General features: G+C 38.9%; 102 protein-coding genes, 1 rRNA gene and 3 pseudogenes (1 of these 106 running past the window's edge). 39 read left to right on the top strand and 67 right to left on the bottom strand.

Annotated elements, in window-relative coordinates; genetic code table 11:
- Positions 1-87, bottom strand: a 16S ribosomal RNA gene (locus J690_RS24455); the annotation flags it as partial.
- A gap of 572 nt (positions 88-659) precedes the next feature.
- Between J690_RS24455 and J690_RS07890 the strand changes: the two genes are divergently transcribed.
- From J690_RS07890 to J690_RS07920, 7 genes are all read left to right on the top strand, one after another.
- A complete protein-coding gene (locus J690_RS07890; RefSeq protein WP_032035251.1) occupies positions 660-1538 on the top strand; it encodes an MlaA family lipoprotein in 879 nt (292 codons plus the stop codon).
- A 111-nt stretch (positions 1539-1649) separates the two neighbouring features.
- Positions 1650-2618 carry an RsbU family protein phosphatase GigA gene (gigA, locus tag J690_RS07895; protein WP_032035252.1) on the top strand — a complete coding sequence of 323 codons (969 nt, stop codon included), beginning with the start codon at positions 1650-1652 and terminating at the stop codon, positions 2616-2618.
- Between the two features lie 102 nt (positions 2619-2720).
- Positions 2721-3242 (top strand): anti-anti-sigma factor GigB, encoded by a 522-nt coding sequence (gene gigB / locus J690_RS07900; RefSeq protein ID WP_002117273.1) that lies wholly within the window; start codon positions 2721-2723, stop codon positions 3240-3242.
- A gap of 26 nt (positions 3243-3268) precedes the next feature.
- Positions 3269-4093, top strand: coding sequence for a carbon-nitrogen hydrolase family protein (locus J690_RS07905; protein ID WP_005066320.1), 825 nt, complete (start codon positions 3269-3271; stop codon positions 4091-4093).
- A gap of 14 nt (positions 4094-4107) precedes the next feature.
- Complete coding sequence (locus J690_RS07910) at positions 4108-4482, top strand: DUF4951 domain-containing protein (RefSeq protein WP_005804300.1); 375 nt, start codon at positions 4108-4110, stop codon at positions 4480-4482.
- A 165-nt stretch (positions 4483-4647) separates the two neighbouring features.
- Positions 4648-5085, top strand: coding sequence for a MarR family winged helix-turn-helix transcriptional regulator (locus tag J690_RS07915; RefSeq protein ID WP_032005318.1), 438 nt, complete (start codon positions 4648-4650; stop codon positions 5083-5085).
- Between the two features lie 88 nt (positions 5086-5173).
- Positions 5174-5605, top strand: coding sequence for an organic hydroperoxide resistance protein (locus tag J690_RS07920; protein WP_005066315.1), 432 nt, complete (start codon positions 5174-5176; stop codon positions 5603-5605).
- A gap of 55 nt (positions 5606-5660) precedes the next feature.
- Here J690_RS07920 and gspE read toward each other — a convergent pair whose 3' ends face one another.
- Entirely contained in the window at positions 5661-7151 is a 1491-nt protein-coding gene (gene gspE, locus J690_RS07925; RefSeq protein ID WP_005804298.1) for a type II secretion system ATPase GspE, read from the bottom strand.
- 96 nt (positions 7152-7247) lie between these two features.
- Here gspE and J690_RS07930 point away from each other — a divergent pair, with 96 nt between their 5' ends.
- Together J690_RS07930 and J690_RS07935 are read left to right on the top strand one after the other, a co-directional pair.
- A complete protein-coding gene (locus J690_RS07930; RefSeq protein WP_002117309.1) occupies positions 7248-8069 on the top strand; it encodes a hypothetical protein in 822 nt (273 codons plus the stop codon).
- Between the two features lie 9 nt (positions 8070-8078).
- Positions 8079-8996 (top strand): mechanosensitive ion channel family protein, encoded by a 918-nt coding sequence (locus J690_RS07935; protein ID WP_032035254.1) that lies wholly within the window; start codon positions 8079-8081, stop codon positions 8994-8996.
- Here J690_RS07935 and J690_RS07940 read toward each other — a convergent pair.
- Entirely contained in the window at positions 8986-11790 is a 2805-nt protein-coding gene (locus J690_RS07940; protein WP_032035255.1) for a DUF2339 domain-containing protein, read from the bottom strand. The genes J690_RS07935 and J690_RS07940 overlap by 11 nt on opposite strands.
- A gap of 154 nt (positions 11791-11944) precedes the next feature.
- Here J690_RS07940 and polA point away from each other — a divergent pair, with 154 nt between their 5' ends.
- Positions 11945-14716, top strand: coding sequence for a DNA polymerase I (gene polA, locus J690_RS07945; RefSeq protein ID WP_032035256.1), 2772 nt, complete (start codon positions 11945-11947; stop codon positions 14714-14716).
- 52 nt (positions 14717-14768) lie between these two features.
- Here polA and J690_RS07950 read toward each other — a convergent pair whose 3' ends face one another.
- From J690_RS07950 to ppx, 5 genes are read right to left on the bottom strand one after another with little or no spacing between them, the layout of a single operon-like run.
- Entirely contained in the window at positions 14769-15338 is a 570-nt protein-coding gene (locus tag J690_RS07950) for a YggT family protein (RefSeq protein WP_000501183.1), read from the bottom strand.
- 21 nt (positions 15339-15359) lie between these two features.
- Positions 15360-16196 carry a pyrroline-5-carboxylate reductase gene (proC, locus tag J690_RS07955; protein ID WP_081405101.1) on the bottom strand — a complete coding sequence of 279 codons (837 nt, stop codon included), beginning with the start codon at positions 16194-16196 and terminating at the stop codon, positions 15360-15362.
- A complete protein-coding gene (tilS, locus tag J690_RS07960) occupies positions 16171-17451 on the bottom strand; it encodes a tRNA lysidine(34) synthetase TilS (RefSeq protein WP_032035258.1) in 1281 nt (426 codons plus the stop codon). Before tilS ends, proC begins: the two co-directional genes overlap by 26 nt.
- Before the next feature lie 56 nt (positions 17452-17507).
- Positions 17508-18329, bottom strand: coding sequence for an acetyl-CoA carboxylase carboxyltransferase subunit alpha (locus J690_RS07965; protein WP_005066304.1), 822 nt, complete (start codon positions 18327-18329; stop codon positions 17508-17510).
- A gap of 18 nt (positions 18330-18347) precedes the next feature.
- Positions 18348-19868 (bottom strand): exopolyphosphatase, encoded by a 1521-nt coding sequence (ppx, locus tag J690_RS07970; protein WP_032005308.1) that lies wholly within the window; start codon positions 19866-19868, stop codon positions 18348-18350.
- A 275-nt stretch (positions 19869-20143) separates the two neighbouring features.
- Here ppx and trxA point away from each other — a divergent pair, with 275 nt between their 5' ends.
- Both trxA and rho read left to right on the top strand, forming a co-directional pair.
- On the top strand, positions 20144-20470 hold the full coding sequence (gene trxA, locus J690_RS07975) for a thioredoxin (RefSeq protein ID WP_002054512.1): 327 nt from the start codon (positions 20144-20146) through the stop codon (positions 20468-20470).
- A gap of 322 nt (positions 20471-20792) precedes the next feature.
- Positions 20793-22061: a transcription termination factor Rho gene (rho, locus tag J690_RS07980; protein WP_002117304.1), complete on the top strand. Its 1269-nt coding sequence runs from the start codon at positions 20793-20795 to the stop codon at positions 22059-22061.
- Positions 22062-22252: 191 nt separating this feature from the next.
- Here rho and J690_RS23700 read toward each other — a convergent pair whose 3' ends face one another.
- Positions 22253-22378, bottom strand: a complete 126-nt coding sequence (locus tag J690_RS23700) for a hypothetical protein (protein WP_002117184.1) — start codon at positions 22376-22378, stop codon at positions 22253-22255.
- A gap of 94 nt (positions 22379-22472) precedes the next feature.
- On the opposite strand from J690_RS23700, the gene J690_RS07985 reads away from it, so the two are divergent.
- The gene (locus J690_RS07985) at positions 22473-22715 is read left to right on the top strand and encodes a hypothetical protein (RefSeq protein WP_017387628.1); all 243 of its coding nucleotides are present in this window, start codon (positions 22473-22475) and stop codon (positions 22713-22715) included.
- Positions 22716-22854: 139 nt separating this feature from the next.
- Here the strand turns inward: J690_RS07985 and J690_RS07990 are convergent, their stop codons facing one another.
- Genes J690_RS07990 through pheS form a run of 3 tightly spaced genes read right to left on the bottom strand, consistent with a single transcriptional unit; the run spans position 22855 to position 26542 of the window.
- Positions 22855-23151, bottom strand: a complete 297-nt coding sequence (locus J690_RS07990) for an integration host factor subunit alpha (protein ID WP_000126166.1) — start codon at positions 23149-23151, stop codon at positions 22855-22857.
- The gene (gene pheT / locus J690_RS07995) at positions 23148-25529 is read right to left on the bottom strand and encodes a phenylalanine--tRNA ligase subunit beta (RefSeq protein ID WP_032035259.1); all 2382 of its coding nucleotides are present in this window, start codon (positions 25527-25529) and stop codon (positions 23148-23150) included. The genes J690_RS07990 and pheT overlap by 4 nt, the downstream gene beginning before the upstream one ends.
- Positions 25530-25561: 32 nt before the next feature.
- The gene (pheS, locus tag J690_RS08000) at positions 25562-26542 is read right to left on the bottom strand and encodes a phenylalanine--tRNA ligase subunit alpha (protein ID WP_002117277.1); all 981 of its coding nucleotides are present in this window, start codon (positions 26540-26542) and stop codon (positions 25562-25564) included.
- Between the two features lie 158 nt (positions 26543-26700).
- On the opposite strand from pheS, the gene J690_RS08005 reads away from it, so the two are divergent.
- Positions 26701-27693 carry a hypothetical protein gene (locus J690_RS08005; RefSeq protein WP_032035260.1) on the top strand — a complete coding sequence of 331 codons (993 nt, stop codon included), beginning with the start codon at positions 26701-26703 and terminating at the stop codon, positions 27691-27693.
- Positions 27694-27745: 52 nt separating this feature from the next.
- Here the strand turns inward: J690_RS08005 and rplT are convergent, their stop codons facing one another.
- Genes rplT through J690_RS08020 form a run of 3 tightly spaced genes read right to left on the bottom strand, consistent with a single transcriptional unit; the run spans position 27746 to position 28511 of the window.
- Positions 27746-28105, bottom strand: a complete 360-nt coding sequence (rplT, locus tag J690_RS08010; RefSeq protein WP_000124858.1) for a 50S ribosomal protein L20 — start codon at positions 28103-28105, stop codon at positions 27746-27748.
- A gap of 11 nt (positions 28106-28116) precedes the next feature.
- The gene (gene rpmI / locus J690_RS08015) at positions 28117-28311 is read right to left on the bottom strand and encodes a 50S ribosomal protein L35 (RefSeq protein ID WP_002054552.1); all 195 of its coding nucleotides are present in this window, start codon (positions 28309-28311) and stop codon (positions 28117-28119) included.
- Positions 28299-28511 (bottom strand): hypothetical protein, encoded by a 213-nt coding sequence (locus J690_RS08020; protein ID WP_032035261.1) that lies wholly within the window; start codon positions 28509-28511, stop codon positions 28299-28301. The genes rpmI and J690_RS08020 overlap by 13 nt, the downstream gene beginning before the upstream one ends.
- A gap of 38 nt (positions 28512-28549) precedes the next feature.
- On the opposite strand from J690_RS08020, the gene nreB reads away from it, so the two are divergent.
- Positions 28550-29800, top strand: coding sequence for a nickel resistance MFS transporter NreB (gene nreB, locus J690_RS08025; protein WP_032035262.1), 1251 nt, complete (start codon positions 28550-28552; stop codon positions 29798-29800).
- Positions 29801-29840: 40 nt separating this feature from the next.
- Here the strand turns inward: nreB and J690_RS08030 are convergent, their stop codons facing one another.
- The 4 genes from J690_RS08030 to thrS form a co-directional block, all read right to left on the bottom strand.
- The gene (locus J690_RS08030; RefSeq protein WP_005066279.1) at positions 29841-30269 is read right to left on the bottom strand and encodes a YqaA family protein; all 429 of its coding nucleotides are present in this window, start codon (positions 30267-30269) and stop codon (positions 29841-29843) included.
- A 53-nt stretch (positions 30270-30322) separates the two neighbouring features.
- Entirely contained in the window at positions 30323-30943 is a 621-nt protein-coding gene (locus J690_RS08035; protein WP_032035263.1) for a glutathione S-transferase N-terminal domain-containing protein, read from the bottom strand.
- A 229-nt stretch (positions 30944-31172) separates the two neighbouring features.
- Positions 31173-31724 (bottom strand): translation initiation factor IF-3, encoded by a 552-nt coding sequence (gene infC, locus J690_RS08040; protein ID WP_075383312.1) that lies wholly within the window; start codon positions 31722-31724, stop codon positions 31173-31175.
- Between the two features lie 5 nt (positions 31725-31729).
- Complete coding sequence (gene thrS / locus J690_RS08045) at positions 31730-33652, bottom strand: threonine--tRNA ligase (RefSeq protein ID WP_032035264.1); 1923 nt, start codon at positions 33650-33652, stop codon at positions 31730-31732.
- Positions 33653-34045: 393 nt separating this feature from the next.
- Here thrS and J690_RS08050 point away from each other — a divergent pair, with 393 nt between their 5' ends.
- Positions 34046-35683, top strand: a complete 1638-nt coding sequence (locus tag J690_RS08050; RefSeq protein ID WP_032035265.1) for an acyl-CoA synthetase — start codon at positions 34046-34048, stop codon at positions 35681-35683.
- A gap of 46 nt (positions 35684-35729) precedes the next feature.
- Here the strand turns inward: J690_RS08050 and yjgA are convergent, their stop codons facing one another.
- The 9 genes from yjgA to mazG form a co-directional block, all read right to left on the bottom strand.
- The gene (gene yjgA / locus J690_RS08055) at positions 35730-36266 is read right to left on the bottom strand and encodes a ribosome biogenesis factor YjgA (protein ID WP_032035266.1); all 537 of its coding nucleotides are present in this window, start codon (positions 36264-36266) and stop codon (positions 35730-35732) included.
- A gap of 2 nt (positions 36267-36268) precedes the next feature.
- Complete coding sequence (locus tag J690_RS08060; protein ID WP_000567533.1) at positions 36269-36538, bottom strand: HPr family phosphocarrier protein; 270 nt, start codon at positions 36536-36538, stop codon at positions 36269-36271.
- Positions 36535-37386, bottom strand: coding sequence for an RNase adapter RapZ (rapZ, locus tag J690_RS08065; RefSeq protein WP_005066272.1), 852 nt, complete (start codon positions 37384-37386; stop codon positions 36535-36537). The genes J690_RS08060 and rapZ overlap by 4 nt, the downstream gene beginning before the upstream one ends.
- Positions 37387-37409: 23 nt before the next feature.
- Positions 37410-38258 carry a pantoate--beta-alanine ligase gene (panC, locus tag J690_RS08070; protein WP_032035267.1) on the bottom strand — a complete coding sequence of 283 codons (849 nt, stop codon included), beginning with the start codon at positions 38256-38258 and terminating at the stop codon, positions 37410-37412.
- 3 nt (positions 38259-38261) lie between these two features.
- The gene (panB, locus tag J690_RS08075; protein WP_032035268.1) at positions 38262-39071 is read right to left on the bottom strand and encodes a 3-methyl-2-oxobutanoate hydroxymethyltransferase; all 810 of its coding nucleotides are present in this window, start codon (positions 39069-39071) and stop codon (positions 38262-38264) included.
- A gap of 45 nt (positions 39072-39116) precedes the next feature.
- Complete coding sequence (folK, locus tag J690_RS08080; protein ID WP_032035269.1) at positions 39117-39599, bottom strand: 2-amino-4-hydroxy-6-hydroxymethyldihydropteridine diphosphokinase; 483 nt, start codon at positions 39597-39599, stop codon at positions 39117-39119.
- Complete coding sequence (gene pcnB, locus J690_RS08085) at positions 39596-41059, bottom strand: polynucleotide adenylyltransferase PcnB (RefSeq protein ID WP_002117192.1); 1464 nt, start codon at positions 41057-41059, stop codon at positions 39596-39598. The genes folK and pcnB overlap by 4 nt, the downstream gene beginning before the upstream one ends.
- 125 nt (positions 41060-41184) lie before the next feature.
- A complete protein-coding gene (locus tag J690_RS08090) occupies positions 41185-41589 on the bottom strand; it encodes a ComEA family DNA-binding protein (RefSeq protein ID WP_032035270.1) in 405 nt (134 codons plus the stop codon).
- Positions 41558-42364: a nucleoside triphosphate pyrophosphohydrolase gene (gene mazG, locus J690_RS08095; protein WP_032035271.1), complete on the bottom strand. Its 807-nt coding sequence runs from the start codon at positions 42362-42364 to the stop codon at positions 41558-41560. The genes J690_RS08090 and mazG overlap by 32 nt, the downstream gene beginning before the upstream one ends.
- Before the next feature lie 112 nt (positions 42365-42476).
- Here mazG and J690_RS08100 point away from each other — a divergent pair, with 112 nt between their 5' ends.
- Positions 42477-43250 (top strand): SDR family oxidoreductase, encoded by a 774-nt coding sequence (locus J690_RS08100; protein WP_032035272.1) that lies wholly within the window; start codon positions 42477-42479, stop codon positions 43248-43250.
- 46 nt (positions 43251-43296) lie between these two features.
- Here J690_RS08100 and J690_RS08105 read toward each other — a convergent pair whose 3' ends face one another.
- The 4 genes from J690_RS08105 to cysM are packed head-to-tail and all read right to left on the bottom strand — an operon-like array spanning position 43297 to position 48798.
- Positions 43297-45603 carry a RelA/SpoT family protein gene (locus tag J690_RS08105; protein ID WP_002117181.1) on the bottom strand — a complete coding sequence of 769 codons (2307 nt, stop codon included), beginning with the start codon at positions 45601-45603 and terminating at the stop codon, positions 43297-43299.
- A gap of 30 nt (positions 45604-45633) precedes the next feature.
- Entirely contained in the window at positions 45634-47025 is a 1392-nt protein-coding gene (gene rlmD / locus J690_RS08110) for a 23S rRNA (uracil(1939)-C(5))-methyltransferase RlmD (RefSeq protein ID WP_032035273.1), read from the bottom strand.
- A gap of 9 nt (positions 47026-47034) precedes the next feature.
- Positions 47035-47853 carry a 3'-5' exonuclease gene (locus J690_RS08115; RefSeq protein ID WP_005066255.1) on the bottom strand — a complete coding sequence of 273 codons (819 nt, stop codon included), beginning with the start codon at positions 47851-47853 and terminating at the stop codon, positions 47035-47037.
- Between the two features lie 12 nt (positions 47854-47865).
- On the bottom strand, positions 47866-48798 hold the full coding sequence (cysM, locus tag J690_RS08120) for a cysteine synthase CysM (RefSeq protein WP_032035274.1): 933 nt from the start codon (positions 48796-48798) through the stop codon (positions 47866-47868).
- 172 nt (positions 48799-48970) lie between these two features.
- Between cysM and J690_RS08125 the strand changes: the two genes are divergently transcribed.
- The 6 genes from J690_RS08125 to J690_RS08150 all read left to right on the top strand — a co-directional run bounded on the left by J690_RS08125 (position 48971) and on the right by J690_RS08150 (position 55863).
- Positions 48971-51778 (top strand): GacS-like sensor histidine kinase, encoded by a 2808-nt coding sequence (locus J690_RS08125; RefSeq protein WP_032035275.1) that lies wholly within the window; start codon positions 48971-48973, stop codon positions 51776-51778.
- Positions 51779-51872: 94 nt separating this feature from the next.
- Positions 51873-52661: a crotonase/enoyl-CoA hydratase family protein gene (locus J690_RS08130; RefSeq protein ID WP_005066251.1), complete on the top strand. Its 789-nt coding sequence runs from the start codon at positions 51873-51875 to the stop codon at positions 52659-52661.
- 12 nt (positions 52662-52673) lie between these two features.
- Positions 52674-53543 (top strand): NAD(P)-dependent oxidoreductase, encoded by an 870-nt coding sequence (locus J690_RS08135; protein WP_032035276.1) that lies wholly within the window; start codon positions 52674-52676, stop codon positions 53541-53543.
- A gap of 13 nt (positions 53544-53556) precedes the next feature.
- Positions 53557-54351 carry a hydroxypyruvate isomerase family protein gene (locus J690_RS08140; protein ID WP_032035277.1) on the top strand — a complete coding sequence of 265 codons (795 nt, stop codon included), beginning with the start codon at positions 53557-53559 and terminating at the stop codon, positions 54349-54351.
- Between the two features lie 81 nt (positions 54352-54432).
- A complete protein-coding gene (gene rsfS / locus J690_RS08145; protein ID WP_001047580.1) occupies positions 54433-54834 on the top strand; it encodes a ribosome silencing factor in 402 nt (133 codons plus the stop codon).
- Positions 54835-55041: 207 nt separating this feature from the next.
- Positions 55042-55863, top strand: a complete 822-nt coding sequence (locus J690_RS08150; RefSeq protein ID WP_032035278.1) for an SDR family NAD(P)-dependent oxidoreductase — start codon at positions 55042-55044, stop codon at positions 55861-55863.
- 55 nt (positions 55864-55918) lie between these two features.
- Here the strand turns inward: J690_RS08150 and J690_RS08155 are convergent, their stop codons facing one another.
- The 3 genes from J690_RS08155 to J690_RS08165 are packed head-to-tail and all read right to left on the bottom strand — an operon-like array spanning position 55919 to position 58839.
- Positions 55919-57373, bottom strand: coding sequence for an NAD(P)(+) transhydrogenase (Re/Si-specific) subunit beta (locus tag J690_RS08155; RefSeq protein WP_032007079.1), 1455 nt, complete (start codon positions 57371-57373; stop codon positions 55919-55921).
- 12 nt (positions 57374-57385) lie between these two features.
- Positions 57386-57700, bottom strand: a complete 315-nt coding sequence (locus tag J690_RS08160) for a proton-translocating transhydrogenase family protein (RefSeq protein ID WP_000230434.1) — start codon at positions 57698-57700, stop codon at positions 57386-57388.
- Positions 57701-57711: 11 nt separating this feature from the next.
- Positions 57712-58839: a Re/Si-specific NAD(P)(+) transhydrogenase subunit alpha gene (locus J690_RS08165; protein ID WP_014208383.1), complete on the bottom strand. Its 1128-nt coding sequence runs from the start codon at positions 58837-58839 to the stop codon at positions 57712-57714.
- Positions 58840-59077: 238 nt separating this feature from the next.
- Here J690_RS08165 and J690_RS08170 point away from each other — a divergent pair, with 238 nt between their 5' ends.
- The 5 genes and pseudogenes from J690_RS08170 to J690_RS08190 all read left to right on the top strand — a co-directional run bounded on the left by J690_RS08170 (position 59078) and on the right by J690_RS08190 (position 63685).
- On the top strand, positions 59078-60004 hold the full coding sequence (locus J690_RS08170; RefSeq protein WP_032035279.1) for a DMT family transporter: 927 nt from the start codon (positions 59078-59080) through the stop codon (positions 60002-60004).
- 68 nt (positions 60005-60072) lie between these two features.
- Positions 60073-60483, top strand: coding sequence for a RidA family protein (locus J690_RS08175; protein WP_032035280.1), 411 nt, complete (start codon positions 60073-60075; stop codon positions 60481-60483).
- A 15-nt stretch (positions 60484-60498) separates the two neighbouring features.
- Positions 60499-61690, top strand: a pseudogene (locus tag J690_RS08180) (MFS transporter).
- A 142-nt stretch (positions 61691-61832) separates the two neighbouring features.
- Positions 61833-62837, top strand: a complete 1005-nt coding sequence (gene dusA / locus J690_RS08185) for a tRNA dihydrouridine(20/20a) synthase DusA (protein WP_032035282.1) — start codon at positions 61833-61835, stop codon at positions 62835-62837.
- A gap of 335 nt (positions 62838-63172) precedes the next feature.
- Entirely contained in the window at positions 63173-63685 is a 513-nt protein-coding gene (locus J690_RS08190) for a hypothetical protein (protein ID WP_017482054.1), read from the top strand.
- 8 nt (positions 63686-63693) lie between these two features.
- Here J690_RS08190 and J690_RS08195 read toward each other — a convergent pair whose 3' ends face one another.
- Positions 63694-64593 (bottom strand): LysR family transcriptional regulator, encoded by a 900-nt coding sequence (locus J690_RS08195; protein ID WP_081405103.1) that lies wholly within the window; start codon positions 64591-64593, stop codon positions 63694-63696.
- A gap of 96 nt (positions 64594-64689) precedes the next feature.
- On the opposite strand from J690_RS08195, the gene J690_RS23705 reads away from it, so the two are divergent.
- Complete coding sequence (locus J690_RS23705) at positions 64690-64812, top strand: hypothetical protein (protein ID WP_002117232.1); 123 nt, start codon at positions 64690-64692, stop codon at positions 64810-64812.
- A 64-nt stretch (positions 64813-64876) separates the two neighbouring features.
- Here the strand turns inward: J690_RS23705 and J690_RS08200 are convergent, their stop codons facing one another.
- From J690_RS08200 to J690_RS08225, 6 genes are all read right to left on the bottom strand, one after another.
- On the bottom strand, positions 64877-65638 hold the full coding sequence (locus J690_RS08200; RefSeq protein WP_032035284.1) for a tRNA threonylcarbamoyladenosine dehydratase: 762 nt from the start codon (positions 65636-65638) through the stop codon (positions 64877-64879).
- 332 nt (positions 65639-65970) lie between these two features.
- Positions 65971-68727, bottom strand: a complete 2757-nt coding sequence (gene acnA, locus J690_RS08205; RefSeq protein ID WP_032035285.1) for an aconitate hydratase AcnA — start codon at positions 68725-68727, stop codon at positions 65971-65973.
- A 124-nt stretch (positions 68728-68851) separates the two neighbouring features.
- Positions 68852-69664 (bottom strand): TatD family hydrolase, encoded by an 813-nt coding sequence (locus J690_RS08210; RefSeq protein ID WP_032035286.1) that lies wholly within the window; start codon positions 69662-69664, stop codon positions 68852-68854.
- Positions 69664-70605, bottom strand: coding sequence for an RsiV family protein (locus J690_RS08215; RefSeq protein ID WP_032035287.1), 942 nt, complete (start codon positions 70603-70605; stop codon positions 69664-69666). Before J690_RS08215 ends, J690_RS08210 begins: the two co-directional genes overlap by 1 nt.
- Before the next feature lie 90 nt (positions 70606-70695).
- Positions 70696-71538: a hypothetical protein gene (locus tag J690_RS08220; RefSeq protein WP_032035288.1), complete on the bottom strand. Its 843-nt coding sequence runs from the start codon at positions 71536-71538 to the stop codon at positions 70696-70698.
- Between the two features lie 69 nt (positions 71539-71607).
- Entirely contained in the window at positions 71608-73197 is a 1590-nt protein-coding gene (locus tag J690_RS08225; protein ID WP_032035289.1) for a peptide chain release factor 3, read from the bottom strand.
- Positions 73198-73435: 238 nt separating this feature from the next.
- Between J690_RS08225 and J690_RS24720 the strand changes: the two are divergent.
- A pseudogene (locus tag J690_RS24720) lies at positions 73436-73639 on the top strand (tyrosine-type recombinase/integrase); the annotation flags it as partial.
- A gap of 323 nt (positions 73640-73962) precedes the next feature.
- Here J690_RS24720 and J690_RS08230 read toward each other — a convergent pair.
- The 3 genes from J690_RS08230 to J690_RS08235 are packed head-to-tail and all read right to left on the bottom strand — an operon-like array spanning position 73963 to position 76724.
- On the bottom strand, positions 73963-75078 hold the full coding sequence (locus J690_RS08230; RefSeq protein ID WP_032035290.1) for an NAD(P)-dependent alcohol dehydrogenase: 1116 nt from the start codon (positions 75076-75078) through the stop codon (positions 73963-73965).
- Between the two features lie 50 nt (positions 75079-75128).
- Positions 75129-75215 (bottom strand): GlyGly-CTERM sorting domain-containing protein, encoded by an 87-nt coding sequence (locus tag J690_RS24725; RefSeq protein ID WP_119026756.1) that lies wholly within the window; start codon positions 75213-75215, stop codon positions 75129-75131.
- Between the two features lie 24 nt (positions 75216-75239).
- A complete protein-coding gene (locus tag J690_RS08235) occupies positions 75240-76724 on the bottom strand; it encodes an aldehyde dehydrogenase family protein (protein WP_081405104.1) in 1485 nt (494 codons plus the stop codon).
- Positions 76725-77230: 506 nt separating this feature from the next.
- Here J690_RS08235 and J690_RS0104105 point away from each other — a divergent pair.
- Positions 77231-77566, top strand: coding sequence for a GNAT family N-acetyltransferase (locus J690_RS0104105; RefSeq protein WP_227062083.1), 336 nt, complete (start codon positions 77231-77233; stop codon positions 77564-77566).
- Positions 77567-78749: 1183 nt separating this feature from the next.
- Here J690_RS0104105 and J690_RS24255 read toward each other — a convergent pair.
- The 11 genes from J690_RS24255 to J690_RS08285 form a co-directional block, all read right to left on the bottom strand.
- Positions 78750-78908: a hypothetical protein gene (locus J690_RS24255; RefSeq protein ID WP_155762591.1), complete on the bottom strand. Its 159-nt coding sequence runs from the start codon at positions 78906-78908 to the stop codon at positions 78750-78752.
- Positions 78909-79347: 439 nt separating this feature from the next.
- Positions 79348-80685 (bottom strand): OprD family outer membrane porin, encoded by a 1338-nt coding sequence (locus J690_RS08240; protein ID WP_032035293.1) that lies wholly within the window; start codon positions 80683-80685, stop codon positions 79348-79350.
- Between the two features lie 160 nt (positions 80686-80845).
- Positions 80846-81886, bottom strand: a complete 1041-nt coding sequence (locus J690_RS08245) for a type II asparaginase (protein WP_032035294.1) — start codon at positions 81884-81886, stop codon at positions 80846-80848.
- Between the two features lie 101 nt (positions 81887-81987).
- Positions 81988-83538, bottom strand: a complete 1551-nt coding sequence (locus J690_RS08250; protein WP_032035295.1) for an APC family permease — start codon at positions 83536-83538, stop codon at positions 81988-81990.
- A 131-nt stretch (positions 83539-83669) separates the two neighbouring features.
- Positions 83670-85100, bottom strand: a complete 1431-nt coding sequence (gene argH, locus J690_RS08255) for an argininosuccinate lyase (RefSeq protein WP_032035296.1) — start codon at positions 85098-85100, stop codon at positions 83670-83672.
- Positions 85101-85582: 482 nt separating this feature from the next.
- Entirely contained in the window at positions 85583-86563 is a 981-nt protein-coding gene (astE, locus tag J690_RS08260; protein ID WP_032035297.1) for a succinylglutamate desuccinylase, read from the bottom strand.
- A 21-nt stretch (positions 86564-86584) separates the two neighbouring features.
- Positions 86585-87925, bottom strand: a complete 1341-nt coding sequence (gene astB, locus J690_RS08265) for an N-succinylarginine dihydrolase (protein WP_032035298.1) — start codon at positions 87923-87925, stop codon at positions 86585-86587.
- 24 nt (positions 87926-87949) lie between these two features.
- On the bottom strand, positions 87950-89419 hold the full coding sequence (gene astD / locus J690_RS08270; RefSeq protein ID WP_032035299.1) for a succinylglutamate-semialdehyde dehydrogenase: 1470 nt from the start codon (positions 89417-89419) through the stop codon (positions 87950-87952).
- Positions 89419-90450 (bottom strand): arginine N-succinyltransferase, encoded by a 1032-nt coding sequence (astA, locus tag J690_RS08275; protein WP_032035300.1) that lies wholly within the window; start codon positions 90448-90450, stop codon positions 89419-89421. The genes astD and astA overlap by 1 nt, the downstream gene beginning before the upstream one ends.
- 13 nt (positions 90451-90463) lie before the next feature.
- Positions 90464-91681: a bifunctional succinylornithine transaminase/acetylornithine transaminase gene (locus tag J690_RS08280; RefSeq protein WP_032035301.1), complete on the bottom strand. Its 1218-nt coding sequence runs from the start codon at positions 91679-91681 to the stop codon at positions 90464-90466.
- 71 nt (positions 91682-91752) lie between these two features.
- Positions 91753-93027, bottom strand: a complete 1275-nt coding sequence (locus tag J690_RS08285) for a Glu/Leu/Phe/Val family dehydrogenase (RefSeq protein WP_171073725.1) — start codon at positions 93025-93027, stop codon at positions 91753-91755.
- Positions 93028-93229: 202 nt separating this feature from the next.
- On the opposite strand from J690_RS08285, the gene J690_RS08290 reads away from it, so the two are divergent.
- From J690_RS08290 to J690_RS0104130, 4 genes and pseudogenes are all read left to right on the top strand, one after another.
- Positions 93230-93652, top strand: a complete 423-nt coding sequence (locus tag J690_RS08290) for an Lrp/AsnC family transcriptional regulator (RefSeq protein WP_032035303.1) — start codon at positions 93230-93232, stop codon at positions 93650-93652.
- A gap of 245 nt (positions 93653-93897) precedes the next feature.
- Positions 93898-95003, top strand: a pseudogene (locus J690_RS08295) (IS3 family transposase).
- A gap of 293 nt (positions 95004-95296) precedes the next feature.
- Positions 95297-95818: a hypothetical protein gene (locus tag J690_RS08300; RefSeq protein WP_032035305.1), complete on the top strand. Its 522-nt coding sequence runs from the start codon at positions 95297-95299 to the stop codon at positions 95816-95818.
- Between the two features lie 15 nt (positions 95819-95833).
- Entirely contained in the window at positions 95834-96415 is a 582-nt protein-coding gene (locus J690_RS0104130; RefSeq protein WP_032035306.1) for a hypothetical protein, read from the top strand.
- Positions 96416-96461: 46 nt separating this feature from the next.
- Here the strand turns inward: J690_RS0104130 and J690_RS08305 are convergent, their stop codons facing one another.
- From J690_RS08305 to J690_RS08310, 3 genes are read right to left on the bottom strand one after another with little or no spacing between them, the layout of a single operon-like run.
- Positions 96462-97322 carry an Imm49 family immunity protein gene (locus tag J690_RS08305; protein WP_032035307.1) on the bottom strand — a complete coding sequence of 287 codons (861 nt, stop codon included), beginning with the start codon at positions 97320-97322 and terminating at the stop codon, positions 96462-96464.
- A gap of 13 nt (positions 97323-97335) precedes the next feature.
- Positions 97336-104283: a two-partner secretion domain-containing protein gene (locus tag J690_RS0104135; RefSeq protein ID WP_050688035.1), complete on the bottom strand. Its 6948-nt coding sequence runs from the start codon at positions 104281-104283 to the stop codon at positions 97336-97338.
- Positions 104284-104307: 24 nt separating this feature from the next.
- Complete coding sequence (locus J690_RS08310) at positions 104308-106053, bottom strand: ShlB/FhaC/HecB family hemolysin secretion/activation protein (protein WP_032035309.1); 1746 nt, start codon at positions 106051-106053, stop codon at positions 104308-104310.
- Positions 106054-106136: 83 nt separating this feature from the next.
- On the opposite strand from J690_RS08310, the gene J690_RS0104140 reads away from it, so the two are divergent.
- Positions 106137-107075 carry a hypothetical protein gene (locus tag J690_RS0104140; RefSeq protein ID WP_032035310.1) on the top strand — a complete coding sequence of 313 codons (939 nt, stop codon included), beginning with the start codon at positions 106137-106139 and terminating at the stop codon, positions 107073-107075.
- A gap of 131 nt (positions 107076-107206) precedes the next feature.
- On the opposite strand, the gene J690_RS08315 is transcribed toward J690_RS0104140, so the two are convergent.
- The 7 genes from J690_RS08315 to J690_RS08340 form a co-directional block, all read right to left on the bottom strand.
- The gene (locus tag J690_RS08315; RefSeq protein ID WP_032035311.1) at positions 107207-108244 is read right to left on the bottom strand and encodes a DUF932 domain-containing protein; all 1038 of its coding nucleotides are present in this window, start codon (positions 108242-108244) and stop codon (positions 107207-107209) included.
- A gap of 53 nt (positions 108245-108297) precedes the next feature.
- Positions 108298-108591 carry a hypothetical protein gene (locus J690_RS08320; RefSeq protein ID WP_032035312.1) on the bottom strand — a complete coding sequence of 98 codons (294 nt, stop codon included), beginning with the start codon at positions 108589-108591 and terminating at the stop codon, positions 108298-108300.
- 83 nt (positions 108592-108674) lie between these two features.
- Positions 108675-109796: a hypothetical protein gene (locus J690_RS08325; RefSeq protein ID WP_032035313.1), complete on the bottom strand. Its 1122-nt coding sequence runs from the start codon at positions 109794-109796 to the stop codon at positions 108675-108677.
- Between the two features lie 109 nt (positions 109797-109905).
- Entirely contained in the window at positions 109906-110154 is a 249-nt protein-coding gene (locus tag J690_RS08330) for a hypothetical protein (protein ID WP_032035314.1), read from the bottom strand.
- Positions 110155-110157: 3 nt separating this feature from the next.
- Complete coding sequence (locus J690_RS08335; protein WP_032035315.1) at positions 110158-111231, bottom strand: co-chaperone DjlA; 1074 nt, start codon at positions 111229-111231, stop codon at positions 110158-110160.
- Positions 111232-111245: 14 nt separating this feature from the next.
- The gene (locus tag J690_RS24370) at positions 111246-111395 is read right to left on the bottom strand and encodes a hypothetical protein (RefSeq protein WP_002017940.1); all 150 of its coding nucleotides are present in this window, start codon (positions 111393-111395) and stop codon (positions 111246-111248) included.
- 104 nt (positions 111396-111499) lie between these two features.
- Positions 111500-111760 carry a hypothetical protein gene (locus J690_RS08340; RefSeq protein WP_032035316.1) on the bottom strand — a complete coding sequence of 87 codons (261 nt, stop codon included), beginning with the start codon at positions 111758-111760 and terminating at the stop codon, positions 111500-111502.
- A 531-nt stretch (positions 111761-112291) separates the two neighbouring features.
- Between J690_RS08340 and J690_RS0104145 the strand changes: the two genes are divergently transcribed.
- The 3 genes from J690_RS0104145 to J690_RS08350 all read left to right on the top strand — a co-directional run bounded on the left by J690_RS0104145 (position 112292) and on the right by J690_RS08350 (position 114942).
- On the top strand, positions 112292-112510 hold the full coding sequence (locus J690_RS0104145; RefSeq protein WP_032035317.1) for a hypothetical protein: 219 nt from the start codon (positions 112292-112294) through the stop codon (positions 112508-112510).
- 103 nt (positions 112511-112613) lie between these two features.
- Positions 112614-112778, top strand: a complete 165-nt coding sequence (locus J690_RS08345; RefSeq protein ID WP_228132995.1) for a hypothetical protein — start codon at positions 112614-112616, stop codon at positions 112776-112778.
- Positions 112779-113736: 958 nt separating this feature from the next.
- On the top strand, positions 113737-114942 hold the full coding sequence (locus J690_RS08350) for a YagK/YfjJ domain-containing protein (RefSeq protein ID WP_032035319.1): 1206 nt from the start codon (positions 113737-113739) through the stop codon (positions 114940-114942).
- 180 nt (positions 114943-115122) lie between these two features.
- Here the strand turns inward: J690_RS08350 and J690_RS08355 are convergent, their stop codons facing one another.
- Positions 115123-115343: the 3' portion of a hypothetical protein gene (locus J690_RS08355; RefSeq protein WP_032035320.1), read on the bottom strand. 112 nt of this gene lie beyond the right edge of the window; only the last 221 of its 333 coding nucleotides appear in the window; its start codon lies beyond the right edge, outside the window — the gene reads right to left on this strand; the stop codon is at positions 115123-115125.

Below are 115343 nucleotides of genomic sequence, written 5' to 3' on the forward strand. Positions count from 1 at the left end.
GTAGCAAGCTACCTCTCTCCGCTCGACTTGCATGTGTTAAGCCTGCCGCCAGCGTTCAATCTGAGCCATGATCAAACTCTTCAGTTAAAATCATTTTGCACCTTATTAAAGACAAGGTGCCAATTCTGGCTCATCAATTACTGACTTAAATTTCGCTCAAATAAACTTCGAGTAATTTAAACCAATCAATCAATGAAAATTATTTCGATTAATCAATCAGTAAAAATCCACACAAGTTGTTCTTCAATTCTCTTAATGATCTTCTTCCTGGTTCGTCACCAGCAAGCTAGGTCGGCTATATTACTCTTAATCTCTTAAAAGTCAACAGGTAATTTCGATATTTTTAAAACTTATCTCTCAAACCAACTTACCATCAAATTCATCACTTAAAGCAACCAACTTAATCACAAGTAACTGTTTTTCAACAAGTTTCTATCTGCATCACCGCCGATGGATGTGCATTATAGACCATCTCATCCCCTTTGCAACCCTTTTTTTAAATCAATATCATCAACTGGACACTTTTTAAGCTTTTTAGCATTTTATCTATATTATTTGATCAATTTTACATTGATAATAGGTTATCAATTTTGTATTAAAACATATCTCCACCCAACTGCACATTTAAGTATTAGCCTGGCTGGCGGTTAAGGAATTATATGAATTATTCTAATTTAATTTTACTAAGCGTATTATCTGTAGGTGTTTGTACCTCTCTATATGCTCAAGAAAATACTATAAGTGAATCTTCTGATGCTAGCTCATTAGAAGAAACAGCACCGACTCATACGCGCTCACAAATTATTAAAGATTTAAAAAATATTAAAGTTAAAGATTTAAAAATTAATGCGAATGCAGCACAACCAGATCCTGTAAAAGACCCATTACAATCATTAAATCGTCCAATTTACTCATTTAATGACATGTTGGATCGAAATTTTTTACGCCCAGTTGCTGTGCAATATAGAGAAAAGACTCCAGAAGATGTCCGTGGTTCTTATCGTCAGTTCCGTAAAAATCTTGGAGAACCTTGGAATGCTGTTAACCAGCTTATTCAAGGTCGCCCTGGTCGTGCGGCAAAAACCCTAGGTCGCTTTACAATTAATACGTTAAGTACTCTTGGTTTAGCTGACCCTGCCAGCCGTTTAGGTTTACCGACTGAAGAAGAGAATTTTGGTGTAACTCTCGGTTACTATGGTGTTCCTTCTGGCCCATTCCTGATGTTGCCTTTTTTCGGTCCAAGTACCTTACGTGATGGTTTTGGTTTAGCAGTAGACGCCCAAGCACGTCCACAGAAATATGTTATGGATGATCAAGAGGGTCTTTATTGGTCAAGTAATATGTTACAAGCGGTTGATACACGCGCTCAATATCTAGACCTAGATCAGACCTTACAAGGTGATCAATATGCCATGATTCGAGATTTATATCTGCAACGTAAAGCATTCCAAATTGCAGAGAAAAAGGGCGACTCAGCTGATGTATCTTTCATTGATGATGACTCAGAAGATACACCAGATGAGAACCAAAACCCTTAAAAGATGAAATCGAGGTATTGCTTGGATTAAGAGTTGGGCAATACCTTGATTTTGATCAAACATACTCTATGATGAATAAAGTGATCATATAAAAGGACTACCATCTCTTCTATGTATTTTATTAAACCGACACGCTCTATCCCTTATTTAGAGCAAGCTTTGGATAAATTGCCAGGCTTACAAGTCATTAACATAGATGATTTAGATTTATATGATCCAACCATCATTGCAATAGCAGATGTACAAGATTTCCTGACATATAAATGGAATTTACCCACCATTGTCATTTCTTTTGAACATGAAGGCAGCGCTTTAGCTCAAGCTTGGGAAGCGGGTGCTCTTGCAGGTTGGGTATGGAATCAACTACCTAACGATTTAAATAAAGCATTATCAAGAATCGATGCCCAATATAAACGTAACCAAGATAGCCGCGATTTACCTTCGGCTGCTGAACTACAAAAAAGACTATTACCTAATCCAATTGATTTATTAAATTATCAAGTCGAAACTTTCTTTCAGCCTTCAGCTTATCTTTCTGGTGATTGGTATGACTACTGGAAATTAAATGATAAGGAAGTTTTATTTTATCTTGCCGATGTTTCAGGACATGGTGTAACTAGTAGTTTATTAACCTCTTGGATGGCAGCTTTCCATGGCCGCTCTAAAACCCCAAGACAATTAATAAAAAAATTAAATGGAATGTTGGTTCAAGAGAATATTGAAAAGCACATTACGATTGTGGTGGGTATTTTAAACCTTGAAACACATACACTTCGTTGGTCAAGTGCTGGGCACTACCCTCCTCCTATCATTTTTGAACCCAATCAAGCTCCAAAAATTCTAACAACAAGTAGCTTCCCATTAGGCTTGACTGATGAACTCGAAGTTGAAGAACATGTTTGTACATTAAATCACCAAGCACGCTTCATTGTTTGCTCAGATGGAGCACTTGAACCTTTTGATGGCGGGTTAAATGATCAGTTCCAACAATTGGTTCATCATTTGCAAAATCAATCATTCCAAGCACCTGATCATGTGGCTGATGACATTGCCATCTTCAGTCTTTGTCGAATGAATTAATTTACGAATCAATTAATTACATAATATACGACTTAAGGACTCTTGAGTCTGCGATGGCACTATGTGATAATTTTTCTATCCTTCTCTGAAAATGGCATTTATATGTCAACAGGTCATGTTGAATATGCAAGTTTAAATGGAACGCATATTTTCAAACTTATTGGTGAAGTGCGAGCCCATTCTTGTATAAGTCTAGACAAACTTTTAAACAGAATTGAACAGCAAGAGAATGTTGTTGGTGCAATCGTTGATTTAACCCAAACAACATTTATTGATAGTACGGTGTTAGGCATCCTAGCTAAGCTAGGTTTAAAGCTTAAACAAACTCATCATATTCAAGCTGTGATGCTATCTACCAATCCAGATATCACAACCTTAGCCAACAGTATGGGGCTAGGGCAGGTTTTTGTCATTTTGAATTACTGTGGCGATCCTAACGTTTGCACACTAACGTTAACTGATGAACAGATCACTCATAATGCAATGCTAAGAACAGTTCTGGATGCACATAAGACATTGATGAAACTCAATGCAAATAATCAGAATATGTTTGAGCCACTTGTGAAGCAGTTACAGAAAGAACAAGATACGCTTGAACAGGTATCAGATAAGCAAAATGCCTGACTTTAAACATTAAGCCGGATTAGAATATGACCCTTATTTCTGTTGCTCAAATGAACTCTCAAGATGATATTGAAAATAATTTTCAAGTCATTGAGTCGTTGATTCAACAAAGTAAGGCGCAAAATGCTAGCCTGATTGTTTTCCCCGAAAACTTTGTATGTTTTGCAGCTGGAAAACAACGCGAAACAGCTGAGCAATTTGAGTCTATTCAACAACGGCTTGAGAAACTAGCACATCAATATCAAATCTGGATTGTGGCCGGTACCTTACCATGTCCATTTCGTCCAGATGGATCTACCATTCAAGATGGTCGAGTCCGGACGGTTAGTCTTTGTATTAGCCCTGAGCGTACAGAAGCACGTTATGACAAGATCCATTTATTTGATGTACAAGTGGGTGATGCTGTCGGTGGTTATCAAGAGTCTCGTTTCTTTGAACCTGGAACAGACGTAGTAGTCACATCTACCCCTTTTGGCAATATTGGCTTAATGGTATGTTATGACTTACGTTTTCCAGAGCTTGCTCTAACTCTGAGACAACAAGGCGCTCATATTCTTACTGCTCCTGCTGCATTTACTTATACAACTGGACAAATGCACTGGCAGCTTTTGCTACAAGCTCGGGCAATGGATAGCCAATGTTATGTTTTAGGCGCAGCACAACAGGGCTGGCATGGTGAAAAACGACAAACCTGGGGACACTCTGGAGCAACAGATAGTCGTGGCCAAATTTTAAGTATGATTGGATATGAGGGGAGTGGTTTAATCACTGTACCCTTTGATTTAACAGCACAAGAACTCGTCCGCTCTTCAATGCCTCTGATGACTCACCGTAAATTGATTCATTATTAAAAGTTTAATTATTCATGTGGAAATACTTATTTAGCATTTTTTGCTTGGGGGCAAATATTCATTGTTATGCAGAGTTTGGTACAACAAACCATTTTGTTTCGCCTGCTGCACAGCTCAACTCAGATATTCTTCCAGCAACTCCTAAAAATATCCCCTTGCCCGCTTTTGGCCAAAGAATTATTGGCTGGGGTACAGGCGCAGAAGGTGCAAGACAACGTTTAGAAAATATTCAGCCAGCAGATGTTTCTGTAATTAAAAAACAAGGAACTACGCTTGAAATGATTACTGCATGGCAAGATTTTTATGAACAAGAGCAGCAACGCAATGCAAATAACCCTACTGCGAAGTATCGTGCGCGTTTAATGAAAAAGATTGCAGATTTGTGGTAAACACTTTCATCTAGACTATTTTTATCTTATGGAATAATTGATGTAATTATTCCATTTTTTATATCCCTTAATTTACTTTATTCATAACCTATTCTTATGAACATTTAAGAAACTGAATAGAACGCGATATACTACAAAAGCAATACTAGTTTCTTTGAGGAATATATGGACCAAGACTGTCAAAACTTAAAGCTTGAGAATCAATTATGTTTCCTCATTTATTCAACGAATTTAGCGCTTAATCAACTCTACAGAAAACTTCTAGCACCTTTGGGCATTACCTATCCCCAATATTTAGTGATGTTAGTGTTATGGGAGCAGGATGAAGTGACTGTTTCAGAAATTGGAGCTAAACTTTTTTTAGAATCATCTACCCTCACTCCTATCTTGAAAAAGTTAGAAGCCTCGCATTTACTTCATCGTACCCGTTCAACTCAAGATGAGAGACAAGTGATTATTACGCTAAGTGATGAAGGAAAAAAATTAAAAGATCAAGCAATCCATATTCCATCAGGCGTATTACAAGCAAGTTCATGTGATATGACAACACTACTAGGCCTTAAAGATCAACTTACTAAACTCCGTACAAACTTAGTCAAATAAACAGCAATTTTTTTAAAAAATATACTTGTCAAAATAATTAAGTCGTGTACGATATATTTGTATTCAATTTATTTTAGGAATGAAAACGATGTCATTAGAAAAAGTTGTTTATCGTGCAAAAGCTAAAGCAACCGGTGGTCGTGATGGCCGTGCTACTTCATCAGACGGCGTATTAGATGTACAGCTTGGTGTGCCTAAAGAAATGGGTGGCGCAGGTGGTGCTGTAACAAATCCAGAGCAACTATTCGCAGCTGGTTATTCAGCATGCTTTTTAGGTGCTTTAAAATTTGTTGCAAACCGCGATAAATTTAATATTAGTAAAGACGCTTATGTAGAAGGTGAAGTAGGTATTGGTCCAATTCCTACAGGTTTTAGCATCGAAGCGACTTTAAATGTTTACTTAGTGGGTATGGATCGTGAAGAAGCTGAAAAGTTAGTTGCAGCAGCTCATATCGTTTGCCCATATTCAAATGCAACTCGCAACAATATTGATGTGACGTTTAATATTGTGACTGAATAAGTTTTGATATTTAAAAATGCCCGAATCAAATCGGGCATTTTTTACATCTTAAATATTATGCTTCACTTGCCTCATTGGTTACACGAAGCACTTCTTCGAGTGTAGTTTTACCTGCAAGTACTTTGCGCAAACCATCATCACGAATAGATCCTGAATACTCACGAGCATGATTTTCTAATTCATATTCAGCTGCATTACCATGAATCAGACGGCGCATGGGTTCATCAACTGGAACGATTTCATAAATCGCTGTACGTCCGTTAAAACCTAAATGTGAGCAATGATCGCATCCTTTGGCTTCAGGTAACTGCAATAATGGTTCATTATTAATATGTTGAAAAACCTGTTTCTCAAAAGTATCGGCTTCACGCCATGTCATACAATGTGGACATAGAGTACGAACCAAACGTTGAGCAATCACCCCAATTAAAGAGCTTGATAATAAGAAGGGTTCAATCCCCATATCTTTAAGTCGAGTAACTGCACCAATAGCTGTATTGGTATGTAGTGTTGATAAAACCAAATGTCCTGTTAAAGATGCTTGAACCGCAATTTCAGCAGTTTCCAGATCACGAATCTCCCCCACCATCACCACATCAGGATCTTGACGTAACATTGCTTTTAAAGCACGAGCAAATGTCATATCCACTTTGGTATTCACTTGGGTTTGACCAATACCTTCGAGTTGATATTCGATTGGATCTTCAGCAGTTAAGATATTACGAGTATTGTCATTTAGATCAGACAAAGCTGCATATAGGGTGGTCGTTTTCCCCGAACCAGTAGGCCCTGTGACCAAAATAATACCGTGAGGACGATGCACTAACTGAGTTAAACGCTCATAGTCATTAGCCATTAAACCCAAGTGAGTCATGTTGAGTCGGCCCGCTTGTTTATCAAGCAAACGCATAACGACCCTCTCACCATGTGACGATGGCAAAGTTGAAACACGCACATCCACTTCACGACCAGCAAGACGTAAAGAAATACGTCCATCTTGTGGTACACGTTTTTCAGCAATATCGAGCTTCGCCATAACTTTAATACGCGAAACCAGTAGAGGCGCCAACTCACGGCGTGGTTGTACAATCTCACGTAATTGTCCATCTACACGTAATCGTACAGATAGTTTCTTTTCAAAAGCTTCAATATGAATATCAGAAGCTCCAACTCGAATTGCTTCAGAGAGAAGTGCATTGATCAGACGAACAATAGGTGCGTCATCTTCTTGATCCATCAAATCTTCTGTTTCAGGAACCTGATCGGCCAAACTCAATAAGTCCGGATGATCTTCTAAACCAGCTGCAACTTGTTGTGATTCCCCTGTATCACCTGCATAACTCGTACTTAAGAGCGTATTAAATTCTTGTTCAGTACATAATTGATAATGAGCTGGCTTACCCAAGATACGTCTTGCTTCCTGCAATGCAATTTTTTCAGTGTTTTGACGTCTAATAATAAATACCTGATCACCGTCATAACGAAATAAAACACCATGACGCTTGGCAAAACTATATGGAACTTGTATTTGTTTCAATATTTGCATCACAATTTATAATGATGAGTAAGATGATTTTGAGTGTACTCTAAGCAGATTACAGCGTGAAGTCTGTTTAACAACTCGGTAGAGGAATTTTGCGTCTTGTTTGAAAATAATGAATATCAGCCTCGCCCCCAGAATTCTTTAAAATGGTGGGGTGAACAGCACTTTGAAATTAACCAGTCCAAAGCATGGCAATTCGGTTCAATGCTCTTTCGTTTAACACGTGGCATAAAAGAATGGCGCATCGAATATTATCGTCCATCTCTCCAAGACGATAATGAACAAGATTGGCACCCAATTGCCGATCCACATTTTGCCTTTCCGCATACGGTTCAAGTAGAACGATACATGTTTCGAAAGACCAACCCAGAATTTTTACTGATGCCACGTCTGGCAGATCGTTCTGTGGTTATTAAACCTGTCGATCCTATTTATATTCCAGCAGGTCAACGTGGGACTCTATATATCAGCACACCATTATGGATTGCAGGCTTAGTTGAAAGTCAGCATGAACCTTTGTTTGAGATTCCTGTGATTCAGCCTAAAGATACGTGGTTTGGTCCTAATGCGCAGCAAGGAGAAATCTGTTATGCCACTTCCGTGGATGGACGTACCGATTTAAATCTATTAACACCACGTGCTTTCCGTGCTGTTACTCCAATCGACTTTCACAACACAAGTAATCATCAATTACGCTTTGATCGTATGAATGTGCCAGTTACTGCTCTTCCTCTTTTTTATAGTGAAAGTACAGGTCGTTTATGGACTTCTCAAATTAAAGTTTATTATGAGGGTTCTGATCGTCCGGCACGTATTCGTATTGAAAATCGTACGCCACCTCTTGCTGGTGAAGTGACTTATGTTCACCCACCACGCTCACCTGGTGGGGCATTATTCAATATGTTTGATTCATTCTTTTAAGAGGTTTATATGGCTGATTCAAATATTCCAAAAGATATCGCTGATAGCCTCAAAAGCATATTTACCAATATTAATACCGAACGTATCAGTGAAATTTTAGTCGCTGTTGTACTGTGTTTCATTGGCTTTGTTCTTGCTCGTATTATTTCGAATACGTTTATTAAAACCATTGGCTCACGTTTTAATGCTCACCAACGCCTTGTATGGCGCCGTGGTATTTTTTATTTCATTTTCTTACTCTTCATCATGACGAGTTTGAAAGAAGCTGGGTTCAAACTTAGTGTATTCCTCGGTGCAGCAGGGATTTTAACTGTAGCACTCGGTTTTGCATCGCAAACATCTGCCAGTAACTTGATTAGTGGTTTATTTTTGATTGGTGAGGGTTCATTTGAAGTCGGTGATACGATCCAGATTACTCTCATTCGTGGTAATACAATTGAAGGCGAAGTCATTTCAATTGATTTGCTTTCGGTAAAATTACTTACACTCGACAATGTCTATATTCGTTTGCCGAATGAACAGCTTATTCGTGCGCCTGTACACAACTTGTCTAAATATCCGATACGACGTATCCCAATTACGCTCGCAATCAACTTTCACGAAGATATTATTAAAGTCCGTGAGGTTCTACTGAATGTAGCAGCTCATTATCCACTTGTACTGGATGATCCAAAACCTGCAGTTACGGTTACCGCATTCAGGGAGTCATCAATTGAGCTTTTATTCACGATGTGGTGTAGACAAGAGAACTCTTTAAAAGTTCGGGATGAAATGCAAGAACGAATCCGAAATGGATTTTTAGATAACCGAATTGAAATTCCTGTTCCTAAAATGGGCTTGATTGATCGACCGTCTACTGGTTTTGCTGAAGATGATATCGACCAATATAGCAATCAAAAAGAATTAAAAAGAGAGCCTAAAGCTTAGGCTCTTGATTCTTGTGTGCGGTAGATGACGGGGGTAATGGCGCAAGATAAGCAATAATTAACATTACTCCACCTGCCCCAATAAACGAAATGACTCGAGTTAATGTCGCACTTTGTGATAGGTCAAGCAAAATCAACTTTAATACCACAATACCTAAAAGCGCAGCACCTACAAACCAGAGTTGACGAATCATTTTACGGCTTGAGAATGTAGTTAATACAAATGCCAAAATGACCCAAAGCAATGTCAAACTTAACTGCACTTCACCATTCGTCCAAATTGCTAAGCTCCATAGTGGTGTTCCCCAGTAATGATGTAAGCCCCTAACGACCACACTACTGAATACCAATAACCCAGCTAAAATTGTTGTAATTTTAAAAGTCCACTCTAGTGATTTATCTTGATCAAAAGCATGTTGATAAATAATAAAGAGCAGACCTGCAAATACTACAATAGAAAGAAAATCAGTTAAGTTAAATAAAGGAACAAAATAAAGGTACTCAGCAGAGTGGCGATCAACGCTCACAACTAGCAACCAAATTAAGCTTAAATACCAAACAGGAATTTGATGCAACAATGTAGTTTTATGAGCCTTATACGCCCAAAGCGAATAAACCACAGGGATAAAAGCCAGAGTAACAACTGGCATTTTTGGAAAGATCGCCAAACCAACTACTGCTAACGCCAACCAGCTTAAACCAGCCCAGACATTTAAGTACCCAGACTCATCCGACTGCGGTTGAGCCATAAGAAATAAGGCACTTAGAATAATGGTAGCGACTAGGAAAGAACTCTGCTGTAATAGATCGGTCCATTTAAACAGAATGAATACTTGACTGGTAAAGGCTTCACCCAAAACTAACAACAGTAACAAGCTAATTAAAATTAACTGCAAACTTTGCCATTGCACACGAAGTTTATAGTGAACAACTGCGCTAAATATTGCGATTAGAACTACGGCGAACATCAAATATGGACTCAAAGCATGATGATGCCATGTCATTATTTCTACACCAGCTACAGCACCTGCATACATCCCTAAACACAAGAAAATGCCACTAAACATGCTTGCGCTAAAATAGCGTTGCTCTTTACTGTTGTATTGCAATAAATAAAAGGCAGAAATAAATTGGGCAATTGCATAGATGCTTGTGCTTAGCGTTGGGAACTCTTCATTTGCCCACACTTGATAAAACAGTGCAATAGAGCTAAGTAAAACTAAAACTACACCAATATATCGACTTAAACGGTAGCGCTCAGTTACTCCCCACACAATTAAAGCAGTACCTTGAGCAACCCAACCAATTGCTGTCCAATGTGCTCCTTTTGCAAGCGGGAAAATTAAGGCAAAAAACGCAACCGCGAGAATGAAAAAGCTTTTTGCAAGGACCGAAAGCTGTGGATGAATTTTTTTAATCCAGAAAGTTAATACTGCATAGGTACCTGCCAAGACGGCTGCACCAATCGTCAATGCTTGTGTAGACTCATGTACTAAGTAGGCATGAAGGGTAAAGCCCAGTACTGGCACACTAAAAATAAGACCAACATCTAAGAGTGGAGGTAAACGAATGCCTTCTTGTTTTTCACTTGCTGACGTCCGAGATATATTTTGGCTATAACGAACACTAAGCCAAATAAACAGCGCGATATGGCACCACAAAATCCAGTCTAATGTACTAAATTTTTCGGGTTCTGCATAAAATGCGATTGCACTACCACCAATAAACATTGTGGCAAAGAAAGCAATTTGATTTAAGATTTTCCAAGGCTGAATAAAATTAACCGCAGCAACTGCTAAGTTAATTACTAAGTAGTAGCTAAATAGGAAGGTTACATCAGGGCGATATTGCGGAATAACTAAAGGGGCTGCATAGGCCATGCCGAGTGCTAAAATTGCCAAATAAATAGCTTGTTGTTTTAAACTCAGGAATACCGTAATAGCTAATAAAATCGTAAACAGAATACTCGCTGTAGTTAGGTTGGCAATTACACCAAAATGATGTGAGAACACAAGTGTCAGGAATACAACAGCCAGCCCGACACCTTGCAGTGCCACAGCAAAAAGCTGATTTTTCTTTTGCAATGTATACCCAAATACCGTTAACACACCTCCAGCAATCGCAATAAATCCAAGTTTCACACCTAAACTAAGTTGCCAATGCTCGCTTGCAAAACGTAATAGCAACACGACCCCAACCATAAGCACAGCAACAGCAACTCTTAAGATTGGATTACCATGAATCATCCAATCTACGGCTGGTTGCCACCATGCGGTCTGAACATGTGCTGGTTGTTCTGTTTGATTTAAAGGTGCCGTTCCCACTGGGACTAGCGTGTCTGTATTATTGGAACTAACTTGTTCTATTACAGGATTTATAACTTCTGTTTGTATGGTCTCATTTACATGAACAGTTTGTTTTGCTGACTCGAGGTATAATAGTCGAGTATGAAATGCACTGATGGTTTGAATCAAACATAGCAATAAAACCAGTAAAGCCCCACCAGCAATCCACATCCAATGATTGATATAAGCAACTAATGCAACCAAGGCTGCTGCATAAATCACTGTTCTTTGCATGTGAATAGAATAAAGTGGCATTTTCTGCTGAGAAAACTGCTGTTCTAAATGAGTTAAACGCTCATGCAGATTTGACAGTAATTGAACTAGAATGACAGTAAGTGCAATAGATAAAGCAATAACAGCACTCTGAAATTTAAAACCAATTGAAATGGCTAAAAACAAAGTCAAAGCGATCAAAACAATGATCATTCCCTGTTTGTCTTTTTTATACATGGGCTTAGCAATATGACCCCTTCATTACAGGTCATCTTACTTCAAGCCAATACAAGCGTATATTTATACATACAAAATACTGCAAAAATCATAAACCTGCATTCATAGCCGTTTTCACGTAAAATACCCCTAATTCAAATTAAGGAATTGTTCAATGCCACCATTTGTCTTGGTTGATGGGTCCTATTTTTTATTTCGTGCATATCATGCATTACCACCATTGACGACCTCTACAGGGTTACATACCAATGCAATACGTGGGGCAATTTCTGCCATTCAAAAATTAATGCGCCGTATGCAGCCAACACATATGGCCGTCATTTTTGATACGCCTGAGCCAACTTTCCGCCACAAGCTTTCACCTATTTATAAAGGTGATCGCCCTACCATGCCGGAAGAGTTATCTCAACAGATTCCATATTTACATGCATTGATTAAAGCTCAGGGGATTCCTTTATATAGTCTTCCGGGTGCAGAAGCAGATGACATTATCGGTACACTCGCTAAACGTGCCGTACTCGAAGGCCACCATGTACTTATCTCAACCGGAGATAAAGACATGGCTCAGCTCGTCAATGATCATGTAAAACTTGAAGATAGCTTTAAAGATCGCGTCATGGATACCGACGGGGTATTTGAAAAATTTGGTGTTTGGCCAAATCAAATTATCGATTACTTAACCCTTATGGGCGATGCGTCTGATGGCATCATGGGTGTACCTGGCGTAGGTGCAAAAACAGCAGCTAAGTTACTAACTGAATATGGCACTTTAGACAATATTATTGCCAATGCAGACCAACTTAAAGGCAAACTTAGCCAAAATATTAAAGATAACTTAGACAATATTAAGCTTGACCACCAGTTAGCTAGTATCGTCTGTGATCTTCCTTTAGAACTCGATTGGCATGAGTTAAAGCTTACCGATCCAAACGTAGAAGCTCTACGTAATTTGTATACTGAGCTTGAATTTAGAAATCAGTTACAGTCACTTGATCATCCAAACAATCCAAACAGTTCTATTTATAAACAACAAGCTTCACAGACTATTGTTCAAAATGAAGTTAAACCTACTGAATCTATAGAAACCGAAGATCAAGCAAGCTTAACTAGTCAAGATGACCAGCTTGGAACTGCAAATTATCACACTGTTTTAACCCAAGAAGCATGGGATCAGCTCTGGCAACGCATGCAAAATGCTGACCATTTTGCTATTGATACAGAAACTACAAGCCTTGATTACCGTATTGCAGAGATGGTTGGTTTTTCAATCGCATTTGATGCGAAAGATGCCTACTATGTTCCATTAGCGCATAATTATGAAAATGCGCCGCAGCAACTAGATCGTGATCAAATTCTGGTTCAAATTAAGCCTGTGCTAGAAAATGAAGCAGTTAAAAAAATTGGGCATCACCTTAAATATGATGCCCATATCTTTGCCAATCATGGCATAGAACTTAAAGGCTGGTATTTCGATAGCATGCTTGCATCTTATGTATTGAATGCAGCAGCAACTCGTCACGGCATGGATGACGTAGCTCGTGTCTACTTAAGCCACTTAACGACCACTTTTGAACAAATTGCTGGTAAGGGTGCTAAACAAAAGACTTTCAATCAAATTGAGATTGAAGTTGCTGCTCACTATGCTGCAGAAGATGCACATGTGACTTATCGTTTGTATGAAGTGCTTTCAAACAAACTTAAGCCATTTCCTGAGCTAGAAAATATTTTATATAACATTGAAATGCCAGTTGCCCGTATTTTATCTGGTATGGAAGAAGATGGTATTCGTCTAGATCATGCCTTCTTAGATAAATTAAGCGTTGAATTTGCAAAAACAATGGAAGGGCTTGAAAATCAAGCGATGGAAATTGCAGATGAAACTTTTAATATTGCATCTCCTAAACAAGTAGGTGAAATCCTATTTGATAAATTAGGAATCAAAGGCGGTAAAAAAACTGCAACTGGACAATACAGCACCAGTGAAAGTGTTTTAGAAAAAATTGAACATCCTTTAGCGGAAATTATTCTAGAGCATCGCGGTTTAGCAAAGCTAAAAAGTACCTATACTGATCGTCTAGTTGAGCAATCTCATAACGACACGCATCGTGTACATACAAGTTATCACCAAGCACTTACAGCAACAGGTCGCCTCTCCTCTTCAGATCCTAACTTACAAAATATTCCAATTCGTAGACAAATTGGGCGTCAAATTCGTAAAGCATTCATTGCACCAGAAGGCCGAGTACTATTGGCTGCCGATTACTCGCAAATTGAATTACGTTTAATGGCTCATTTTTCTCAAGATGAAGCATTAGTACACGCATTCCAGCATGGACAAGACGTTCACCGTCGTACTGCTGCAGAAGTATTAGGCATTGATATCGAAGATGTGACCAATGATCAACGCCGTCAAGCGAAAGCAGTTAACTTTGGACTACTGTATGGTATGTCTGAGTTTGGTTTAATTCGTCAATTAGGCTTTACACGTCAAGAGTCACAGAACTATATCAAACAATACTTCCAGCGCTATCCTGGCATTTACGAATACATGCAACGTACCCGCCAAGTAGCATCAGAACAAGGCTTTGTTGAAACCATTTTAGGTCGTCGTCTTTATACACCTGATATTGATGCACGAAATGTAATGGTACGTAAGGCTGCTGAACGCGCTGCAATTAATGCGCCATTACAAGGTAGTGCCGCTGATATCATTAAACTTGCAATGATTGAAGTCGATAAAATCTTACCAAAAGATCAAGCCAAGTTACTTCTTCAAGTACACGATGAATTAGTATTTGAAGCAGATCAAAACATTGCCGAGGAGCTCTCTAAGCAAATCGCGACTGTCATGGAATCTGTAGTAAAAATTTCTGTGCCTTTAGTCGTTGAAGTTGGGCAAGGGCAAAACTGGGATGATGCCCATTAATTAGCAGAAATAAAAAAGGGCTGTATTAACAGCCCTTTTTTATTGCGTTAACTTAAAGCCCCGTTAAAAGAACTTTTGCAACTTCATTCATTAATATCTCGGCAATATAAAGCGCCAAAAACGCCAAAATTGGAGATAAGTCAATCATTCCCATATTAGGTAATAAACGACGGAATGGTGCGAGTAATGGTTCAGCTAAATCTTGAATCACTTCAATATAAGGTGAACGCGATTGAGTGAACATAACCACCCAACTCAAAATAATTGTCGCGAAAATTAAATAACGACAGAAACGGATCAGGTCCTGAATCATCGTCACAAATGTCAGAATCACTAAGTGAACCGGACTATTTGGCATAGAACCAGAAAGATACATCACGCCAAAAATTTTCAGCAAATATAAAATAATTAAAAGAACCAACGCAGCCAAATTAAATCGGCCTTTTGCGACCGTCGGAAAAATTCGGCCAAAAATATCAACAATTTTAGTCGCCTTTACGGTCGATAAAACCACAGGATTATAAGGACTTACTGCCGCCAATTGCATTAAAAAACGGAAAAAGACCAATAAAATCGCGACATTAATTAAAATTCCAAAAATTAGCGCAGAATTTGCACCCATAGTTGTCTTATCCTATTTAAGCTATTTCGCACTGTCACTCAATTCTTGAGCCAATTCTTGACTACGCTTCTGTGCAGCAGCCAATGCAGATTGAATATTTTGGGAGATTTGTGCACGGTCAAAAACTTCAAGTGCAGCTTGAGTTGTGCCATTTGGCGATGTCACATTCTTACGAAGTTCAGAAGGAGTGTTTGAACTAGTAATTGCCATTTGAGCTGCACCTAATGCCGTTTGAAGAGTCAACGCAGTTGCAACTTTTTCATCAAGTCCTAAATTTTTACCCGCACGGATCATACTTTCCATGAGATAGAAGAAATATGCAGGACCTGAGCCAGAAACCGCTGTTACCGCATCAATTTGAGCTTCGGAGTTTACCCAAATTGTTAAGCCTGTGGCTGCTAAAATCTGACTTGTTAATTCACGATCCGAAGTACCTACTACATCATTTGCATAGATACCATGTGCACCCGTCTGGACTAGAGCTGGCGTATTTGGCATAACTCGAACAATTCGATTGCTATCAATTAAGCTTGATATCGTTTGGATTTCAGCACCAGCAATAATTGAAATAACCAATTTATCTGATAACAGTCCTTTTAGAGGACGTAAAACAGTCGCCAAAACTTGTGGTTTTACTGCCAGTACAACGACATCAGCATTTTTAATTGCAGCTACATTATCTTGTGTCACATGGACTTCTTTTTCTTGCAATAATTGACGTATTTGCTCAACAGGATCTGAAACGGTAATACGTGTTGGCGGTAAACCTCTTGAAATTAGCCCACCAATCAAAGCTTGGGCCATATTACCACCACCAATAAAACAGATATTACTATTTACTGCACTTGTCATAACCATCTTCGCCATTTACCAGATTACAAGAATAAGAAATTAAATCTGGTTGCCATCCTCCTTGCTCACAATACGGAGACTGAGCCAACCAAAATCCTTTCGGTGTAAAAACCCCAAGCATAACATTATCTATGACTAATATTTGAATTGTATGACGAAGCCAAGGCAAAATATGTGCTTCTTGAATTGCTTTTTTTAATGGCCATTGCCCAACACGACCATATAAATGGACCTTTTCACCACCTTGGCGTCGAATAATTTTTAATTTTTTATTTAATAAAGATGCAGACAAACCCATATTTTTTTGAGTAATTTGAAATTGTCCTGAAGTGCATTCCACTATTTCCCCTAGTTGAAAATAATGCTCCATCTCGGTTTCAACTGGGTTTAATTTTTCAGCAAGAAAAACTTGTCGACTCAATCTATAAAGATGATGTTGATAACGGACATAGTAAAACTGGTTCCAATGTAATGCCGCTTGTGCATCAGACTTTGAATCAATTACTTCATTTTTTAACCGCTCAACCATTTCAAATGCAGGGCGATATTGCCCATCACCTTTCATCCAAACCGAAAGTAATTGACGCTGTCGAGCAGAAGATAGTTCTAATAGCTGAGTTAAATCCAAACATTCGTCCGTACCACAATTTTGCAAATCAGCTTTTAAAACTTCTTCTAAAATTTCAGAAGCATCTTGCATCAAATAGCTAGTACGACTAAGTGCTTGCTGCATTTTTGGAAAACGGTTTTGTAAGAAGGGCCAAAGTTCTTCACGCGACCACGCCCGATCATAATGGATATCGTAATTTGTAGGATCATCTACATACTCAATCTCAAGTTGAGTGGTCCACTCGGCAATCTGCTCACGGGTTAAATCCAAAAAAGGGCGCCAAATTGTCATATCTTTACGGTAATCAATAGTCTGCATAGCAGCAAGCCCATCAACACCTGTACCCGACAATAAACGCAATATTACTGTTTCAGCCTGATCTTGCTGATGATGAGCGAGCACTAAAATTTCGTTAGCTTGCAAACGTTGTAGATAAGCGTGATAACGTGCCTGACGTGCTTGAGCTTCCAAATTACCGTCAGTAACTTGAACTTTTTGAATGGTATAAGGAATATTTAAACGAGTCGCTTGTTTAGAAACGAGTTTCCCCCACTCTGCACTTTTTGATTGCAGTTGATGATCTATGTAAATTACTCGGCTCTTTTGAGGGAAAATTTGAGACATCAAATGTAGTAGCAGCATTGAATCCATGCCGCCACTACATCCAATAAGGAAAGTACTATTTTCTGAAAACTCTTGAGCCTGTTTTAAGACGCAATGCCTAAATTTTCGCTGCCAAACTTCATTAAACGTTGATAACGTGCTTCGCATCGTTCATTTGCATCCATTGGTAGCAACTCATCCAAAGCTTGCTTCAAAACTACTTTTAGGTTTTGCATAACTTGCTCAGGGTCTAAATGAGCACCTTCGCCTTCATCTACTACATATTCAACAATACCTAGAGATTGTAATTTATCTGCTGTCAAACCTAAAGCTTCACTTGCTTGAGCCGCTTTTTCAGCAGTTTTCCACAAAATAGATGCACAGCCTTCTGGTGAAATCACTGAATAAATACTATGCGACAACATAATTACTCGGTCAGCAACACCAATACCTAGAGCACCACCAGAACCGCCCTCACCGAGTACTGTTGCGACAACAGGAACTTTCAAACTTGAAAGTTGAGCAAGGCTAGTTGCAATTGCTTCAGCTTGTCCACGCTCTTCAGCACCAACACCTGGGTAAGCACCCATAGTATCAATAAATGTGAAGACTGGAAGGTTAAAGCGCTCTGCCATATCTAATAGGCGTTGAGATTTACGGTAACCTTCTGGGTTAGCCATACCGAAGTTGTGCTTTAATTTTTCACGGGTACTACGACCACGGTGTTGACCAATAACCATCACAGGTTGACCATCAAAACGAGCAAGACCACCTACCATCGCACCATCGTCACCAAACAAACGATCACCATGCAAGGCATCAAACTCTGTAAAGATTTCACCGACATAATCTAGAAACTGCGGACGATCAGGATGACGTGCAATTTGAACCGTTGTCCACGCTTTGGACTGAGTAGCTTTTTTCATAGGTCGAATATTATCCCTTTAATCGATAAATTTTTCCGACTGAATATTCAATTCAATGTCCCAATGCTTAAACTGCTCTTGCTCATCATGCAAGTCGGCAACTAACAATGGCCATTGTTTGGCATCACCAGAAACACTAAGTTGCCATTGTTGATCATTTATGATGGTCAGTTCAATGGCAGGAAGCATCTGATCACTTCGACTATGGTTGAGTAAAACTGCTAGGCGAAGTAATAAACATAGATAAAGTAATTTATTACCACCAGCCTTCAAAATTTCATTTTTTACATCATTTCGCAATTTACGACGGTGGTGAGCAACCAAATGTGAAAGGTGATTTTGATCAATTTGTGAGAAGCCCGGAATATCAGAATGCTGCAATAAATAAGCACCATGACGGTGATACCCACCATGACTAATCGCTAAACCAATTTCATGCAAATAGGCAGCTCGACGCAGTAAGTCACTGTCTTCACTCGTTAAATTAAGAGGTTCTGCAACACCATCAAATAATTGCTGTGCTGTATTTACAACCCGTTCTGCTTGTTTTGGATCTGCGTTATAACGCCCCATCAAAGCCTGTACACTACGATCACGGATATCTTCATGTTTAAAACGACCTAATAGGTCATACATGACTCCTTCACGTAATGCACCATCAGAATATGCCAAACGATCAATTTCTAAAACTTCGAAAACTGCGTACAAAATTGCCAATCCGGCTGGCAAAACTGCTCGTCGGTCTTCTCTTAACCCTTCAAAATCAATTTCAGAAATATTTTTAAACTTAAGTAATTTATCTTTGAGTTTATATAAGCCTTCTCGAGTGACGTTTTCTTGTTCATCACTCAAGCCCATATTTACCATAATTTGGCGGCAAGCTTTAATCGTTCCACTAGAACCAACGACAGTATCCCAACCTTCCATTTTATACGTTGTTGCAATAGCTGAAAGTTCTTTACGGGCAGCAACAACTGCTTTATCAAAGGCTTTTTGTGTGATTTCGCCATCGGCAAAGTAAGCTTTTGTATAAGCCACGCATCCCATTTGCAATGACTCAGTGTAAATAGGTTCAAACTCTTCACCAATAATGAACTCAGTAGAACCACCACCAATATCTACAACTAAACGTCGACCACCATTTGCCATGGTATGCGATACGCCAAGATAAATCAGACGTGCTTCTTCTCGCCCAGCAATAATTTCAATAGGTTTAGGCAAAATTTCTGCTGCTTTTTGAATAAATTCATGGCCATTTTTTGCCTGACGCAAAGCATTGGTCGCCACAATTCGTAAGCGATTTGGTTGAACAGAACTTAATCTCCCTACAAAACGAGCCAAGCAGGCTAAGCCTCGTTGCTGAGCGGCTTCTGTTAGGTTTTTATTCTCATCTAAACCAGCTGCGAGCTGTACTTTTTCTGACATCGAAGCAACTTTTTTAACTTCGCCATGATCTACCCGTGCAATTGCAAGGTGAAAACTGTTCGACCCCATATCTATGGCGGCAAGTAATTCTTCATCAATCAGAAAATCAGACATTATTGAACTAAACCCATAACAATTCACGCCTAGAGTAATTCACAAGAATGCAATTGAAAAGCCATTTTCATCAACAATTAGCTGTGATTTAAATTTTTCTATTTATTAGTTGATTGTACAAGTCGATGATGAATATCGTGAGCACCCATTAGACAAATTTAGTTAAGCCTTGAATAATAGCATCAAACCCTTACATTGAACTAAGTAGCTATGTAATACTGATAGAGATAATTTCTCCTGTAATAGCACTTTTTTCTAAAAATTGGAGCCGTACTATGTCTGCGACTATTGTAAATACAACTGATGATAACTTCCAAGCAGATGTTTTAGATGCTGAAACCCCTGTACTTGTTGACTTCTGGGCAGGATGGTGTGCACCTTGTAAAGCAATCGCACCTGTTCTTGAAGACCTATCAAGTGAATATGCTGGTAAAGTAAAAATTGTTAAAGTTGATGTGACTTCTTGCGAAGATACAGCAGTGAAATACAACATCCGTAACATTCCTGCTTTACTACTTTTCAAAAATGGTGAAGTTGTAGCTCAACAAATTGGTGCTGTACCTCGCTCTAAACTTGTTAGCTTTATTGATGAAAACGTTTAAGTCAAAATGCTAAAAAAGAAAATACGCTATACTTTTTTATAGCGTATTTTTTTCGCCTATAAATTGACAAATTTGCTAGGCTGGCTTATATTGCATGCTCAAGAGGCACTGAAGGGAATCATCTTCGTCCGGCTTCTTACAAGACACAAACATAAAGATCGCCACTCGGCAACAGAAATTGTTTTTTCACATTTCTCTTCGAAACAATTAATCAGACTTCTGAATTGTTATTGTGTAAATACAATTGCGATAATCTTTTTTGTATGCGAGCGATTTTTCTCCTTTTTAAACCACACTCTACTCTTTCCTAATTCTGACCCTTATGAATTTAACTGAACTCAAGAAAAAACCAATCGGCGAACTAATTAAAATTGCTGAATTTATGGGCCTGGAAGGTATGGCTCGTAACAGAAAGCAAGATATTATTTTTGCCATTTTGAAACGCCATGCGATGAATGGCGAAGAAATTTTTGGTGATGGCGTTCTCGAAATTCTCTCTGATGGTTTTGGTTTTTTGCGTTCTGCCGCAGGTTCGTATTTAGCAGGTCCGGATGATATTTATGTGAGTCCTTCACAGATCCGACGCTTTAACTTGCGTACAGGTGATACCATCACAGGTACTATTCGCCCTCCAAAAGAAGGTGAGCGTTATTTTGCGTTGCTCAAAGTTAACCAGATTAACTATGACACGCCAGAAAATTCTCGAAATAAAATTTTATTTGAAAACTTAACTCCCCTTTTCCCGACCGAACAATTGGTTATGGAATTAGGTAATGGTACGACAGAAGACTTAACTGCTCGTGTCGTTGATTTAGTTGCACCAATTGGTAAAGGCCAACGTTCTATTATTGTTGCACCGCCGAAAGCGGGTAAAACAATGTTACTTCAAAATATTGCTCAATCGATTGTTAGAAACAATCCAGAAGTATTCTTGATTGTTCTATTAATTGACGAACGTCCAGAAGAAGTAACTGAAATGGAGCGTACTGTTCGCGGTGAAGTTATTGCCTCAACATTTGATGAAGCACCGGCTCGCCATGTACAAGTTGCAGAAATGGTAATTGAAAAAGCTAAACGTCTTGTTGAGCATAAAAAAGATGTTGTGATTCTTCTTGACTCTATTACTCGCCTTGCACGTGCTTATAACACAGTAATCCCATCATCAGGCAAAGTGTTAACTGGCGGTGTAGACGCTCATGCATTAGAGCGCCCTAAACGTTTCTTCGGTGCAGCACGTAATATCGAAGAAGGTGGTTCACTTACGATCATCTCTACTGCTTTGATTGAAACAGGCAGTAAAATGGATGATGTAATTTATGAAGAATTCAAAGGTACAGGTAACCAAGAGATTACGCTTGATCGCCGTATTGCTGAAAAACGTGTCTTCCCTGCTATGAATATCAAAAAATCTGGCACACGTCGTGAAGAGCGTTTAATGGATGAAGATAAATTACGTAAAGTATGGATCCTCCGTAAGCTACTTCACCCTATGGATGAATTGGCAGCAATGGAATTCTTACTTGACCGTATGAAAGAAACCAAAACAAACGATGATTTCTTTGATCAAATGAAACGTAAAGCTTCAACTTAATTACTTAAACCTTAATAAAAAGCCACTCTTTTGAGTGGTTTTTTATTTGGTTGACAAGCTTTACACAAAAATACATTTCGCTGATTTTTATGTAAAATTATTTATAAGCTTTTGATAATAAATATTTTTGCATAAAAAAGCTTAGTCTTTTTAGTAGCTTACCTCCACCTTTTCCAATATATACGAGCTGATTAATTGTTTTTTTCTGTTAAAAAACAGTCTGTTTTTCTCTTTTTCATACGTTTTTTTGATAGACGACAGTAGTATTTCAGCATTTGCAGTGATAGCATAGCGGCAGACCAGTTAGACTGCTCCATGCGTTGTTACCTAGCTACGTTTTAGGAATAATAAAAGCAAAACAGTCCAACTTAGGTTTTTTTAATCTCAAATCTTTTTTGTGAGAGTGATGCCATGTTATTCAAAAAATTCGCTGTTGCTGCTGCTGTTGCTGCTACTTTAGCTTTCGTTGGTTGTTCTAAGAAAGAAGAAGCTCCTGCTGCTGCTTCTGAAGCTGTAGCTGCTGCTTCTGAAGCTACTGCTGCTGCTTCTGAAGCTGCTGTAGCTGTTGACGCTGCTGCTTCTGAAACTGCTGCTGCTGCTTCTGACGTTGCTGCTGCTGCTTCTGACGTTGCTGCTGCTTCTGCTGCACACTAATCTATATTCTAGATTAGATAAAAAAGAGGACATTTTGTCCTCTTTTTTTATATCTAAATTTTGATTTTCTAAGATTAAGCGGTCCTATATTGCTGCCGAAGAAACTATATAAAGCTATTTAAAATATAAAAAAAGCAGATCAATCGATCTGCTCATTTCCAACGCGCTGTCTAAACTTCTGACCCGCTCTGAACGTAACTACACGGCGCGCAGAAATTGGAATTTCCTCGCCTGTCTTAGGGTTACGTCCTGGGCGTTCGCGTTTATCTCTTAACTCGAAATTACCAAAACCAGAAAGCTTAACCTGCTCCCCTGCAATAAGCGCTTGGCTAATCTCGTCGAAGAACAACTCGACCATTTGTTTTGCTTCACGGCGATTTAAGCTGGTTAACTCACTTAAATGATCAGCCATGTCTGCTTTAGTTAATGCTGTCATGAGGCCCTCAATGTCGCTTGATAAGTGTTTTCCAACACTTGGATTATATTGTCCATACCAGATTTAATTTCAGCATCTTCAAGCGTACGTGAAGGATGTTGCCATAATAATGCAAACGCCAATGAGCGCTTACCTTCTTCGACACCCTGCCCCGTATACACATCGAATAACCATGTAGAGTCTAAAAGCTCTCCACCAGTTTTTTCGATTAACTGCTGAATATCTCTAACATTTATATTATCAGAGATTAAAAGCGCAATATCACGTCTAATCGAAGGAAAACGTGATAATTCTGTAAAATTAGATACATAAGATTGCAAAACGGCTGTTTGATTAAGTTCAGCAACCCAAGTTGTGCTCAAATCTAGCTCATTTTCTAAAGATGGATGCAGACGGCCTAAGTAACCAATCGATTGTCCATCAACTAAAATTTCAGCAGACTGCCCTGGATGCAACCATGCACGCTCTGAACGTACATATTCAACTTTGACACGTCCAGCAGCTAGAATCTCTTCAATTTCTCCTTTGAAGTCGAAGAAATCCATTGGCTGAGGCTTCACATGCCAAGATTCTGGTTGTTGCGAGCCAACGGCCACTAGAGCTAAAGTTGGAATCTGTTTTAGATCTTCAATACTCTTAGCATCTTGATAATCAAAACGAAGTCCTAATTCAAAGAAACGAACACGACTTTGTTGACGGTTGAGATTATATTGTACGCACGGGATTAAACTTGAAAGCAAAGTACTACGCATCGCAGCCAAATCACTTGAAATTGGATTTGCTAGCATTAACGGGTTTACTTGCGGGTTCAATTGTTTTTCAAGCTTTGCATCAGCAAAGCTAAAACTAATTGCTTCTTGATAGCCTAAAGTCACGATAGTTTGGCGTAACTCTGCAATTTCAAATCGGTCTTGATATTTAGCTAATTGAACATCCATGCTTGGTAAGCTAATTTGGATATTGTCATAACCATCAATACGTGCCACTTCTTCAATTAAGTCTTGATAAATAGCCATGTCATAGCGATGTGATGGGGGCACTACGCTCCACTCACCTTCAGCTTTAACGGTTACTTCACATCCTAGTCGAGTTAAAGCATCTGCAATGAAATCAGCCGTCACTTGATATCCCAACAATTGGTCTACCTGAGCTTGTTTCAGTTCAATTGCTTCACGCTTTGGTAAAATTTCAGTTTTTTCAGCTACAGTAATTGGACCAAACTCACCACCCGCTAACTCTTGAATAAGCTGTGAAGCACGGTTCATCGCAATTAACGGTAATTCAAAATCTACACCACGTTCATAACGCTGTGAAGAATCAGTATGCAAGCCAAAACGACGAGCACGTCCAGCGATAGCAAGTGGCGCGAAGAATGCACTTTCTAGGAAAATGTCAGTTGTGTCATCAGTTACACTTGATGCTAAACCACCCATAATTCCGGCAATTGCCAAAGCTTTCTGGTCATCAGCAATCACCATTATATCTTCTTGCAACTCAACTTCTTGATCATTAAGAAGTTGTAGTTTTTCTTGTGGCTGAGCTTGACGCACATGTACAGTTCCTTCAATTTTAGCTAAATCGAAAGCATGCATTGGCTGACCCAGTTCCATAAGGACATAGTTCGTCACATCAACCAAAATACTGTGCGTGCGAATTCCTGAACGAGCTAAAGCCTGCTCCATCCATTCAGGAGTAGCAGCTTTTACATTAACGTTTTTAATTACACGTCCTAAGTAGCGTGGAGCACCTTCAGTGCTGATCACTACTTTCTTCTCATCAGCAATTGTCGCATCAACTGTTTTAATATCAGGTTCATTTATTTGCAGTTGGTTAATTACTGCAATCTCACGAGCGATACCACGGATACTGAAACAGTCACCACGGTTTGGTGTAATACTGATATCGATGACGTTATCATCGAGTTTTAAGTATTCACGGATGTTTACCCCTACTGGAGCATCAGCAGGTAACTCAAGCAAACCATCGATTTTATCTTCAAGATCAATTTCAGAAGCACCACAAAGCATGCCTTGTGACTCAACTCCACGAAGTTTACCTTTTTTGATTTTGAAATCACCCGGTAATATAGCACCAATCGTTGCAACTGGAGCTTTCATGCCAGCACGAACATTCGGTGCCCCACAAACAATTTGTAAAGGCTCGCCCGAACCAATATTAACTGTCGTTACACGCAAACGATCTGCATCTGGATGCTGCTCAACTGTTAAAACTTCGCCGACCACGACGCCAGTAAATGGCTTGGCAACAGGTGCAAGTTCGTCAACTTCAAGACCAAGCATAGTTAACTGATCAGACAATGTCTCACTATCAATTGCTGGGTTAACCCATGTGCGCAGCCAATTTTCGCTAATCTTCATCTTTATAAACCTTTTTTAATCCTGAAAAATTGTTAGGCAAATTGGCGTAAGAAACGCACATCATTTTGATAGAACATACGCAAATCATTAATGCCATAACGCAACATTGCAAACCGCTCTACCCCTAAACCAAAAGCAAAGCCTTTGTATTTATCAGGATCAATACCCGCAGCACGCAATACATTTGGATGTACCATGCCACAGCCTAAAACTTCTAACCAACGTCCACGCTCATCCATGATATCTACTTCTGCACTAGGCTCTGTAAATGGGAAATATGAAGGACGGAAACGTACTTTTAAATCTTTCTCAAAAAATTCATTCAGTAGGTTAATCAATAAACCTTTTAATTCAGCAAAGCTTGTGTTCTCAGCAACATATAAGCCTTCGATCTGGTGGAACATTGGCGAATGCGTTTGATCCGAATCACAACGGTAAACACGGCCAGGGCATACGATACGAATTGGCGGCTCACTCGTCTCCATTGTACGAATCTGTACCCCAGAGGTATGCGTACGTAGCAAGTGAGTAGCATCAAAGTAGAAAGTATCGTGCATAGCACGTGCCGGATGGTGACCAGGAATATTTAATGCTTCGAAATTGTGATAGTCATCTTCAACTTCTGGACCGGTTGCAACTGTAAAACCAGCTTTAGTGAAGAACTGACAAATTCGCTCTTGTACCTGAGTAACAGGATGAACTGTACCAATACGTTGACCACGGCCCGGCAATGTAATATCAATCGTTTCACTTGCTAGCTTTTGTGCAAGTGCTGCCTGTTGTAGTGCCGCTTGACGTTCTGTTAATGCAGTATTAATTGTTTCTCGAACAGCATGAATCGCAGCACCTTGTACTTTGCGTTCTTCAGGGTCCATTTTCCCTAATGCTTTCGATTGTTCTGCAAGCTGGCTTTTTTTCCCTGTAAATTGCACACGCACCTGATCAAGTGCAACAAGGTCTTGAGCTGCTGCAATGGCAGCAAGCGCTTCTGTGGTCAGGGCTTCCAGTGACATATTAACTCTCAAAGCAACAAATTTAAAAAATATAATAAAACACTGCATTCTAACAGTTTTTCATCGAATTGATGAAGTTTATCCATCATGAAAAATGTATTAGGCAACAAAAAGATAAAACGTATAAGATAGTAGCATCGTCAATGAGATCAACTATTATGGCGCTTAATCAGATTTGGAAACAACAACTTACGCTTGTGACATATGGTAATGAATACCTCCGTCAGAATTTAAGCTTTAACCAATGGCGACAACATCATATTTTCGACCATCATAGTTTTCAGTTTCGTGACTTAATTTCTCAACATTTGTTGGCCCAACACTTCCAAGTTTGGTTAGAAGCATTAAAAAAACAAGGCACCACAAAGCTCAGCTTACATTTATCAAGCCTTCTCAATGAAGAACAAAATCCAAATAGCAATGTCGAGCTCTTACCTTATACTCATTTTATTGTGAGTCATCAAAATGATAAGAAATTTGCTTGGATTTTTGGCCATGAGCTTGCCGAATGGTATAACAATGATAATGAGTTTGAAGCCCCTGCCTCACAAACCTGTGAGCTTCGTTTAGAAACTTTCTGGCGTTTTGAACTCAATGAAAAATTATCAAAAAAAATTGAAGCTGATTTAAAAAATCCGCCATGGCAAGAAATAGCTGATTTTATGGATAGTGAATTATTTCATAGTAAATATGCAGCAGGCTTTGAGGAGCCAGAACTTCAAAATGCTCTTTTTGATGGTACAAATATTAAAAGCTTAGAACCAAAACTTGCATTAATTCCAGAGAATTATCCCGCAGATTATGCCCATCAACTTTTATCTCGTACACAAGCATTAGCCAATTATTTAGAACAAAAGAAACGTATTGCAAATGATCCTTTAGGAGAAGAACTAGACCAAGAGCAACTCATCAATTTAAGAAACTTTACACAAAAAACTGATGATCTGTTTGCCAAGCTTATTGTGAAAGTTGCCAACCATTATCAGACAGCTCAGATGGTGCCTGTAGTTAAAGCATCTCCATTTGAGCAATCAAATGAAAATCCACAGCATCTCAAGTCTCAGCACCATAAAAGCACTGGTTCAGGCGTTATTAAACTGGTTATTCTAACGATTATTATTTGTGCTTTGGCTTATTATTTTGGACTTTAGATAAATAATAAAAAAGACCGCTAAAAAGCGGTCTTTCTTTGAATCTCTAAGCTTATGCAGCTAATGCACCTTTAGCTTTTTCAGCTAAAGCAGCAAATGCTACTGCATCATGCATAGCGATGTCAGCTAATACGCGACGGTCGATGATCACTTGAGCTTTTTTCAAGCCATCGATCATACGGCTGTAAGACAAACCGTTTTGACGAGCACCAGCATTGATACGCGCAATCCATAGAGCACGGAATTGACGTTTCTTTTGACGGCGGTCACGGTAAGCGTATTGACCAGCTTTGATTACCGCTTGGAACGCTACGCGATAAACGCGTGAACGAGCACCGTAGTAACCTTTAGCGCGAGCAAGAATTTTTTTGTGACGACGATGAGCCACTACACCACGTTTTACACGAGCCATTTATAATCTCCTTAGATGTATGGGCACATACGACGAACTGAATTCATGTCAGAAACATGAACCATTACACAGCCGCGTAATTGACGGATACGTTTAGCAGATTTTTTGGTCAAAATGTGGCGCTTGAATGCTTGTTTGCGCTTAAAACCGTTTGCAGTCGCTTTGAAGCGTTTAGCTGCACCACGGCGAGTTTTTAACTTAGCCATAGTAACCTCTTTTGGGCACCTGTTCGGCACGATCGCACCATTGCAAAATCGACCTGCAGGTAAGGAAGCGCGTATTTTATAGCAACCTGAGCAAAATTAAAACTATTAGTTACTGTTTTTATGAGTGCAAAGAAAGGTTTTTCGATTTTAACTGCGGCAGCCATATCAATAATAAATAAAGCACCTATGCTTTTTTCCATTTATAATACGATCAAATTATCAACATACGATATTCCTAATGCAGAAACATGATGCATTTGCTGCCTTACGCTACAGAGATTTCTCAATTGTTACGATTAATCAATTTTGCTTAACTTTAGCAATTCTGATTCAAGAAATTATTGTTGCCTACTCACTTTATCAAATCACCAAAGACCCTCTGACTCTAGGTTTAATTGGACTCGCGGAAGCCATTCCTTTTATTGCTCTTTCTCTTTGGGGTGGCTATTTTGCAGATAGATTTAATAAACAGATTATTATGAAAATCTGTTTGTTTTTCTCGGTTCCTCTTCCTTTAGTGCTGTGGTCGCTGTTCCATCTGCATGGTTTAGGTCATATCAGCGTAAATTTCCTTTCTTGGGGTATTTATGCGGTTATTTTTGGCTTAGGTACAATTCGTGGTTTTTACAATCCTTCTGCAACATCTTTAAAACCATTTTTGATACCTCGTGAACTGTATGCAAATGGTGCAACATGGACGACAATCGGTTGGCAAAGTGGTGTAATTATCGGGCCAATGCTTGGTGGTTTCATGCTTGCCTATTTAGGCCGAGAAACAAGTCTATTTAGTGTTGCTGTTTTACTTGGTATTTGTTTTATCTTAATTAACCTATTGCATAAGCGTACTTTTCCTAAAATTGAAACTGCTAATGTTTTAGAAAGTTTAGGAGATGGTTTCCGTTTTATCTGGAAAACTAAAATTGTTCTTTGGGCAATTTCTCTTGATTTAGCTTCTGTTTTATTTGGTGGGGTGATCGCATTATTACCAATTTTCGCAGAAGATATCTTAAAAGTCGGTCCAGAAGGACTGGGATATTTGCGTGCGGCGCCATCTATTGGAGCGCTCGTCACTATGATTGCTTTGACTCGCTTTCCACCAACTCAACATGTATGGCGTAACATGCTACTTGCTGTTGCAGGATTTGGTGTTTTCACGATTCTTTTCGCATTCTCAAACAACATGTGGTTATCACTATTTGCGTTGGCTATGACAGGCGCTTGTGACAGTATTTCAGTTGTGGTTAGACAAACCATTTTGCAAATTTTTCCACCAGAAAATATGCGTGGTCGTGTTGCTGCCGTAAATGGCATGTTCGTTTCATCAAGTAATGAGCTTGGTGCATTTGAGTCAGGTTTAGCAGCCAAATATTTAGGAACGATTGCAGCCACTATTTTTGGTGGTTGTATGACACTTGCAGTGGTCACCTTCTGTTGGCTAAAAACCAATGACCTATTTAAAGTCGATATTACAAAAAGCTCAGAAGACTAGTTAAACCATTTTAATAAAAGCATCTTCGGATGCTTTTATTTTAAATAAAACCTGTAATCACCCAATAAATAAAAATATAGCGTCCTGCTTTAGCAATCAAAACTATAATTAAAAAGCGCCAAAAATTTTCTTTGAATAACCCCGCAACTAAAGTAATTGGGTCACCAATCACAGGTGTCCAACTTAGAAGCAGCGAATAAAATCCATACTTATGATAAAAGCTTTGAGCTTGCTCTAAACGCTTTTCAGAAACAGGAAACCACTTTTTGTGTTTAAACTGCTCTATTTTTAAACCAAGCCACCAGTTCACACACGAGCCCAGTACATTTCCGAAAGTGGCGATAGAAATTAGAAGAAAAGCAGAATATTCTTTTTTCAATAATAAGGTGGCGAGTACAGCTTCTGATTGTAACGGTAATAATGTAGCCGCCCCAAACGCGCTCAAAAAAAGTAAAAAGTAACTTAGCATATTAAATTAGACCAAATCACCTTTCACTTTATTCATTACGCTACCAATAAAAGTTAGATGACTTTAATTGATAGTGCTTTTTGTACCGCAGGACGTGCCGTCAAACGGACAATGTATTCTTGTACATAAGGGTAATCCTCTAATTGAATCCCCTGCCATTCATAGCGCAAGATCCAAGGTAAAATTGCCATATCAGCAATCGAGTATTCACCCGCAACAAACTTCTGACCAATAAGCTGCTTATTCAGCACACCATATAAGCGCTTAGTTTCATTTACATAGCGGTCTATCGCGTATGGAATTTTTTCTGGTGCAAAGCGGTTAAAATGATGATTCTGCCCAAGCATAGGCCCTAGCCCACCCATTTGCCACATGAGCCATTGTTCAACTTCAACTCGCTCTTGCTCATCAGTTGGATAAAATAATCCAGTTTTACGCCATAAATATTGCAAAATAGCGCCTGATTCAAATATTGAAATTGGCTCACCGCGAGGTCCATCTTGGTCAACAATCGCCGGAATTTTATTATTTGGAGAAATTCTCAGAAAGTCTGGTTGAAATTGATCATTTTCTAAAATATTGATTGGGTAAAGAGTGTAGTCCAGTCCCATTTCTTCTAAGGCAATTGTGATTTTATGTCCATTGGGAGTTCCCCAATAATATAGATCAATCATTCTATTTTCCTATTCATCGTTATCATGACTGCGTCTTGCGTTATAGCATGTTTTAAGAGGGACGATGAGATTTCCAACACTAAAAAATACATAAAATTCAAGAATTGAATTTCTTTTAAAAGATATAGCAATTGTCTTAAATAAAACTGAACAGAGAAAATTAAATCATCTTTTTTTATTATGATAAGGATATAAAAAAGCACTGCTTTTGCAGTGCTTTTTTTGAGTATTACTTTTTCTTTTTCGGTCCAAGTAACATACCCATTTGACGGCCTTCCATTTTAGGTGCTTGTTCCACAACCCCAAACTCAGCGACATCCGCTTCAATTTTTTGTAATTGAGCTAAGCCAAGTTGTTGGTGAGCCATTTCACGACCACGGAAACGTAAAGTGATTTTCACTTTGTTTCCTTCTTCAAGGAATTTCAAAATAGCACGAAGCTTAACTTGATAATCACCAACATCAGTTGCAGGGCGCAGTTTGATTTCCTTCACTTGCACTTGATGCTGTTTTTTCTTCGCATCTTTTTGCTTCTGCTTAAGGTCAAACAAGTGCTTGTTGTAATCCATAATTTTACAAACAGGCGGCTCGGCGTTTGCAACGATCTCAACTAGGTCAAGATCTGCCTCTTCAGCAGCGCGCAGTGCTTCATTTAATGAAACAATTCCTTTTTGCTCACCATCAGCACCAACGAGGCGTACTTCTTTTGCACGGATCTCGTCGTTAATTGCTGGACGGTTGCTTTTTGCACCTTGTTGTTGGTTACGGTCAGGCTGTTTAATCTTTCTTACTCCACAATATACCGGCCACGTTCGGCGACGGCAGACTTCACTAAGTCAATGAATGCATCTACTGACATAGTACCTAAATTTTTTCCTGAGCGGGTACGCACATTCACTGTACCTTCTTCAACTTCTCGATCACCAAGAACAAATAGGTAAGGAATACGCTCTAGAGTACGCTCACGAATCTTAAATCCGATTTTTTCATTTCTCAAGTCAGAAATAGCACGAAGGCCATTTTCTTTGAGTTTTGCTACGACTTTCTCACAAGCTTCAGCTTGTGAGTCCGTAATATTCATGACACATGCTTGTAACGGCGACAACCAAGGTGGCATGAAACCAGCGTAGTGTTCAATTAGTATACCAATAAAACGCTCAAAACTGCCAAGAATTGCACGATGCAACATCACAGGCTGATCACGATCATTGTCTTCAGTCACATAAGACGCATCTAAGCGTTCTGGCAAGTTGAAGTCACACTGAATAGTACCACACTGCCATACACGTCCGAGACAGTCTTTCAATGAGAATTCAATTTTCGGACCGTAGAACGCGCCTTCACCAGGTTGTAATTCCCATTCGAGACCCGCTGCATCTAAAGCATCTGCTAAAGATTTTTCAGCCATATCCCAAAGTGCATCATCACCCACACGTTTTTCTGGACGTGTAGAAAGTTTCATTTGCACTTCTTCAAAGCCAAAATCTTTATAAACTTCTAAAGTCAGCTTAATAAAGTCTGCAACTTCTTGACCGATCTGTTCTTTAGTACAGAAGATGTGCGCGTCATCTTGTGTAAAGCCACGTACACGCATAATGCCGTGTAAAGAACCTGATGGTTCGTTACGATGACAAGAACCAAACTCTGCTAAACGAATCGGTAGATCACGGTAAGACTTCAAACCCTGGTTGAAAACTTGCACGTGACATGGGCAGTTCATTGGTTTAACGGCATAGTTACGATTTTCAGAATGAGTCGTAAACATGTTGTCAGCATAGTTCGCCGCATGACCTGATTTTTCCCACAATGTAAAATCTACGATTTGTGGTGTCTTAATCTCAAGGTAACCATTGTCTTGCTGAACTTTACGCATGTATTGTTCAAGTACTTGGTAAATAGTCCAGCCATTTGGATGCCAGAACACCATACCCGGTGCTTCTTCTTGCATATGGAACAAGTCTAAAGCTTTACCAATTTTACGATGGTCACGCTTTTCAGCTTCTTCGATACGTTTGATGTATGCAGCGAGCTGTTTTTTGTCTGCCCAAGCTGTACCATAAATACGTTGAAGCTGTTCGTTCTTCGCATCACCACGCCAGTATGCACCAGAGATTTTAGTGAGCTTGAACGATTTTAAGAATTTGGTATTCGGTACGTGCGGACCACGACACATATCCAAATAATCTTGATGGTAGTACAAGCCCATTTGTGTTTCTTCAGGCATGTCTGCAATCAAGCGTAATTTGTATTCTTCGCCACGCGCAGTGAATTCAGCAATAACTTCATCACGTGGTGTCATTTTTTTAACGACATCGTAATCTTGATCGATGAGCTTTTTCATGCGCTCTTCGATAGCTGCCATATCATCCAAGGTAAAAGGACGTGGCATCCAGATGTCGTAGTAAAAACCTTCTTCAATGACTGGACCAATCACCATCTTGGCTTCCGGGAAAAGCTGTTTAACAGCATGCCCTACAAGGTGTGCACAAGAGTGGCGAATAATTTCAAGACCTTCCTCATCTTTTGGAGTGATAATTTGTAAGGTCGAATCTTCGGTAATTAAGTCACATGCATCAACTAAGCGATCATTTACACGGCCAGCAACAGTATTTTTTGCTAGACCAGGCCCAATACTTTGGGCAACTTCCATAACAGATACAGCGTGATCAAAACTCTTTTGATCGCCATTTGGCAATGTGATAATTGGCATAAAAAAATCCTTAAGGAGTGATGCCCTATACGAAGGAGCATTTCACCGCGAGATTATGATCGAGGCGAACCTCAAAATATAAAAACGGTGTAAATCAAAGTTAAAAAACCTGAAAGATTTTACACTTGTTCAAGCAATGTGAAAACCTTTGAGTCCATAAAATCATAAATACATTTTGCTTATCACGTAAACAGCAATAAAGGACTTAAAAAATATATTGAGATGATTTTTAAACATGTTTAACACAAGTGGTTTAAGATGAAGAAAATAGCATTTCTGCTCATTTTTTGACTGGAGGGTATCGTTCTTTAAGACTAAAGCATAGATGCTTTGATTAATATTAAATCATATGTTCAAAGAATGAATTAAAAATAGAACACGGAGTTGTTTCACATGGTTAGTGCTTATGATGAGTTACCACGCACACCCGCAAACTTTGTTGCGTTATCACCTCTACGCTACCTAGAGCGTGCGGCTTATATTTACCCAGATCAAGCTTCGATTATTCATGGTAAGCGTCAAATTTCATGGAAAGAAACTTATCAGCGCTGCTGTCAATTTGCATCTCAGCTCAAGCAACTGGGAATTGAGAAAAATGATACGGTATCTGTCTTATTGCCAAATATTCCAGCCATGATTGAAGCACATTTTGCAGTTCCTATGGCTGGGGCGGTACTCAATACTCTCAATACACGTTTAGATGCGAAAACAATCGCTTTCATGTTGGAACATGCAGAAAGTAAAGTGCTGTTGGTTGACCCTGAATTTGTGAATTTGGCAAGAGAAGCCCTCTCACTTATTCCTAACCAGCACATTATTGTAATTGATGTAGCCGATACAGAATATGAAGGTGAAAATCAGTTTTTAGGTTCTTTTGAATATGAAGAATGGATCGCTCAAGGCGACATTAACTTCTCTTGGCATTTACCAGAAGATGAGTGGGATGCGATTAGCTTAAATTACACATCTGGAACTACAGGTAATCCTAAAGGTGTGGTCTATCATCATCGCGGGGCTTATCTTAATGCTGCAAGCAATATCTTGGCTTGTGGAATGAAACCGCGTGCTGTGTATTTATGGACACTACCCCTCTTTCATTGTAATGGCTGGGGTTTTGCGTGGAGCATAGCAGCAAGTGGTGGAACCAATATTTGTTTACGCAAAGTCGATCCAGAATTAGTCATGCAATTGATTGCAGAACACAAAGTTGATTATTTCTGTGGTGCACCTATTGTTCTTTCAATGATTCTTAACTTACCCAAAGAAAAACAAGCGAACTTTGATCACCATGTTGAAGTTATGGTTGCTGGGGCAGCTCCCCCTGTTGCCATTATTGAAGGGATGCGAAACATGGGGATTAACGTAAACCATGTATATGGCTTAACAGAAACTTATGGACCTTCTGCCCTATGTGCTTCTCAATCTGGATGGAATGAGCTATCAATTGCTGAACAAGCCCAACTTCATTCCCGTCAAGGCGTACCCTACCCGTTACAAGACAGTATGCGTGTGTTAGACCCCGAGACTATGGAACCTGTGCCTAATGATGGTCAAACCATGGGAGAAATCATGTTCCGTGGCAATATTGTCATGAAAGGCTATTTAAAGAACCCTAAAGCAACTCAAGAAGCCTTTGCTGGCGGATGGTTCCATACGGGAGACTTAGCCGTTTGCCACCCAGATGGTTATGCAAAAATTACTGATCGTTCGAAAGACATTATTATTTCAGGTGGAGAAAACATTTCATCTTTAGAAGTAGAAGATGTTTTGTATAAACATCCTGCTGTATTAACCGCTGCGGTAGTCGCTAAACCCGATGCACGTTGGCAAGAAGTACCATGCGCGTTTATTGAATTAAAGATGGGTACTACAGCAACACCTGAAGAAATTATTGCACACTGCCAAAAAGAATTAGCGCGCTTTAAAGTGCCTAAAGATGTGGTTATTACAGAAATTCCGAAAACATCGACAGGTAAATTACAGAAATTTATCTTACGTGAATGGGCAAAAGAACGGGCTGAAAATGTATAAATAAAAAAAGCGACGCCTTGAGCGTCGCTTTTTTATGGAAGAGCATTTAGCCTTGATCAGACAATAGGGCAATTTGCTGCACATAGTTCACAAATTTACCTTTTGACACCTCAAGCTCTGCTTCACTCACTTGTTGACTCTTATCACGGTTGATTCTCAACACATGCTGACGCAAGGTGTGACGTTCCGATGCATTATAAATTTTACTAAATTCATTAATTGCAGGGTCGCCTTGTTCGATCATACGATCAACCCAACGCATCAATTGAGCCTGTTTTTTTGCGCCTTGCTGCGGAGTTAAATAAGACAAAATAACTGTCTCATCTTCATTACGCAATAATTTACCAATACGTTGAAACTGACGACGACGAGCTTCAAAAGAACTAATGTTCTGTACTTCCATTAACGCATCAATTAAACGTTCATCAACTGGGAGTTTTTGAATCTGTTTAACAGAAAGTTGTGCTAATTGCTCACCTAAAGCAGCCATACGTTGAACTGCTTTTTTCTGCTCTGTCTTACTTGCACGTCCTTCTAAAGAGCCAAAATCTTCTTCAGTATAACGTTGGGGACGACGTGCCACGATTAATCTGCCTCATAAAATTTTGCGGCGAATAACGCCTGTACTTCATTTAATGCCTGCTCTTCGTCGGTACCATCAATGACCAATCGCAAAGTGGTCCCTTTACCTGCACCTAACATCAGCAAAGACATAATATTTTTTGCATCTACTAAATGATCGCCTTTTCCAATTTGGATCGACGAACGAAATTTTGTAGTGACCTCTATCAGTTTTCCTGATGCACGAGCATGTAAACCGAGTTTATTAATTACATCAACAGTTGTGTCTATCATGACCAGTGCTTCATTTCTCTGTGTAAGACCTGAACAGACCATTCTGCCTCAAGTGCTTGTTTTAGTCTATCTACGATATAAACGGAACGATGTTGACCACCAGTACAACCAATAGAAATCGTCATATAGTGACGATGTCCTTCAGCAAATGCTGGAAGCCATTTTTTTAAGAAGTGAAGAATATCATCAAACATTTCGTTTGCTTGCGGACTTGCTTCTAAAAATTGTCTTACTGGCTCATCCAAACCAGAAAAACGTCTCAATTCTAAATCCCAATGCGGATTTGGTAAATGCCGTACATCAAAAACATAATCAGCATCTAGAGGAATGCCATGTTTATATCCAAATGACTGCAATATCACGATGAGCTTATCTGACTGCCCCAATTTAGACAGTAAAATATGCTTTAGATCATGAACACTTTTATCTGTTGTATCAATATGAACCGTAGCGCGGAACTGAATTGGGAGCAGTAACTGCTTTTCTTCATGAATACATTGCAACAGACTTTTAAAACGATTGGCTAATGGATGCGGACGACGTGAAGCACTAAAACGTGCGATCAAATCCTGATCTTGCGTAGTCAGATAAATCACATCAACTGTGCCATGTTTTTGTAGTTGCTCAAAAACATGATCGAACTCTTGCATATCTGCACGAGTGCTTCGAACATCCACACCTAATGCCAACTGCTCTAGATTATTTTCATGATCTAGCTTTGCCACAATTTCGGGCAGCAATGCCAAAGGCAAATTATCAATACAGTAATAGCCCAAATCTTCTAACACTTGGAGAGCCGAAGATTTTCCTGAACCAGACTGTCCTGTCACGATAAGTATACGCTTCATGGCATGGCTGTCCTTTGATCTGCTTATTGGGGTGTAAAGGCAACTTCTAAATTATCAATCAAACGAGTTGCACCCAATTTTGCCGCGATGAACAACACAATATCACGATCAAACTGAGTAACAGGTAACAGATTTGACTGACGAGCTTCGACATAATCCACAACAAACCCATTATCTGTCAACTGAGTTTTGATATCTTCTAAAACTTGTTGTAGATCTTTGCCTTGATGTAACTGCTGCTCAGCTTGCTTTAAACTTTGATAAATAACCGGAGCGACCTGACGTTGCTCTGGACTTAAATAACCATTTCTTGAACTAAGAGCTAAGCCATCTGCTGCACGAACAATTGGCACACCAATTACTTCTAGCGGGATATTTAAATCTTGTACAAACTGGCGAATCACTGCTAACTGTTGGTAATCTTTTTGACCAAAGAAAGCATAGTTAGGTTGCACAATATTAAAGAGTTTGGTGACCACCAAAGCTACGCCATCAAAATGCCCAGGACGTGAACTACCACATAAAGCATCAGTAATTTGGCTAACACTTATATTGGTTAAACGTGGCTGAGTACCGTACATTTGCTCAACTGATGGTGCAAAAATAATGTCACAACCTACATCGGCTAATAGACGACTATCTTGTTCTAAAGTACGAGGATAGTTATCAAAATCTTCACCTGGTCCAAATTGAGTTGGGTTTACGAAGATGCTAACAACCACAACATCACATAACTTTTTCGCTTCACGAACAAGTGTGAGATGTCCTTCATGTAGATTTCCCATGGTTGGGACAAAACCAATAATTTTACGTGCAGCTCTAGCAGGATTTAAAGAAGCTGCAAGACCTTGTATGGTGGTTTCTGTTTTCATGAATTACAGCTCAACGTGGAAAGTATGTTCTTTGGCTGGAAATGACTGATCCTGCACGGCAACATGAAAAGCTTTAAAAGCGTCTAGGATTGCTGTTTCACCAGATTGTTCTTTCATAAAGTTACGGACAAAACGCGCAACTCGACCAAAAGTTAAACCCAACATGTCCTGTACTACAAGTACCTGACCATCAGTCGCATTACCTGCACCAATACCAATCACAGGTGTATTTGGAAATAGTTCAGCAATTTCTTGTCCCAACTGAGCAGGAACACATTCAAGCAATAGAACTGCCGCACCCGCTTCAACCACTGCTGTACAGTCAGCAATAAGTTGATCAGCTGCTTCACGTGTTTTAGCTTGTAATTTGTAACCGCCAAATACGTGTACAGATTGAGGAGTTAAACCTAAATGTACGCACACAGGTACACCATTACGAGTTAACACTTGTACAGTTTCACTTAGCCAAGCGCCGCCTTCGATTTTGATCATCTGGGCACCAGCTTGCATAACTGTTCTTGCGTTTTGCAAAGCATCATTTAAGGTGGCATAACTCATAAATGGTAAGTCAGTCATAATCAAAGCATGCTGGTTACCGCGACGCACCGCCGCCGTATGATAAGCCATGTCCTCAACAGTTACAGGTAAAGTTGAGTCACGACCTTGAATTGCCATTCCAAGAGAATCACCAATTAAGATTGTATCAATTTCAGCAAGTTCCATTGCTTTTGCCATACTCGCATCGTAACAAGTTAGACAAGAGAACTTACGTCCTTCGGCTTTAAATTTTCTTAAGTCACTTAGACTAATCATGATGGTATCCTCTACAGGAGTTTGCAGAACGTAATAAGTCAGGCTTTAAGCCCAAGACTCATCAGCAAGTACAGTCAGCGTGGGCTGCTGTATGAGTTCTAAATTTTTAAGTGGCTGATCATTAATATGTAAATCAGCGTCTAAATCTAATAAAGGAATTACAACGAAATCTCGCTCTAGAATTCCAATGTGTGGCACAGTTAAGCGCTCATTTTGAATTTTTTCATCACCATATATAAGCAAATCCAGATCTAAGGTACGCTCTCCCCAACGACGAAGGCGTACACGACCAGCTTCTTGCTCAAATCGCTGTAACTGGTCTAACAAATCTAAAGGCGTGAGATCGGTATATAGCTCTGCAACTGCATTTAAATAATTTGGTTGATCTTGAGGCCCCATAGGTGGACTTTGATAAAGTTTAGAAACTTTCACTCCACCTAAAGTTTTAAGCTTAGCAATGGCTTCAGACAAGATTTGGCGTGAATCGCCCAAATTACTTCCTAAACCAATATAGGTCTTCGTTGTCATTGCGTTGGCCCAAAAATAACTTGGCTTAAATCGCGTTGTACTCGCTTACGCTTCAAAATCGGATGGTCGCTCATCACCCCAGCTTCTGAAGCAGAGGCTTTTTCAACGAAACGACCCATCGATTGTTCTTGTCGAGCACGTTCTTTTTTCCCACGACGGCTGCGTGGTTCAGGAATATCAACCAAAGGTTCGATTTCCGTCTCAACTTTATTGTTTTCAACAGGTTCAGCAACGGCTTTACGACGGTTTCTAGCTTTCTGACGATTGTACTGGCTAATTGCAGCTTCTTTTTCGTCATTCGACATTTCTTGGTAGGCTTCCCACCAGCTTCCCATCCCCTGTGTTGTGTCATCACCTGACTTTTCACGAAGTAACAAGAAGTCAAAACCTGCACGGAAACGCGCATGTCCAGCCAATGCTTCAATTTGCTGTGGTTTCGGATTAAGCAAACGGGTCTGCATTTCCCAAACTTCACGAATAAAAGTTTCTGCAAAACGAGGAATCACAGTGCGGGTTGCCTGACGTTTTAAGACATCTAAACCAGCTTGTGCACGCGCTTCAGCTGGTACCACACCTTTAGATAAATAAAATTCACAACGCTCTAAAAATGGTTGCCACAATAAGACTGCATAGAAAAATGCAGGGTTAATTGTTTTACCCACTTGAATACGCTGATCTGTATTCTTTGCTGCTCTTAAAATAAATGGAGTGAGGTTAGGCTGAATATCGGCAAAGAGTTGTTTCCAAACACCAAACTCAATCAACATTGGCAAAACACGCGCCAAATGTCCCATTGTAAAGAGCTTCTGAGATTCATCATATAAACGATGCGGAGAAACATCACGCAATAGTTGCGTCATCTCTGCATCAAATATATCGAGAATATCTGAATCAATTTTAAAATTTAACTTCGCTGCAAAACGTAAAGTCCGCAGCATACGCACAGGGTCTTCTTCGAAGCGCTGTGCTGGATCGCCCAATAAACGTAGAGTTTTATTTTTTACATCGTCAATTGCTTTGCAGAAATCAAGCACAATACTCTTACGCGGTTGGTAATATAGCGTATTGATTGAAAAGTCACGGCGAGCAAAGTCTTGTTCGATGGTTCCCCAGTTATTGTCACGTAAAATCATGCCTGAAGCACTAGTGACTGCTTTTTTTGGAGGAGCACGGAAAGTTGCAACTTCAATAAGCTCACGCCCTGAATAGACATGTGCTAATTCAAATCGACGGCCAATGATTCGACAGCGTCGACCAAAAACTTCTTTAATCTGGGAAGGTGTTGCATTAGTGACTGCATCGAAATCTTTAGGATTAAGCCCTAGCATTAAATCACGGACACCACCCCCAACAATATAAGCTTCATAGCCAGCTTTAGTCAGGCTATCGATCACATCTAAAATCGAAGAAGGAAGTTGGGCTGTGGACAAACCACATTTTGACGCTCGCAAGGTTTGCAAAAGACGCTGTCTCCTACGTCAGGACGTAAATAACAAGTTGTCGCTAATCATAGCTCTAACGCACACAAAGGGCAATTTGATTCTCTGTAGTTTGCGCATGAAATGATAATTGACAGACAGATGATTTATAAAGTCAAACGCGTTTTATTCTTTTCAAAAATGGCGGGACCAATGCCCTTTACGTTTTTAAATTCATCAATATTTTTAAAGCCACCATTCTTTTGACGGTATTCCACAATTGCCTGAGCCTTTTTCTCACCAATACCTTTTAGCTTTTGGAGCTCATCAATATTGGCTTGATTCAAGTGAATTTGCCCTGACGAATCAGTCATAACTGAATTTTTTGGACTGTTAGAATGAGCGGAGCGCTGTATACTCAACTTCTGATCATACCTCTGCTGTTTAGCCTTCCACTCCTTAAAATTTTGATCAAAAGATTGAGCCTGAACTAGCGTTGATGAGATCAGGCTCCAAAATAAAATAATGAAAATATTTTGCTTATTCTTCCAAAGATTCATGCTGAGCTGCATATGTTTTTTCCCCTAACTTTAACTGCCGCTTTGCCTGATTCCACAATTCATCCATTTCAGACAAGGTCATGTCCTCTAATGTTCTTTGCTGTTTTTGCGCTTGATCTTCAATAAAAGCAAAACGGCTTCTAAATTTATGTATTGTCGATAAAAGTGATGTTTCACTTGAAATCGCAAGTTTACGTCCAACATTGACTAATGAAAACAGGCAATCTCCAAATTCGTCTTGAATTTCATCAATATTTTGATTTTTTAGGGCCTGCTTAAACTCATCCAACTCTTCTTCTAGTTTTTCATACGCATCTTCTATCGTTTCGAAATCAAACCCAACCTTAGCTACATTTGTTTGAATTTCTTGTGCCTGTAATAGTGCTGGTCCATGCTTTATTTCATCTAATCTTGATTGCGGCTTGCCTTGTTTTTTTTGTTGTTTAATTTGTTTCCAAAGCTCACTTACTTGTTCTGGTGTTAAATTATTAAATTGATCTGCCTGAAAAACATGGGGATGACGGCGTATTAACTTTTCACTTATTGCCTCAACAACATCTTGAAAGTTAAAAGCGCCTTGCTCACTAAACATTTGTGATTGAAATACAACCTGCAATAACAAATCGCCTAGCTCATTTCTAATTTCATTAATATCGCCATGGCGGATGGCCGCCTCGACTTCATATGCCTCTTCAATCGCATATTTAGTCAGTGACATTGGAGTTTGCTGTTGATCCCACGGACATTTTTCACGTAACTCTTGCATGATTTTAAGCAATTTATCCATGGTAACCCTCAAGTTTAAAAAGTCGGTCAGTCAAACTAAGATTTTAATTTGTTATGATCAAAATCAAAGCGATTAAATCAGTCGCACTATTGTACTGACAAAGAGAAAAAAGATGAGATACAGTATTCTGATTAGTGGTGCCGCTCAAGGTATTGGGGCTGAAATTGCACGCGTATTCTACAAACAAGGATATAAAGTAGGCATTTATGATATTAATGAATCGCTTGCTCAGGAACTAGCAAATGACTTAGGGCCAAATGCCCGTGCCGGCTATCTAGATGTAAGTGACTACAGCCAGTGGCAACACATATTAAAAGAATTTACCGAATGGGCTGGTGAACTTAATATCTTGGTAAATAATGCCGGTATTTTATATTCTGGTGCATTTGAAACAACTGATATTAAAGCTCACCAAAGAACAATAAATATTAATGTAAACGGCGTAATCAATGGCTGTCACGCTGCTCTACCCTACTTAAAGCAAGCGTCTTTTGCACGCGTTATCAACCTCTCTTCGGCTTCTGCAATTTATGGTCAAGCTGATTTGGTCTCTTATTCAGCCAGTAAATTTGCTGTTCGCGGGATTACTGAAGGTTTAGATGTGGAATGGAAAAAATATGGTATTCGCGTTTTAGATGTGATGCCGCTATTTGTACAAACTGCAATGGTTAACAATATGGATGCAGGCACTATTCAAAATATGGGGATAGATTTAACCCCAAATGATATTGCTCAGCAGGTGCTTACGCTTGTAGAGAAAAAGGCTCATTTTTGGACACCTACCCACACTCCAGTGGGTATAAAAACCAAACTGCTTTATCAACTATCAACGTTGAGCCCACAATTTCTAAATCGACTCACCAATATTTATTTATCTAGAAAGTAATTTGCAATAAAAAGGCTGTCATTTGACAGCCTTTTTACTCAATTTATTAAACGCCTTGAATCATGCGTCGCGCACTAATAATTCCAGGTTGCTGCTCTAAGCGTGCCAATAAGCGAGAAAGCTGTGCTAAACCTTTAACCTCAATGAGCAACTTCATATTAGCAATACCATCTGCCTCAGAAATTGTATTAACCTGCCGAATATTGATTTGGTCAGAGAAAATCACTTGAGTTAAATCTTTAAGCAGACCACGACGATCATAAGCTTCCACCACAATTTGAACGCTTTGACCACGTGTTGGCTGCATTTCCCAATCAGCTTCTACAGCACGCTCTGGCTCTTGCTTAATCATACGCTGATAGTCAGAACAAATGACTTTATGGATGCTGACACCACGGTTCAAAGTAATATATCCAGCGATTGATTCACCATGCACCGGCTGACAGCACTGAGCAATGTGCAGCTCTACATTATCTAAACCATCAATTAAAATGCCATGTGCTGATAGCGTATGGCTGGCACGTGGATTTAATGTTGGTTTAAGTACTAGTTCAGGCTCATCCTGATCTAGATGCATTTGGCGGTTCACCTGATTAATCAGGGCATGTAAGCTAATATCGCCACTGACCAAATTCACCAAAATGTCGTCGCCGGTCTTCACATTAAAATGTGATGAATAATCGTTTAGGTCGATACTTTTTGGGTGAATCGCAAGACGAGCCAACTCTTTATTAAGCAGTTCTCGGCCTACTTCAAGATTCTTACTACGGTCTTGCTGTCTAAACCAATGACGCAACTTGTCACGTGCACGAGAGGTTTTGATATAACCCAAAGAGTTCACCAACCAATCACGGTTTGGTTCACGATCTTTTTTAGTTAAAATTTCAACCTGTTCACCCGTTTTTAAAGTATAGGTAAGTGGCACATAACGCTGGTTGACCCGCGCCGCATAACACTTATTCCCTACTTCTGTATGCACATGATAGGCAAAATCTAAAACTGTTGAGCCACGCGGCAATTCTTTAATATCACCATCACGACTGAAAACATAAATCTTCTCAAAGCCTTCAAAGTCTTGTAACTGTTCAAAGCCTTCTGTTTCATCTTCGTTTTGATGTACCGTCGTTTCATTACGCTCTTGATAATGTTCTAAAACGGCACGTAATGAATGCAAACGATGATTAAAAGAATGGTCGGTATTCTTTGAACCTTCTTTATAGTTAAAGTGTGAACATACGCCTAACTCTGCTTCATCATGCATCTCGTGAGTACGAATTTGCACTTCAAGAGATTTATTTTCAGCAATTACAGCCGTATGCAAAGAACGGTAACCATTGGCTTTCGGATTGGTAATATAGTCATCAAACTGATGCGGAATATGACGCCAGATTTGATGTACGATACCTAAAGAGTGGTAGCATTCTGGCACACTATTGACCAACACACGCAAAGCACGAATGTCATAAAGTTGGTCGAAGCTCAGGTTTTTGCTCTTCATTTTTCGATAAATCGAATAAATGTGTTTTGCACGACCTGTAATTTCAGCTTCAATACCGTAAGACGCTAACTCATTTTTCAAACGGTCAATGACGAACTGAATGTAATGTTCACGCTCTAAACGCTTTTCATTAAGTAATGAAGCAATCTCTTTATAGCGATCTGGAGCCAAATAGCGAAATGCTAGATCTTCAAGTTCCCATTTAAGCTGAGCAATACCAAGTCGATGTGCCAACGGCGAATAAATAGTAAGAATTTCACGCGCTACACGTTCTTGGCGTTCACGAGAGGAATTTGCAAGCTCTCGCAAAGAATAAGTACGTTCAGCAAGTTTAATTAAAACAACACGAACATCTTCGGTCACCGAAATCAGCATTTTATAAATGCCGCTTAAATGTTCTCGTTGATTATTATTAAAGTGATCTTCTAACCGTTTATTTTTTTCAATAAGTTCTGAGAGTTTACCCATTGCCAAAGTACCTTTGACAAGGTTGTAAACTTGCTCCCCGAATTTCTGTTTTACTTCTTCTATATCGGTAATGCCTTCACGCACACTACGATAAAGCATTGCTGCTGATAAAGTATCTTCATCTACATGGAGATGTGCCAGAATGTCGGCCATTCCAACGCCTGTAGCAAAAGTATTGGAACGATGATTAACCGTTGAATCTAACTCTTTTTGCAGGGTTAAATGAGCGACTTTTTCAAGTTGTTCAAGCTCCGCCCCATCTAATATTTCACGCACCCGATCCAACCATGAGGCTAAACCGATTTGCGTTTCGGCGGCATGCTCTACAGTCGTTTCCTCTGACAACTCGGTTAGTTGTTCAGGTAACTGTTCACGTACTGTGACCATACCATTCTCCTCAATATGTAACTCATGTTTTTAATCGTTTATCTCTTGAATTTTTTCAAATAGTGCAATGGATTCAACATGTTCGGTATGCGTAAACATGTCCATCACTGCTGCTTTTTTTAACTGGTAACCATATTGGACCAAAACACCCGCATCCCTTGCCAGTGTAGCTGGATTACATGATACATAAACGATTCTTTTTGCTCCAAAATTTGATACATACTGCATAATTTCATATGCACCAGCACGAGGAGGATCAATCAATAATGCATCAAATCCTTGATTTGCCCAAGAATGATGCGAAAAATCTTTTGTTAAATCTTGTGAAAAGAAGGTTGCTTGCACCAAACTATTGCATTCCGCATTAGCTGTTGCTCGCTGCACCATTTCTTCACTCCCTTCAACACCGACAACCTGACCACTCTCACCAACACATCGTGCTAACGGGAGTGAGAAATTGCCCAAACCGCAAAATAGATCAAGCACCTTTTCACCTGGTTGCAACTGAAGCAATTCACATGCCAATTGAACCATCTGTTCATTTACTGTGGCATTGACCTGAGTAAAATCCAATGGCGAAAAAGCAAAATTTACATTAAACCTTTCTAAGGCATAATGTAAACGTAAAGCACCTTGTTCATCATCAATACGACGAATGCTTTCAGGACCTTTAGGTTGCAAATACAACTGCCACCCTTTGTGTAACGCAAATTGCTTTAATTGGTTGACATCAGAATTGTTTAATTTTTCTACATGACGAACCAATAAAGAAATTTCATTATCACCTTTTGCTAATTCTACATGACCAATGTGCGCTTTGCCTTTTAGACTTTGGAGTAAAGTGCGTAACTCAGGCAGACTATTTGATAAGTTTTTATCCAAAACACTACAGCTATGGATCGAAGTTAAACGATTACTATGATGTTCGCGAAAACCCATGATTAAGCGATCTGGTTTTGGCAAATAGCGCACGCCTATTCGAGCACGACGACGATAATCACTTTGTAAAGATCGAATCGGTTCTAGCCACTGTTCAGGTTGAATACCTGCAAAATGCTGTAAATGTGACTGGAGTACATTTTGTTTTAAACGGATTTGTTCATCAGGATGAATATGCTGCATGCTACAGCCACCACAAACACCATAATGAGGACAAATTGCCTCTATACGATGTGCTGAAGGTTCTCCTAACAACTGCAACATTTCAGCTTCTTCAAGACGCTTCGCTTGATGGGTAATCCGAGCTTTTACAGTTTCTCCTGGCAATGCATAACGAATAAAAACTTTTTTGCCATGCTTATCTGCAGGGTGCTCAGGATGAGAACCATAATGCGCAATTCCACGCCCCTCATGAGAAAGTGTTTCAACCTGAAAAATATATTCAGGTTGTTGGAGGTTGCGAGATTTGGCTTGTTGTTTCAAAGAATGAACCTAAAAATCTGAAGAATTAAAATAGTGAGAAGTAAATTCAGTATGTTTCGAAGTACGTTCCCATACTTCAAGGAAGTCGGCCTGCTGTGGCATAGTCTGTAAATATTCAATACTCGAACTGATCCAGTGGTTATGTTCATCTGCATTCAATTGACCTTTTAGTACCAACCATCGCAAATAAATAAACCATGTATTGAGCACATCCCCTTCACAATAGCTCGTCAATTTTAGCCACTGTTGATTACGAACATATTCAGGCACATGATAACCCGACTCGCCACGCTTACCCGGTAAACCTAAAATACAGGCAATATCATCAAGCTTTTGAAAATTACGACCATTAAACATTGCCATCACGTCCATTAAATCTATATGGCGATGGTGATAACGGTTTTGGTAATTATTAAAACGCTTTTGGCTATCGATCTCACCTTGATCAAACAGACCAGGTGCAGAGAGCCCATGATACATAGCGCGAAATAGGATAACTGGTAAATCAAATTGTGAACCATTCCAACTTACTAGAGTCGGATGGCGCTTATCAAAAATAGATAGAAATTTCTGCAAAATTTCTGCTTCAGAATATTGTTCTCGACTAAAAGAAAATAATCGAAAACCAGACTCATCGATCCATAAGCCAGAAATACAAACAATTTCATGTAAAGGCAAACGCTGAAAATCCATACCAGATTCTTGGCGACGGATTTTCGTCAATGCTTGCTCTACATCGGCTTCAGGTAAATCAAGATGATATAAATGCGCACCCGCTTTTAAATCAGTTAAAGTTTCGATATCAAAAACTAAGGTAGGGAAACGCATTATTTCTCTCAATTATGAGTTATCGTCCTGTACTGAAAACAGACCTGTAGACAAGTAGCGATCGCCACGGTCACAGATAATGCAAACAATAACAGCATCCGGATTTTCTTCTGCAATTTTGATTGACGCCCAAACTGCACCACCTGAAGATGTACCAGCACTAACACCTTCCATACGTGCTAATTTACGCATGGTTTTTTCAGCTTCAAATTGTGGAATATCAATAATACGATCCACACGGCTACTATCAAAAATAGTAGGCAAGTATTCTTTTGGCCAACGGCGAATACCAGCAATACTTGATCCGTCTGCTGGCTGTAAACCAACAATTTGAATATCTGGGTTTTGTTCTTTTAAATATTTAGAAACGCCCATAATAGTACCGGTTGTACCCATTGAGCTTACAAAATGGGTAATTTTCCCACCTGTTTGCTTCCAGATTTCAGGACCAGTCGTTAGATAATGAGCTTCAACATTATCAGGATTACCAAACTGATTTAAAACGTGACCTTTGCCTTCTTTTTCCATTTGCAAGGCTAAATCTCGTGCACCTTCCATACCTTGCTGTGGTGTTACTTCAATCAGCTCTGCGCCATAAGCCAACATTGCGTCCTTACGCTCTTGGCTCATATTGTTCGGCATAATAAGTTTCATTTTATAGCCGCGCATTGCCGCAACCATAGCCAAAGCAATACCTGTATTACCGCTGGTTGCTTCAATTAAAGTATCACCCGGTTTAATTTGACCACGTTTTTCTGCCTGCATAATCATGTTATATGCAGGACGGTCTTTTACAGAACCTGCCGGATTATTACCTTCCAATTTTGCTAAAACTATCGCTTGCGTATGAGAAGCTAATCGCTGCAAACGAACTAGAGGTGTCTTACCTACATAGTGATCTAACAAAAATTCGTCAGCTAAAAAATCAGGTTGTGTATTACTCATGATCAACACCTATATCGAGGTGGGCCTATTGTATGAAAAAATGCTCGGTACTGCACCCATTTCAATCTGCTTTTTCATGAAAGCGATTAAAGCTCGGTCAATTATAAAATGCCGTCTGTTTTAAAATAAAGCGTGATAAGATGCCGTACAGAGAGATAAATCTGATGTAGCCATGTCTAATTTCAATAAAACCTTATCGAAACGCTTACGTCTGAATCATGCATATGGGCAATTGATTGCTCTTATTTTTGTGCCCATTATGATTTTAACGTGTGTTGGTGCTTTTCTGGTTTTAACTGAAACCTCGCATTCAGTAAAACAACAACAGCTACATCATGCCTCAGCAATTTTAGCTCGCTATAATCAAATCGCACTAGATTTATACCACCTAGTTGAACTACAACCTGATGAATATGACCATGCTCAGCACATCATGCAAAGCATGTTTAATGAAAAAAATCTAAAACGTGCTGCGTTAATTGATAGTAACGGCCAAACCTATTTAAGTATCGGTTATCGTGACAATCGTTACTGGCCAAATTTTACTGAAAAAAATAATTTTTTTGGTCCAATCTCTTATAACCACAACAATATTTATGGACTTCGTATTAGCGATACACCAGGAAAAACACCTGTCTGGCTCGTGATTGAGATGGACAATCAGCCATTAGAATTGGCACGTTACCGTATTTTGATTGCCCTCGTCATTACTGGCTTAATGACCTTACTGTTACTTTTACTTTGCTTGAATTTTTATTCGCGTCGCTGGATTGCGCCGATGTACGAAATTCGCATGCAGTTGCAACGTTTAAATGCAGACACGTTGGACCAGCATATGGTCATTAACAGTACGGGTGAATTGCGTTTGTTACAGCGTGATATTGCAAACGTTGTTAAACGATTACACTTTAGCTTTTTAGAGTTAAAAGAACACACCGAACAAACCGAAGAAGACTTACGTAGAACGTTAGATACCTTAGAAGTTCAAAACATTACCTATCGTCAAGCACGTGACCAAGCGATTTCTTCAAACCAAGCCAAATCGGTTTTCCTTGCCAATATTAGTCATGAGCTTCGAACACCTTTAAACAGTATTGATGGCTTTATTCATTTATTACTTCGTCAACAAAACCTAAATAATGAACAAAACCTTTACCTACAAACCATTCGCAAGTCATCTGCCCATTTATTAGCATTAATTAATGATGTATTAGATTTCTCAAAAATTGATGCGGGTAAGTTAGAGCTCGAAACAGCACCGTTTGATTTAGAAGAAGCTGTCTTTGATGTCATGGACATGTTGTCCCCTCTAGCTGCTCAAAAGCATATTGCAATGGCGTTTTATTATGCAGACAACATTCCACAACAAGTGATTGGTGATGCTTTACGCTTCAAACAAATTCTGACCAATTTGATTTCAAATGCGATTAAGTTCACTCCAGATGGCGAAATTATTGTTCGTGTTCGTATGGAACATGATGATATCGGACAATGCTTACTTCATTTTAGTGTTCAAGACAGTGGTATTGGTTTAAGCGGTACAGATCGTAAAAAATTATTTGAATCATTCTCGCAAGGTGATGCATCCGTTACACGTCAATTTGGCGGTACAGGTTTAGGTCTTGCGATCTCTAAACAGCTTGTCCATCTCATGCATGGCCAAATTGGCTTTGAAGATAATCAGGAACGTGCTCCAACAGAAAAAGGCTCAACCTTCTGGTTTACCGCACAATTTGTAGTAGATGAAGATTACGAGATCGAACACCCACACTTTGAACATTTACAAGTGGTGTCTTATCTTGCGCACCCTGCTACAGCGAGTGTTTTACGTTACTACCTTGAAAACTATCATGTTCCTCACATCGAGACACAATCGATTCTGGACTTATTTAGTCGTTTAAAACATCTTGATCAGAAAGATAATACATGGCTCATTGTTGATCATAGTGGTGATACTGAAGCGTTATTAAAAGAAATTCGTAGTCGTTATCAAGGTAATTTGGCAGTTTATGGCTATCAAATGACGCTTGAGCCAAATATGCTCACTGAATATCGTGCTCGTCCTCTCTATCAACCACTCAGCCGAAGTGGTCTTATTCAACTGTTGAGCGATCAACCTGTATTTGAAGAAGAACAACAAGACTTTAATGGTCAGGGTTTACACATTCTGGCAGTGGATGACCATTTACCTAACTTAATTGTTTTAGAAGCCCTACTGGGTGAACTTAACGTTAGAACAACTAAAGCAATCAGTGGTCAAGAAGCGCTTAATCTGATTCAAGAGCGAATCGATCAGAAACTCAAACCATTTGATTTAGTGTTCATGGATATTCAAATGCCTGTCATGTCAGGTATTGATACCACGCGTGCTATTCGTTCATTAGAGTCGACTTTAGATGGAGAAATGCAGCTTCCAATTATTGCATTAACCGCTCATGCCCTTGCCGATGAAAAACAAAAACTTCTCAAAGTCGGCATGAATGACTATGTAACCAAGCCAATTCAAATGGAACAAATTATCCAGATTTTAACGCAATGGACTAAAAACAACTTTACAGCAAAAGCTCCAGATAAAGACCACCATGTCGTTGCAGAAGCATTAGACCCAGAAATTCTAAACTGGCAACAAAGCTTGCAGCTTGCAGCAAATAAAGAAGACTTAGCTCAAGATTTACTTAAAATGTTAGTTGATAGCTTCCCAACTGAGCTAGACGAAATGCAGCAGCTCATCGAGCTTGAAGACTTCCCTCAACTTGAGCATGTTTTACATCGTCTTTATGGCGCTACTCGCTATGTAGGGACTCCAAAACTACAACAAGTGACAGGTGACTTTGAACAATTTATTTCAACACTACGCAAAGAACGCCGTATAGCCGATGAAGGCTTTATTGAAGAAGTTATGAGACGCTTTGATGAGTTGGGACTTGTTGTTAAAGAAGTTGAAAGTGCTGCTCATCAAATCTTAGTAATCCCTGACTAACAGACCGACTAAATAGGCATGACTGAGCTGTCATGTTTCCAAATTACAGCCATGTTATGCTCCGCTTATCGATAAAAAAATAAGCGGGAATTTCATGGCACTTTTACGTATTGAAAAGAATAATGGCATTGCAACAGTTTATCTAAACCGTCCTGATAAACGTAACGCCATGAGTTTTGCCTTATTAAAAGAACTCGTTTCAACAGCAAAAGCCATTAAAAAAGATAGAGATATCCGCTGTGTGATTTTGACAGGTGAAGCACAAGTTTTTAGTGCCGGAATTGATTTATCTGACCTGAATAATCCGAAAAACTCCGCTTTTGCCATTTGGGAGCTTGTTAAACCTGGCCAAAGTCTCTTCCAGAAAGCATTTCTTATTTGGCAAAATTTACCTGTACCTGTAATTGCGGCACTTGAAGGATATTGTTTTGGTGCCGGAATGCAACTTGCCTTAGCAGCTGATATTCGAATTTCTCATCCAGACACAAAAATGTCGATTATGGAAAGCCGTTGGGGCTTAGTTCCAGATATGGGACTTACTCGTTCATTAAAAGGCTTAATTGGCGTTGATCTTGCAAAAGAACTCACCTTAACGGCCCGCGTTTTTGATGGAGATTATGCAAAAGAAATTGGTCTTGTAACTCATTTAAGCGACTCTCCGCTAGAAAAAGCAAATGAAATTGCCACTGAAATGTTACAACGCTCACCTGATGCTCTCACTGCTGCAAAACGTGTACTTGATGCAATGGAACACCAACCTGAAAAGTCATTGCGTCTAGAAAAAATCTGGCAACTTAAATTATTACTTGGTAAAAATAGCAAACTTGCTCGTAAAAAAGACAAACATCCAGAAGTTAATTTTTTACCACGCCAATATAAATAAAGAGCTTAGATTATGAATTTTGATCGCAACACCCCTATTGCTTTTTTAGGTATAGGGCTTATGGGGAGCCGCATGGCAACTCGCCTTATTCAGGCAGGTTTTCAAGTTGCGGTTTGGAATCGAACCCCTTCTGCATGTGAAGAACTGATTGATATCGACGCACAGCCTTTAGAACTTTCAGATATTGGCGAGTATCCAATTATTTTGACCTGTCTAGCAGATGACAAAGCTGTACAAGCTGTATTTGAACAAATTCAGCCGAACTTAAAAGCTAAACAGGTAATTGTTGATTTCTCGAGCTTATCTGTTGCTGCAACAAAAACGCTTGCTCAAGCTGCTGCCGCGCATGATGTTACTTGGATTGACTCACCTGTATCGGGTGGAACCGCTGGTGCCGAACAAGGCACACTTGTTATTTTTGCAGGCGGTGATGCTCAGACTATTACAGAATTAACGCCTGTTTATAATGTTTTATCTCAACGTGTGACACGAATGGGAGATACAGGAACTGGCCAAGCCACCAAAATCTGCAATCAACTCATTGTTGCAGCCAACAGTGCTCTTATTGCAGAAGCTGTTGCACTAGCAGACCGAGCTGGTGTAGATACCACTTTGCTCGCTCCAGCCTTAGCAGGTGGATTTGCAGATTCAAAACCTTTTCAAATTCTCACCCCACGTATGGCAACTCATACCTTTGAACCTGTTCAGTGGAAAGTTCAAACATTATCAAAGGATCTTAACAACGCAGTAACATTGGCTAACAATGTTAATTTAGATATCCCAGTTGCACAAAAAGCTCTATTACAGCTACAAACTCACCAAAAAAATGGCTTTGCCGAGAAAGATTTAGCTACTATGATTCAATTAATAGAGCAAAAATAAACGGAGTTTGAGTATGGGTCGTCTTGCAATCAATTTATCCATGATTTTTACCGAAGTTCCTTTAATTGAACGCTTTGCTCTGGCCCATGCTCAGGGCTTTGAATATGTCGAAATTCAATTTCCTTATGAATTGTCTATTGCAGATATTCAAACTCAACTCGAACGCTACAACCTCAGCCTTTGTTTAATTAATGTGCCTGCAGGTGATCTTATGCAAGGCGGAAACGGTTTAGCAGGCATTCCTGGCCAAGAAACAGCTTTCCATGAGGCATTAGAATTGGCTATTAGGTATGCCACGGCTTTAAACGTTCCTCGTGTTAATATTTTGGCGGGTAAGCAACCACTAGATGCTGACTTACTTCCTTGTTTAAAAACACTAGCAGCCAATTTAAAACTTGCCTGCAACTTACTCAGTGAACATGATATAGAACCCGTTTTTGAAATGATTAATGGCACGGATATGCCTCGCTTTTTGGTGCAGAACATTGCGCAGGGCCAAGAAATGCTCGAAGCGGTCAACCACCCTGCCCTCAAAATGCAATATGACTGCTATCACATGGCCATGATGGGTGAAGATGTACTTGAGGGTTTGCAAGAGAATATTAACTTAATTGGACATATTCAATTTGCAGATTGCCCGGGCCGCCATGAGCCTGATACAGCTCAAATTCCTTATGAACAAATTTTTTCTTGGTTAAAGCAAAGTTCATATCAGAACTATATTGCAGCGGAATATAAACCTGAAAATGGTTCAAATCAGTCGTTTACATGGAAGAAAAAATACTTTTCTGATGATGTAAATATATAAACTGTTACGACTTCTGTTTGAAATTTAGTGCGAAAACCACTATATTAGATAGTGAGTAATTGTCAGGAAAATATACCCTATATGAATTTAGAACCATCGCCCAGCGTGTCTAATTCTCACGATTTCGCAATGAACACCTCAAATAAAGACGTACAAGCTTGTCTCAAAGTCGTCCACGACGCTTTAGTTGATGTAAAAGCAAAAGATATTCTCCAGTTAGATGTTAGCTCAATTAGCAATGTCGCTGATGCTATTGTAATTGCAAGTGGTACTTCTACTCGCCATGTCAAAGCACTTGCTGACAATGTTGCAGAAGAAGCTCGAAAAGCCGGTTTCCGCCCGATTGGCGTTGAAGGTGAACGAGATGCAGAATGGATCTTAATTGATCTCGGCTTTGTTGTAGTACACGTAATGCTACCAACAGCTCGTAAATTCTATGATTTAGAAAGCTTATGGCGTACCGCTCCAGAGTCGGTTGCTTAAAATTTTGCTTTTAAAAAAAGCGGCTCTTTTGAGCCGCTTTTTTTATTTATCTAACATCAATTTTAATTACATTCAAATACGCAGCCCTATCCCCAAAGCACCAATCATCACTTACAACTAATTTTGACATGACAAATTGTCAATTTTGCAGCACTATACAAATTCTTGAAGTCCCCACCAATAAATAGCATAACCGGAGTACAGAAAGTGAAGATATTAATTACAGGTGCTAATACGGGCATAGGTTTCGCGACAGCAGAACAACTCGTTAAACAAGGGCAACATGTGATTTTGGCATGTCGAAATCCTCAGAAAGCGCAAGAGGCACAAAACAAACTAAGCTCACTTAACCAAGGACAAGTCGATGTCGTTTCTCTCGATTTAAACAGCCTTGAGTTAACCCAAAAAGCAGCAGATGAAATTGCTGATCGCTATGGCAGCCTTGACGTACTCATTAATAATGCAGGCTTATTTGCCAAAACCAAACAATTGACCAATGAAGGCTTTGAGCAACAATTTGGGGTTAACTATTTAGGTCATTTTTTACTTACTCAAAAATTACTCCCAGTTTTAAAACAATCTCCTAAAGCGCGCATTATCCATCTTGCATCTATTGCTCACTGGGTTGGCTCAATTAAACCCAATAAATTTCGTGCAGAAGGTTTTTACAATCCCCTGTTCTATTATGGCCAATCAAAGCTTGCGAATTTGCTCTTCAGCAATGCATTAGCAGAACAGTTAGCTGGAAGTTCAATTACCAATAATGCATTACACCCGGGTGGTGTTGCTTCTGATATTTATCGTGAATTACCAAAACCAGTTTATGCAGCGATGAAATTAGGCTTGGTCCCAACCTCAGTTCCAGCAAAACTCATTACAGAAATGGCAACTGGAGATGCATGGCAGAACCGTAATGGTGAATATGTGAGTGCACATATGCCAGACTGGAAATCATCACATGCTAAAAATCAGCAACTGGCACGTGACCTGTATCAACAATCGATGGATCTTGTAGAAAAATTTCTTTAAAAAACCAGCTCAAATAAAAAACCACCCGAAGGTGGTTTTTTTATTTCAAAGCAACTTAGTGGCCTGTACCATTAATTGCTTTTGTCATATCTTCAACAACTTTCTTAGCATCACCAAAGATCATCATTGTTTTTTCATTATAGAACAAATCGTTGTCTAGACCAGCATAACCAGTTGCCATAGAACGCTTAATCACCATGATTGTACGCGCTTTATGAGCCTCAAGAATTGGCATACCATAAATCGGTGAGCTTGGGTCATCTTTTGCAGCTGGGTTTACAACGTCGTTTGCACCAATTACAAGTACTACGTCTGTTGCAGGGAAGTCTGAGTTGATCTCATCCATTTCCAAAATGTCTTCATATGCTACGTCTGCTTCAGCAAGTAGTACATTCATATGACCAGGCATACGACCTGCAACTGGATGAATTGCAAAACGAACGCGAACACCTTGCTCTTTCAAAAGCTCACACAACTCTTTTACAGCATTTTGTGCACGACCTTGCGCCATACCATAACCCGGTACAATCACAACGCTGTCCGCATTTGACATTAAGAAGCCAGCATCATCAGCAGAACCTGAACGGTAGTTACGTTGAACTTGTTCACCTTTATCTGCAGATGCAACTGCTGCACCACCCATTGCTCCACCAAACAATACATTGATGATCGAACGGTTCATTGCTTTACACATGATGTACGACAGAATCGCACCAGATGAACCTACAAGCGAACCTGCAACGATCAACATGTTGTTTTCAAGAGTAAAACCAATACCTGCCGCTGCCCAACCAGAGAATGAGTTAAGAAGCGATACCACTACAGGCATATCACCACCACCCACTGGTGCAATCCAAACCCAACCAAATGCAAGTGCAAGTGCTGTCATTGCCCAGAAAGCAGTCATGTTGCCAGTTGTAAAGAAGTAGAAACCACAAGCCAACATCGCAACAAAGATAAGTGCTTGAACAGGTTTAACCCATGCGCCAGAAATTGTTTTAGCCCATTTTTTTGCAGCCAATTTACCGTATGCAAACACAGATGCAGTAAAGGTAATCGCACCAACGAAACAACCCACAAACAATTCAAATAAATGAACCTTGCTCATGTGTGCATGTTGTACGCCAGCTGCAGTCAAAGCCGCCTCATTCTGAGCAAACAATGCAGTTAATTGATTGTTATGTAAAATTGCAGCAATCGCAATTAATACAGCAGCCAAACCCACCAATGAGTGCATAAGCGCAACAGTTTCTGGCATTTGAGTCATTGGCACTGTACGTGCACGCGCAATACCCACGATTGCACCTAACACCATTGCCCCAACGATCATCCAAATGACTGGGTTATTCGCAACAAAGAAGGTCGTTACAACTGCAATCGCCATCGCGATCATACCGTAACGGTTACCTTGAATTGCTGTTTTAGGGCCAGATAAGCCACGAAGCGTCAAGATAAAGAGGATTGCGCCAACAAGGTACAACCAGTTTGCATTTGCTTGAATAAATTCCATGTCAAAGCCCTCTTATTTCTTTTGCTTAGGCTTGAACATTTCCAGCATGCGTGCAGTTACTGCAAAGCCACCGAAAATATTAATGCTTGCCAAAAATACTGCAATCGCACCGAGTACGCTCACCACATTCACACTTTGAAATGCAACGTTAGCATCTACACCTAAAACTGGCAGACCTACAGTTTGCAACATCGCACCTACCACAATAATAGATGACAACGCATTGGTTACTGCCATAAGTGGTGTATGCAAAGCTGGCGTAACCCCCCAAACCACGTAATAACCTACGAAGATGGCAAGGACGAAAATTGTAATAGTTTCAACCATGAGAAATCTCCTTAACCACGCTTAAGCAGTACTTGACCGCCATGAGTGACCAATAGGGCTTTTTGGATTTCGTCTTCCTGATTAATCGCAAAGTTTTTCTCTTTGTCGAATAAGGTCTCTACGAAATTAAAAACGTTACGCGCATACAATGCAGAAGCTTCTGTTGCCACAGTCGCCGGAATATTTGGAACACCCAAAATTTTCACGCCATTTTCTGTAAACACAGTCTCACCAACTTTAGAACCTTCAACGTTACCACCAGTTTCAACAGCCATATCTAAAATGACAGAGCCTGGTTTCATCTTGGCAACAGTTTCAGCTTTAATTAAACGCGGCGCATCACGACCTGGTAATAATGCAGTAGTAATCACGATGTCAGCATTAGAAACAGCTTTATCTACAATCGCAGCTTGGTCTTTGATGTATTGCTCACCCGGCATCCATCCATAACCATTTTTAGCGGCATCTGCTGCACGTTGTTGCTCTTCTTCAGACATTGGGACGTCTAACCACTTACCACCTAAAGACTCAACTTGATCTTTAGCTGTAGGACGTAAGTCTGTCGCTTCAACAATTGCACCTAAACGTTTTGCAGTTGCAATCGCTTGAAGACCAGCAACCCCAACACCCATGATTACAACACGCGCAGGCTTTACAGTACCCGCAGCAGTCATAAGCATTGGGAACATGCGTTGATATTCAGCAGCAGCAAGTAAAACTGACTTATAGCCAGCTAAGTTTGCTTGAGAAGACAACACATCCATGTTTTGTGCACGAGAAAGCGTACGAGGAAGCAGTTCTAAAGCAAAAGCAGACACTTGTTGATTCGCAAACTGATCTAACTCGGTGTTACGATAAGGATCAAACATTGCTACAACAGCGGTATTTGCTGCAAGTTTCTGAATTTCCGTGCCCTGTGGTGCGCGAACTTTCAAAATAATTTGACTACCCGTATAGGCATCATCCGTAATGGTTGCACCGACCTGTTCATAAGCACTGTCAATGTACGCAGCCTTTACACCAGCACCACGTTCAATCACAACGCTATGACCAGCGCTAATCAACTTCTTTACTGTCTCTGGCGTAGCAGCTACACGATTTTCACCGACGACAGTTTCGGTTGGGATTCCGATCTGCATGAGCGTTCCTCAAGCTAATTTCTCATTGTCAAAAACATTGCAAGCTGCAATGTTTCCCCCATGTGTATTCTTTGTACAGAATTTGGATTCTAATTGAACTTTTTTAAAATACCACCCACTATTTATTTAATAAATACCCATATTTTGAACTGATGATTCACGATATTTATTTAGAGGTGTAATATAGGAGGATTTTTCTTTTTTTGCAGACAATAGTCTCTCTTATACAGTCCTGTATATGAAAATTTCTTTATCTTCGTTTCAAATCGGGTCTTTTTTTGCTCTTTGCTCTGCGTTTTTATTCAGTACAAAAGCAATCTTTATTAAACAGACTTATGCCCTTTCTCCATTAGTAGACGGTACGGTCCTGATGGCTTTACGCATGTTAAGCGCTTTACCGTTCTTTCTATTAATTTGCTGGTTTAACAGGCATCATAATCAGGGCATAAAAAAGAAGGATTGGCTAATTTTAATTTTTGCCGGTCTATTAGGCTACTACTTTGCAAGTTGGCTCGATTTCATGGGCCTCATGTTTATTAGTGCCTCTTTAGAACGAATTATTCTATTTTTATATCCCACGCTTACAGTCATCGTATCAAGCTTACTCTACAAACAAAAATTAGATGTAAAAAGTTTCTTTGCCATTTTTCTTAGTTATGGTGGAACCGTGCTGGTTATGCTTCAGGAGCACAACAACGCACCAATTCAGGGCAACTTCTGGTTAGGGACAAGTTTCGTATTTGCAAGTGCCGTAGCTTTCGCCGGCTATTTGTTGCTGACGCCACCTCTCATTAAGAAATTTGGCTCTTGGAATTTCACAGGGTTAGCCTTAACTGTGGCTTGTATCGGGACATTAACTCATTACGCACTAAGCACACCTCAACCTATTCAACTTCTATTACAACTCCCCTCTAGTGTAATTTGGTATGGCATTGGCTTAGGCTTTTTAGTTACCGTTTTACCCACCGTTATGCTCATGCAAAGCATTGAGCGATTAGGTGCCTCTCAATCTGCAATGATTGCTTCAATTGGACCAGTTTTAACGATTTTGCTTGCCGTTGCTTTTTTAAATGAACATCTCAATATGTGGCAATGGGTCGGCTGCCTTCTTAATATTGTCGGTGTCATGATGATTACTCTCAGAAAGAAAAGACTAAAACATTAAATTCTCTTGACCTCAACTTAAGTTGAGGTTGGATACTCATCTAAATTTTAATAAACGGTTGAGTTCCAATGAATCAAGAAACTTTTAAAATCATAAATCCATCAACTTTATATAACCCAACGCCAAATGCTTATAGTCATGTTGCTGTAGTGGAAAGCTTTAAGAATATTATTCATGTAGCAGGTCAAGGAGGCGAAAATTCCCAAGGTGAATTAAACCCAAGTTTTGAAGAACAAGCGAACCAAGTTTTTGATAATATTCAACATGCTTTAAAAGCAGCCAATGCAGAGCTTAGCAATATTGCTGTATTGAGAGTTTTAGTTGTTGACCACTCGGTCGAAAAACATCAAATTTTGATTAAAATTATGCAAAATTTATGGAAAAATCATTCTTTTCCTGCCTGTACACTTATTCCTGTGCCGCGCCTTGCACTAGAACACATGCTTATTGAAGTTGAAGCAACGGCATACACCCAATAAAACTGAGAGAACGTCATGTCTACCCCTGAAGATATCAGTCAAAATAAACCTTTGCTTTGGTTGATGGCAGCAGCATGCGGTTTATGTGCAGGTGTGAATTATTATTGTCAGCCTCTAATTCACTCTATCCAGCAAGAGTTTGCTGTAACTCAAGCACAAGCCGCTTTAACAGTGACATTTGCTCAGGTGTCTTATGCTCTCGGTTTACTCTTTATTGTCCCATTGGGTGATATTGTCAATAAAGCCAAAGCTATTCCGTTTTTGATGGTGCTTTGCGCTGTTGGTCTATTTACATCTGCTTTTGCGGTGAACTTACCCATGTTGTGGATTGGTACAATTTTAGCGGGATTGTTTTCTGTTGCTGCCCAAGTCCTCATCCCACTTGCCACAATGACCGTAAAACCCGAAAAAACTGGCGAGATCATTGGTTTTTTAATGAGTGGCTTATTGGTCGGGATTTTACTCTCTACCAGTCTAGCTGGCTTATTTTCCAACCTTTTCCACTGGAAAGTAGTCTATGTCGTCAGCGGCGTATTAATGCTTCTGTTGGCATTTACCTTAAAAAGCCGTCTACCTTATGTCTTGCGTATGAAAATGAACTATGGACAAATATTTGTTTCCATGGCTCAACTCTTAAAAGAGGAAAAGCGACTATTATTAAGAGCGCTTACAGGTGCTTTCGCCTTTGCCGCAGTAAGTATTTTGTATTCCACCATCGCCTTACTTTTGACTTCGGCACATCATTTGCCCGATCTATTTATCGGACTAGTCCCACTAGTCGGTATCTTTGGGGCATTATCAACACGCTATATTGGTAAATATGCCGACCAAGGCTACACACGATTACTTACGTGGATGGGTTGTGGGCTGTTTTTGGTGAGCTGGCTTTGTTTCTATTTCGGACAAACCCTCCTTTCTAGTTATGTTATTGGCTTTGCTTTAATTCAATTAGCACTCGCGCTCGTTCATACCAGCAACCAGAGCATTATTTTCCGTTTACGTCCAGATGCTAAATCTCGTATTAATGCCATCTATATGACCACTTATTTTATTGGAGGAGCTGGTGGCTCTGCCTTAGGGATTTTTGCTTGGAATCATGGCGGGTGGACTATGACATGTGTTGCAGGTGTAGCTCTTGTTCTGCTTTGTATTTTATTTAGTGTCATTGATGCTTTCTTACAAAAAAAAGCAGCTCGCTCACTCATAAAGTAAATTGTTATAAATCATCTTTCTATATTCAACATAAGGGTGGTTATAAATTACTCGGTTAAATGCCACTGTCGATTCAAGGCTAAACCCCGTATAATGCTGCCCTTTGATTAATTTAGCGACTTTTGGGTCTATTGGCTATGCAACCACTTCAATCGTTACAACCTCGTATTTCTGTCGCACCTATGATGGACTGGACTACAAAGGACTACCGATTCTTTGCACGCTTGTTTAACCCAAACGTTGTGCTCTATACAGAAATGGTGACTACAGGTGCGATTCTATTTGGCGATGCAAAACGTCATTTAGACTACAATGCTCAAGAACACCCGATCGTATTACAACTTGGCGGTTCAAACCCACAAGAGCTTGCAACCTGCACAAAAATGGCTGAAGACTGGGGCTACGACGAAGTCAACCTGAATGTAGGCTGCCCAAGTGACCGCGTACAGAACAATAAAATCGGTGCATGTTTAATGGCAGAGCCAGACTTGGTTGCTGAGTGTATTCACAGCATGCAAAAGGCAGTAAATATTCCGGTAACGGTAAAGCACCGTATCGGTATTGATGACATGCAGTCTTACGAAGAAATGCTACATTTCGTAGATACTGTCGCTGCAACTGGTTGTACGTATTTCGTTGTGCATGCCCGTATTGCTATTTTGAAAGGTTTGTCTCCAAAAGAAAATCGAGAAGTTCCCCCTTTACGCTACGAAGATGTATACCGCTTAAAGCAAGAACGTCCGCACCTAACCATTGAAATTAACGGCGGAATTAAAACTTTTGCCGAAACTCAAGCTCATTTACAACATGTTGATGGTGTCATGATTGGCCGTGAAGCCTACCATAACCCTTACCTACTTGCTGAGCTCGGCCAACTTTGGAATTTAGAAGCACCAGATCGATTCGATATTATGGAACAAATGCTGCCTTATATTGAGCAACGCATGGCTGAAGGTGCCCCCCTTTCAATCATTACACGTCATATTTTAGGTTTATTCCAAAACTTACCGGGTGCTCGTAAATGGCGTCAGGCGCTAAGTGGCGGAAACGCAAAAACTTTAGCTGATGTTGAAAATGCAATTCAGAACATGCGAGCAGCTATGATTCGCACTGAAGAGTATGTAAAAGAGCAGCAGGTTTAAGTTGACAACGACTTCTTAAATTGTAAGAAAATGTGGCATTTTAAATCAGAGACTTAGATTTTGAGTATATTCGCAAATGTTGGAACAAAATATTCAAATTTAAGCTCTGATTAGTTATTTATTTACAATGATATCAATAATTTAAATTTCACTATTTTTGACCACCTCTTTTACTAAGTAGATTTTCGCTCCAAGGCAGACACCTCTGGAAAAAAGATACGTTATTACATAACATACACAAAACTTTTAAGATACGCCTATTAGTATCTCTGAACGCCACAGGTAGGTGGTGATTTTTTTAATATGGATATGGGTAGCACGGTAGAGATTTCACGATGATTATTTATGACGGACAAGTAGCTGATAATTACATGTATCAGGATTCAAATCAGGCAGCCATTGTTGTATCGCACAGCGCACCAAGCCTTCCTTATCCTTTCACCATGAAACCCAATAATCATCAAACTCAAACTTCAACCAACCCACCCATCGATGTAGAAAAGTTTGTAGAAAAATTAGAAAGCGTTACTTCTAGACGCAGTAAAGCTAGATGCGCACGTAGTATCCGTCTTGCACTCGAATCTGCTGGTGCTAATGTTGAAAACCACCCAATCGCAGCTTCAGATTGGGGCGATACCCTCAAAAAGATTGGCTATAAACAAATTGATCCAGCCTTCGACGAACCTCAAGAAGGTGACATTTACATTATTCACCGAACCCGCAACCATGTTTATGGGCATATCGCTGGGTATACAGGAAGTGAGTGGGTTTCTGACTTCAAACAAAGTAGTTATGATGTCTATAAAGACGATAATGTTACTTATACTTATTATAGATTAGCTGCCTAATCAATTTCCTAAAATTGAAAAATTTGATGAATGCGTTCGGCACAATGTTGAATTATTTCATCATGATCTTTTCTATAAACCAAAACTACTTCCGAAAGTGATAGCTGATCGGTTAAAGGCAATAGTTTTACCTGAGCAGGCAAGATCTGCTGAAATTCTTTAGGCACAATACTTACACCAACATTTGCAGCTACAAGTTGTAACTGTGAAATCTTACGCGACTGAATTGGAGCTTTTTGTGGGGTAAATCCTGCGGCTAAACATAGATTTGAGACCAAATAGCTTAATCCACCTCTTTTAGAATGGGGTGTAGAAACAAAGTATTCTTCTTTTAAATCTTTGACTTCGACCTTCTCTTTATTTGCAAATTTAGCATGATCAATGTGCACGGCCACCATTAAAGGTTCTTCATATAATTTAATAACATTGACGTCATCTAGTGTATGCCGAACTGGCGGTCTAATTAAACCAATATCAATCTCCCCATTCAGTAAAGCCAAAATTTGATGCTCAGATGACAACGTGTTTATCTCAAAGTTAATTTTTTGCTTTAAGCTAATTTCTTTTAATATCTGAACCTTTTTATTATCCATAACAATACTGCTCGAGTGAGCAATTTTAATCTGGCGATTTTTTCCTTCTGCAATATTCTTAGAAACTCCAATGATCTCATTTAAATAATGCATATTATCTTTTATTTTTTTATAGAAGACTTCTCCTGCCGCCGTGAGTTTTACTTTCTTATCAGTACGATGAAATAACTGAAAATCAATTTCTTCCTCTAATAGCTTCATTTGCCGACTTAAAGCAGACTGAGCAATAAATAGTTTCTCTGAAGCAGCGGTAAAGCTCCCTTCTTCAACAATTTTTATAAAATATTGGAATTGTTTTAATGTAAGCATAACCATCTCAAAATTAGATCATTAGGTCTATTTTCTATATTAGATTAGATAGATAGCCTTCGCTAGAATTTTATTAAGACCATTCACTTGATTGAATTATTCATGAAGTATTTAAAAGGGTTTGTCATTTTCACCGTTGTTGTTCTAATTTTATGGTGCTTTAAATTTTATGATCAGCAGTTACCCACACAACCCCAGCAAGACAACATAGAGCTGTACGATTAAATAGTTTCTCTCAAAAATAAAAAGGCATGCACTCACATAAGCACATGCCTTTTCAATATTTAAATTAGGCTTTCTTTAAATCAAGCTTTTTCAAAACTTCAGCCACAGCAATCATCGCAAAGCTTGAAGTCACCACTACCGCTGACCCATAGCCACCACAACGTAAGCCCGCTGATGGGCAAACATCTGCACTTGAAAATGGATTATCGATTGAGTAAATACAGGTAATACCAAATTTCTCTTTTGGCTTTTTACAGATGCCGCGAGCACGAAGTTGACTACGTAGCTTCGCTAACATCGGATCTTGTTCTGTTTTTGATAAATCAGCTACGCGGATTTTAAGTGGATCGAGCTTACCACCTGCTCCGCCCGACACAATTAAAGGAATTTTATTAAAACGACAATGAAGCATTAAAGCCAGTTTTGCTTTAACGTCATCAATACAATCCAAGATAATATCGGGTACAGGATTTAAAAGTTCTGTGACATTCTCAGGTGTTAAGAAGTCATCAATAATATTAACTTTAATACGTGGGTTAATTTGGCGACAACGCTCCGCCATAATCTCAATTTTTTCACAGCCCAGAGTTGATGTCATCGCAGGTAACTGACGGTTCACATTTGATGCCGCAACCACATCCATATCCACCAGAGTCAACTCACCAATACCTGTACGTGCTAAAGCTTCTACCGCCCAACTACCAACACCACCAATACCAATCACCATCACATGACTTTTTTCATAATGCTGGAACGATGAATCACCATAAACTTTGGCTACACCGGCAAAACGGCGGTCATATTCATCTTGTTGGAGATCGGTCATTGCTGCTCTTTGGGGATATAAAACACGGAGAGTATTTTACTGCTTTTCAGAAGAAAGTGTATTTTAGATCAAAGAAAACTTGAGACTGTAATATTTAAACTCACGACAAGTCTTATGATTATTAATCAAATTATACGGCTTAAGATTTAAACTATTGATTACTAGTGTGACAGGCGGCATGGATGCCGCCCAGTTGGGCTGCGGTATAAGGACATACCGTCAGCCCGACAAAGGATTTTTGTTACTTTTTATCCTTAAAAAGTAAGGATATGGCTATATCCCCAACATTAGCTCATTCATATTCATTACAAGACTGTACAAGCTTAGCCAATTTATGAAGCAATCAAATTCCGAAGTACATAATGCAAAATACCACCTGCCTTAAAGTACTCAACCTCATTTAACGTATCAATTCGACATAACACATTAAAATGACTGGCTACCCCATTTGGCCCTTTCACATCAACCTCAAGAATTTGATGAGGCTGAACGCCATCAGACAAACCTCGAATTGATATCACCTCATGACCATTTAAGTTGAGAGATTGTCGAGTTTGTCCATCAATAAACTGTAATGGCAACACTCCCATACCTACCAAGTTTGAACGGTGAATACGCTCAAAACTTTCAGCAATGACAGCTTTGACACCTAACAAGTTTGTTCCTTTGGCAGCCCAGTCACGTGAAGATCCTGTTCCGTATTCTTTACCAGCAATAATCACAAGCGGTGTATGTTCTTGTTGGTAACGCATTGCTGCATCATAAATAGCGAGCTTTTCACCACTTGGCACATGAATAGTATTACCACCCTCTTCACCACCTAGCATCTCATTTTTAATACGAATATTGGCAAAAGTACCTCGCATCATGACTTCATGATTACCGCGTCGAGAACCATAAGAGTTAAAGTCTTTTGGTTCAACACCTTGCTCTTGCAAATATCGACCTGCTGGGCTGTCTTTTTTGATATTACCTGCCGGTGAAATATGGTCAGTTGTTACCGAGTCACCAAGCACTGCCAAAATACGTGCCTGTTCAATATTTTTAATTGGTTTGGGAGGCTCACCAATACCTTCAAAGAACGGCGGATGGCGGATATAAGTCGAATCATCCGCCCATTCATAAGTTTTACTTTTCGGAATCTGAATGGATTGCCAGCTTTCATCACCATCAAACACCGCAGCATATTCTTTATGGAACATCTCTGTATTTACTTTCTGTAAGACAGCATCAATCTCTGCCTGACTTGGCCAGATATCTTTTAAATAGACAGGTTGTCCATCTTTACCTTGCCCAATAGGTTGCGTAGTCAAATCGGTACGAATATTACCAACTAAACCATATGCCACTACCAAAGGTGGCGAAGCAAGCCAGTTTGTTTTAACTAATGGATGTACGCGTCCTTCAAAGTTACGGTTACCAGAAAGTACTGATGCAACATTCAAGTCATGGCATTGAATTGCATCTTCCACTGGCTCCGGTAGTGGACCTGAGTTACCAATACAAGTTGTACAACCATATCCCACCAAGTTATAGCCCAACTCATCTAAATACGGCGTAAGTCCAGCAGCCAGCAAATAGTCAGTCACGACTTTAGAACCTGGTGCAAGAGAGCTTTTCACCCACGGTTTACGCTGCAAACCTTTTTCAATCGCTTTTTTAGCAAGTAAACCTGCTGCTAGCATTACACTTGGGTTAGAAGTATTGGTACAAGAGGTGATTGCCGAAATAACAACATCACCATGATTTAATGGATAAGTTTTTCCTTCAATCACGCAAGAAGGACTTTCATGTTGGATATTTGCTTTTTTTGCCTCGACAGCAGTACCGCCACCACCTTCATTTTCTAAACGCTCTTTAGCTTCTTTGGCTGGTTTTAAAGTTAACTCCATCAGCGCATTAAAGGTTTTCGGCACCTCTGATAAAAGCACTCGATCTTGTGGACGTTTTGGGCCAGCTAGACTTGCCTGAACTGTACTCATATCAAGACTTAAAGTATCGGTGAAAACAGGTTCATCACCCGAATTACGCCATAAACCTTGCGCTTTGCTATACGCTTCGACTAGTTCAATACGATCACTTTGACGACCAGTTAATTTCAAATAACCCAAAGTCACTTCATCAATCGGGAAGAAACCACAAGTCGCACCATACTCTGGTGCCATGTTGGCAATGGTCGCTCGGTCAGCCAGTGGTAAATCGGCTAAACCATCTCCATAGAACTCTACAAATTTCCCCACAACTCCTTTTTGACGGAGCATTTGAGTAATAGTCAGCACCAAATCAGTTGCCGTAATCCCTTCTGGTAGTTTTCCTGTCAATTTAAAACCAATGACTTCAGGAATCAGCATTGAGATAGGTTGGCCCAGCATAGCAGCTTCAGCCTCAATTCCCCCTACACCCCAACCCAATACACCTAAACCATTAATCATGGTGGTATGTGAGTCTGTACCCACTAAAGTATCTGGAAAAGCAAAGGTTTGTCCGTTGTCCTCGCCTAACCACACCGCTTGAGCCAAATATTCTAAATTAACCTGATGACAAATTCCCGTACCCGGTGGCACTACACTAAAGTTATTAAATGCAGACTGTCCCCAACGTAAAAATTGATATCGCTCACCATTACGCTGCATCTCGATTTGTACGTTTTCTTCGAAAGCTTGATCATCGGCAAAATAGTCGACCATGACAGAGTGATCAATGACTAAGTCTACAGGAGATAAGGGATTAATTTTTTCAGGGTCGCCACCCGCTTGCGCCATCGCTGCTCGCATTGCAGCTAAATCAACCACTGCAGGCACACCCGTAAAATCTTGCATTAAAACCCTTGCAGGTCGATATTGAATTTCTTGATCTGAGGTGCGGGTTTTTAGCCATTCTGCTAAAGCATGGATGTGTTCCGTTTTAACGCTATGCTGATCTTCAAACCGTAATAAGTTTTCCAATAATACTTTTAAAGATTTCGGCAGTTTGGCAATATCCCCTAGCGTTTTCTCTGCTTGGGCTAAGCTAAAAATCTGATAATTGCTGGAACCTACTGTTAGCGTCTGTAAAGCATTAAAACTATTGATATTGCTATACTTAGCCATTGGGTTATCCTCCCACGTCTGGCAATGTTATTTTTCACGTTTTTACATGTTGTTTTCTTACTTTAAGCTTCTTTTTTAATCACTGTGTTTTGTTTTAGTTAATATTTTTAATCTTTGATTTTTATTACGATAATTTCAATGTAGTGAGAGAGTTTTTCCACAGCAACTCAGCCAAATCTGGCTCTGGCATATTTAAATTCTCAGCCAAACTTTGTAGAACGTAAGGCAAATTGACGGGGGTATTACGAGTCCGCTGTTCTGTTGAGGTTTGACAGCAAAGCGGTGTCATATCTGGACAATCTGTTTCAATCACCAAGTGCTCTGCACCTATAGCCTGCACAACCGTATGAAGTTTTTTCGCATTCGGGTTGGTGATCTGCCCCGTCACACCAATTTTAAAACCAAGCTTAATAAGACCCTTTGCCTCTTCTACCCCACCACTAAAGGCATGAGCAATTCCACCAAATTTAAATTTTTGAGCTTTTAATAGAGCGAGCACATCACCGTGTGCTTTTCGAATGTGGAGTAACACTGGTTTTTGGTATTGGGTTGCAATCTCTAACTGAGCTGCAAAATATTGTTTTTGCTTTGTATATACATCTGGCTGCTTATGTTCTTTCAAGAAAGTATCTAAGCCAATTTCACCTACAGCCACGCAGTTTTCTTGCTGCAAGATATGTTCAAGATGAGTCAAATGCTCGGGTTGATGCTGCTCAATATAAAACGGGTGTAAGCCTGGTGCTAAATAAGAAGTAGGCACACTTTCCCAACTTTTTAACTGATGATGAGTCTGCACCAACTCATCAAAACGTGACTGTACAAACCCAATTAAGACTAATGCATCAACTCCAGCTTTTTTAGCATTAAACGCTAACTGCTGCCGATCTTCATCAAAATCGGCAACATCGAAATGGGTATGGGTATCAAACAAATGCATTAGCCAGCACTTTTTGCAACTGGTGCCGAAGCTGGTTTGGCTTTAGGCTGTGGCAAATATTCTTCTTTCAACACATCTTGCAATTGGTCATAAGGAATGACTAATCGAGGAAGTCCAACCACATATGGTCCAATTTCATACTCACCGTATTGAAGGATTAAACCTTGCTCACCCAACAAGAAGTTATTAGATAATTTAAATGGCCATGCTTGTTCATAGTCAGCAACATTATCAGCTAATTTAGAGTCCGTCACCCATGTCTTAAAGGCTTCATGGGCTAACTTCTCTAAAGCTGCTTTTTGCTGAGGACGTAATAAATCTTCAAGCTTAATTTGCTTTTGCTCTTTTAAATCAAAATTATAATAATGCTGTGCAGCAGAGCCATGAGCCCCACCTAAATAGCTACTACTATTAAGCACTACAGTTACAACTTTACCTTGAGCCTGCAAAATCTTAGGTTTAACTAAAAGATTAATCTGATGATTACTACTTAAAGCTTTTAACTCATTATCTAGATCAATAAATGAATTTGCATAGCGCTGCACCTGTGCATCAAAGCTATTTTTTTGCTCTGCACCCGCAACGGCTGAAGCTTCTGCTTTTTGTTCCGCTTGCGTGCCCTTAGCATCAGGTTCAGCAATTTCTAAAATTTGATTTAGTGTACTTAAGATTTGTTGATCTATAATTTTGTCAATAAAAGGAAAATTACTCTGTAAGCGCTCTACCGTAAATTCTGGACAAGTTTTACCATCACAATCAGGTAAAACCACCTTACTAGGAGTTGTTTCACCCTTCAAAGTCAACTCTACTGGCTTTTGTTCTTGAACAGTTGATTTCTGCTGCTCTTGAGAATCCTTAGGATCAGCTTTAGGTTGGCATGCTGCCAGAAATATAGCAGAAGCAAGCAAAGTTAATCGCAGTGAAGCTTTAGAAGATAACATCATATTTTGCCTTTTATTCTAAGGAGATTACGCTATGCCTTTCTAAGAAATTAGCGCATATAAATAGAGGTTGCAAATTCTGCTACCATCTTAAAACATTTGTTCATAAACCTCGGGTTGTAATATTTTTTTGGTCTGTTCTTTAGATAAATAAATATCGAGCTGTGGAGCTTCTTTAGTAATCTGGTTTGCCTGATAATGTAAGCCAACCCCTTCACCATCAAAGAACCAATCTGCCTGCCCCCAATATAAAGTTTTTGGTGCTTCTTTCTTTATGTCAGCAGTCTGCTTTTTTAACCAGTCTTGATAGGCCACCTGCACCATTTGATGCACAGTAGTTTGTTGATCTTTTTTCAAAACATCTAACAAAGTTAAGCTCTTATGCAGTTTGCGGTCGGCCACAAAAAAGTAATAACGGTCTTTAATCGTGAGCTCTTCCTGCTTGGTATCAAGTCCTAATTGTAATAAAACATATTGGTTACGCTGCGATGCAATACGTGTATGAAGATGCAATTCATAAGCCCGATTCTTTGAATATTTATCTTGCCATTCATCAGACTTTTTAACATAAGCATTAATGGCTTGCTGCAAACTTAAGTCTTTTTTCAAATCAATTTGGTCTTGGATCACTTTAGCCTGACTTTTGGCAATCCATTCATTTAGCCATGCATCTTGAGTCTTTATCGTTTGAATATCGACATCAATACAATTTTTCTTCTCACAAAATGGCAAAGCATAATCAGCTTTTACTTGTTGTAAGTTTAGAAATGGGAGTACTTCCGCTTTCTCTATATTTTGATTTTGGGTAGAAGCCGATTTCATTTGAGAAGATGATGAAGGTTGAGAGCTTTTCCAGACAAAAAGGCAAATAGCTAAAAGTAATATGATTACCGCAACTAAAAGTGCAATAACTGTCTTTCTATTCAAATTCATTTCATCATCCTTTCTTATTTTTCAAAACAAAACAGCTTCTGTTCGAAGCTGTCTGTCAAATCTTAAAGATTAGTGTTCACGTGTGTTACGGAACTGAATATCAGGCCAACGCTCTTGCATAATCTGCAAGTTGACACGACTTGGCGCAAGATAAGTTAAGTGACCACCACCATCGATAGAAAGCTGATCATGTGCTTTTTTCTTAAATTCATTGAGAATCTTGTCATCATCACAATGAATCCAACGAACCGTATTAACACTTACAGGCTCATACACACAGTCAACTTTGTATTCTTCTTTCAGACGGTAAGCAACCACATCGAACTGAAGCACACCAACCGCGCCCACAATCAAATCATTGCTAATTTGTGGCATAAATACCTGAGTTGCACCTTCTTCAGACAACTCTTTCAAACCTTTTTGCAATTGTTTTGACTTTAATGGATCTTTCAAACGCACTCGACGGAACATCTCTGGTGCGAAGTGAGGAATACCTGTGAAATGTAGATTTTCACCACTTGTGAAAGTATCACCAATTTGAATTGTGCCGTGGTTATGCAAACCAATAATATCCCCTGGCCACGCCTCTTCTAGATGTTCACGCTCACCCGCAAGGAATGTCAATGCATCACTAATACGTACATCTTTACCAATACGTACATGATTCATCTTCAAACCTTTTTCATATTTACCTGAGCAAATACGCATAAAGGCAATACGGTCACGGTGTTTCGGATCCATGTTGGCTTGAATTTTAAAGACGAAACCAGAAAAACCTTCTTCTTTAGCATCGACAACACGCTCTTGTGTTGGATGTGCTTTAGGTTCTGGTGCCCAATTCATAAATGCATCTAACACGTGGTCAACACCAAAGTTACCTAATGCTGTACCAAATAGAACTGGAGTTTGTTTACCTTGTAAAAATAATTCGCGGTCCAAAGGCTCATTCGCCATTTGTACGAGCTCAAGTGACTCTTCAAAAGACGCCCAAGCCAACTCACCTACTTTTTCACGAATATCTGCATGATCATAGCCATCGCGTACTTCAATATCTGTAATAGTTGAACCAAAGCCTGCTTTGTAGACATACAATTTGTTTTCAAGAATATTGTATACACCAGCAAAATCACGCCCCATCCCTAATGGCCATGTAATTGGTACACAGCGGATATTAAGGACATTCTCAATTTCATCCAGCAACTCAAGTGGTTCACGAATCTCACGGTCCATCTTGTTTACAAATGAAATGATCGGAGTGTCACGCATACGACAAACTTCCATCAATTTGATGGTACGTTCTTCGACACCTTTTGCACCATCAATCACCATTAACGCAGAGTCAACTGCAGTTAGGGTACGATAAGTATCTTCAGAGAAGTCTTCATGTCCCGGTGTATCAAGTAAGTTAATAGTGTGACCTTTATAAGGGAACTGCATAACAGAAGTGGTAATGGAAATTCCACGCTCTTTTTCCATTTCCATCCAGTCAGATGTAGCTGCGCGGTCAGATTTACGGCTTTTTACCATCCCTGCAACCTGAATTGCTTTACCCCATAACAGTAATTTCTCTGTCATGGTTGTTTTACCGGCATCGGGGTGGGAAATGATGGCAAAAGTCCTACGAACCTTTACTTGCTTAGTTAATTCGTCTTTAAACATGAATTTTATCTACAATTTATACACCAATTTGTACACACTTCAAAAGGTGACAACAAATGGCGAAAAAGAAAATTTAAATTGGCGCAATTGTAGCAGATTTATAAAGTGTTTTATCGACTTTGTGGAAAACTCCGGACTTGTCTACATTCTTCAAAATTAGGAACTACTACTTATACTTTTGCGTTCATGACTTCTAAAATTTTTCACATATAGTGTATCAAATACTTCTTCTTATTCTAGAATTACTGCATCGACATATTTAAATGAATTAGGTAGTGATGATAGATGGATTGAAAAACAGTTATCACATACGGATAATGATAAAACAAGAGCAACTTATAACCATGCTAAATGGCTCAGAAAAAGACGATCTATGCTTCAATGGTATGCAGACTTTTTAGATGGAAAAGTTGAAATGCCTGTGCATGAGGAGATGATTTAAATAAAACTATCTTAGGTCAAAAATAGTAAAATTCCTTAGTTCCTTACTTGCGATATTATGAATAAATCTTAGAAGTTATAAAAATATAGATCAAATGAATAATAATTATTATAAATTATAGATACTTTCTATATTCATAAGTACGCTCAGATATACTATCGAAATATAAGCGCATAAGAGTCTAATAGATTTTAGGAATACATTTAAAAAATCTGGTCCCATCACTATTCAAACAGTGATATTCCATTTAAAAAAATTGATTATGGTTTGGTTTATAGGAATTTAAAATGGTCATATCAAATAAATGCTATGACCTTTGAAATTTAACCAATCTTTAAAATTGGCTTAAGTGTTATACCTTGTTGGCTATCGATTGCTGCTTGATTAATATCTTTAAACTCATAGAATTTGATTAGTTTATCAAATGGAAATTTACCCTGTTGATATAATGCAACCAGTTCAGGAATAAAACGTTTAGCAACACTATTTCCTTCTACAACACCTATGATTGATTTACCTCCAATCAGTAAATTATTTACATCAAAAGCGGCAGTTACACCTAATGGTGGCGCACCAACAATTGCAATTTTACCGAGAATCCCAAGTGCATCAACCCCTTGTTTAACAATTTCAGGACGGCCTGTAGACTCTAATGCAAATTGAACACCACCTTGCGTAATTTCCTTAATTGCTTCAATGGGGTCTTGAACTTTACTATTAATAACATGTGTTGCCCCTAGTTCTTTTGCAAGAGTTAAACGGGACTCCACAATATCGACAGCAATGATCGTAGTTGCTCCACATACTTTTGCAGCAAGCAATGCACTTAATCCAACGGCACCTGCGCCCCATGTCACAAAGCTGCAGGCAGGTCTAACACCTAATGCATTTATGACTGCACCTGCGCCTGTCTGTATTCCACAGCCCAATGGACCCAATAATTCTAAAGGCACATCTTGAGTGACTTTTACTGCATTATTTTCACGGCTGATCGCATAGGTTGCAAATGAAGATTGTCCAAAAAAATGGTCATGTACTTTATGATGATCGTGTGTACAAATTGCAGAATTCCCTTCGGGATCAGTGCCACCAAAGTTACGACCAAAAAAATCCTGACAATATGCAGGATTCCCACTGCCACATTGCTCACAAATCCCACAATATCCATAACTAAGAACTACATGATCACCGATTGCTAAATCTTTCACATTTGGACCAATCGCTTCTACAATTCCCGACCCTTCATGTCCTAATACCGCTGGTAAAGGAACAGGATAATATTGATCTCTAACAATTAAATCGGTATGACACATACCTGTTGCTACGATTTTTACCAAAACCTCATCATCTTTGGGTTCACGAATCTGAAGTTGCCTGAGTTCAAAATCTGCACCTTTGTTTTGGGTCACAGCTGCAGTAATCTCTGTAAAATTTGTCATATCTCAACATCCTGTATCAGATTATATTTTTATAAAAACAAGCGTCTTATTCACAGTTCCTTTCGTCTGGACCAACAGCCCCCTAAAAATAGAATGCTATAGATTCCAAGTGAAATAACATCTAAAACAAAATGTATCTAAGCTTAATCAGATACCAAGTTTTATTTTTGCGCCGTAACCCAATGGGTGGTCGTATATTCCTCAACGATCCATTGATCATTGAAACGGCCTAAACCTGAGTTCTTTTCGCCGCCGAATGGGGCATTAGGATGATCGGCAACCGAAATCTCATTAATATGAGACATACCTGCCTCAATCCCCAACGCAAATTTCACTCCACGTTCATGATTTGAAGTACACACCGCACTCGATAAACCAAATTCAGTGTCATTGGCAAGTTCAAGTGCATGAGCTTCATCACGTGCTTTTAAAATTGGTAGAACTGGACCAAAACTTTCTTCTTTCGCCACAGCAAAATCTGGCTCAACATTGATGAACACATGAGGTCCAACCAAATTGCCCTCAATTCCACCGTCAAAGAATAACGAAGCGCCTTCATTTTGTGCTTGCTGAATAATACGGCGGATATTGTCAGTTTGCTGATTATTAATAATTGGCCCAACTAGAGTCTCTTCATTGGCTGGATCACCAACTTTAATGTTTGCCAAAGCAGGACGTAATTTTTCTAGGTATTGATCATAAATCTTTTCATCAATGATGACGCGGTTGGTACTCATACAAATTTGCCCTTGATGCAAAAAGCGTCCCATTACCGTTAAATTCACTGCAAGGTCTAAATCAGCATCGTCCAAAATTACTAATGGCGCATTGCCTCCAAGCTCTAAGCCAACACGTTTAATCCGTCTGGCAGACATAGCTTTTTCAGCTACTCGCTTGCCGATCTGTGTTGAACCAGTAAATGAAATAAACTTGCTTGTATCATGTTCAACCACATAGTCGCCAATTTCACTGCCTGCCCCGACAATTACATTCAACACACCCGCAGGGGCATTTGCCAATTCAAAAATTTTAGCAATAATCAACCCACCTGTCACAGGCGTATCACTTGCTGGTTTAAGAACAATAGTATTACCCAAAGCAATTGCAGGAATCACCGAGCGCATGCTCAAATGGAAAGGGAAATTCCAAGGACTTATGACTGTAATTACACCTAAAGCTTTATGGAATACTTGACTAACTTGTCCCTCATGGGCAGGTTTTAAATCAATTACCTCATTTACAGCATTCGCATATTTTAAAGATGCTTGAGAAATTTTAAGTGCCGCATCTACTTCAATATTCGCTTTAAGTCTTGAACTTCCAGCTTCATTTATTAACCAATCTACAAGAGATTCACGATGTTGTGTAATCACCGCAATAATACGTTCAATCAGAGATTGACGTTCACTCACAGTGGTTTTTTGCCATGATTTAAACGCTGATTGCGCAGCTTGATATGCTGCATCAACATCTTGTTGGCTGGCTCCTTGAATATCATCAATATGCTGATGAGTATAAGGATTTGTATTCGTTACAATTTTATTCGATGAACCGTTAATCCATTGTCCATTGATAAATTGTTGGTTAAAACTCTGCGCTAAACTCATGATATATCCCTTTTTAAAGATGCAATCCATCTGCTTCATTGTTTAATATCGTCTCATCTTATTTTTTAGGAAGAAATAAGATCGACTATGCTCTTGTATTACAATATGTTCTTCATATCCTAATCCATAAGTTATTTTTTTAGAGCACTTTTGATATAGATAAATTACAGTAAAAACCGATTAATGATTTTAATGTCCGTATATCGGACAAAATTATTATTAAAATATTTAGATATGGAAGGGCTTTTAATTCCATAAATTTTGCTTTGTTAGAGAGCACATAATTTAAAAAAAGATAGTTTTAAAAAATAAAAAAGCTCATATTGAACTGCACCCCGAAAGTTGGACACTTCTAGTCTAATTTAGAGAGTGCTTTTCTATGGCTAAATATTCTCAAGAATTTAAACTTAAAGTTGAATATTATTTAACAACGAAAGATTGATTGATACATTAGAACAAATCAGAAGTTTGCTATAGAAAAATTAGGATATTCACGAGCAAGTGTTTCATCTATGTAATTAAGTCAAAAAAAACCTCAAAGGAACGTGAATATTGCATTTAGTAAAAGTTTTGACGATCTCTATCTCAGATTCGGAAAATATCCATTCGCCGACCATAAAGATAAAAAATATATTGTTGTTGCTCATGTTGGATTTAAGAAACAGAAAAATGGTCATGGAACCGCTTTACTGAAAGAGCTCTGTATTTTTGGGGGAAAGTTTGGATACGAATATTTAGAAGTAGAACGTCCAAATCAGGATTGCCAAGCTTTTATGAAGAAATTGGGCTTTAAAGATGAGTTCTATCTTCCAATTGACCAGTTGAAAAAGTCTATTAAAGAATATGAGCTTTTGAAACAGGCAAAAGTCCGTCTTGCATGAACACACACTGATTGCATCACAGGCACTGTTATTTTTAACATCAGTAGGTATTAAAACTATTAATTAACGTTACTGGAATCATTCGGCCTTGCTACAACTAAAGATTAACCGCTATTTGTAAACGACCTACAAGTCCAGGTTTTGGTTTAATGGTGAAAAGAAGACTTTAATTGCGCACTTATAGCTGATATATCAACGCTGTTTTAACTATTGTTGATATATCTTAAGTTACCCAAACTACGCATTAAATTCCAAATATTCACCTAACCCATCAACCAACATAGCTATAGTAAAAGTAACATCACTATATACCTCTATTTCAAACATCATCTCTTCGAATACAGTTCTTACAATCTGCTTAGCCTCCTCCCTTTTTTCAGAAATACTACACGAGTGAAGTACTAACCCACCCATAAAAGTATTTTCTACTTTATCTAGCTTATCCCATTTTTATATTTGCCTACTGCCAATCTTATTTTCTAATTTTTTTATTGATTCACATTTTTTGTCACTAGGGTAGCCACTCTGTGACATGGCATATGTAAAAATAAAATTATAAGTTTTCATATCACACTCAATAAGAATATGTTGTCTTTCAATATAGTTAACGAACAAATTAACACTTTGATAGACTGGACACATCAACAAGAATAACCATTAAAATACAATAACCTGAAATTATAAAAATGAATTATTGTGTATATAAATTAAAGTTCAGACTAGAATTTAAAATTCTAGTCTGAACTTTAGTATCTTGAATAATTTGCAACTCAATTGCATTCTTCACATCTTGATATAAAGAAATATCCGTTGTATCTGCAACTTCTAATGAAATTGCTAAAGCATATCGTGCCAGCCTCAGTGACTTTACCTGAAAACATATCTTTCCATAAAGAAGCTGAAGCTTTTTTTGGCATTCCACTCCAAATTTTTATATGAGTTTCTAAGTACTAAAAAACATACACATAAAAAAAGCCCCTGCTTTTAACAGGGGCTTTTCGAATTTGGCGGAAGTGGTGTCAGTCACATTAAATGCATAATTAATTGATAAAAAACATAATAAATATTTAAATTTAAGTTTTTACTGCAATTTTTACTACTATTAATTTCTTTCTAACATTCGCTTATTGATCGAGCTTCTTGCTGTAAAAGTACCCTTGTTGAGGGTACCCTATACTTTTGTTCATGGCAAACTATCACAGAACTTAACGATCCTTTGTACAATCTCAGGAATGATACGATCAATGACTTCATTGTTAAACTTGTGTTGAGAGTACGGTCTAGCAATTACGATTTCTAAAAACTCTCTTAAAGTAAGAACAGAACTAGGAAACTCGATCATTGAGCACTTTCCACTTAACACCAACACTTCCCGCCCAAAATTCAATGCCATATCCACACAATCAACACACACCGGAACAGAATTGGAATCGAAATTCAAATCTTTAGTGGAAAATAAAGAAGCTGTTTTACCTCAAAGATCCATGAATTTTTCTTTGAAGGCCTCACACAATCATATTTATCCCTAAAACAACAAGCATAGAACCAATCATTTCATATCTGGTCTAATACTTCCCTCTTGTAGCGATAAGATGAGCAAGCTCATTGGTTGAAGGCTTCTTTTTAAGTACAGGGTTATCTTTTAACCTCCACGAACTGTTCGCATCTTTAAATGGCAATGTATTATAAAGTAATCTCTCCGGTTCATATCTATCAAATTGATGAAAGCTTTTGATTTATGATAGATACTTAATGATCAACATAATTAAAGCCTATAGTATTTAGAATATTTTTACTGGAATATCTAACCATATACGCCATTCATTTGTATCTCCAAGATAAATATCTTGATATTCAGAACTAGCTCGATAGTAAGAGTGACGTAGAAGAAGACTTACATCTTTAGCAATTCCAGATTGAACGGTGTATTTCAACTGATTAATAAATGCTCTCTCACTTGCATTATTTGTTAGTAAATTAGAGCGATCACCCTCACCAGCAACATCAATATCCCATCCATATACATAAGAACTAGTCCACTTTAAACCTCTAATATTCAGTCCTTCAAAATCATACATATATTGAAGTTGTAAAGATTTCTCATCATTTCCGCTAAAGTCAGAAAGATAGGAATTTGGTAAATAAACACTTTGACGACCATCACCCACCCCCTTACCAAGGCCATAATCATAGCCAGTATTACCTGTATTTTGCTGATAAGCGATCATGATATTATGATTGCCTGAATTATATACTCCAGATAATGCCCAAATATTATTTTTTAAGTCTGCTAGATCATTGCTAGTGTGCGAATATGTGTAAGCACTGCCATCAGGCTTTGTGTCCCATTGAGTATGATACCCGCTGAATTCATAAGTTAACGACTTCTTGTTAGCAAGGTCATGCTTATAATTAGCATTGATATAATGACGTTTTAAACGATCCTTGATATCAGTTCCAAAATATGATGCACTAAATGTGTCATTCAATTGATGCTTAATACCCCAAATTACGGCACGATCTAATTCACTATCATCACTTTTGATTTCATCTGAATATTGATTCTTAGTAAATTTACCGGCAATTAATTCATAGCCACTAATTTCATTGCTTGTTGCTAAAACGCCTTCAAAATATTCAGGAACTAAACGTGAAGTATTACTTGCTAATACAGGTAAATCCAATACTTGAGTACCATAACGGAATTCAGTATTCGAAAAACGTGCCTTCACAATCCCTCCACCACGCACCCAGTGATCATATGCATCAACATGACCATTTAAGTCTTTAACACCATCGTTATGTAGAGGTATCATGCCATTGCCAGCATGATGATTATCACCTAATTTAAAAGAAGCATCCCCGATTAAACCAACCCCAAAACCAATAATACCTTTTGTAAAGCCAGACTCAATTTTAAACATCGCTGTTTGGGCAGTTGAATTCGTATCATTTCTGCCATTTTTTTTATCACGCATAAAATAGCCTGTTCGTAATAAAATTGATCCTTCTTTGTCCTCTATAAAACCTTTAAACTCTCTCTGTTCTTGCGAAAAAGCTGTTGATATTAGAGCACTTTGTAACATAACAACTAAAACAAATTTTTTTTTAAGTTGCATTTTAATTTAAACCTTAAAATAATCAGAAAATATTTTGATTTTAAAATTTTAATAAACCATACTCTGTATACATAATTTACTAAAAATAATATCAATTAAAGAAGTTTATAATTTAAGGCTTATTCATTCTAATTAAAAACAAATAAGCCTATTATACTAATTAATATTCATAAAAGAATTTTTGTATTTCTTTATCGTTGTTAGTAATAGAAAGTGCTAACATTAGTAAAATTCTTGCTTTTGCTGGGTTTAAACTATTTGAAACTAATCCTGGCTGAGTATCATCCTTTGGAACAATTCCACTTCCTGTTCTAGATGCTCTAACAACTATAATTCCTGCGTTTTGAGCTTTTTTAATTCCGGCTTCACTACGCACTGAAACTGAGCCAGCTCCAGCTCCAGCAAATACAATACCCTTAACATTATTTTTAATGGCTGCATCAAACATATATTCTGGATCATCTTGATAGCCATATATAATATCAACTGATGGCATTTTTTCAATTCCACCAATATTAAAAATAGACTTAGATGTATGCTTTTTCTCTACAGAACTAAAATATTCAACATTTCCATCAATAATACTCCCAATATATCCTTCTTCTGGAGCTTTAAAAGCATCTATCGAGCTTGTATTAGTTTTAGTTATAAAACGTGCTGCGCCAATTTTATTATTTAGTACTACTAGCACACCACGATTTTTAGATTTTTTATCAGATGCAACTGTTACAGCACTTAATAAATTCATTGGTCCATCAGCACTAATTGCCGTTGCTGGTCTCATAGCAGCTGTAAATACAACTGGTTTGTTACTTTTTACTGTTAAATTTAAAAAATATGATGTTTCATCTAATGTATCTGTACCATGAGTAATTACAACACCATCAACATCACTTTTGCTAAGTAAATCATTAACACGATTAGAAAGCTTTAAAATGACATCACTTGTCATATTTTCGCTTCCAATATTTGCAATTTGCTCACCAGTAACATGTGCTACTTTATTAATTTCTGGTACTGCATTAATTAGTTTTTCCACACCAATAGCACCAGCTTTATAACCAACAGTTTGAGCATCATTTGCTGCAGATCCAGCAATTGTTCCGCCAGTGGCTAATATTACAATATTAGGCAATTTATCAGCGAAAGAACTATTACTTACAAACAGTAGAGTTGCAATTAAAAAAATTTTTAGTTTCATTTGAAAATCCTTTTAGATTATTAAGCAAAATATATAACAATTAAGAAACACATTATAATATTCAGAAATAAGTTCTTTATTTCTGAATATTTAAAATAAATTTACTTCTTAGAGCAAACATCTAGGCTATTAGTTTTTTTCATAAACCAAACACCGTTGTATACTGCAAAGAAATAAAATATAAATCCTAGTATTGCAACAAGAATAGACATAACAGGCTCAGGAAGAATATGTTTCCCACCAAAGTTTCCAAAATAAGATAATGTTACAATCATTAAAATATAAAAAACAAAATATAATCCACCTAAAAAATCTTCTTTTTTATACTTATTGACAAAATGCATAACTGAGTAACCAATCAGTCCTAAAACTAAACCAGTTAATGCAAGGCTGACCTTCTCCCATTTCGTCCAATAAATAAGTAAAGTTGCTAAAGTAAAGGCTATAGGTGCAATATATTGTGTTCCTAATAACCCATTATCTTTAGTTAAACCAGCTTTTCTGAATACAGTAACTGTAATACATGCTGAAGCGTATTTAAAAATACTAATTGCTCCCACAATCGCAATAATTTCAGTCCAGCTCTTGAGAGGAAATAAAAATAACAATCCCACAAAAAAATTAAGAACTAGTGCACGAGTTGGAACACCAATTTTGGGATGAATTACTCCAAAATACTGAGGAAGAAAACCACTTTTTGACATACCAAATACATGTCTAGATGTACCAGCTGTATAAGAAAGAGCAGAGCCTGTTGGAGAAATCATTGCATCAGCTGTGATAATCCAAGACAACCATACTATATTAATAAGGATAGCTAGGTTGGCAAAGGGCGAATCAAAACTAATTTGACTCCAACCATTTACTAATAATTCTGGTGGTATAGCACCAATAAATACTGTCTGAATTAAAGTGTATAAAATAGCAGCTGCAACTAAAGAAGCAATTAATGCTAAAGGTATATTTTTCCTTGGGTTAACTACCTCCCCCCCCATCATGACAACATTACCAAAACCAGTATAAGCAAAAAATATTCCACTAGTTAAAATGGCACTAACACTTGCACCCATTCCATTTGGTGCAAATCCATGACTTGTGAAATTTTCTGGATTAAATCCAGTATAAAAAAATACTATAATTGTTATTACAGGTACAAAGAATTTTATGAAAGTTATAAATGTATTAGTTATCGCAAACATTCGTACACCTAAATAGTTTAGGAATACAAAAAAAATCATCAGAAAACTAGCGCTTAGCAATCCCAGAGTAGTCAAACTTTCATTTTTGTACAAATAGGGATAATAATGATTAGCATATTGAATCACTGCCGCAGATTCGATAGGTGCTGTTGCACAATACCCTAACCAAATTGAATAACTGGTAAGCATACCCAGCATTTTTCCGTTAGAGTAAAGTGGATATCTACCTAATCCTCCAGTTTCTGGTTTCACTCTACCTAACTCTGCATATATTAGTGCAATTAATATAATAACACCTGCACCAATTAGCCATGAAAAAACAGCCGCTGGTCCAGCTAATTTAGCTGTAACATAAGGAGCAAATAACCAGCTAGATCCAATTATCCCACCTAATGATAATGCTGTAAGTGACCAAAATCCCATTTTCTTTTTCAAGTACTGCTCTTGACTCATAATATCCCTCTTCAAGAATTCACTATAACGTTCAACATCATCAAATATGATCTGTTATATTTTCATACCAATATTCAAATACTAAAGAAGCAAGTATAAATTATTAATAATACAAGCTTCCCTATTCCTAATTAGACTAATTTAGATAATCTATTATAGGCACGTTCAATGGCAGCTTCTACTTGCGAAGGTGCGGTTCCACCAATATGATCACGTGCATTTACAGAAGCTTCTAGGGTTAAGGCTTTATCAAACACATCTGCTGTAATTAAGTCAGAGAATTGTTGAAGTTGCTCTAAAGTCAGTTCAGAAAGATCTTTTGATTCTTTAACACCTAAAGCGACAGCTTTACCTACAATTTCATGCGCATCACGGAATGCAACGCCTTTTTTCACTAAGTAGTCAGCAAGATCGGTTGCAGTTGAGAATCCACGAAGCGCAGCTTCACGCATAATTTCAATATTTGGCACCAATGCAGGAATCATGTCTGCGAAAGCCATGAGTGAACCACGAACCGTATCAATTGCATCAAATAAAGGTTCTTTATCTTCTTGGTTGTCTTTGTTATATGCCAATGGTTGACCTTTCATGAGCGTAAGTAAGCTAATTAAGTCACCAAATACACGGCCAGATTTACCACGAATAAGTTCTGGAACATCCGGGTTTTTCTTCTGTGGCATGATTGAAGAACCAGTACAGAAACGATCAGGAATATTCACAAATTTGAACTGTGCAGAAGTCCAAAGAATGAGCTCTTCTGACATACGTGATAAATGCATCATGATCAGTGCAGCAGCTGCATTAAATTCGATGGCGAAGTCACGGTCAGATACGGCATCAAGCGAGTTTTCAGATACAGCTTCGAAACCTAAAAGCTCTGCTGTGTATGCGCGGTCAATTGGATAAGTTGTACCAGCAAGAGCGGCAGAACCAAGTGGCATGCGGTTAACGCGCTTACGACAGTCTTGAAGACGTTCAGTGTCACGTACCAACATTTCAAACCATGCTAACAAGTGATGACCAAAAGTCACTGGCTGTGCAGTTTGTAGGTGTGTAAAGCCCGGCATAATTGTATTTACATTTTTGGCAGCCAAGCCTAACAAACCTTTTTGTAAGCGCTCTAATAATTTTAAAATATCATCAATTTCGTCGCGCAGGTAAAGACGAATATCAGTTGCAACCTGATCGTTACGGCTACGGCCAGGATGTAATTTTTTACCTGTAATACCAATACGTTGAGTCAAACGTGATTCAATGTTCATATGAACATCTTCAAGATCGATGCGCCACTCAAAGTTTCCAGCCTCAATTTCTGAGCGAATGGTGCTTAAACCTTCAATAATGTCATCGCGTTCTGCTTCTGTGAGTACGCCAACTTTCGCAAGCATGGTAGCATGCGCAATCGAACCAGCGATGTCTTGCTTATAAAAACGTTTATCAAATTTTACTGATGATGTAAATTCAGCAACAAAAGCATTTGTCGCCTCTTTAAAGCGCCCACCCCACATAGTAGATGTTTCAGCGTTTGCATCATTACTCAAATTTTCTGACAATTTATTCATTAACTCATTTCCACATTATAAGTTTTAATATAAGTAAAATTTATATTAAAACTATTACTTTGATATGCCAATAACTTGACGGTATAATCTTTAATAGTTACTAAAAATATAAAGCTTCTTAATAACATAAGAGGATTAAATCAAATAATTACATATTTTCATCCTTCCCTATTAATCTATACGTTATTTTCCAATAACGTTAATTTTTACTATTCAGAGCTAGTACAATTAATGCTTTAACAGCCACCAAATAATATTTACGCGACTTAAAATATTCATTTAAAATTTAAATAATTTCTGTTAAAAAATTTTAACAAATAAAGAACGCAAAAACCTACCACCTATAAGTCGCCTTATAATCAGTAGATAAAATATTGAATTAATATCTTTAACAATATCCATATATGTATTTCCATTTAAAATTAATTTAACGACTTAATTTCGATAAACTACAATGACCAAATTTAATAAATTGACTAAAATTATCCTGAATAAACCTCAGTTAAAATCAGCCCTGCTCTTAGACCCTTTTTCACTTGTGTATTCGGAAATAAAATTCTTACCTGCTCAGGGGCAGTTACATACGGTTTGCCCTGTTGTAAGGCAATGACCGCACCAGTTTCGAACACAAAAAAATTAGGCGTTGAATCCGCCAAATTAAGCTGGAAGTCATCTTCAGTTTTAATGATGGAATCAACGACTTGGAAAGTTTGAATAGCTTGTTTTTGACGTATAGGTAAGGAGTGCTCACTCACCACAGCGCGAAGCACATGATTAATCGCAGCGAAAGCCGCTAAATCATTTTGTCCAAAAGGTTTGGCATGTCCAAGTTCAAGCGTCGAGCTAGCTGCTTGAAACTGAGAGCTACTAAATTGCGTAAAGGTATGACCCACGGCATTGTGATAGACTAAAGCATCTAGTTCCGCAGCGTCTAGGTTTTCGAGCATTACAGGGTCATATTGATGGGTTTGATAAGGAAATAAAGCAAAAGTCGGAAGCAAAGACGGACGGATCGCTGTGTGCAAATCATAGTGATAGCGTTTGACCTGCACAGGGCAAGATCGAAAGAAATCTGCCACCCACTGTTCTAGCTCAGCCACTCGCTTTGCTTCAAAGGTTTCGGAAAATTGCTGATGTGCACCACAAAACATACGATTCATATCATTTTCAACGTAGCGTTGACCTGAACGAATCGCGACAGGGTTGCCCAAAATCAACATTAATTTGACCTTGAGCTGTAACACACGTGAAAAAACATCCTGACTGAGCTGCGCCAATAACTCGATTGGCGCAGTTTCATTGCCATGTACACCCGCGGAAAGCACGATGGCTTTTTCATAAGCCTGCTTTGGAGTAAAAGATAAAACCCCTTCAGCCAACCATTCCCAACGAAAATCATGCTGTTCGCCCTGCGTTACAGTCGGGATATGTTGTGCTAAAACATCACCTAGAAAATCGATCATTTGCTTTCCCTGCACGATTACTTAACGTTGGAAGTGATATACCGAACCCAAGCCTAAAATTTGCGTCAACTCATCTAACGCAGTACGGCTTTCAATCAATAATTGTGGATCTGCCAAATCTTGCTGTGCCAACTGATCACGGTAGTACTGATCTACCCACGTGTTTAAACGTGCAAACAAAGCCTCATTCATAAACAGGTTTGGATTGATTGCGTTCAGTTCTGCTTCATTCACTGCAACACGTAAACGTAAACATGCAGGACCACCACCGTTACGCATACTTTCACGTAAATCGAAAACTTTGATGTCATCAATTGGGGTACCCATTTGAATCATGTCGTTCAAGTAGCTCCATACCGCTTGGTTTTGACGGGATTCTTCAGGCACCACAATGCTCATACCGCCATCGGCACGCGTAAGCAATTGACTATTAAATAAATAGGTATTCACCGCATCTTTCACTGAAACACGCTGGTCAGGTACTTCAATGGACACAAACTCTTGACCCAAACGCACCATTTTTTCACGAATTTCGGCCAAGGCTTTCGATTGATTCAAAAATGCATGTTGATGATGGAACAAGACGTTTTGGTTACTCACCGCAATCACGTCGTTGTGGAAGACCCCTTGATCAATCACATCGGGATGCTGCTGAACAAAAACAGTTTGTTCTGCTTTGAGCTGATGTAAACGTGCGACGGCTTCACTCGCCTCACGTGACTGACGCGCAGGATAGTGTTTTGGACCAATATCACCGCCGAGGAACTGCTGACCATAAACGAACACTTGTACGCTGGCTTGATCATAAGCACCACCTAAACGATTGTGGTTCGCCGCGCCTTCATCACCAAACAACGCCACGGGTGGTAAAGCTTCATGATGAGCAAAGTGGTGCTCATCGTTAAACATGGCCGCCATAACACGCGATGTCGTTTCATGTTCAATGGAACGATGGAATTTATTGTTCAAGTTTGCCGCTGTAAAATGCACACGACCATCTGCACTGTCTGCCGAAGGTGAAACCGTTGCCGCATTAGCTGTCCACATGCACGATGCAGAACTCAGAGCGGATAATAATGCTGGCGAGGTCCGCATCGCTTGCTCAATCACGCTATGGTCATTCCCACAGAAGCCCAATTTACGCAAAGTTGGCACATGTGGGCGTTCTTGTGGCGCAAATACACCTTGCTTTAAGCCCATATCGGCCAAAGCTTTCATCTTTAACAAACCTTGCTTGGCAGCCAACTTCGGATTCGATAGATTATTACGGTTTTTGGTCGAAGCTTCGTTTCCAAAGGATAGTCCTGCATAGTGATGCGTTGGACCAACTAAACCATCAAAATTAATTTCATAGCCTGACATTTCTAAACTCCCTTTTCTGTCGACTTACAGCACAATGCCTGGCGATAATTTTTCAGGTAGGCTTACCTGCTGACTTTCTAATGATGCCATTGGCCATGCGCAATAATCTGCCGCATAAAAGGCACTGGCACGATGATTCCCTGATGCACCAACCCCTCCAAATGGCGCGGCACTTGAAGCGCCTGTTAATGGTTTATTCCAGTTAGCAATGCCTGCACGTGCTTCAATCAATAAACGATCAAACAGCGCACGGTCAGGTGAAATTAGACCCACCGACAACCCAAAACGAGTGCCATTCGCTAGTGCCAAAGCCTCATCGAAATGGTCATATCGATAGATACAGCTCAATGGACCAAAATATTCTTCGTCGGGCACATCACTCACATGAGTCACGTCTAAAAGACCTGGACTTAACAAACTACTGTTGGCATCCGCCTGGGTAACGGGTAATAACACCTGAGCACCTAAATCGATGAGGCGTTGTTGTGCTTGTAAAATTTGCTGTGCAGCATGCAGTGAAATCACACCACCCATAAATGGTTGTGGCTGAGCATCCCACTGACCTACAACCAAGTTACGGCTGACTTCAACCAAACGTTGAATGAAGGCATCGCCTACAGCGCCATTTTTAATGATTAAACGGCGTGCACAGGTACAACGCTGACCCGCTGAAATAAAGGCGGATTGGATGGTTAAATTCACCACTGCATCAATGTCGATAATCTCGTCGATTATTAATGCGTTGTTACCGCCCATTTCCAAGGCCAAGATTTTCTCTGGTGCGCCAGCAAGCTGCTTGTGCAAGTGATAGCCCGTATTGGCACTGCCTGTAAACAGCAAGCCATCAATTTCATGCGACTGCGCAAGTGCCTCACCAGTGCTACGACCACCTTGCACCAAGTTCAATACACCCGCTGGTAAACCGGCTTCTTGCCATAATTTGACCGTTTCTTCTGCGGTCCACGGCGTCAATTCACTTGGTTTAAATACCAAAGTGTTCCCTGCGATCAGTGCAGGGACGATGTGACCATTTGGTAGGTGACCTGGAAAGTTATACGGGCCAAATACAGCCAACACACCATGCGGACGGTGACGTAAAGACGCTGCACCATCTGGCATTTCTGTCAGACTTTCACCTGTACGTTCGTGATAAGCACGCACTGAAATCGCCACTTTAGCAATCATTGACTGAACTTCAGTCAAAGTTTCCCAAATCGGCTTACTGGTTTCACGACTAATGATCGTTGCAAGCTGCTGTTTGTTTTGTTCTAACAAGCTGGCAAATCGTTGAATAATTTCAAGGCGCTCAGCTAAAGGACGACGCGCCCAAACAGTAAAGGCAGTACGTGCAGACTGACAAGCCTGTTCAACTTGCTCAGCTGTCGCTTCAGTACCGTGCCAAATTGTTTCTTGCGTAACAGGATCGAGTTTGTCCCATGCTGCACCTTTCGCTGGAGACCATGTCCCGTTTATATATAAATTCCCTTGTGACATTATTTTTGCTCCATCTTATCTAAAGGCAATATACGAATGCTTTGCCCTGCTTGCACACCAAGGGCATGCGCTTGTTCTACCGTTAAACTTAAACTGTCAGTTTCAGCCGCATGCTGAATTAAAATCGCGCGATAGTCCTGATAGCAATCATTCGCCACCAAATAACGCCCTGCGTTTTCTGGAACGCTATCGACGATTTTGACGGCACAAGTGTGACTTTCTTTGACTGCACGAAGGCTACTGACCTCTGCTTCAAGCGTCGGGCCCGCATCAAAAATATCGACATAACCTTGGTAACACAGACCTTCCGACTCCAACACACGAGAGGCAGGAACGGTCTGAGGATGCACCTGTGCAATCACTTGTTGCGCGACCATCGGCAGCAAATCGATATACACAGGAAAACGTGGCATCAACTCCGCAATAAAAACTTTTTGTCCAATACCGCTGAGATAATCCGCAGTCGAGAAATCCATATTGAAAAAGTGATGGCCTAAGGCATCCCAAAATGGTGAACGGCCATTATCATCTGAATAACCACGCATTTCTGCAATCAGCTTATTTTGAAAAGCCTGTTTGAAAGCCGCGATAAACAGAAAACGAATCTTCGATAGCAGTTTTCCATTTTGGTCCTTGCGATACTCTGGATCTAAAAACAGCGTGCAGAGTTCACTACAACCAGTATGGTCATTGCTTAGAAACAGCGTATTTAAGGTTTTATAAACATTCAGAGTTTGTGAAGCATGGACTTGTTTGCCCACACGGTAGTTATAGAAAGGCTCAGTTAAACCCACTGAGACTTCAATTGCACTCACTCCAACCACGCGTTTTAACAAGGTGTCTTCTAGGACAAATAAATAACCTTGCTCACTTGGTATTGCCTGACTGGCTAAGGTTCTTTGTGTGCGTGCAATACGAGCCGATAATATTTCTTTATTTTGGGGTAAAGAAGTCAGGCCAATGCCTGACTTCCCCGCCAGAATGTAGATATCATCTAAATCTCGATGCTCTGCATGTCTAACAATCATCATCAGCGATAACCTATCACGCGCCAACAAAACGTGCGAGCGCACGCTCAAAACGTTGTAAACCCGCTTCAATATCTGCTTTTGGAATAATTAAAGATGGCGTGAAACGCACGACATTTGGACCTGCAACCAAGGCCAAGAGGCCTTCTTCACCAGCAAGCGTGACGATATCTTTGGCTTTACCTGCATATTCTGTTTTGAGTACACACCCAATCAATAAACCTTGACCGCGAACTTCTTCAAACAAGCCAAAACGTTCATTCAAACGTTTTAAACCTTCAGCAAAAATTTGCGCACGAGTACGCACACCATTCAATACTTCAGGGGTATTGATAAACCCAAACACTGCATTTGCTACAGCAGATGCCAATGGATTACCGCCATAAGTCGTGCCGTGATCTCCTACCGCATACATATTGGCGTATTTATCTGTGGTAATCATGGCGCCAATTGGGAAGCCACCACCGAGTGCTTTGGCTGTGGTTAAAATGTCTGGCGTCACTTCAGTGTTCATATAGGCATATAGCGCCCCTGTACGCCCCACACCAGTTTGTACTTCATCAAAAATCAATACTGCACCGTGTTGATCACACAGTTCACGTAAAACTTTTAAAAATTCAGGATCAGCAGTAATGACACCACCTTCACCTTGAATCGGTTCAACAATCACTGCGCAAGTGTCGGCATCAATCGCTGCACGCGCTGCGTCCAAATCATTAAATGGAAGATGCTGAATACCCTCTGGTAAAGGGGCAAAATCTTGCGAATATTTCGGTTGCCCCCCTGCCGATACGGTAAATAACGTACGACCATGGAAGGCATTTTTAAATGCAATAATCTTGTTCTTGCGCGCAGAGCCTGAAAGTAGGCCTACTTTGCGCGCAAGTTTTAAAGCCGCTTCGTTAGCTTCTGCACCAGAGTTACAGAAGAACACTTTATCGGCAAAGGTACTTTCAACCAATTGTTTTGCTAGAGTAAGTACAGGTTCATTGGTATAACCGTTACCTATATGCCATAACTTTTGACCCTGTTCTACTAAAGCTTTAACTGCAACTGGATGTGCATGTCCAAGCGCATTCACTGCAATACCACCTGCAAAATCAATATATTCTTTACCTTGCTGATCCCACAAACGAGAACCTTCGCCACGCACAGGAATAAATTGAGCAGGTGCAAAAACAGGCACCATATACTGATTAAAATCTTGGCGATTAGGTGGGTTATTCTGGTTCATGGTCTATTCTTCCTTAATAAATCTGATATTTTTCATACTTGAATGTGCCCGGAAGGGCACGAAACTTCCCCTTAACCTGGGAAAATTCCTCGTTCTTTACGTGCTTTCAAAATACGCTCACAAGCCAAAATGTATGCTGCGGTACGCAAGCTACAATGTTTGTCATCTGCTGTATGCCAAACATCTTCAACTGCTTTAATCATGAGCTTATCTAGTCGCTCATTAATTTCTTCTTCGGTCCAGAAGTAACTTGCCATGTCTTGAACCCACTCGAAGTAACTCACGGTTACACCGCCTGCGTTACACAGCACATCTGGAACAATCATGATTTGACGTTGTAAGAGAATATCTTCTGCATCTGGATAAGTTGGACCGTTCGCACCTTCCAATACCAATTTCGCAGTCAATTTTTGCGCACGCTCAGGAGTAATCTGACCTTCTAAAGCAGCAGGGATTAAAATATCCATCTCCACTGTCCAGAACGCTTCATCTTCGATTAACGTTCCATTAGGGAAACCTGCGACACCTTTGTGAATCGCAACGTAGTCTTGCAATTGCTTAACATCAAAACCGTCTGCATTGAATATTGTGCCTGTGTGGTCTTGCACACATACTACTTTTGCATTGGCTTTATGGAACAAATATGCAGCTTCGCTACCCACGTTACCAAAGCCCTGAACTGCAATACGGCTGCCTTCAAGTACTAAGTTAATTTTCTTGGCAACTTCTAAACCTGTCACAAATACACCGCGACCTGTTGCACGTACACGACCTAACGAACCACCTAAATGTACAGGTTTACCCGTCACTACACCTGTGACGGTATAACCTTTAATTGTGGAATAGGTATCCATCATCCAACCCATAATGTCTGCATTCGTGCCTACATCGGGCGCTGGAATATCGATTTGTGGGCCAATGATTGAGCTAATTTCAGTGGTAAAACGACGCGTCAAGCGTTCAAGTTCACGGGGTGACAATTTACGCGGGTCTACTCGAATTCCGCCTTTCGCACCACCATACGGTAAGTTCAATACCGCAGTTTTAATGGTCATCCATGCTGAGAGGGCCATAACCTCATTGAGTTCCACATCGGGATGGTAACGAATACCGCCCTTACCTGGTCCACGCGACAAATTGTGTTGTACACGGTAACCTTCGAAATGCTGAATAGAACCGTCGTCCATTACAATAGGCACATCAACAATGAGCGCACGCTTTGGACGCTTTAAAGTATTAATAAATGGGATTAAGTCTTCTTCAAGATAAGGGGCTACACGGTTAATCTGAGCAAGGTAGGTTTGCCATGCGCCACTATTTTCCATTTCATACGACAAAGACATTATTCTATCCTCAGGGTATTTAATTAATTCAATCCATTCAAAGTAAGAAACACTCATACATATTGGATATCGCCTCAGCTCGATGTTGCTCCAACTTGAGTGTTTCTATGCCCAAATAGTATGAAAAAAAAAATCGCACTAAAAAAGTTGTAATTTTGATTAAAATGAAATAAATTTCATCAAAATGATAATAGGACAAATCAAAATGAATGATACTGACAGTCAAATCCTCGGCTTACTGCAAGACAATTCGCGCATCTCGATTACAGAGATTGCCAATAAGATTCATATCTCTAGGAATACTGTACAAAAGCGCATTAAATACCTAGAAACTAGTGGTATCATCACTGGATATTCCATAAAAATTAAACCTGCTATTGAGAAAAATAGTATCCGTGCATGGATGAATATTATGGTCGAAGGCACAAAGACAAGTGAGGTCGTCAAAGAACTCAGAATCAACCCTGCAGTGCATACCTTGCATAGTACTAATGGCAAGTGGGACCTTTTAGTAGAATTGAAGTCTGACAGCTTAGAGAGTTTTGATCGAATTTTAGAACGAATTCGAAATATTTCAGGAATTTACAATACTGAAACTAGCATTTTGCTTTCTACCTACAAAGTTTAATTTTTATACCGATATTAGAGTAATGATTCAGGCGAAACTTGGGTTCAAGACTAAACAATTAAAAGTAAAGGGGAAGATATATTAAAACCAAATCAAATCTTCTGAACATGCTCTAAAAGACTGATGTGTGCTGATAAAAACGGAGACTTTCATCTGGTAAACTAAACGTACTCATCAGGAGTTTACCATGAGCAAAAAAACAGGAGTTTTACACATCAGAATTTAAAGCTGAAGCAGTAAAAGCCATTGAATAAAACAAAGGTAATGTCTCAGAAACAGCAAGACAGCTTGGCATTTCAATGCAGCCCTTTCGAATTGGCACAATAAAGCCAAAGCAGGAATATTGTTGGGTACACAACAATATTCATCTGATCTCGTTGCACTGCTTGAAGAAAATAAAAATTAAAACAACAACTCAAAACTGCTGAACTGGAAAGAGAATTCCTAAAAAAAGCAGCAGCGTACTTTGCCAAAGAAAGCCAGTAAAGTACGCCTATATGAAACAGCACAGAAAAGTATACCCAGTATCAATGATGGCTAAGCTACTTCATGTGTCAGTTTCACAATTTTATAATTGGTTGAAACGTGGCTTTAGCAAAAGAGCTATTCAAAGGACTGAACAGACGATATTAGTTAAAATAGCTCATCAGGAGACCAAAGAAAGTTATGGTTATATTTGTTTAACCAAACATTTACAATCGCAAGGTACTCAAATCAGTGAATACACTGTACGTAACATAAAGAAATTGAATCAACTGTATTGTAAGCGTTATAAACGTTTCAAAAGAACGACAAATAGCGATCATAATCGTTCTGTTTACAATAATTTGTTAGAGCAAAACTTTACAGTAAATATCCCAAATCTTGTGGAGGTAAGCGACATTACCTGTATTTGGACAGCAGAAGGCTGGCTTTATTTGGCTGCTTAAAAATATCTCTGTAGCAAACAGGTAGTCGGCTATTGTTTAAGGGAACGGATGACAGTGCAGCTTATTTTCAACGCACCCAGCATGGCTGTTAGGAATCAAAAACCACCACAAGGCCTAATTGTTCATTCAGATAGAGGTAGTCATTATTGCAGCCATGAATATCGAAATATAATTGAAAAATATGGTTTTCAAGGTTCATGAACAAAAAAGGCGACTGTTATGATAATGCACCAATTGAAAGCTTCTGGGGAATATTAAAGAACGAACTTGTTCATCAAAGTAATTATAGAAGTAGGGAAGAAGCAAAGGCAGATATTACTAAATACATTGAGCTATTTTATAATCAACAAAGAATTCAGAAAGGTTTAGATTTTAAGACACCAAATCAAATGGCAGAGGACTTTTATAAGTCGGCTGCCTAGAATCTCCCATGTGGAAGTCTTCTGGTATTTCAGCACATATCAATTTTAAGACGGAGCGTAGAGAATAAGCTTAGGCTAAATGGTTAAGCTTAAATTAAACTGAATAATGAGCTGTATTTTTAAGACACCATTCTTAAAGCCTGTTCCAATCCACACTGTTTAATGTTGGCTCCGGCGCCAAACCATGCCGAATTTAATCGATGATCCTGACTCATTGTCCTTACATATACTCATGACTATTAACGATTAATTTGCTTATAATACCTTTACTTCATTTATTACTATTATCAAAAATGGCTAATACTTTTAAATCATTTATACACTTTACCGCTTCTTTGGCGCTCTATTTCTCTGGGATAAATGCAATTTACGCAAAAATACCTGATGAACTTCTTTATCAGCCTCCCAAAAATGTAGAATCAACTCAACTAGCTACTCTAGTAGGTTTTCAAAAATTAAATGCTATTCAACTTATTAAAGCCCGAATATATCTTACTTATATCAATGATAAAGCTACTTTAAATCGCTCGCATGACTGGCATAAAGTTTATGAGATTTCTCCAGGACTGGCAGATATCCGCCTTGTATCAGATACACCTAACTATTTTACAAGTGGACGTTTAAAATTTACTGCAAAAGCTGGACATCATTATCAAGTTAAGAATAATCAAGCAGATATAAAGTTTAATAAAGAACCTTTATTATTTTGGGTAGAAGATCTCGATACAGGTGAGGTTGTAACACCTAAGCAGGAATTATTAGGTATTACAGTTCCTTCATCAGTAAGTTTTGTCCCTGTGATCATTTCAAAATAAAGACGAGATATTATTGTGAAAAAAATTATTTTATTGTGTAGCGTAACTCTTTTGGGATCACTAGTATCTGGATGCATAACAACTAGAAATACAGGACCTATAGAACCTATCACGTATTTTTCTTCTCCTGCTATATCAACAAATACAGCGACAATTATCGGTAGCACTGAAATCAGTCAATCAATTAAGGCTGATAAAATTGCATATGTATTTGCAGTTGATTTTAAGAAAATCGAAAATGGCCGAGGGCAAATGAATTCTCAGCTAGCAATAGAGGCTGGTGAGCATGATCTACAGCTTTGGTGCCAACAAGGCGGCTTTAAATATACAAACTTAACTAGAGTAAAACTTGAGGCTGGTAAGCATTACCAAGTTGGTTTCGACATGAATGTCAATAAACAATACAATTGTTATATTTGGATTTATGATTTAGATGCAAAAAAAGCAATTGGAGAATTAATACCTACAATTGAAGTTGGTGAATATGCTAATCCCGATAAAATACGTCCAATTACGAAATTTTTAGAAGCTCGTCCGAATACCCAATCAAATGTGACTGTACCGATTCGAGTAATCAATAAAATGGGACATAATTAAATATAAAAAAGCCTGGATTACCAGGCTTTTTTTATTAACTAAAATATCAACGTTTAATTATTTTTTTCGGAGACCAATCATTCCACTCACCATCAAAGGGAGTAAAAACATCAAATTCTTTCATAAATTCCCAAGGCTCAGGATATTCAAGTAAAGGCTCTACAGGCAACCATTCTTTAGGTATCCAAGAAGTATCTATATTTAACTGATATCCATTTCTCCATGCCAATTTGCTATAAATTACAGCATGAGTAGCAATAAAATGCTCAGTAAAAGTAAATGCAAATTCAAAATTACGAACTTTTGCAATTTTTGGACTAGTTAACTCAGTCAAAACATTTTCCATTTCGGTTTTATCGCCATTGGCTAAGGCAAGATAAAAACGATGGTCAATTAAATACTTTTTATCCTTTTTTAAATCAGTTTGTAAAATGAGTTCACAACGTTCACGTAATTTATCCCACTCATGATTAAGAGCTAATATCAACTGATACCCATGAAAATCTGGCTTACGCGGATTATCACGGTCTTTAATTGAGCCTTGTCGATCATACGATACTCGGTGCTGACTATACCAAGAAATGATTTCCTCATTATCTGATAATAAAGCATATAAATGTTTATAGGCTGGAAACCATTCTATAGCGTCAAACTGAAACATCATACGATTCAGTTTAGCTGCAATAAAACACCACTGTTTAAAAGCAATTAAGTCTTTATCACGGAACCAAGATACCATTGCGTTAGCTTCAGCATAACTCCCTAACATTCCTATACAAAATGGTACATCACCTTTATTATTAGTAATGTAGTCAACTAAACTAACTGTGTTTTCATTAAATTCAGCATGTTGAATTACATGAGCTAATGCTTTTTGGAAGGCTTCATTGTTTTTTAAATCAGACATAATTCTTTCCCAATTATTTTTTCGTTGCTGGATCAATACGAACTAACATTAACTTTTCTGCACTCTTATCAACATATGCTGCACCTTTCACCAATGTGCCATTTTGTCGAGCAGCGAAGACAGCTTTATATGCCTCGCTATTTGGGTCTAATTTAGCAAGAACAGCCCTATCCCATTCACTAGACATCTGCATGTTACCACCAGCAGCTTTAGGATCTAACTTAATCCCTTTTTGACCTAACTGTTTGCTATCAACAACCATGGTCAAATTTGTATTTCCCTGAGCATCTTTAAATATAATGACATGATCATAGCCATTATTACTTCCATACTTGCCACCTGATAAAACTTTACCACCCTGTTCTTTAACAACGTTTTCAAATAATGCTTCTGTCTTAACTCCCAGAGGATCACCATTTTTAGCAATTTGCTTGACTTGTCCTCGAGTTACCACACTAAGATCTAAATCGATTGCATTTTTATCTAATTTACGATTACTAATCACACCATATTTTGTTTCTTTTACAATATTTTGATATATCAGATCACAACACTGCGCATTATGAACCCAAACTCCAAGCTTGCCGACATGATAAGTGTGATAATCTTTAACTTCAATGTTATAAACAGTATCCAGTTTTGCTAACAGTTTTTGACTAATAACGGTTAATTCATTATTACTTCTATCTAATAAAGTCATTCCTTCAGAAAGAATCGATGCCTTCTGCCAACCAATATTTTTTACCCAAAATGGGTGTTCTTCAGTTGTTTTGAAAGTTTCTCTTTCCCCTAACGCATTTTGAACAACAACCTCAAAAATTGGTTGATTATGTGTAATCTTTTTTGCGATTACAGGCTTATAATCGTATTCCAGCGTAAGATCATTTCTAGACCATACCAATTCATTGCCATTAAATTCTTCAATAGACTTAAGACCATTTTTGGTTTCAATTAATGTGCCAGCTACAAAACAAGTTGTTCCATTTGTACAATTAGTAATTGTGGGTTTATTAATCAACACCCTTTGCTCTTGTACAGCTTGTTTTGCTGTTGTTCTAATGCTATTCGTAACACTGGCCATAGATAACATGCCATAAATCATTTCGGCTTGGGAGGTACTTAATCCTGTTGTAGCACTAATAACCTGAGCACCAATTGTATCTACAGATTTACCAGACCAAGCTTGCTTAGCTCCTGTCATTACTAAGTCAGCAGATGAAACAAATCCCCCTAACGCAACTAAACAGCCAACACCCGTAACACAAGTTGAGCCTAAAGCAGTAGAACCAGCTAATCCCACGCCTCCACCAACAATCATTACTGCACCGCCAGCACGAGTAGTAATCTGATATTTACCATTTAATTCTCGAAAATTAGAAACAGCAGCATCTTGAGTTCTATCACTAGAAGTATATTCAAAAAGCTTTTGATTTGTAGTCATACTACCCATGATAGGTGTTCTAAATTTTTGTTTACTTAGATAATCCCTTTCTACTTTAAAATCAGCAGAATTACCGGCATCCTGTATTGCTTTTAAATATGCATACTCTGTTGTTCCTTCATAACCTTCCGCACATCGCACTAATGCACATGCTGCAATATTATAGCGGGCTTCCTTATTAGCATTACCTGCCGCTAACATTTTAATTTTGATTATTTCATTTTGATATAATTGTCTATTATTTAAAATTGCCACTTCTGCTGAGCTCGCAGCTGTGGTTGGATCGTAACCCGTTAAAGTAGCAACAGAGCTCGCAACTAATTTTGAAACATCACGTACTTTTTGCTGGTACTTCTGGATATCAGCATCACTATTAAAACTCTTACTATCAATTGATTTGTCCATCTGTTCAGCAACAATTTCACCTACTGCTGCGCCTATCGCTCCAGCCTCACATTCAGACTTACTTATTGATGCGGCTACGCATCCCGCTGCGGCATGTGCTACTTTGTGAAGCACATACTCCATATCTAATTCACTGCTTTCAAGTGTCTTAATTTGCCCAGATAAAGATGCTTGTAGTGCCATAGCAGTATTAGCAAGGATAGCATTTCCTAGGTTCTCGCTGAGACTTCCACCATTAATTGCGGTACTTACTAATGAACTAGCTCCAGCATTTACGATTCCTTGAGTTGTTCTACCAACAATTTCTTTCATAAATTCGCCTTGTTTTGTCATTTTAGACAAATCAGACATCAATTCAGTATTGCTTAACTGGCTCAAGACCCCTGCTGTAACAACAGATGTTGCTAAATTCTTAATTGAATCTTTACTTCCTAAATCTTTAAGTGTTTTACCAATATCTCCGCCATTATTAATCAGACCAACACTTGCCTGAGCTGCAAGACTAGTGACTGCTGCATTAGCCATAGCACCCAAAGTAGATGGAACAATTGCTCCAGCCGCAGTTGTCGTTATACCAGCTGAGCCAATCATACTTGCACCCAAGCCAACTGTTGTACCACTTGCAGCTGTCCCACCAGCTGCTCCAGCAGCTGCGGCAGTACCTGAACCCATCGTAACAATTGTGACAATGATAACAATAATCGCAGCTCCAGCTGCTGTTAAACCTTGTGATTTATAGTCCCAATCCTTTTGGGTTAATAAAATTGTCTGCCAATCTACATCTTTGCGATTAACTAATTCTTTGAGATATGCATTTCCTGGCTGATCAGCTAATTTTAGAATCTCATCTCGTAGCTCTTTTTTATTCGCATCTTTTTCGCTAATTGGAACCTGTACACTTAAACCACCTCCAGCATTCAAAGTAGGTAAAACTGGACCATTAAAGCTCGGTAATTTTGCAGTTTCTTTAACAGAACCTTTATCCTGCATTGATTGCCAGACTATAGAGTTCTTTTTCTTACTCAAAGTTTCCGAAACTGTGCTTGAGGCTGTAAGTAAAGATAAATCTCTCCCCGCTTCTATCTTAGCTCCTTGCAAATATTCAAACTCTGTACCAACTAAACGAACATCTTTTTCTGCTTTGATACCGATGTAATCGGCTTTTAAAATACCTGGCAATTCACTAATCTGGGTACGTGTTGTATTCGTATTGGATTTATTATATTTAATACCAGCAAATGATGATTTTTTGGTGATATCAACGTTACTACTTGAAGATTTTTGAACAGTGTATAAGTTAATATTTCCACCAGAGCGAATTGATATTTCTCCACCCTTCGCATTTAATTTACCTGAGTAAATATCGATATTATTAGCTAAATTTTTTTCTTTACTCTCAATGAAAATATTTTTCGCAGAAATATCTACTGGTGCTACATCTGCCCGATTATTTTCTGAAACTGTAGTAATGTATTTTGTTTTCAATCCCCCCCATGATTTATCCTTTTCTGTTGTTGTTACACGATCAAAGGATTGTTCAATAGCAGCATCAATCAAAATATTTTTATTAGCTTCAATTTTAACAACACCATTTGTTGATCTGATTTCTGCTGCTTGAAGAACTAAATTATCCTGTTTGGTATTACCTGTCGCATTAATCGCAACCCCCTTATCCCCATTAATTACTGTCGGACTAATATAGGTCCGCATGCTATAATTTTCGTCCCCCTCATTACCTTGATCATAAAAATTAGTGTGACCATCAATAATCATACTCGCATCTAATTGGGTGGACTTACCATCAATGCCTTTAGTCGCAGTTGATATATATTGTTGACCTAAACTACCCTGTGCTTCAATATCAATCTGGCCTGCTTTGGCAGTGATCGTTGCCCCACTAATTGATATACCCTTTGCAGAACTTAAAAGAACATTACCTTGATTCGTTATTAAATTTGTTTCAGCATGCTCAGAACCATTAACTGCTGAGCTATATTTATTTAGATCATTCTTAATAATATCCAATTCTTTTTTCAGACCAGCCATACCAAATAAATTAGCTATAGCTTCTCTCAAACTAGCTGCTTTTTGAGCATTTACGACAAGAAATGGAGGTCCTGAAATTCCCCCTTGAGGGCCTACTTGACTTAATTGCTTCTCCAAAGAAGCCTTTTGGCTAATATACTCTGGATTATTTTCAATAGAAATAATATTTGCCTCAATAGTAGCCTTCTTCTTATTTATGTTCTGAATTAAAGATGAAGAAGCCTGATTATTTATTGCATTCTTTATCCCATCTACTTTCATATTGCCTTGCGTAGACACGATCTTTATATCTTTTTGAGCACTAAATTTTGCCCCTTGAACATCTACTGATGCCCCATCCAAACTAATCCCTCCACTTGCTGCTACTAGATTCACTACTCTTTCTGAACCATTTCCAGCTTGTCCACTATAGCCAACTAAAGTCAAACTACCTTTTTTTGAGGTTAACTCTAAATCACCAGCAGTTTTAAAAAAATATATATTAGGATCTATAGACAGTGAGTCCTGAGTATGGATAGTTAAATCACCATTTAAGCTATTTAATTTCGTGCTATTTTTAAGTAAATCACTGCCCATTGCATTGAACTCTACGGCCTTAGGTGTATTTAATCCTCCTCCAGCCTCAACCAAAATTGCTCCACCTGTGAAGTTTGTATTTTGAATATTTTGATTTTTTTCACTTATTACCGATAACACACCTGATGAACTTAGTTTACTGGTTTTAGTAGAACTAAAACTTGGATTATCTCCTGAAGCAGCTTGGCTATTGATATAAATATTTTTCTTAGAATTTAATGCTGTATGTTGCTGAGATGTAGACTGAATACCATCTAGTGTTAGATTATCTTTAGCAAATAATTCAATATTAGTTTTAGCCGTCAATGTACTATCAAATATATTATTTTGAGCGCTACTAGTCGCAAGAATATTTCCATTTTGACTTTCTAAAACTGTATTTTGTATTGTGAGATTCCCTGTTCCACTCGTACCAATAACAATACCCTGATCACCTTTTAATACTGTTTTTACAGTTCCATTATTCGTAAAAATAGAATCTTTTGCCCCTAAGATTGAAATCTTACCTAGTGTAGAGACTGCATTTAGCCCAGATGCTGTAAGCTTTCCATTTAAAGAGGCAACAGTGATATTATCTTGAGCCTTCAATGCCTGACTTAAAACAAGATCAGCAATTTCAGAACTCACATCAATATTTTTTTGTGACGTCAGGGCACTATTGAGTGTTATTTGATTGGCATGGAGTTGAATGCTGTCTTTATTGGAAATTTCTTTTGCCGTAATGGTTAAATTATTGGCTGCATCCAGCTGAACCATGCCTGTAATAAGTGGAAGTGCCTTGTCAGCATTGTTCCAGATCAAATCACGTCCACTGTAGGCTTTAATATTTTTGACACGTGTCGCAGCGTTTTCAAGTGAAAATCCAAGATTCTTTAGATTCAGATCTCCTGAACTATAAAGGTTTAAATCTTTACCCGCATAAATCGTCCCAGCTTGGAGATCAATCAGGTTTTGGGTATTAGCCGAATTTGCTTGTAGATTGATTGAACCTAAAGATGCCTGTATATGGTTCTCTGTAAGTGATAACTTACCATTACTTAAAACATTTAAATCTTTGGCTGCAATCAGTTTTGCACCTTTTGCTGCAACCAAGTCTTTTTGGACCTGTATGCTTGCTGTACCACGGTTACTTGTGATGCCTGCGTTAGTTGCCAGATTGATGTTCGCTGCATCAACATATACATCCCCGCTCTGCGCATCATTAAAAATTCGACTATTCGCCGCTAAATTTAAATTACCTTTAGTATTGATCATTAAAGGAGAGGAAGCCAAACTACCGTTATTAATAATAATTTCTTTAGCATTTATATTCAGGTTATTACCTGAATCGATATTTAACATGCTATTACTGTTAATACTGCCTGATGAGTTGATATCTGCAGCTGCACCAACACCCGTTGTTTGTATGTTCACTAAACCTTGGGTTTTACTAGTCGAACTGATTGTGCCACTGTGTTCAATTTTTCCGGCGCTGGTAATCACCAGATTGTTGACTGCCTGAATAGTCCCTGCGTTCGTCACGCCTAAGCCTTTTTCAGTTCCCATCAAATAGATATTATTGGCATACATGCCACCCAGTGCTTTAACATCTACCGCCAATGTCGGTGCGGTTCCAGTACCAGTTTTAGCAGTAACATCCTGCAAATCTGCACTGACATTATTTGCCCCGGCAATGACCTGAATATCATTTTTAGCACGAAGTTCCGCACTAAGTTCTAATGCACGGGCATAGAGGTCTACATAATTTGCATCGTTATTATTTCCCCCTAAACCAAATTTAGAATTAGGGTTTGCTGAGACCGTAATTTTACCTTGGTCAACCGTAAACTGTTTGATACTACCATCAGCATTTAACTGGGGTTTGCCTGTGGTAAAAATTGCCTTGTTGGCATTAATAAAACCACCACCCTTAATGTTAATACCAGATGGGTTGGCAATAATCACATCTGCCATTTGCCCTGCAACTTCCAAGTTACCCTCAAAGCGTGAAGCAGCTGACGAGTTTACTTCATTTAAAATAACTCGTGCTTCGCCTGTAGCTAAAAATGGGTTGGCAGCAACGTTTCCTACTGTTTTTGTTGTAGCACCCTGACGGCTGTTATTCAGTACAGCACCTTCTGCCAGTACATCAAACTGTTTATAAATATTATGGGATATCCCATTTTTTGGAGTTTGAATATTGACCACAGGAACAACTGTACCTGCTGAGTTCTTACCCGCAGCAATGACTGCTCTATTCGCAGCATTTGCAGCACTATCTGCTACGATATCAGCATATACAGGTGCTAAAGGCATCCACAAACTTATACTGGCAACCAGTGCTTTCACTTGCCAGAGCTGATGAAATGCCTGAGATTCAGTATTATTAATTTGGTTCTGGGAGCTAGCTTCACTTTGACCCGATGTCTTGGTTTGGCTTCGTACATTTTCAGCCACAGCCACAAACATTTGACGTGCTTTGCTATAAATAATGCGGTAACTATTCTTGTTCATGAATAAAGTCTTTTCTAAAGTAAATTAATAAGAAAGGTTGATACTAAAACCGGTAACCCAGTCTTTTTTTATGCTGTCAGGTGCAATTAGCCCCCGACCCGTAAAGGCATCCAGATAAAAACTATTTTGATAGGTGCGTAGCCCTAAAACACTCCCGAGTAAATAACGCTGACCCGGTATGCTATTGCGACCATTGACCCAGCCCTGATCGACTGCCATATAAAACTGGGTATTAGGAATTGGTGCATTCAAGCTGATTTCTTGCTGTAGATATTGTCCGTTATCTCCGGAAAGCATGAGCTCACCATCAAAACCCCGCACGCTATAGCGCCCACCAATATAAAAGCGGTCGTTAGGTACTAAAATTTTAGGTGCATATTGCCCGCGCCAGTTAAGGCGATACTGAGCTGGTTTTTCAAGCAAAAGGAATGGTGTACTAAAACGTAAATCGGCACTTAAAAGTGGAGCACGGGAGTAACCTTCAACAGGAAGATGATTTCCCTTATTATCTGTAATATTTTCTTCAGGTGCTGTCCAAGCATTTGTCCCCATCCCACGACGGTAATCAATACTGCTATCTAATACCGCATTTCCTAAATATTGACGGTGTTGAAATCCTAAATTCCAGCCTGAGGTTTTACGGTGTAATACATCAACTTCAATATCATTCATAAAGCTTTGGCTTTCTTTATGATATATCTTCCCATAAATACTGGTTTTATGTTGCCCACTACGGCTAATAACTCGAGATAGGTTTAAATTGGCTTGTTGGCTATTACCATCATAAATAACGGGGTATTTAGATTTAGGCGCTACCGTTCCCTGTCTATAATAATAATCATTATAGCTAACACCTAAATCATAATAGCCAAAAGGTACCTGATAACTAATAAAGTAACTTCGGTTTAAGCCTTCATGAAAGTCATCTAATGAATGCCCCACGTTTAACGATAAAATATCATTTAAATGAAATGGATTATTGATGCCTATCCCGATATTTCCCGTATAGGTACCAGTGTCCTGATTACCCGAGTCATCTACACTTAAATTGAAATTAACTTTTTGTAGTGGCTGAAGTTTAAGTATTAAATCGCTATAGCCCGTTAATTCTTTATCTTGAGCACTTGCGGGAGTAATTTGCATATCTACCGCATAGACACGTTTTAGGTTTTCCAGACCCTGATCAAGTCTTTTTAAATTTACAATGTCCCCCGCTTTAAAGGGCAAGCCAGTCTTAAGCTGTAATGACGAGATTTTCCCTTCTTGTATAACAATCTTATTCAAGCGTCCGATTTGTATACTCAGGTTTAGCTTCCCCTGATTTAAGTCTTGCGGACTCACGACAATTTGGCTGGTAATAAAACCCTTTTTTAAAAGTTCATTTTGGGCATAGTTGACAATGTTATGTAAGCTTTTGGTTCCAATACATTTACCCAAAATATTCTGTGGGTGTTTTTTTATAGCTTTAACCACAAAGTTAAATTGCTGCAGTTCAGACTCAGGCTGATCATTTAAAGGGACAAGGCTAATTTCTTTAACCATTACGCATGGGCTTTCTTCAACAACCAGATGCTTAAAATCCTGTAATGGCTTGGTGTTTTGGTAAGGAGTTTGCTGAGCGAGCTGGTCTTGTATTTGCTGGTTAAGCTCTTTTAAACGTTGATCTTGAAGCACCTGACTGGGCAATGAAACGTCTTCAATCGCATAGACATAATGAGAAGAACAAATAAAAAAAATAGATAAAGGTTGAATTAAAAATCTTCTAAACATTTCCTATACAGAACAGTACGTATTAAAACAATATTTTACACAAACCTCAGTAAAATTCCATAAAGTCTTTATTTTCTTTATTTATGCAAAATCAACTTTACAAAATCTATTCAACAGAGCAAGACCGTATCTTCGGCGTTCTTCATCTTGTTATTACGGAAGAGACCATACACAATCAATTTAAGAAAACCGGAAATATAACAATAGAATCATACGTATATACAACTCCCCCAAAAAAGCCTTTTTATAATGTTTTCTTCGCATCTTACCGTGATGACTCTATTGGGAAAATTGCTAATATTTCGTCTGAAGACCCTCACGGTAAGGGGGATATTATTTTTAACATGGACCAAATTAGGGGATTAAGAATTGGTTCATTAATTATGTATTTAAAGACCGAATGGTTAAAAAAATTAGATGAAGATTTCCCTGTAAAAGGTATTCATTTTAAACCGCAAGGAAGTGTAATTCGCGCCCAAAAATTTTATGAGAATTTTGGTGTGCCCATCACTGGTTCAATGTTTCATATTGCTGATTTAAAGCTTCATACAAGCTGGGAACAAAATATTGAAGAAATTAAAATTGAAAACCTAGACAAATTAATTTCTGATCTCGCAGATGAAGAACGATTACTCATCAAAAAAATTGAATATTTAGAACAATTAAATAGCGAGAGTAGAGCTCAAATTCAAAAACTCAATATTTTTAACTTTTGGATTCCCAAAAAGTTCATAGATCAGAGTGAAAAAATTAAGAATATCACTAGTGATGTTAACAACAATCTATCATTTAATAAGCTTGAAAATAAAATTGAGCATCTAAGCCAGCTCTTTTTTCATTTACCTAAACTTCACGAAGAATTGGCTAAGAAAATTAAAAATAATCAAAAAGAAAACTATTACTGGAGTCTATCGCAGACACCATTTAGATTTAAAGTAGCACTAGGTAGGCTTTTTAATCAATTATTATTACCTGGACTTGTTATTTTAATCAGCTTAGCATTTTATTTTAACTATCGATAAATTATAAATAATCATTATTAGCCCATCTTTGATGATGAGCTAATAATTTGATTTAAATCACACTTTCATGTAATTGATCAACTTAGGCTAAACAGTTAAGCTTAAGTTAAACTGAATAGTACACAGTATTTTTAAGATACCATTCTTAGAGCCTGTTCCAGTCCGCGTTGTTTAATAGTTGCGCCCATTCCAAACCATGCCGAATTCAATCTGTGATCTCGACTCATCGCACGGCGTTCATGGTCAACAAACTCAGTGATACTACAAAGCAAACCATAAGCCGTATCTTTAGCAGAACTTAACTCAGCTCCTCGTCCCTGCCCATTAAACATAGTGATTGCTTTTGACATTGCTCGACCATTTGGCTCAGATTTGGAGTTTGATTTTTTGTACATAGATGCTGCTTTAAGGTAATACTGAATGATACTTTCATCCTGTTCGGCAATGCTTAGATTGGTGTTATTAAACACAGCATCAAAGTAGGCTGCTGCTTCCTGTTGAGTGACTTTACGTTGACTGAGTTGTTTCATTTCATACATGTGCTCGTCCCATGCATGAATCGAAATACCCAATTGCTGTTTAATCTTCTCTGCATCGAACTTGGTACTGTGTGGAACTTTTACCACGCCAGCACTTCTATTCTGCCCACGTACGGCAATCGCCAGAGTGTTATTACATACCACGCGAATACTAGTGAACTGCGCCGTGGTTGCCAGTGTGCCATCACATGCTGTTGCTAATAAAATATAACCATTACTGACATCCTTACCTTTCAGTGCTACCGATTGTCCTGTTCTTGCCAATGCCCAGAACTTACGTCCACCTTTAAGTACACCCGCCGTTTCCAGTTCAAAACCCGATTGCTCAGTCAGGTCTCGGTAAAACTCCAGAATCTCTCTAGGCTGGACTTCCTGATAGCGCTGACTCACTACCGAGAGTGGTGCATGCGTATCTGAACGATAAAGCACTCGCTGCTCTTCATAAGGCATCAGGATATTTTGTCCCCGTTCATTCTTTGCCATATAACTAACATTGGATGATTCAATCCGCCAGTCCATACCCGCCTGCTGTGCCCATACTTCAATTGGCTGATTTTGAGGAAGTTGATTACCTAAGCCATGCCAAGGGGTTTGACCAACGAATGCCATATTTTCTATTTGATGTGCCATGATTGATTTCCTTTAAGTGATTTAAATAATTTGAATGCTGTAAACGATGAGAATTACGAGAAGCCTGATTGCTGGATTTCAAAATGTTCCAGACATTGCTCACACTGGTAATGCAAAGTCACCATGTTGTCTTGATGCTGAACGTAGAGCAGAAACATGCCACCGATAACCAAACCCACAAAGCCGCCCACCAAAGGATGTACAGGGCTGCGCTTTGACAACTGCATACAAGCTGCTGCTAGCGACATGGGTGAAAATGATGAAAGCTTTGCAAATACACCTGAAGTGGGTTCAGTCTTGCGGAGTAATGTGATGTGTAATGAATGACAGTAAGGACACTGGTGCATGTACCTCTCCCTTGAATAAAAGGCATAAAAAAAGGACCTGCCTGATCGGCAAGTCCTCTGGAAGGATTAAGTTTTAAATAGTGCTATTCAGCCTGTTGACGTTTTGCTTCCCATTGTTTGGTATACGTTTCTGCTGGAAGGTAATGCTTTAAACCGAATTCAAACTGATTCCTTGGTGAGTTCAATACATCCTGAAATGGTTGCGTTGTGAAATCGTCATTCGGTTCCGCCCATGAATCAATCGATTTTTGTTCAAACTTAATGGGTTTATACACTTGGGTATAGATGAGGGATTCACCGCCTACCCGTTGCTGTTGGGTAATCTGGGAACGAAACTTAAAGAACAGTACCCCAGATACTTTTAAGTGGTTTTGTTTAAAGTCCATGATATAAGCTCGCGCCCAACCAGAACCTTTTACCAACTCCTGTGCATCTGCTGCTGCCATAGATAGCGTTAATAAAGTTTCCAGTCTTCGAGATGAAGCATTCTCTTCAATCTTTAAGGTCAGAATACCTTGATCAGCATTGTACTGATAATCAGGGTCTGCAAATCCACCCTTAATGTAAAGTCGACGCATGGCTTTATTTAAGGCGTTCTGCAATAGGTTGACATCATAATCAACCTGATAAGCCTTCAACTCTGCTTGGGTCTGTTCTACACGTAACTGGTATTGCTCCGTGGTTTCAAACTCACCTTTCGGTTTAATAATCGGTGTTTTTAACATCCGGACATAGTTGATCGCCAGATTATTGGCAGACTGATAGAGCTGATCACTGGTTAAATCAAAAAGAACTTGATCCATCCCATCCATAGGCCCACTTTCACGCCCCATCACTACAATCTGATCGTTACGTAGCTTCAGATTCTGTCTTAATATCGTAGCGACTTGATCAAATGTACGGAGATCATGATCTTCCCGTCTGTCGACAGTATCGAGAGGGAATCTAGCTGGACTCGGATATTGGTAATTGTCCTCTGGAAAGTTGCCCAGAATATCACTATCAATCAAAGGCAAAGGTTGCACAGCAGTTTTTGAGAGAATGACTGGTGATGTTGCTACGGTTTCAGTTTCAGTCTCACTCTCGCCTGAACCAGAGACATCACTATATTCATCCTGTACCGTTTGCGGCTCCTCTTTTTTTGAACAGCCACCGAGAAATAAAACACTGACAATACAGCAGCAAAGTAATTGTTTTTTCATCATGGTAAGTACTCTAAATTCGAATTTATTCACGTGATAGGCAAGTCTGATCAGGAGGTTTCCATCAGGATCAGTACCTTCTTCATATGGGTAATGTGTATTTAAAATTTCTTTATTTATGATTTTCCTGATTGAGGTCAGCTTGCTCAAAAGCATGAACTTCATCTCTGTCAGTAATACTTGTCACTGCTGTATCATCAGGACTCATTGCAGGACGGCGGATATCTTCCAGCATCTGTTTTGCTTGTTGATCCTGAGCACGGTCGTAGGCATAAAACAACGCAAAAGACTGAATAAAAATCACGATATAAGCGGCATACCATTTCCAGCGCCGTTTCAACCGTTGGGTATTGATCTTCATCAGCTACACTCCCAGATAGGCTTTTAATACAGCCCTAGCCTGATTAAGTTGCTGGGCCTGTTGCTCAATCAGTTGTCGTACTGATTCGGGTAAGCTCTGGTATTTATCCGGATGGAAATCTGCCATCTTTTTTCGGTAAGCAGCTTGCAGGGTTTGCTCACTCAATACATGAGGTTGAATCTCAAGAAGTTGGCATGCCTGTCGTTGCTCATGATTCAAGTCAGGAGTTCTTTTCTTATTTTGTTCTTCTGCTAAACATTGATAGATAATTTTGACTAGGTCTGGAAAGACTGCCCTAGAGACGTTAGTTACCCGGCATAAATGAGTCATGAACAAATCAGCCTGCTCCTGCTCAATTTTTCCTAATGCCATGGCATAGACCAGTTGCTCAATCATCTCCCTACGAAAGTTATAGGCAAGTCTATCTTTCAAGCCTGCCAGCCGATGCAACAAATCTTCATAATCAAAGCGTACCTGTTCATTCAGTAGTTTTTCGACATACTGATGCACTGCCTGATCATTCAATTTATTAAAATGATCGGATACAACTTCTTTTGATCGAGCATTCCACTGCCTCGTATTAAAGGTAATAAAATAGGCAAACAGATCAATCAGGATCTGCATCTCGGCATCAATTCTTACAACTTTCTGATGAGTGCCTTGTCTACCATGTTGCCCCTGACAACATTCCTTTAGGAAGGCAACTAGGGTTCTCACAACAGCTTTATCCAGTTGAGTAAAGTTCAGTTCATCCTGACCATTGATCAAAATGGAACTGGTAAGTATTCCAATGTCAGCCTCTACACGCTGGATGTGTTCAAACAGATAGGCTTTTTCATCTTCAAAGCTGGCTTTATAAAATATCCCCTTTTCCGTGAGACACATCCCCACCTTGGCACTGCCAAATACTGTGTCATCAATTAACATCAATACATCGTTGGGACTGACACCATGAGGAAGATAGCTCATAGCACCTTGTAACTTCTTATTAGGAATGACTGGCGCGAAATAAATATTGTCGCTACTTCGTAATAAAGGCACCCACTGACTTTGCTGGATTCGATCCGATATACTCATCGTCATAAATCCCCCTAGAAGAACCAGCGTATAAATATAAAAGGCCAGACTAAAGCACGTCCTAGTAGATAAGCACCAGAGTAATGACCCGGATATTCCCAAATGCAATACAGCCAGTAGCCAATGACAATCGTAAAATAGAAGGTGAAAAATGGATGTTTCATGATCAATATTCCTAAATTTGGTTGCATAAGCCCTTCCCGCTGCCCAGACAGGCAACAGGAAATGAGTGCTTCTATGATTTACTTAAGGCTTTAAATATCTACTGCTAAAACTTGTCTACGCATTGCTCACCAGATTGATACACCACGCGGTCAAAATCAGAAGGTAGGTAGTTCACACGTTCAATCTGGCGCATGACGGTTTTTCCATAGTGTTCTTCGACCTTGTCATAGACACAAGAGCAATAGCTGCGGCTGCCTCCCATGTTGTAGCAGCCATGCTTCATGCCCTTTTCGAAATCGGAAGAACAGCCATTCATGATCAGAACACTGATACCCACCACACCCATCAGAATCTTATTTTTCATCGTTATATCCAGTGACAAGGTCATGGAGCTTAGGCTTTTTTAGGCAATACAAAGCCCTGCCACGGTGTATCTCACATGACATATTTATTAAGTTAAATTTTTAGACGCAAAAAACTAAAGCTTGAGAAACAGTAAGTTCATCAAACTCTATTCAAACTAGTCGGGAGGTGTAAAAAGAATATGCATAGCCAACTCCTTTATATTGGGAGTTCTGCCAAAGCATTAGAGAATTATGGTGGCAGAACGAGAAAGGGTTCGCGGACTGGTCTTAGGGCCAGCACACCCGAAGGTGTCCCCCTCCCGTTCCACCGCAGAGAGGGGGCACGAGGGGCTGAGTACTAAAAGTAAAACCTTTAATACTCCTAAGAATGGTCCGCGACGACCAACTGGCAATGTAGGCCAGCACGCAAAGGATAATGTGCAACATTTAAGGTGTCAATGATCTATCGACTAAGTCGTAAAGTGATTGTTATTGATTTTCATTAGATTAGCCCATTAAACTAACCATTAAGTAAATTTAAGGATGTTTCAGTGGTTCGGTTAAAGTGTCTTGGTGGCCCCCTGTATGGACAAGAATATTCTCATGCACATGATGAGTTTATTTTTAAAGACAAACAGACAGGAAAACAGACGCGTTATATTAAACAGACTGTAGACTTCACACCGCCCCAAGAGTTCTTTGTAGCAGAGTCAATTTCTAAAACCGTAGCCTACCATCTTGCGTTGCAATTAATAAAAAGACCTTATTAAAATTAGAAAAGATTATATATTCAAACCTTAGTCGTATCTCATATTGACCCTACTTTAAGAATATGCCATGTTTCTAAAATCATTAATTTTTTTAGGTAAAAACATGTCAATTCCAATGAACCCTCATGAACAAGCAGACTTTGATCAATTTGAAGAAGATAGAGAAGAACAAATTAAGCAAATCATGATTGAAAAAGGCTGTTCTGAAAGTGATGCCAGAGTAATATGGGAAAAGGAATATGCTGAAGCAATGTCACAAGATGACTAGAATAAATCTTAATGTAAACCTATCTATTTAGTCTTATTTCAATAAGTGTTAGGGGCATTAAATGTCCCTAACAGACTTTTTAAATTAGTAAAATATATGTAATGGACGTTTAATTTGGAGCTCAATGAGAGAGATTTACCACACTAATTTCATCATTTTAAAATGCGTATAGTTTTTATAATTTTTTGCCTCTAAACAGCTACTTACCTGTAAGTCCGTACAACTTTTCAATGTATGTTTTAGGTTAATAAACAACTAAAACAACTATCTACAAGCATCATCGTACACAATGAGATGAGTATATCTTCAGGATATAAAATACCGATTTAATTCTTCATTGTTCTAGCTTCATAAGAAGACTAATTAAGTTATTTTTTACGGCGTTGGCACATCATACGAGATAAAAATTACCGAGTCTAGTTCGTGAGCAAAAGAACATTTTAGTCTGCTTAAGTCCGTATATCGGACTCATCCAAATATGCTCGTATTTCCGAGAAGGTTGAAACTGCCGTATAGAAGTAGAAAACATGTGAGCGTAGTTTAGGTTTTAAATTATTTATATATCTAATATACAAATATCTATAGAGACTAAATCTAAATATATTTAATTAACTAACCTGTGTAACCAGTTCTCTAGTGATTCAGTAGATTCATACAATCCAGTATTCCAGATGAAATATATATCCAAGATATATTTCATCCATGATTAATACACATACCTAGAGCAACGTTCTCACTCCAGTGTCTCTCCGATCAACAGGCAATCCGATCTGTCCCATGGCTGGTAGTACTGACATCCTAATCAGTCGATGCACTTTAGTCCGTCCATGAAGACTGCTAGCTACTCCCCTAATTAATTCTTGAGCTCATTGAGGGCACGGCTCAAAACAGTGTCCCAAGGAGAGCTTTATCTAGTTTATGCAAATACACCATCCAACTTCCCATTAGGTATATATCTATGAACCACCGCATTACTAAACCGAACTTAGCGTCTACTGCTGGGCAATGGTCTTTAGATGACCTAGAAGCACTTCAGTTACTCGATCAGATTCAGGAAGATTATTCTTGTTATGAGGTAAACAACGATGAAGGTGACCTAGTTGAATTTCGATTGCTTTCTCATCCTGAAACTCAATGTTTTATTGACCGCTTACAATTAGGGATTCATTGTCGTAAGCAACGTTCTTTAGCTTCATTGCGAACGACTAAAGGCATTCAGGGCAATAAGAAACTATCCGTGCAATATGCAAAAGACCTTCCAGTTCAATTAATCGCAGCATTACCCTCCATCTTCTCCATGCCAGTGTCTAACACCTATACTGTGAGCGTAGAGTTAGAAGCCATCCATTCAGTCATTCAAGACTTATCGGATGCAGAGAGATTCGTTCTAGGTACATTTACTTCAACTAGTGTTTATATCAACGAGCAAACTCAAGCTTACGTGGATGCTTTGAATCGATTCCAGAACCTGCTAAATGAGAGAATAAGCAGCGCTAAAGTCCGTAAACGATTGAATAGCCGGAAAGACAGTCGATTAAAGACCAAAGAGAAAATGATTGAGCTGGTACATGCCCTATTGCATGTCCATTCTAAAATACTGGTTGTTCGAATAGACCTCGGCATTATGCGAGACCCAGAGAGTTTAATAAACAATCATATTTCACCTGACCAATGGCAATCTGAACAGGATAGCCAATTCATTCTAAAAGCACTTAAACGCCTCAATGAGAATGCCAGAATGAATCGCATGAAGCATGCGCTGGGTTATATCCATCGCATTGAATACGGCCCTCAGAAGGGTTATCACGTCCATGCTTATTACTTCTTTGATGGGCAAGACCATTGGGCAGATATTACTTGGGGGCAGTACATTGCCAAACAATGGCAACAAGTGACCAATAACCAAGGCTCGGTATTTATCTGTAATATGAAGAAAGAAGATTACCGTTATTGTGCTTTAGGGATGTTGGATTATTCTGACGTAGAGATGCTAAAGAACCTCGAACAGAGTTTTGATTATCTTTGCAAGAATGACCAGTATTTTCAATTTATGAAGCAGAAACGGTTTAGAGGATTCCGTACCAGTCAGCCTCCTGAAATCCCTGAAGTTAAAATGGGATGCCCTCGGAAACATGATCAATCACATTTACGGATGTGCGGATAGGTTAGATAGCTCAGTAATCTTTATGTGAAATCTGATAGGTTCTAAGTCGATATGGTTATTTATACATCCACTTATCAAGCCTTGGGTATAAACAACCCAAGGTATTTTTTCTTTAAAATCACAGGTCATGTCTAAGTAAAAATACACTTACACTCTTATTCTTTAATTCTAGAAAACCCGTTATTCGTGTAAATCAAGTAAATGATTAGCTCTAATATACTCATCAATCAACTTAAGAAACTTGATTCTTTTTTTGCCTTTACGGACTGTCTTTTTCGAAATATAAAAGATATCAATCCAACCTAGGTTTAAGCGATGTTCATTTTTAGGAAGCTCAAGAATAATAGGAAATATTAAATGATCACCTAAAAATACCACAATGTAATCTTTGTTAGGCACAT

Source organism: Acinetobacter sp. 742879, from assembly GCF_000588535.1.
In the GTDB taxonomy this organism is placed as follows: Bacteria; Pseudomonadota; Gammaproteobacteria; order Pseudomonadales; family Moraxellaceae; genus Acinetobacter; species Acinetobacter pittii.

Coding starts and splice junctions, on each gene's coding strand:
- J690_RS07890 (WP_032035251.1), top strand. CDS start 660: ATGAATTATTCTAATTTAATTTTACTAAGCGTATTATCTGTAGGTGTT.
- gigA (WP_032035252.1), top strand. CDS start 1,650: ATGTATTTTATTAAACCGACACGCTCTATCCCTTATTTAGAGCAAGCT.
- gigB (WP_002117273.1), top strand. CDS start 2,721: ATGTCAACAGGTCATGTTGAATATGCAAGTTTAAATGGAACGCATATT.
- J690_RS07905 (WP_005066320.1), top strand. CDS start 3,269: ATGACCCTTATTTCTGTTGCTCAAATGAACTCTCAAGATGATATTGAA.
- J690_RS07910 (WP_005804300.1), top strand. CDS start 4,108: ATGTGGAAATACTTATTTAGCATTTTTTGCTTGGGGGCAAATATTCAT.
- J690_RS07915 (WP_032005318.1), top strand. CDS start 4,648: ATGGACCAAGACTGTCAAAACTTAAAGCTTGAGAATCAATTATGTTTC.
- J690_RS07920 (WP_005066315.1), top strand. CDS start 5,174: ATGTCATTAGAAAAAGTTGTTTATCGTGCAAAAGCTAAAGCAACCGGT.
- gspE (WP_005804298.1), bottom strand. CDS start 7,151: ATGCAAATATTGAAACAAATACAAGTTCCATATAGTTTTGCCAAGCGT.
- J690_RS07935 (WP_032035254.1), top strand. CDS start 8,079: ATGGCTGATTCAAATATTCCAAAAGATATCGCTGATAGCCTCAAAAGC.
- J690_RS07940 (WP_032035255.1), bottom strand. CDS start 11,790: ATGTATAAAAAAGACAAACAGGGAATGATCATTGTTTTGATCGCTTTG.
- polA (WP_032035256.1), top strand. CDS start 11,945: ATGCCACCATTTGTCTTGGTTGATGGGTCCTATTTTTTATTTCGTGCA.
- J690_RS07950 (WP_000501183.1), bottom strand. CDS start 15,338: ATGGGTGCAAATTCTGCGCTAATTTTTGGAATTTTAATTAATGTCGCG.
- proC (WP_081405101.1), bottom strand. CDS start 16,196: ATGGTTATGACAAGTGCAGTAAATAGTAATATCTGTTTTATTGGTGGT.
- tilS (WP_032035258.1), bottom strand. CDS start 17,451: ATGGATTCAATGCTGCTACTACATTTGATGTCTCAAATTTTCCCTCAA.
- J690_RS07965 (WP_005066304.1), bottom strand. CDS start 18,329: ATGAAAAAAGCTACTCAGTCCAAAGCGTGGACAACGGTTCAAATTGCA.
- ppx (WP_032005308.1), bottom strand. CDS start 19,868: ATGTCTGATTTTCTGATTGATGAAGAATTACTTGCCGCCATAGATATG.
- trxA (WP_002054512.1), top strand. CDS start 20,144: ATGTCTGCGACTATTGTAAATACAACTGATGATAACTTCCAAGCAGAT.
- rho (WP_002117304.1), top strand. CDS start 20,793: ATGAATTTAACTGAACTCAAGAAAAAACCAATCGGCGAACTAATTAAA.
- J690_RS23700 (WP_002117184.1), bottom strand. CDS start 22,378: ATGGAGCAGTCTAACTGGTCTGCCGCTATGCTATCACTGCAAATGCTG.
- J690_RS07985 (WP_017387628.1), top strand. CDS start 22,473: ATGTTATTCAAAAAATTCGCTGTTGCTGCTGCTGTTGCTGCTACTTTA.
- J690_RS07990 (WP_000126166.1), bottom strand. CDS start 23,151: ATGACAGCATTAACTAAAGCAGACATGGCTGATCATTTAAGTGAGTTA.
- pheT (WP_032035259.1), bottom strand. CDS start 25,529: ATGAAGATTAGCGAAAATTGGCTGCGCACATGGGTTAACCCAGCAATT.
- pheS (WP_002117277.1), bottom strand. CDS start 26,542: ATGTCACTGGAAGCCCTGACCACAGAAGCGCTTGCTGCCATTGCAGCA.
- J690_RS08005 (WP_032035260.1), top strand. CDS start 26,701: ATGGCGCTTAATCAGATTTGGAAACAACAACTTACGCTTGTGACATAT.
- rplT (WP_000124858.1), bottom strand. CDS start 28,105: ATGGCTCGTGTAAAACGTGGTGTAGTGGCTCATCGTCGTCACAAAAAA.
- rpmI (WP_002054552.1), bottom strand. CDS start 28,311: ATGGCTAAGTTAAAAACTCGCCGTGGTGCAGCTAAACGCTTCAAAGCG.
- J690_RS08020 (WP_032035261.1), bottom strand. CDS start 28,511: ATGGAAAAAAGCATAGGTGCTTTATTTATTATTGATATGGCTGCCGCA.
- nreB (WP_032035262.1), top strand. CDS start 28,550: ATGCAGAAACATGATGCATTTGCTGCCTTACGCTACAGAGATTTCTCA.
- J690_RS08030 (WP_005066279.1), bottom strand. CDS start 30,269: ATGCTAAGTTACTTTTTACTTTTTTTGAGCGCGTTTGGGGCGGCTACA.
- J690_RS08035 (WP_032035263.1), bottom strand. CDS start 30,943: ATGATTGATCTATATTATTGGGGAACTCCCAATGGACATAAAATCACA.
- thrS (WP_032035264.1), bottom strand. CDS start 33,652: ATGCCAATTATCACATTGCCAAATGGCGATCAAAAGAGTTTTGATCAC.
- J690_RS08050 (WP_032035265.1), top strand. CDS start 34,046: ATGGTTAGTGCTTATGATGAGTTACCACGCACACCCGCAAACTTTGTT.
- J690_RS08060 (WP_000567533.1), bottom strand. CDS start 36,538: ATGATAGACACAACTGTTGATGTAATTAATAAACTCGGTTTACATGCT.
- rapZ (WP_005066272.1), bottom strand. CDS start 37,386: ATGAAGCGTATACTTATCGTGACAGGACAGTCTGGTTCAGGAAAATCT.
- panC (WP_032035267.1), bottom strand. CDS start 38,258: ATGAAAACAGAAACCACCATACAAGGTCTTGCAGCTTCTTTAAATCCT.
- panB (WP_032035268.1), bottom strand. CDS start 39,071: ATGATTAGTCTAAGTGACTTAAGAAAATTTAAAGCCGAAGGACGTAAG.
- folK (WP_032035269.1), bottom strand. CDS start 39,599: ATGACAACGAAGACCTATATTGGTTTAGGAAGTAATTTGGGCGATTCA.
- J690_RS08090 (WP_032035270.1), bottom strand. CDS start 41,589: ATGCAGCTCAGCATGAATCTTTGGAAGAATAAGCAAAATATTTTCATT.
- mazG (WP_032035271.1), bottom strand. CDS start 42,364: ATGGATAAATTGCTTAAAATCATGCAAGAGTTACGTGAAAAATGTCCG.
- J690_RS08100 (WP_032035272.1), top strand. CDS start 42,477: ATGAGATACAGTATTCTGATTAGTGGTGCCGCTCAAGGTATTGGGGCT.
- J690_RS08105 (WP_002117181.1), bottom strand. CDS start 45,603: ATGGTCACAGTACGTGAACAGTTACCTGAACAACTAACCGAGTTGTCA.
- J690_RS08115 (WP_005066255.1), bottom strand. CDS start 47,853: ATGCGTTTCCCTACCTTAGTTTTTGATATCGAAACTTTAACTGATTTA.
- cysM (WP_032035274.1), bottom strand. CDS start 48,798: ATGAGTAATACACAACCTGATTTTTTAGCTGACGAATTTTTGTTAGAT.
- J690_RS08125 (WP_032035275.1), top strand. CDS start 48,971: ATGTCTAATTTCAATAAAACCTTATCGAAACGCTTACGTCTGAATCAT.
- J690_RS08130 (WP_005066251.1), top strand. CDS start 51,873: ATGGCACTTTTACGTATTGAAAAGAATAATGGCATTGCAACAGTTTAT.
- J690_RS08135 (WP_032035276.1), top strand. CDS start 52,674: ATGAATTTTGATCGCAACACCCCTATTGCTTTTTTAGGTATAGGGCTT.
- J690_RS08140 (WP_032035277.1), top strand. CDS start 53,557: ATGGGTCGTCTTGCAATCAATTTATCCATGATTTTTACCGAAGTTCCT.
- rsfS (WP_001047580.1), top strand. CDS start 54,433: ATGAATTTAGAACCATCGCCCAGCGTGTCTAATTCTCACGATTTCGCA.
- J690_RS08155 (WP_032007079.1), bottom strand. CDS start 57,373: ATGGAATTTATTCAAGCAAATGCAAACTGGTTGTACCTTGTTGGCGCA.
- J690_RS08160 (WP_000230434.1), bottom strand. CDS start 57,700: ATGGTTGAAACTATTACAATTTTCGTCCTTGCCATCTTCGTAGGTTAT.
- J690_RS08165 (WP_014208383.1), bottom strand. CDS start 58,839: ATGCAGATCGGAATCCCAACCGAAACTGTCGTCGGTGAAAATCGTGTA.
- J690_RS08170 (WP_032035279.1), top strand. CDS start 59,078: ATGAAAATTTCTTTATCTTCGTTTCAAATCGGGTCTTTTTTTGCTCTT.
- J690_RS08175 (WP_032035280.1), top strand. CDS start 60,073: ATGAATCAAGAAACTTTTAAAATCATAAATCCATCAACTTTATATAAC.
- dusA (WP_032035282.1), top strand. CDS start 61,833: ATGCAACCACTTCAATCGTTACAACCTCGTATTTCTGTCGCACCTATG.
- J690_RS08190 (WP_017482054.1), top strand. CDS start 63,173: ATGATTATTTATGACGGACAAGTAGCTGATAATTACATGTATCAGGAT.
- J690_RS08195 (WP_081405103.1), bottom strand. CDS start 64,593: ATGGTTATGCTTACATTAAAACAATTCCAATATTTTATAAAAATTGTT.
- J690_RS23705 (WP_002117232.1), top strand. CDS start 64,690: ATGAAGTATTTAAAAGGGTTTGTCATTTTCACCGTTGTTGTTCTAATT.
- J690_RS08200 (WP_032035284.1), bottom strand. CDS start 65,638: ATGACCGATCTCCAACAAGATGAATATGACCGCCGTTTTGCCGGTGTA.
- acnA (WP_032035285.1), bottom strand. CDS start 68,727: ATGGCTAAGTATAGCAATATCAATAGTTTTAATGCTTTACAGACGCTA.
- J690_RS08210 (WP_032035286.1), bottom strand. CDS start 69,664: ATGCATTTGTTTGATACCCATACCCATTTCGATGTTGCCGATTTTGAT.
- J690_RS08215 (WP_032035287.1), bottom strand. CDS start 70,605: ATGTTATCTTCTAAAGCTTCACTGCGATTAACTTTGCTTGCTTCTGCT.
- J690_RS08220 (WP_032035288.1), bottom strand. CDS start 71,538: ATGAATTTGAATAGAAAGACAGTTATTGCACTTTTAGTTGCGGTAATC.
- J690_RS08225 (WP_032035289.1), bottom strand. CDS start 73,197: ATGTTTAAAGACGAATTAACTAAGCAAGTAAAGGTTCGTAGGACTTTT.
- J690_RS08230 (WP_032035290.1), bottom strand. CDS start 75,078: ATGACAAATTTTACAGAGATTACTGCAGCTGTGACCCAAAACAAAGGT.
- J690_RS08235 (WP_081405104.1), bottom strand. CDS start 76,724: ATGAAGCAGATGGATTGCATCTTTAAAAAGGGATATATCATGAGTTTA.
- J690_RS24255 (WP_155762591.1), bottom strand. CDS start 78,908: ATGATCGAGTTTCCTAGTTCTGTTCTTACTTTAAGAGAGTTTTTAGAA.
- J690_RS08240 (WP_032035293.1), bottom strand. CDS start 80,685: ATGCAACTTAAAAAAAAATTTGTTTTAGTTGTTATGTTACAAAGTGCT.
- J690_RS08245 (WP_032035294.1), bottom strand. CDS start 81,886: ATGAAACTAAAAATTTTTTTAATTGCAACTCTACTGTTTGTAAGTAAT.
- J690_RS08250 (WP_032035295.1), bottom strand. CDS start 83,538: ATGAGTCAAGAGCAGTACTTGAAAAAGAAAATGGGATTTTGGTCACTT.
- argH (WP_032035296.1), bottom strand. CDS start 85,100: ATGAATAAATTGTCAGAAAATTTGAGTAATGATGCAAACGCTGAAACA.
- astE (WP_032035297.1), bottom strand. CDS start 86,563: ATGATCGATTTTCTAGGTGATGTTTTAGCACAACATATCCCGACTGTA.
- astB (WP_032035298.1), bottom strand. CDS start 87,925: ATGTCAGGCTATGAAATTAATTTTGATGGTTTAGTTGGTCCAACGCAT.
- astD (WP_032035299.1), bottom strand. CDS start 89,419: ATGTCACAAGGGAATTTATATATAAACGGGACATGGTCTCCAGCGAAA.
- astA (WP_032035300.1), bottom strand. CDS start 90,450: ATGATGATTGTTAGACATGCAGAGCATCGAGATTTAGATGATATCTAC.
- J690_RS08280 (WP_032035301.1), bottom strand. CDS start 91,681: ATGAACCAGAATAACCCACCTAATCGCCAAGATTTTAATCAGTATATG.
- J690_RS08290 (WP_032035303.1), top strand. CDS start 93,230: ATGAATGATACTGACAGTCAAATCCTCGGCTTACTGCAAGACAATTCG.
- J690_RS08300 (WP_032035305.1), top strand. CDS start 95,297: ATGGCTAATACTTTTAAATCATTTATACACTTTACCGCTTCTTTGGCG.
- J690_RS08305 (WP_032035307.1), bottom strand. CDS start 97,322: ATGTCTGATTTAAAAAACAATGAAGCCTTCCAAAAAGCATTAGCTCAT.
- J690_RS0104135 (WP_050688035.1), bottom strand. CDS start 104,283: ATGAACAAGAATAGTTACCGCATTATTTATAGCAAAGCACGTCAAATG.
- J690_RS08310 (WP_032035309.1), bottom strand. CDS start 106,053: ATGTTTAGAAGATTTTTAATTCAACCTTTATCTATTTTTTTTATTTGT.
- J690_RS0104140 (WP_032035310.1), top strand. CDS start 106,137: ATGCAAAATCAACTTTACAAAATCTATTCAACAGAGCAAGACCGTATC.
- J690_RS08315 (WP_032035311.1), bottom strand. CDS start 108,244: ATGGCACATCAAATAGAAAATATGGCATTCGTTGGTCAAACCCCTTGG.
- J690_RS08320 (WP_032035312.1), bottom strand. CDS start 108,591: ATGCACCAGTGTCCTTACTGTCATTCATTACACATCACATTACTCCGC.
- J690_RS08325 (WP_032035313.1), bottom strand. CDS start 109,796: ATGATGAAAAAACAATTACTTTGCTGCTGTATTGTCAGTGTTTTATTT.
- J690_RS08330 (WP_032035314.1), bottom strand. CDS start 110,154: ATGAAGATCAATACCCAACGGTTGAAACGGCGCTGGAAATGGTATGCC.
- J690_RS08335 (WP_032035315.1), bottom strand. CDS start 111,231: ATGAGTATATCGGATCGAATCCAGCAAAGTCAGTGGGTGCCTTTATTA.
- J690_RS24370 (WP_002017940.1), bottom strand. CDS start 111,395: ATGAAACATCCATTTTTCACCTTCTATTTTACGATTGTCATTGGCTAC.
- J690_RS08340 (WP_032035316.1), bottom strand. CDS start 111,760: ATGAAAAATAAGATTCTGATGGGTGTGGTGGGTATCAGTGTTCTGATC.
- J690_RS08345 (WP_228132995.1), top strand. CDS start 112,614: ATGTCAATTCCAATGAACCCTCATGAACAAGCAGACTTTGATCAATTT.
- J690_RS08350 (WP_032035319.1), top strand. CDS start 113,737: ATGAACCACCGCATTACTAAACCGAACTTAGCGTCTACTGCTGGGCAA.